110 protein-coding genes, 4 pseudogenes and 6 CRISPR repeat arrays (1 of these 120 cut by a window edge) are annotated in these 115,343 nt (G+C 27.0%); of the genes and pseudogenes, 25 read left to right on the forward strand and 89 right to left on the reverse strand.

Annotated features, from left to right (window positions below):
- From ABDZ71_RS11245 to ABDZ71_RS11255, 3 genes are all read left to right on the forward strand, one after another.
- Nucleotides 1–152: the end of a helix-turn-helix domain-containing protein gene (locus ABDZ71_RS11245; RefSeq protein ID WP_343761680.1), read on the forward strand. The gene continues 358 nt to the left of window position 1, outside the view; the window shows 152 of its 510 coding nt (coding positions 359–510); its start codon lies off the left edge, out of view; its stop codon occupies nucleotides 150–152.
- 298 nt (nucleotides 153–450) lie between these two features.
- The gene (locus ABDZ71_RS11250) at nucleotides 451–1,818 is read left to right on the forward strand and encodes an MATE family efflux transporter (RefSeq protein WP_343761682.1); all 1,368 of its coding nucleotides are present in this window, start codon (nucleotides 451–453) and stop codon (nucleotides 1,816–1,818) included.
- A gap of 146 nt (nucleotides 1,819–1,964) precedes the next feature.
- Nucleotides 1,965–2,726, forward strand: coding sequence for a helix-turn-helix domain-containing protein (locus ABDZ71_RS11255; protein WP_343761683.1), 762 nt, complete (start codon nucleotides 1,965–1,967; stop codon nucleotides 2,724–2,726).
- A 30-nt stretch (nucleotides 2,727–2,756) separates the two neighbouring features.
- Here ABDZ71_RS11255 and ABDZ71_RS11260 read toward each other — a convergent pair whose 3' ends face one another.
- Entirely contained in the window at nucleotides 2,757–3,263 is a 507-nt protein-coding gene (locus ABDZ71_RS11260; protein ID WP_343761684.1) for a GNAT family N-acetyltransferase, read from the reverse strand.
- A gap of 462 nt (nucleotides 3,264–3,725) precedes the next feature.
- On the opposite strand from ABDZ71_RS11260, the gene ABDZ71_RS11265 reads away from it, so the two are divergent.
- Together ABDZ71_RS11265 and ABDZ71_RS11270 are read left to right on the forward strand one after the other, a co-directional pair.
- The gene (locus tag ABDZ71_RS11265; protein WP_343761685.1) at nucleotides 3,726–4,286 is read left to right on the forward strand and encodes a TetR/AcrR family transcriptional regulator; all 561 of its coding nucleotides are present in this window, start codon (nucleotides 3,726–3,728) and stop codon (nucleotides 4,284–4,286) included.
- Nucleotides 4,287–4,306: 20 nt separating this feature from the next.
- Nucleotides 4,307–6,862 carry a PEP/pyruvate-binding domain-containing protein gene (locus ABDZ71_RS11270; protein ID WP_343761686.1) on the forward strand — a complete coding sequence of 852 codons (2,556 nt, stop codon included), beginning with the start codon at nucleotides 4,307–4,309 and terminating at the stop codon, nucleotides 6,860–6,862.
- Nucleotides 6,863–7,137: 275 nt separating this feature from the next.
- Here the strand turns inward: ABDZ71_RS11270 and ABDZ71_RS11275 are convergent, their stop codons facing one another.
- The 5 genes from ABDZ71_RS11275 to ABDZ71_RS11295 all read right to left on the reverse strand — a co-directional run bounded on the left by ABDZ71_RS11275 (nucleotide 7,138) and on the right by ABDZ71_RS11295 (nucleotide 10,519).
- On the reverse strand, nucleotides 7,138–7,785 hold the full coding sequence (locus ABDZ71_RS11275; RefSeq protein WP_343761687.1) for a DUF3267 domain-containing protein: 648 nt from the start codon (nucleotides 7,783–7,785) through the stop codon (nucleotides 7,138–7,140).
- Complete coding sequence (locus ABDZ71_RS11280) at nucleotides 7,786–8,388, reverse strand: VanZ family protein (protein ID WP_343761688.1); 603 nt, start codon at nucleotides 8,386–8,388, stop codon at nucleotides 7,786–7,788.
- 374 nt (nucleotides 8,389–8,762) lie between these two features.
- The gene (locus ABDZ71_RS11285) at nucleotides 8,763–8,957 is read right to left on the reverse strand and encodes a hypothetical protein (RefSeq protein ID WP_343761689.1); all 195 of its coding nucleotides are present in this window, start codon (nucleotides 8,955–8,957) and stop codon (nucleotides 8,763–8,765) included.
- Between the two features lie 356 nt (nucleotides 8,958–9,313).
- A complete protein-coding gene (locus tag ABDZ71_RS11290; protein WP_343761690.1) occupies nucleotides 9,314–9,787 on the reverse strand; it encodes a methylated-DNA--[protein]-cysteine S-methyltransferase in 474 nt (157 codons plus the stop codon).
- 39 nt (nucleotides 9,788–9,826) lie between these two features.
- A complete protein-coding gene (locus tag ABDZ71_RS11295) occupies nucleotides 9,827–10,519 on the reverse strand; it encodes a DNA alkylation repair protein (RefSeq protein WP_343761691.1) in 693 nt (230 codons plus the stop codon).
- A gap of 236 nt (nucleotides 10,520–10,755) precedes the next feature.
- Between ABDZ71_RS11295 and ABDZ71_RS11300 the strand changes: the two genes are divergently transcribed.
- On the forward strand, nucleotides 10,756–10,968 hold the full coding sequence (locus ABDZ71_RS11300; RefSeq protein ID WP_425544709.1) for a hypothetical protein: 213 nt from the start codon (nucleotides 10,756–10,758) through the stop codon (nucleotides 10,966–10,968).
- Nucleotides 10,969–11,472: 504 nt separating this feature from the next.
- Nucleotides 11,473–12,353: a CRISPR direct-repeat array (repeat unit 29 nt; unit sequence CTTTCAACAATACATTATCTCTAATTAAC).
- Between the two features lie 102 nt (nucleotides 12,354–12,455).
- Nucleotides 12,456–13,202: a CRISPR direct-repeat array (repeat unit 29 nt; unit sequence CTTTCAACAATACATTATCTCTAATTAAC).
- A gap of 194 nt (nucleotides 13,203–13,396) precedes the next feature.
- On the opposite strand, the gene cmr5 is transcribed toward ABDZ71_RS11300, so the two are convergent.
- From cmr5 to ABDZ71_RS11400, 20 genes are all read right to left on the reverse strand, one after another.
- On the reverse strand, nucleotides 13,397–13,837 hold the full coding sequence (gene cmr5 / locus ABDZ71_RS11305; RefSeq protein ID WP_343761692.1) for a type III-B CRISPR module-associated protein Cmr5: 441 nt from the start codon (nucleotides 13,835–13,837) through the stop codon (nucleotides 13,397–13,399).
- A gap of 47 nt (nucleotides 13,838–13,884) precedes the next feature.
- A complete protein-coding gene (locus ABDZ71_RS11310; protein ID WP_343761693.1) occupies nucleotides 13,885–14,613 on the reverse strand; it encodes an RAMP superfamily CRISPR-associated protein in 729 nt (242 codons plus the stop codon).
- Nucleotides 14,606–16,231, reverse strand: coding sequence for a hypothetical protein (locus tag ABDZ71_RS11315; RefSeq protein ID WP_343761694.1), 1,626 nt, complete (start codon nucleotides 16,229–16,231; stop codon nucleotides 14,606–14,608). Before ABDZ71_RS11315 ends, ABDZ71_RS11310 begins: the two co-directional genes overlap by 8 nt.
- A gap of 1 nt (nucleotide 16,232) precedes the next feature.
- The gene (gene cmr3 / locus ABDZ71_RS11320; protein ID WP_343761695.1) at nucleotides 16,233–17,291 is read right to left on the reverse strand and encodes a type III-B CRISPR module-associated protein Cmr3; all 1,059 of its coding nucleotides are present in this window, start codon (nucleotides 17,289–17,291) and stop codon (nucleotides 16,233–16,235) included.
- 1 nt (nucleotide 17,292) lies between these two features.
- Entirely contained in the window at nucleotides 17,293–19,017 is a 1,725-nt protein-coding gene (gene cas10, locus ABDZ71_RS11325; protein WP_343761696.1) for a type III-B CRISPR-associated protein Cas10/Cmr2, read from the reverse strand.
- Entirely contained in the window at nucleotides 19,017–20,534 is a 1,518-nt protein-coding gene (gene cmr1, locus ABDZ71_RS11330) for a type III-B CRISPR module RAMP protein Cmr1 (RefSeq protein ID WP_343761697.1), read from the reverse strand. The genes cas10 and cmr1 overlap by 1 nt, the downstream gene beginning before the upstream one ends.
- Nucleotides 20,515–21,318, reverse strand: coding sequence for a type III-B CRISPR module RAMP protein Cmr4 (gene cmr4 / locus ABDZ71_RS11335; protein WP_343761698.1), 804 nt, complete (start codon nucleotides 21,316–21,318; stop codon nucleotides 20,515–20,517). The genes cmr1 and cmr4 overlap by 20 nt, the downstream gene beginning before the upstream one ends.
- Nucleotides 21,305–22,099 carry a CRISPR-associated endoribonuclease Cas6 gene (locus ABDZ71_RS11340; protein WP_343761700.1) on the reverse strand — a complete coding sequence of 265 codons (795 nt, stop codon included), beginning with the start codon at nucleotides 22,097–22,099 and terminating at the stop codon, nucleotides 21,305–21,307. Before ABDZ71_RS11340 ends, cmr4 begins: the two co-directional genes overlap by 14 nt.
- Before the next feature lie 111 nt (nucleotides 22,100–22,210).
- Nucleotides 22,211–23,025: direct repeats of the CRISPR family, unit length 29 nt; unit sequence ATTTTAAAAATACATTATCTCTAATTAAC.
- Nucleotides 23,026–23,240: 215 nt separating this feature from the next.
- Nucleotides 23,241–23,927, reverse strand: a complete 687-nt coding sequence (cas6, locus tag ABDZ71_RS11345) for a CRISPR-associated endoribonuclease Cas6 (protein WP_343761701.1) — start codon at nucleotides 23,925–23,927, stop codon at nucleotides 23,241–23,243.
- 1,885 nt (nucleotides 23,928–25,812) lie between these two features.
- Nucleotides 25,813–26,040: a hypothetical protein gene (locus tag ABDZ71_RS11350; protein ID WP_343761703.1), complete on the reverse strand. Its 228-nt coding sequence runs from the start codon at nucleotides 26,038–26,040 to the stop codon at nucleotides 25,813–25,815.
- Nucleotides 26,037–26,234: a DUF3791 domain-containing protein gene (locus ABDZ71_RS11355; protein WP_343761705.1), complete on the reverse strand. Its 198-nt coding sequence runs from the start codon at nucleotides 26,232–26,234 to the stop codon at nucleotides 26,037–26,039. The genes ABDZ71_RS11350 and ABDZ71_RS11355 overlap by 4 nt, the downstream gene beginning before the upstream one ends.
- 1,482 nt (nucleotides 26,235–27,716) lie before the next feature.
- Nucleotides 27,717–28,892: an NARF domain-containing protein gene (locus tag ABDZ71_RS11360; protein WP_343761706.1), complete on the reverse strand. Its 1,176-nt coding sequence runs from the start codon at nucleotides 28,890–28,892 to the stop codon at nucleotides 27,717–27,719.
- Nucleotides 28,893–28,914: 22 nt separating this feature from the next.
- Complete coding sequence (locus ABDZ71_RS11365) at nucleotides 28,915–31,095, reverse strand: TIGR03986 family type III CRISPR-associated RAMP protein (protein ID WP_343761707.1); 2,181 nt, start codon at nucleotides 31,093–31,095, stop codon at nucleotides 28,915–28,917.
- Nucleotides 31,073–31,501, reverse strand: coding sequence for a hypothetical protein (locus tag ABDZ71_RS11370; protein ID WP_343761708.1), 429 nt, complete (start codon nucleotides 31,499–31,501; stop codon nucleotides 31,073–31,075). The genes ABDZ71_RS11365 and ABDZ71_RS11370 overlap by 23 nt, the downstream gene beginning before the upstream one ends.
- A gap of 11 nt (nucleotides 31,502–31,512) precedes the next feature.
- Nucleotides 31,513–32,922 carry an RAMP superfamily CRISPR-associated protein gene (locus tag ABDZ71_RS11375; RefSeq protein ID WP_343761709.1) on the reverse strand — a complete coding sequence of 470 codons (1,410 nt, stop codon included), beginning with the start codon at nucleotides 32,920–32,922 and terminating at the stop codon, nucleotides 31,513–31,515.
- Complete coding sequence (locus tag ABDZ71_RS11380; RefSeq protein ID WP_343761710.1) at nucleotides 32,915–35,224, reverse strand: RAMP superfamily CRISPR-associated protein; 2,310 nt, start codon at nucleotides 35,222–35,224, stop codon at nucleotides 32,915–32,917. The genes ABDZ71_RS11375 and ABDZ71_RS11380 overlap by 8 nt, the downstream gene beginning before the upstream one ends.
- A 1-nt stretch (nucleotide 35,225) precedes the next feature.
- Complete coding sequence (locus ABDZ71_RS11385; RefSeq protein WP_343762428.1) at nucleotides 35,226–36,893, reverse strand: Cas10/Cmr2 second palm domain-containing protein; 1,668 nt, start codon at nucleotides 36,891–36,893, stop codon at nucleotides 35,226–35,228.
- 45 nt (nucleotides 36,894–36,938) lie between these two features.
- On the reverse strand, nucleotides 36,939–37,625 hold the full coding sequence (cas6, locus tag ABDZ71_RS11390; protein ID WP_343761711.1) for a CRISPR-associated endoribonuclease Cas6: 687 nt from the start codon (nucleotides 37,623–37,625) through the stop codon (nucleotides 36,939–36,941).
- A gap of 246 nt (nucleotides 37,626–37,871) precedes the next feature.
- Nucleotides 37,872–38,297: direct repeats of the CRISPR family, unit length 30 nt.
- A gap of 303 nt (nucleotides 38,298–38,600) precedes the next feature.
- On the reverse strand, nucleotides 38,601–38,840 hold the full coding sequence (locus ABDZ71_RS11395) for an RpnC/YadD family protein (RefSeq protein ID WP_343761712.1): 240 nt from the start codon (nucleotides 38,838–38,840) through the stop codon (nucleotides 38,601–38,603).
- Nucleotides 38,841–39,025: 185 nt separating this feature from the next.
- On the reverse strand, nucleotides 39,026–39,370 hold the full coding sequence (locus tag ABDZ71_RS11400) for a hypothetical protein (protein WP_343761713.1): 345 nt from the start codon (nucleotides 39,368–39,370) through the stop codon (nucleotides 39,026–39,028).
- Between the two features lie 226 nt (nucleotides 39,371–39,596).
- A CRISPR array of direct repeats spans nucleotides 39,597–40,356; the repeat unit is 30 nt; unit sequence ATTTAAATACATCCTATGTTAAGGTTCAAC.
- 888 nt (nucleotides 40,357–41,244) lie between these two features.
- Here ABDZ71_RS11400 and ABDZ71_RS11405 point away from each other — a divergent pair.
- Both ABDZ71_RS11405 and ABDZ71_RS11410 read left to right on the forward strand, forming a co-directional pair.
- Nucleotides 41,245–41,751, forward strand: coding sequence for a hypothetical protein (locus tag ABDZ71_RS11405; protein WP_343761714.1), 507 nt, complete (start codon nucleotides 41,245–41,247; stop codon nucleotides 41,749–41,751).
- Between the two features lie 89 nt (nucleotides 41,752–41,840).
- On the forward strand, nucleotides 41,841–42,695 hold the full coding sequence (locus tag ABDZ71_RS11410; RefSeq protein ID WP_343761715.1) for a GNAT family N-acetyltransferase: 855 nt from the start codon (nucleotides 41,841–41,843) through the stop codon (nucleotides 42,693–42,695).
- 68 nt (nucleotides 42,696–42,763) lie between these two features.
- On the opposite strand, the gene ABDZ71_RS11415 is transcribed toward ABDZ71_RS11410, so the two are convergent.
- The 4 genes from ABDZ71_RS11415 to ABDZ71_RS11430 form a co-directional block, all read right to left on the reverse strand.
- A complete protein-coding gene (locus tag ABDZ71_RS11415) occupies nucleotides 42,764–42,982 on the reverse strand; it encodes a DUF2922 domain-containing protein (RefSeq protein WP_343759244.1) in 219 nt (72 codons plus the stop codon).
- A gap of 126 nt (nucleotides 42,983–43,108) precedes the next feature.
- Nucleotides 43,109–43,336, reverse strand: a complete 228-nt coding sequence (locus ABDZ71_RS11420; protein WP_343761716.1) for a DUF1659 domain-containing protein — start codon at nucleotides 43,334–43,336, stop codon at nucleotides 43,109–43,111.
- A gap of 1,027 nt (nucleotides 43,337–44,363) precedes the next feature.
- Nucleotides 44,364–45,122: a CRISPR direct-repeat array (repeat unit 30 nt; unit sequence ATTTAAATACATCTCATGTTAAGGTTCAAC).
- A 295-nt stretch (nucleotides 45,123–45,417) separates the two neighbouring features.
- Entirely contained in the window at nucleotides 45,418–45,684 is a 267-nt protein-coding gene (locus ABDZ71_RS11425) for a hypothetical protein (protein ID WP_343761717.1), read from the reverse strand.
- A gap of 118 nt (nucleotides 45,685–45,802) precedes the next feature.
- Nucleotides 45,803–46,099 (reverse strand): TIGR04104 family putative zinc finger protein, encoded by a 297-nt coding sequence (locus tag ABDZ71_RS11430; RefSeq protein WP_343761718.1) that lies wholly within the window; start codon nucleotides 46,097–46,099, stop codon nucleotides 45,803–45,805.
- 525 nt (nucleotides 46,100–46,624) lie between these two features.
- On the opposite strand from ABDZ71_RS11430, the gene ABDZ71_RS11435 reads away from it, so the two are divergent.
- Nucleotides 46,625–47,548 carry an AEC family transporter gene (locus ABDZ71_RS11435; RefSeq protein ID WP_343761719.1) on the forward strand — a complete coding sequence of 308 codons (924 nt, stop codon included), beginning with the start codon at nucleotides 46,625–46,627 and terminating at the stop codon, nucleotides 47,546–47,548.
- A 192-nt stretch (nucleotides 47,549–47,740) separates the two neighbouring features.
- Here the strand turns inward: ABDZ71_RS11435 and ABDZ71_RS11440 are convergent, their stop codons facing one another.
- The 3 genes from ABDZ71_RS11440 to ABDZ71_RS11450 form a co-directional block, all read right to left on the reverse strand.
- Complete coding sequence (locus tag ABDZ71_RS11440) at nucleotides 47,741–50,389, reverse strand: insecticidal delta-endotoxin Cry8Ea1 family protein (RefSeq protein ID WP_343761720.1); 2,649 nt, start codon at nucleotides 50,387–50,389, stop codon at nucleotides 47,741–47,743.
- Between the two features lie 603 nt (nucleotides 50,390–50,992).
- On the reverse strand, nucleotides 50,993–51,832 hold the full coding sequence (locus ABDZ71_RS11445; protein ID WP_343761721.1) for a YwqG family protein: 840 nt from the start codon (nucleotides 51,830–51,832) through the stop codon (nucleotides 50,993–50,995).
- 65 nt (nucleotides 51,833–51,897) lie between these two features.
- Nucleotides 51,898–52,041 (reverse strand): hypothetical protein, encoded by a 144-nt coding sequence (locus ABDZ71_RS11450; RefSeq protein ID WP_343761722.1) that lies wholly within the window; start codon nucleotides 52,039–52,041, stop codon nucleotides 51,898–51,900.
- Nucleotides 52,042–53,340: 1,299 nt separating this feature from the next.
- On the opposite strand from ABDZ71_RS11450, the gene ABDZ71_RS11455 reads away from it, so the two are divergent.
- Genes ABDZ71_RS11455 through ABDZ71_RS11470 form a run of 4 tightly spaced genes read left to right on the forward strand, consistent with a single transcriptional unit; the run spans nucleotide 53,341 to nucleotide 59,172 of the window.
- Nucleotides 53,341–55,158, forward strand: a complete 1,818-nt coding sequence (locus tag ABDZ71_RS11455) for a YcaO-like family protein (protein WP_343761723.1) — start codon at nucleotides 53,341–53,343, stop codon at nucleotides 55,156–55,158.
- A 50-nt stretch (nucleotides 55,159–55,208) separates the two neighbouring features.
- A complete protein-coding gene (asnB, locus tag ABDZ71_RS11460; RefSeq protein ID WP_343761725.1) occupies nucleotides 55,209–56,978 on the forward strand; it encodes an asparagine synthase (glutamine-hydrolyzing) in 1,770 nt (589 codons plus the stop codon).
- Nucleotides 56,979–57,016: 38 nt separating this feature from the next.
- The gene (locus ABDZ71_RS11465; RefSeq protein ID WP_343761726.1) at nucleotides 57,017–58,612 is read left to right on the forward strand and encodes a B12-binding domain-containing radical SAM protein; all 1,596 of its coding nucleotides are present in this window, start codon (nucleotides 57,017–57,019) and stop codon (nucleotides 58,610–58,612) included.
- A gap of 17 nt (nucleotides 58,613–58,629) precedes the next feature.
- Nucleotides 58,630–59,172: a GNAT family N-acetyltransferase gene (locus ABDZ71_RS11470; protein ID WP_343761727.1), complete on the forward strand. Its 543-nt coding sequence runs from the start codon at nucleotides 58,630–58,632 to the stop codon at nucleotides 59,170–59,172.
- A 181-nt stretch (nucleotides 59,173–59,353) separates the two neighbouring features.
- Here the strand turns inward: ABDZ71_RS11470 and ABDZ71_RS11475 are convergent, their stop codons facing one another.
- The 24 genes from ABDZ71_RS11475 to ABDZ71_RS11590 all read right to left on the reverse strand — a co-directional run bounded on the left by ABDZ71_RS11475 (nucleotide 59,354) and on the right by ABDZ71_RS11590 (nucleotide 82,207).
- A complete protein-coding gene (locus ABDZ71_RS11475; RefSeq protein ID WP_343761728.1) occupies nucleotides 59,354–59,692 on the reverse strand; it encodes a hypothetical protein in 339 nt (112 codons plus the stop codon).
- 74 nt (nucleotides 59,693–59,766) lie between these two features.
- The gene (locus tag ABDZ71_RS11480; protein ID WP_343761730.1) at nucleotides 59,767–59,994 is read right to left on the reverse strand and encodes a hypothetical protein; all 228 of its coding nucleotides are present in this window, start codon (nucleotides 59,992–59,994) and stop codon (nucleotides 59,767–59,769) included.
- A 44-nt stretch (nucleotides 59,995–60,038) separates the two neighbouring features.
- Nucleotides 60,039–60,752 (reverse strand): hypothetical protein, encoded by a 714-nt coding sequence (locus ABDZ71_RS11485; protein WP_343761731.1) that lies wholly within the window; start codon nucleotides 60,750–60,752, stop codon nucleotides 60,039–60,041.
- A 180-nt stretch (nucleotides 60,753–60,932) separates the two neighbouring features.
- A complete protein-coding gene (gene arsA / locus ABDZ71_RS11490; protein ID WP_343761732.1) occupies nucleotides 60,933–62,681 on the reverse strand; it encodes an arsenical pump-driving ATPase in 1,749 nt (582 codons plus the stop codon).
- 21 nt (nucleotides 62,682–62,702) lie between these two features.
- Nucleotides 62,703–63,074, reverse strand: coding sequence for an arsenite efflux transporter metallochaperone ArsD (arsD, locus tag ABDZ71_RS11495; protein WP_343761733.1), 372 nt, complete (start codon nucleotides 63,072–63,074; stop codon nucleotides 62,703–62,705).
- Between the two features lie 148 nt (nucleotides 63,075–63,222).
- Nucleotides 63,223–63,714 (reverse strand): hypothetical protein, encoded by a 492-nt coding sequence (locus ABDZ71_RS11500; protein WP_343761734.1) that lies wholly within the window; start codon nucleotides 63,712–63,714, stop codon nucleotides 63,223–63,225.
- Nucleotides 63,715–64,288: 574 nt separating this feature from the next.
- The gene (locus ABDZ71_RS11505; RefSeq protein ID WP_343761736.1) at nucleotides 64,289–66,853 is read right to left on the reverse strand and encodes a virulence-associated E family protein; all 2,565 of its coding nucleotides are present in this window, start codon (nucleotides 66,851–66,853) and stop codon (nucleotides 64,289–64,291) included.
- Between the two features lie 84 nt (nucleotides 66,854–66,937).
- Nucleotides 66,938–68,968: a DNA polymerase gene (locus ABDZ71_RS11510; RefSeq protein ID WP_343761737.1), complete on the reverse strand. Its 2,031-nt coding sequence runs from the start codon at nucleotides 68,966–68,968 to the stop codon at nucleotides 66,938–66,940.
- Between the two features lie 291 nt (nucleotides 68,969–69,259).
- Entirely contained in the window at nucleotides 69,260–69,790 is a 531-nt protein-coding gene (locus tag ABDZ71_RS11515; RefSeq protein WP_343761738.1) for a DUF2815 family protein, read from the reverse strand.
- Nucleotides 69,791–69,881: 91 nt separating this feature from the next.
- Complete coding sequence (locus ABDZ71_RS11520; protein ID WP_343761739.1) at nucleotides 69,882–70,475, reverse strand: hypothetical protein; 594 nt, start codon at nucleotides 70,473–70,475, stop codon at nucleotides 69,882–69,884.
- A gap of 21 nt (nucleotides 70,476–70,496) precedes the next feature.
- Entirely contained in the window at nucleotides 70,497–70,730 is a 234-nt protein-coding gene (locus ABDZ71_RS11525) for a helix-turn-helix transcriptional regulator (protein ID WP_343761740.1), read from the reverse strand.
- Between the two features lie 391 nt (nucleotides 70,731–71,121).
- Nucleotides 71,122–71,514, reverse strand: coding sequence for a hypothetical protein (locus tag ABDZ71_RS11530; RefSeq protein ID WP_343761741.1), 393 nt, complete (start codon nucleotides 71,512–71,514; stop codon nucleotides 71,122–71,124).
- Between the two features lie 89 nt (nucleotides 71,515–71,603).
- Nucleotides 71,604–72,059 carry a hypothetical protein gene (locus ABDZ71_RS11535; protein WP_343762430.1) on the reverse strand — a complete coding sequence of 152 codons (456 nt, stop codon included), beginning with the start codon at nucleotides 72,057–72,059 and terminating at the stop codon, nucleotides 71,604–71,606.
- A 212-nt stretch (nucleotides 72,060–72,271) separates the two neighbouring features.
- Nucleotides 72,272–73,735 (reverse strand): hypothetical protein, encoded by a 1,464-nt coding sequence (locus tag ABDZ71_RS11540; protein ID WP_343761742.1) that lies wholly within the window; start codon nucleotides 73,733–73,735, stop codon nucleotides 72,272–72,274.
- Nucleotides 73,736–74,005: 270 nt separating this feature from the next.
- The gene (locus ABDZ71_RS11545; protein WP_343761743.1) at nucleotides 74,006–74,818 is read right to left on the reverse strand and encodes a CPBP family intramembrane glutamic endopeptidase; all 813 of its coding nucleotides are present in this window, start codon (nucleotides 74,816–74,818) and stop codon (nucleotides 74,006–74,008) included.
- A gap of 63 nt (nucleotides 74,819–74,881) precedes the next feature.
- A complete protein-coding gene (locus ABDZ71_RS11550; RefSeq protein ID WP_343761744.1) occupies nucleotides 74,882–75,724 on the reverse strand; it encodes a CPBP family intramembrane glutamic endopeptidase in 843 nt (280 codons plus the stop codon).
- Nucleotides 75,725–76,185: 461 nt separating this feature from the next.
- On the reverse strand, nucleotides 76,186–77,430 hold the full coding sequence (locus tag ABDZ71_RS11555) for an ABC transporter permease subunit (protein ID WP_343761745.1): 1,245 nt from the start codon (nucleotides 77,428–77,430) through the stop codon (nucleotides 76,186–76,188).
- 13 nt (nucleotides 77,431–77,443) lie between these two features.
- Nucleotides 77,444–78,319 carry an ABC transporter ATP-binding protein gene (locus ABDZ71_RS11560; protein ID WP_343761746.1) on the reverse strand — a complete coding sequence of 292 codons (876 nt, stop codon included), beginning with the start codon at nucleotides 78,317–78,319 and terminating at the stop codon, nucleotides 77,444–77,446.
- A complete protein-coding gene (locus tag ABDZ71_RS11565) occupies nucleotides 78,316–79,095 on the reverse strand; it encodes a hypothetical protein (RefSeq protein ID WP_343761749.1) in 780 nt (259 codons plus the stop codon). The genes ABDZ71_RS11560 and ABDZ71_RS11565 overlap by 4 nt, the downstream gene beginning before the upstream one ends.
- Complete coding sequence (locus tag ABDZ71_RS11570; protein ID WP_343761751.1) at nucleotides 79,092–79,664, reverse strand: RNA polymerase sigma factor; 573 nt, start codon at nucleotides 79,662–79,664, stop codon at nucleotides 79,092–79,094. The genes ABDZ71_RS11565 and ABDZ71_RS11570 overlap by 4 nt, the downstream gene beginning before the upstream one ends.
- Nucleotides 79,665–79,839: 175 nt before the next feature.
- Nucleotides 79,840–80,022 carry a hypothetical protein gene (locus ABDZ71_RS11575; protein ID WP_343761753.1) on the reverse strand — a complete coding sequence of 61 codons (183 nt, stop codon included), beginning with the start codon at nucleotides 80,020–80,022 and terminating at the stop codon, nucleotides 79,840–79,842.
- Between the two features lie 62 nt (nucleotides 80,023–80,084).
- Nucleotides 80,085–80,927 carry a CPBP family intramembrane glutamic endopeptidase gene (locus ABDZ71_RS11580; protein WP_343761755.1) on the reverse strand — a complete coding sequence of 281 codons (843 nt, stop codon included), beginning with the start codon at nucleotides 80,925–80,927 and terminating at the stop codon, nucleotides 80,085–80,087.
- Nucleotides 80,928–81,066: 139 nt separating this feature from the next.
- Complete coding sequence (locus tag ABDZ71_RS11585; RefSeq protein ID WP_343761757.1) at nucleotides 81,067–81,228, reverse strand: hypothetical protein; 162 nt, start codon at nucleotides 81,226–81,228, stop codon at nucleotides 81,067–81,069.
- Between the two features lie 319 nt (nucleotides 81,229–81,547).
- On the reverse strand, nucleotides 81,548–82,207 hold the full coding sequence (locus ABDZ71_RS11590; protein WP_343761758.1) for an HAD family hydrolase: 660 nt from the start codon (nucleotides 82,205–82,207) through the stop codon (nucleotides 81,548–81,550).
- Nucleotides 82,208–82,754: 547 nt separating this feature from the next.
- Between ABDZ71_RS11590 and ABDZ71_RS11595 the strand changes: the two genes are divergently transcribed.
- The 3 genes from ABDZ71_RS11595 (at nucleotide 82,755) to ABDZ71_RS11605 (ending at nucleotide 84,870) form a co-directional block, all read left to right on the forward strand.
- Nucleotides 82,755–84,026 (forward strand): DUF1576 domain-containing protein, encoded by a 1,272-nt coding sequence (locus ABDZ71_RS11595; RefSeq protein ID WP_343761759.1) that lies wholly within the window; start codon nucleotides 82,755–82,757, stop codon nucleotides 84,024–84,026.
- Nucleotides 84,026–84,367: a hypothetical protein gene (locus ABDZ71_RS11600; RefSeq protein WP_343761760.1), complete on the forward strand. Its 342-nt coding sequence runs from the start codon at nucleotides 84,026–84,028 to the stop codon at nucleotides 84,365–84,367. Before ABDZ71_RS11595 ends, ABDZ71_RS11600 begins: the two co-directional genes overlap by 1 nt.
- Before the next feature lie 311 nt (nucleotides 84,368–84,678).
- Entirely contained in the window at nucleotides 84,679–84,870 is a 192-nt protein-coding gene (locus ABDZ71_RS11605) for a DUF1540 domain-containing protein (protein WP_343761762.1), read from the forward strand.
- 258 nt (nucleotides 84,871–85,128) lie between these two features.
- Here ABDZ71_RS11605 and ABDZ71_RS11610 read toward each other — a convergent pair whose 3' ends face one another.
- Entirely contained in the window at nucleotides 85,129–86,805 is a 1,677-nt protein-coding gene (locus ABDZ71_RS11610; RefSeq protein WP_343761765.1) for an AAA family ATPase, read from the reverse strand.
- A 607-nt stretch (nucleotides 86,806–87,412) separates the two neighbouring features.
- Here ABDZ71_RS11610 and ABDZ71_RS11615 point away from each other — a divergent pair.
- From ABDZ71_RS11615 to ABDZ71_RS11630, 4 genes are all read left to right on the forward strand, one after another.
- Nucleotides 87,413–88,105: a response regulator transcription factor gene (locus tag ABDZ71_RS11615; protein ID WP_343761767.1), complete on the forward strand. Its 693-nt coding sequence runs from the start codon at nucleotides 87,413–87,415 to the stop codon at nucleotides 88,103–88,105.
- Between the two features lie 4 nt (nucleotides 88,106–88,109).
- A complete protein-coding gene (locus tag ABDZ71_RS11620; protein ID WP_343761769.1) occupies nucleotides 88,110–89,540 on the forward strand; it encodes a HAMP domain-containing sensor histidine kinase in 1,431 nt (476 codons plus the stop codon).
- Nucleotides 89,541–89,993: 453 nt separating this feature from the next.
- The gene (locus tag ABDZ71_RS11625; protein ID WP_343761770.1) at nucleotides 89,994–90,875 is read left to right on the forward strand and encodes an ABC transporter ATP-binding protein; all 882 of its coding nucleotides are present in this window, start codon (nucleotides 89,994–89,996) and stop codon (nucleotides 90,873–90,875) included.
- A complete protein-coding gene (locus tag ABDZ71_RS11630; protein WP_343761771.1) occupies nucleotides 90,868–92,466 on the forward strand; it encodes a hypothetical protein in 1,599 nt (532 codons plus the stop codon). Before ABDZ71_RS11625 ends, ABDZ71_RS11630 begins: the two co-directional genes overlap by 8 nt.
- Before the next feature lie 325 nt (nucleotides 92,467–92,791).
- On the opposite strand, the gene ABDZ71_RS11635 is transcribed toward ABDZ71_RS11630, so the two are convergent.
- Nucleotides 92,792–93,586, reverse strand: a complete 795-nt coding sequence (locus tag ABDZ71_RS11635; protein ID WP_343761773.1) for an EFR1 family ferrodoxin — start codon at nucleotides 93,584–93,586, stop codon at nucleotides 92,792–92,794.
- A 402-nt stretch (nucleotides 93,587–93,988) separates the two neighbouring features.
- Here ABDZ71_RS11635 and ABDZ71_RS11640 point away from each other — a divergent pair, with 402 nt between their 5' ends.
- On the forward strand, nucleotides 93,989–94,921 hold the full coding sequence (locus tag ABDZ71_RS11640) for an AraC family transcriptional regulator (protein ID WP_343761775.1): 933 nt from the start codon (nucleotides 93,989–93,991) through the stop codon (nucleotides 94,919–94,921).
- 159 nt (nucleotides 94,922–95,080) lie between these two features.
- Here the strand turns inward: ABDZ71_RS11640 and ABDZ71_RS11645 are convergent, their stop codons facing one another.
- Nucleotides 95,081–95,800 carry a DUF5131 family protein gene (locus tag ABDZ71_RS11645; RefSeq protein ID WP_343761777.1) on the reverse strand — a complete coding sequence of 240 codons (720 nt, stop codon included), beginning with the start codon at nucleotides 95,798–95,800 and terminating at the stop codon, nucleotides 95,081–95,083.
- 385 nt (nucleotides 95,801–96,185) lie between these two features.
- Nucleotides 96,186–97,040 carry an AraC family transcriptional regulator gene (locus ABDZ71_RS11650; protein ID WP_343762432.1) on the reverse strand — a complete coding sequence of 285 codons (855 nt, stop codon included), beginning with the start codon at nucleotides 97,038–97,040 and terminating at the stop codon, nucleotides 96,186–96,188.
- Nucleotides 97,041–97,248: 208 nt separating this feature from the next.
- On the opposite strand from ABDZ71_RS11650, the gene ABDZ71_RS11655 reads away from it, so the two are divergent.
- Nucleotides 97,249–98,556: an endonuclease gene (locus ABDZ71_RS11655; RefSeq protein ID WP_343761779.1), complete on the forward strand. Its 1,308-nt coding sequence runs from the start codon at nucleotides 97,249–97,251 to the stop codon at nucleotides 98,554–98,556.
- Between the two features lie 305 nt (nucleotides 98,557–98,861).
- Here ABDZ71_RS11655 and ABDZ71_RS11660 read toward each other — a convergent pair whose 3' ends face one another.
- The gene (locus ABDZ71_RS11660) at nucleotides 98,862–99,509 is read right to left on the reverse strand and encodes an alanyl-tRNA editing protein (protein WP_343761780.1); all 648 of its coding nucleotides are present in this window, start codon (nucleotides 99,507–99,509) and stop codon (nucleotides 98,862–98,864) included.
- A 362-nt stretch (nucleotides 99,510–99,871) separates the two neighbouring features.
- Between ABDZ71_RS11660 and ABDZ71_RS11665 the strand changes: the two are divergent.
- Nucleotides 99,872–100,384, forward strand: a pseudogene (locus ABDZ71_RS11665) (endonuclease).
- A gap of 165 nt (nucleotides 100,385–100,549) precedes the next feature.
- Here the strand turns inward: ABDZ71_RS11665 and ABDZ71_RS11670 are convergent.
- From ABDZ71_RS11670 to ABDZ71_RS19930, 19 genes and pseudogenes are all read right to left on the reverse strand, one after another.
- The gene (locus ABDZ71_RS11670) at nucleotides 100,550–100,861 is read right to left on the reverse strand and encodes a DUF3784 domain-containing protein (RefSeq protein ID WP_343761781.1); all 312 of its coding nucleotides are present in this window, start codon (nucleotides 100,859–100,861) and stop codon (nucleotides 100,550–100,552) included.
- Between the two features lie 100 nt (nucleotides 100,862–100,961).
- A complete protein-coding gene (locus ABDZ71_RS11675; RefSeq protein ID WP_343761783.1) occupies nucleotides 100,962–101,138 on the reverse strand; it encodes a hypothetical protein in 177 nt (58 codons plus the stop codon).
- 47 nt (nucleotides 101,139–101,185) lie between these two features.
- Nucleotides 101,186–101,767 (reverse strand): sugar O-acetyltransferase, encoded by a 582-nt coding sequence (locus tag ABDZ71_RS11680; RefSeq protein WP_343761784.1) that lies wholly within the window; start codon nucleotides 101,765–101,767, stop codon nucleotides 101,186–101,188.
- A gap of 280 nt (nucleotides 101,768–102,047) precedes the next feature.
- Complete coding sequence (locus ABDZ71_RS11685; RefSeq protein WP_343761785.1) at nucleotides 102,048–102,716, reverse strand: methyltransferase family protein; 669 nt, start codon at nucleotides 102,714–102,716, stop codon at nucleotides 102,048–102,050.
- An 868-nt stretch (nucleotides 102,717–103,584) separates the two neighbouring features.
- Complete coding sequence (locus ABDZ71_RS11690) at nucleotides 103,585–103,848, reverse strand: DUF1871 family protein (RefSeq protein WP_343761786.1); 264 nt, start codon at nucleotides 103,846–103,848, stop codon at nucleotides 103,585–103,587.
- 57 nt (nucleotides 103,849–103,905) lie between these two features.
- A complete protein-coding gene (locus ABDZ71_RS19910) occupies nucleotides 103,906–104,040 on the reverse strand; it encodes a hypothetical protein (protein WP_425544710.1) in 135 nt (44 codons plus the stop codon).
- Complete coding sequence (locus ABDZ71_RS11695) at nucleotides 104,010–104,162, reverse strand: hypothetical protein (protein WP_343761787.1); 153 nt, start codon at nucleotides 104,160–104,162, stop codon at nucleotides 104,010–104,012. Before ABDZ71_RS11695 ends, ABDZ71_RS19910 begins: the two co-directional genes overlap by 31 nt.
- A gap of 26 nt (nucleotides 104,163–104,188) precedes the next feature.
- Entirely contained in the window at nucleotides 104,189–104,416 is a 228-nt protein-coding gene (locus ABDZ71_RS11700) for a hypothetical protein (protein ID WP_343761789.1), read from the reverse strand.
- Nucleotides 104,417–104,488: 72 nt separating this feature from the next.
- A complete protein-coding gene (locus tag ABDZ71_RS11705; protein WP_343761791.1) occupies nucleotides 104,489–104,671 on the reverse strand; it encodes a hypothetical protein in 183 nt (60 codons plus the stop codon).
- Between the two features lie 5 nt (nucleotides 104,672–104,676).
- Nucleotides 104,677–104,889: a hypothetical protein gene (locus tag ABDZ71_RS11710; RefSeq protein ID WP_343761792.1), complete on the reverse strand. Its 213-nt coding sequence runs from the start codon at nucleotides 104,887–104,889 to the stop codon at nucleotides 104,677–104,679.
- A gap of 80 nt (nucleotides 104,890–104,969) precedes the next feature.
- A complete protein-coding gene (locus ABDZ71_RS11715; RefSeq protein WP_343761793.1) occupies nucleotides 104,970–105,185 on the reverse strand; it encodes a barstar family protein in 216 nt (71 codons plus the stop codon).
- 45 nt (nucleotides 105,186–105,230) lie between these two features.
- Entirely contained in the window at nucleotides 105,231–105,569 is a 339-nt protein-coding gene (locus tag ABDZ71_RS11720; protein ID WP_343761794.1) for a hypothetical protein, read from the reverse strand.
- 209 nt (nucleotides 105,570–105,778) lie between these two features.
- Nucleotides 105,779–105,907 (reverse strand): hypothetical protein, encoded by a 129-nt coding sequence (locus ABDZ71_RS11725; RefSeq protein ID WP_343761796.1) that lies wholly within the window; start codon nucleotides 105,905–105,907, stop codon nucleotides 105,779–105,781.
- Nucleotides 105,894–106,190, reverse strand: a pseudogene (locus ABDZ71_RS19915) (polymorphic toxin-type HINT domain-containing protein); the annotation flags it as partial. The gene ABDZ71_RS11725 and the pseudogene ABDZ71_RS19915, both read right to left, overlap by 14 nt.
- Before the next feature lie 187 nt (nucleotides 106,191–106,377).
- Nucleotides 106,378–106,647 carry a hypothetical protein gene (locus ABDZ71_RS11730; RefSeq protein WP_343761798.1) on the reverse strand — a complete coding sequence of 90 codons (270 nt, stop codon included), beginning with the start codon at nucleotides 106,645–106,647 and terminating at the stop codon, nucleotides 106,378–106,380.
- A gap of 75 nt (nucleotides 106,648–106,722) precedes the next feature.
- Nucleotides 106,723–106,944 (reverse strand): CDI toxin immunity protein, encoded by a 222-nt coding sequence (locus ABDZ71_RS11735; RefSeq protein WP_425544715.1) that lies wholly within the window; start codon nucleotides 106,942–106,944, stop codon nucleotides 106,723–106,725.
- Nucleotides 106,945–107,091: 147 nt separating this feature from the next.
- Nucleotides 107,092–107,421, reverse strand: a complete 330-nt coding sequence (locus tag ABDZ71_RS11740; RefSeq protein ID WP_343761801.1) for a hypothetical protein — start codon at nucleotides 107,419–107,421, stop codon at nucleotides 107,092–107,094.
- 47 nt (nucleotides 107,422–107,468) lie between these two features.
- Nucleotides 107,469–107,690 (reverse strand): polymorphic toxin-type HINT domain-containing protein, encoded by a 222-nt coding sequence (locus tag ABDZ71_RS19925; RefSeq protein ID WP_425544716.1) that lies wholly within the window; start codon nucleotides 107,688–107,690, stop codon nucleotides 107,469–107,471.
- A 223-nt stretch (nucleotides 107,691–107,913) separates the two neighbouring features.
- Nucleotides 107,914–108,012 (reverse strand): annotated as a pseudogene (locus ABDZ71_RS19930) (RHS repeat-associated core domain-containing protein); the annotation flags it as partial.
- A 106-nt stretch (nucleotides 108,013–108,118) separates the two neighbouring features.
- Between ABDZ71_RS19930 and ABDZ71_RS11745 the strand changes: the two are divergent.
- Nucleotides 108,119–108,877, forward strand: coding sequence for a DUF6608 family protein (locus ABDZ71_RS11745; protein ID WP_343761803.1), 759 nt, complete (start codon nucleotides 108,119–108,121; stop codon nucleotides 108,875–108,877).
- Between the two features lie 26 nt (nucleotides 108,878–108,903).
- Here the strand turns inward: ABDZ71_RS11745 and ABDZ71_RS11750 are convergent, their stop codons facing one another.
- From ABDZ71_RS11750 to ABDZ71_RS11765, 4 genes and pseudogenes are all read right to left on the reverse strand, one after another.
- Nucleotides 108,904–109,371, reverse strand: coding sequence for a YdcF family protein (locus ABDZ71_RS11750; protein ID WP_343761804.1), 468 nt, complete (start codon nucleotides 109,369–109,371; stop codon nucleotides 108,904–108,906).
- Between the two features lie 414 nt (nucleotides 109,372–109,785).
- Entirely contained in the window at nucleotides 109,786–110,247 is a 462-nt protein-coding gene (locus tag ABDZ71_RS11755) for a GNAT family N-acetyltransferase (protein WP_343761806.1), read from the reverse strand.
- 304 nt (nucleotides 110,248–110,551) lie between these two features.
- Nucleotides 110,552–110,677: pseudogene (locus ABDZ71_RS11760) on the reverse strand (YvrJ family protein); the annotation flags it as partial.
- A gap of 213 nt (nucleotides 110,678–110,890) precedes the next feature.
- A complete protein-coding gene (locus ABDZ71_RS11765) occupies nucleotides 110,891–111,253 on the reverse strand; it encodes a hypothetical protein (RefSeq protein WP_343761808.1) in 363 nt (120 codons plus the stop codon).
- Between the two features lie 297 nt (nucleotides 111,254–111,550).
- On the opposite strand from ABDZ71_RS11765, the gene ABDZ71_RS11770 reads away from it, so the two are divergent.
- A complete protein-coding gene (locus ABDZ71_RS11770) occupies nucleotides 111,551–112,204 on the forward strand; it encodes a pentapeptide repeat-containing protein (RefSeq protein ID WP_343761809.1) in 654 nt (217 codons plus the stop codon).
- Between the two features lie 193 nt (nucleotides 112,205–112,397).
- Here the strand turns inward: ABDZ71_RS11770 and ABDZ71_RS11775 are convergent, their stop codons facing one another.
- The 4 genes from ABDZ71_RS11775 to ABDZ71_RS11790 form a co-directional block, all read right to left on the reverse strand.
- A complete protein-coding gene (locus tag ABDZ71_RS11775; RefSeq protein WP_343761810.1) occupies nucleotides 112,398–112,829 on the reverse strand; it encodes a GNAT family N-acetyltransferase in 432 nt (143 codons plus the stop codon).
- Nucleotides 112,830–113,090: 261 nt separating this feature from the next.
- Entirely contained in the window at nucleotides 113,091–113,615 is a 525-nt protein-coding gene (locus tag ABDZ71_RS11780; RefSeq protein ID WP_343761812.1) for a GNAT family N-acetyltransferase, read from the reverse strand.
- 307 nt (nucleotides 113,616–113,922) lie between these two features.
- Nucleotides 113,923–114,270: a TIGR04076 family protein gene (locus tag ABDZ71_RS11785; RefSeq protein WP_343761813.1), complete on the reverse strand. Its 348-nt coding sequence runs from the start codon at nucleotides 114,268–114,270 to the stop codon at nucleotides 113,923–113,925.
- A gap of 281 nt (nucleotides 114,271–114,551) precedes the next feature.
- On the reverse strand, nucleotides 114,552–115,169 hold the full coding sequence (locus tag ABDZ71_RS11790; protein ID WP_343761815.1) for a nucleotidyltransferase domain-containing protein: 618 nt from the start codon (nucleotides 115,167–115,169) through the stop codon (nucleotides 114,552–114,554).
- Between the last annotated feature and the right edge of the window lie 174 nt (nucleotides 115,170–115,343).

The raw sequence follows: 115,343 nt of genomic DNA on the forward strand, positions 1-115,343 counted from the left end.
ATAGTCCTTATCTAGGCTGGGATTATAGTGAACCTGAAACCGCAGTTGTAGGAGTAGCTTTTCACTCATTTGAATGGCTGTTTTTTAGATTAGCACCACCTGTCCTTATAGGAGTAATCGTTGGAATTTTCCTTACACGGAAGAAAGTATAAAACTATGCTATTTTTGAGTATGCAACTTAGATTTCAAAATTCCAGTTTAATAAGATAAATATATGAGAGATTACCCTCTCCTATAAAAATTGCTAATTATCAACTATATATTGTGACATAGCCTTAAGAATTTATTTCATATGTACTTATTATATATTGTAGAATTTCCATTAAAATGCTATAGACCGTGGAAATATTAAAAGTCCTATTTACCTTAGGGTTACCCTAAGGTTTATAATATTATATGTAGTCAATCAATAAGGAAGGCGTCTTTAATTAAGACTTAAAAAGGTGAACAATGAAAACAGATAATTTAGAATTAATGACAAAGGAAAAACCAATAAAATTACTACTAAAACTAGGAATACCTTCAATAATAATGTCCTTATTCAATGAAATAAATGCAATAATAGATACAGTATTTCTAGGTCAATTTGTTGCAGATGAAGCTGTTTCAGCTATGTCTTTAGTATTTCCGTTTTTTATACTAGTTTCTGCAATAGCATTTTTATTTTCCGATGGTTCAAGTATAGCAATAGGACGATATTTAGGAGCAAAGAATATTGAAAAAGCAAATAGCACCTTTGGCTCTACTATATATATATCTATAATTATAAGTGTGATTTTAGGAATTGTAGGTTTTGTTACATTTCCGCATTTTCTACAAATATTTAACCTTGATACAAGGATTATGAATTATGCAAAAACATATTTAACTTATCTTTCTTTGGGGATACCAATTATTGTTATTACAATAATATTAGGGAAAATAGTATATACGGAAGGATTCACAAATGTTCTTTTAAAAGCAACATTTTTACAAATAGTAGTTAATATAATTTTAAACTATATAGCTTTGGCAATATTAAAAGTAGGCATATTAGGAACATGTATAGCAACAGTCTTTTCTTTCTTGGTTCAAGGAATATATCTATATAGGTTTATGAGATTAGGTAAAATGGTTATAGGTTTTAAAAAATCAACATTAAAGGTTACAAAGGCATATTTTAAAGAAGTTATTCCTTTAGGTATGGCAACCTTTATAACAATGACACTATTATCTCTTACTCTTGGACTTGAAAGTAAAGTAATATCAACTTTTGGAAGCAGTGCTTTAGCAGTACAGACTATAACAGGAAATCTTTTTTCTGCTACAGGATCTATTGCCTCAGGAATAATGACTGCATCCTTAGTGTTAATGAGTTATAGTGTTGGCGCCAAAGATAGAGAACGATTTCTAAAGATACTAAAAATATCTTTGGTAATAATATTCACCTCAACTTTGATTTTAAATTTGCCTTTGGTATTAGGTTCAAGTATGGTTGTTAAGTTATTTACATCTTCAAAGGACATATTAAAAACCTTTACTGTTCCAGCTTTAGTTTATGGAATATCTTCACCACTAATATTTACAACAAATGCTATTCTCTATGCCATGCAACCAATAAATATGGAAAAGACAGCAACAGTTATGTTTACCTTACAGCAAATTGTTTTCTTTATTCCATTACTTTTTATACTAAAACCCTATGGATTTAACTTTGCTGTTTCAGCCCAACCAATTTCAGAAATAATAGGAGCTGTTATCACAATTATGTTAGTTCCCTTATTTCTAAAAAAAGTAAATGCAGTTTTTAAAATAAATACTACAAACCAAGAGATGTAAGGATTTAGAGTACTATACTAGTTAAAATTAAAAATGGAAAATAAAATTGTACTTTACCCACCTCCCCTATTATATAAGCATAAAGTAGCAACCTAATAATAAATTTAGGTAAACATGCTATAATATAAAATAGGAGGTGGTTTTTTATGAGAAAACTTTTAACTATAAGTGAAGCATCAAAATTTTTAAGTATCTCTACCCATGCAATAAGACACTACGAAGAGGAAGGACTTGTATACCCTTCTAAACGTTCAGAAAAAGGATATAGACTTTATGACTATGACAACATTTATATGTTGAGTTTTGTTATGCTTTTAAGAGAATGTGAAACACCAATTAAAGAAATTAGAAGCCTTTTAAAAGATTATTCATCTAAAAAATACATAGATACTATGGTTAACACAAGAACAAAGATTGATAATGAAATAAAACGTTTAGAAAATTTAAAAACAGAAATAGATCATATATTAAAACCTACCTCAAAGGATTATGAATTTAAAATTAAAAACTTACCAGAAAGGTTATTTACCCCTATAAAAACAATCGATTATGATATGGATTGTTCTATTAAAGAGATTTACGATTTATATAAGAAATATAATGTAGATACCACAAATTCATTTAAGGAAGATCTATATCATATTATTGATGATAAGAATATAAGATTCTGCATTCCTTATAAAATAAAAAATTTACCTTCTACTATCTACCCTAAAGGTAAATATTTGTGTTATGGTTTTTCAGCAAATAACGAAGATGTAATTAAAGAGGAAATACAAAAGTTTTTCAAGTATGTTAAAGACAATAAATTACAAGAGGATAGTGAATTACTTTTAATAGATGAAATGAAAAATGCTTTGACTAAAGATAATGACTATTCTATAAAATTGCAGATGAAAATTAAATAAACCTAAATCTCTGCTTATCAAATCAGAGATTTAGGTTTGCTGCTTGACTTTGTACATTCTCTCGGGCTTTCCTTCTTGATTATTATATTCTCTAACAAATTCCATTGAAGATTTATCTAATATCTTAACTGATGGGATATTTTCTTTATCTACATAGGCTACGATTTCCTTTAAATCTCTATCTACTAAGCAATATTTTATAAGCTTATGTAAAAGTTCTTTACCATAACCATTTCCCCAAACTTTTTCTATAAACCTATATCCAATCTCGTATTCAAAATCTCCATTTTTTATTATTGCACATGTTCCAATAAATTTATCATTATCCTTATTAATTACCGCCATTACACAAAAATCACCACTGGATTTTTCATACATACTAATTATATGATCTAGCTCTTTCTTGTTTTCTTCTTTTGTTTTAGGCCTACCAATAATATATTTCATAACATTTTTATTGCTTTGCATTTCATTAAAAGCTTCAAAATCATCTAAATTTAGCTTTCTAACGTATAGTCTATTGCTACTAAAAATCATATAAATTCTCCCCTCTTACTAAGTTCAATATTAAAAAATATAAATTTAATCCAATAATTTTATTGATAAACATCAAAGTTCACTCATTTGCTAAAACTAATTCATAAACTAAACATATTTTTAGGATTAGAAAAAGTTATAAAAACAAACTAAATATCAAACAAATTGATTTTATTATTAAGCAGTACTACCTTATCTTTAGACAGATGGAACAAAATTTTATAGGACTTCAACATAAATTATGGATACCACTTTTTAATTCTATTATAAAAAATAAGACTGGCAAGGTCAAAGATTCAAAAGAAATGAAGAATATAAAAAATAAATTATCCAAATAGTAACATAGAAAAACAAAGTACTCAGAAGAAAAAAACGCAAAGGAAAAAGCACTTGATTTTTTATATTTAGAGCAGTATAATTTATATACCGACCGTACGGTATATAAATTATAAGGAGCATACTATGACAAAGAGAGATGAAATTTTAAATAAAAGTTTTGAACTAATATCTAGAAATGGCTATGATAATACATCTATAGCAATGATTTGTGAATCTGCTGGTGTAAAAAAACCTACTTTATATTATTATTTTAAATCAAAAGAAGAATTGTATCTAACTATTGTGAATGAATTTTTGCAAGGTGAAAAGGCACATATATTTGATTTAACAATTGATAAAGATAATTTTATATCTGCATTAGAGTCTTTTGGACTTGATTTTATAAAAAATTTAAAAGTTAATAAAAACTTATCAAATTTTATTATCGAATTATATATTCAAGCGAAAAGAACTGGTTTCTTAAGTGATCAAGTTCATGAGATGACCAATTCTTTTAATGATGAAATAGATAAGATTATCCAATTAGGAGAGTCTTATGAATTTTTTAATAAAACTGATAGAAAGAGCAATTGTGACCTTATGTTATCTGTAATTCATGGAATTGAATTTTCAATTGTATTTGGTAGTAAATTAGATCATGAACAAGTTTGGAACGATATGATAAAAAAACTATTGAGTAAGTAGTTTTGAAAGGATGTATATAAATGATTTATCAATTTAATTGCGGAAAAGTACCTGAAGTAAATATTGTTGGTGGTAAAGGTAAAGCATTATTAGAAACTACTGGAGCTGGGTTACCAGTCCCTAATGGTTTTATTTTATCAGTAAATTTTTTCAAGCCTTGGATTAAAATATTAAAGAATACTATTGAATGGAAAGAAATGCTTAAAAATGTAACAGTAGAAAACTGTACCCGAGTGCAAGATTTAATTAAAAACCTTAAACCTAATAAGGTACAATTAGATGCATTTAATGACGCTATGAAACAAGTAAAAGGTGATGTATTTGCAGTAAGATCCTCATCACCAGAAGAAGACTTGGAAGATACCTCCTTTGCCGGTATGTATGAAACTCTACTAGGTATAAAAAGAGATGATGTTTTAAATTCCAGTAGAGAAATTTTCAAATCATGTTTTGATTTCAGAGTAATGGAGTACAAGAGTTTCCACAATTTAAATCTTGAGAATACTAGTATTGCAGTTGTTATTCAAACACAAATCTTTTCTGAAATAAGTGGCGTAGGATTTTCAATAAATCCAATTAATAATGCCTATGACGAAACATTTATAAATGCATCATTTGGTTTAGGTGAGATGGTAGTTTCAGGACTTATAACACCTGACACTTATATAATAGATGTTGTCAAAAGAAAAATTATCCATAAAGAAATTGGTGATAAGAAAACTAAATTTAGAGTGTCCCCAAATGGTGGTATTGAAGAAATAGCTGTTAAAAATAAAAAAGAGCAAGCTTTAACAGATAAACAAATTAATGAAGTTTCCTCACTTATTAAGATGTGCGAACGTTTCTATAATAAACCAATTGATATTGAATGGGCTTACAACAAAGGGATTTTATATTTATTACAAGCAAGACCAATCACAACATATTTTCCAATCTTTGATGAGTTAATGACTAAACCCGGGGAAGAAAAATTATTATACATTGATATTTTAACTATAACTCAAGGTTTTAATGATTCATTAAGTGTTCTTGGTACAGACATATGGGGAGAAATTGTTAGAGAATCTGGTGGTCGTGTTTTAAATTGTACTGGAAATGGTACAGCTCCTGTAATTAATGGCAGACAATACTTTAACATTTTCTATTTATACAAAGCACTTGGTAAAGCTATAGGTAATGGTTATATGTTTGGACATGATGCTAGCGCTAAAAAAATGATGAATAATATAGACTTATCTCAATATGAGTTAACACATTATCCTGACACTATTAAAGGCGCAAAATGGAATATGCTTAAAATGGGCCTTAAGTTTGCACCACCTGCTATTAATGCAGTATTTATGAACTATGAAAGTCAAATTAGTAAGTACATGAACATCTACAAAACAGCTCTTAGTCATACAAAAGATTACACACCTAAAACCAAATTTGACCAAACAATTAGCTTAGCTATTAAAGATATTGGAACAGTTGTTTCTGCAAGTGGTTTATTAATGGCAGGACTTTCAGCATCAAGTAAGCTAAAGAAAATGTTTAAAAATACAGATGTGGAAGTTGAACTAGCTGCGCTTGGTATGGAGCTAAGAGGAAATCCAACTAGTGAAATGGGTCATATGCAATTTAAAATAGCTTCATCTAAAGAATTTATTAAAACTAAATCTGCTGAAGAGTTTGTAGTAAACATTGAAAACAATACCTATTCTAAAGAGTTTATGAAACTTTATCATGATTTTATTGAAAGGCATGGTGCAAGAACCTTTAAAGAGATTGATATTGCATCCCCAAGAGCTTCTGATGATTTACATAAGTTGTATCATAGACTCAAAGAAATTAATATTTATGACAGTCAAATTCAAAAGGTAAAAGCCAAAAAAGAAAAAGCTTATAATTCTCTTCTTAAAATAGCTAATGAAAATGGCTTTGGTAAGAAATACAAAAAACAAGTTGAAATCTATCAATCCACATTTGGTTATAGAGAATACATTAAATATTCAACAGTAAACTTTATTGCTAATTTAAGACGCATAGCTTTACTTATTGCAAAAGATTTCGTTAAAGCTACCAGATTAGACAATGTGAATCAAATATTTGATCTTCATATAACTGATATTGTAGAAGCTCAAAACAATAATTCAATTGACTTAAGAGCTAGAATTGAAGAAAATCTAATCCCATATAGAAAAACTAAAAATGTTAAAGACTGGCCAATTATGTTTGATTCAAGGGGTAAGATTTATCGTCCTGTTTTAGAAGTAAAAGATGGGGACTATGTTGGGATGTCTATTTCTCCAGGCAAATACATTGGTAAAGCAAAAGTTTTAGCTTCTCCTTATGAAAAAACTTTAGAAGCCGGTGAAATTCTTGTTACTAAATCAACTGAACCTTCCTGGACACCAATTTTCATTAATGCATCCGCTGTTGTTATGGAAGTTGGTGGCCCATTACAACATGGTGGAATTATTGCAAGAGAATATGGTATTCCATGTGTAAGTGGTTTATCTGGTATTGTAGACATTATTAAAGATGGAGATATGTTGGAAGTAGATGGTACATCTGGTGTTGTAAGAATTTTATAATTTATCACTAAGTTATATGGTATTTAAATAAACACATAAAATTCATCCAAATCAAAAAAGGCGGCTACCGGTTTTAGGTAGCCGCCTAAACTTTTAGATTCTGCCTCATTTATAGGCCTAGATTTCTCTTTCTAAGTAATTTAAACTCCTTTTTCATTTGTCAAAATATACAAGGGTAACTCAGATTCATTCTTAGAAGTTACTAATGTAACTCCTTCTCCTTCTCTAGAAATCTTGTAGGTAACTCAAACCCATTCTTCATTTGAGTAAGCGACTCACACCAAATCATAGATTTGGGTTCGCTGCTTATAGTATGTTTCAAATCCATTATTTATAATATATGAATTCTTTGGAACTTGAACTGATATAATGCATATATTTAATAAATCAACAGACGCACCTGCTGCATTCATCAGACATAAAAATATTGTATATCCATTTAACCATCCCAAAGCTTTAAGAATAAAGGGTAATATAACTGATAACACTATAAAAGGTACTATACAAATAATTAAAAATCTACCCTTCTTTATTTTTTCAGTAGTATAAACAAATCCTGCTGCTCCACTAATTCCCCAATATACTTTATCTGATTTTAATCCATTAGGTATAAAACATGCATGGAGAAATTCGTGTATTGATACAAATACAAAAGTACCAATAATATACATTACTAATGGGAATAAATTCACATGAAATGCAATTCTTAAACCATCATTACTATTATGCAGAAATTCTTTAAATGGAGGATATATGTAGAATATAATGCTCATAAAAATAATTGAATTTATAATCATAAAAGGTATTGATAGTAATATTGCTTTTCCTAAACTAGTTGGTTCTTTTAGTCTTTCCCATCCCTCTGATATTAGTTTATCTCTCACCGCTTTATCTGAAGGTGGTATTCTTCTTATGTATTTCATCTACTGCAATCCTTTCATATATGATATTGAATTTCTTGAAAAATATTTAATAACCAAACTATTTAACAAAACTCCAATTAAAAATCCTAGGGTATTAGTAATAATATCATTAATATCAAAAATACCTGTATGTGCTGCTGCTTGGATACTTTCAACTAAAATAATATATATAAACCAGCTTAAAAATAATCTTTTATTACTTACTTTTACTTTATTTTTAATATACAATCCTAAAGGCAAATATATAAACAAGTTGCTGATTGTAAGAATTAGAGTATGTGCAAAATACTGCTGAAATTCCCTTAATATATTAAAAGGATTAATGTTTATTGCAGCATTACTATAGGATGTTTTAAAGAATGTTAATCCTATTATTATAAAAAAATACAGTGCTGCTAATATATCAATATGTAGTTTATTAAATTTTCTAGTAACAACCCAAAGAGTAAAACTATAAAATACAAATGCAATAAAAAACATTACTGCAAAGCTTAAAGCAGTAGATCCTTCCATAAATCTAATCATAAACTCTGAAATAACAAAAAAGTATAATGCCCAGGAAAGAAATAAGCTTAATACAAATATAACTGACTTTTTTAACATTAAATATCACCATCCATTCATCATTAGTTTCTTTAAAAATTCTTCCATAATTTCATAACTTCTTAAAGATTTTATAGCACCATAATTACTATACCATAATATGACTTTGTTTATATAATATTCTATGGATTATTAGCATAAAAAACCTACCTTATCCTTTATATTTAGGGATATAAGGTAGGTTATGAGGTTAGACAGGGTTAAAAAACACTTCCAAAATAGATAGTCTAATTTTAATTAAACTGTCTACTTTGGAAGTATCATATCACCTCTAAGACTTTCGGTATTATTATATAAATAGTATATATGTTAAATTAATCTTCAATTTGAAACAATATGTTTAATTTTATATAAATAAAGTTCTTAGTATCAACTCATTTGTTATATATTCCAGGGGTTACAAAGAAAACTAAATCTAAAATAATTAATGTAATTAGATATAAAAAAGTCATCTCACTTAATTTAAATCCTGTTGCTTCATATGCTTCCTTAAGAAAGAATGCATTAAGAGCAATTATTAGGATTATATGAGTTATATAATTTATCTTAGTTTTTACACTCTTATTCATAGCCACACCATCCCTATATAAATTTATTGAATTTTTCCTTAAATTGATTTTTTACAAAAATAAATGCATTAACTTAGAAATACTAGTTTCTCTTGCTAATGCACTGGTTTTTAATTTGATCTTTATTATTTATTAATTATCATTTGCTTTTTAGAATACATCTTATGTTAAGCTTCAAAGGTATACTTTCACATTTTAAAATATCCTTTTTAGACTAATCATTTAAGGAATTATAAATTTGAGTTAGGAATTAAGGATAACATAGAAATATTATTTTTACAAGTTTTACCAAAACTTCATATGTAATTCATACACATTAGAAATTTAAATTTGCTGGCTCTTTCCATATTATATGTTTACTTATTTTCTTTTTCTAACTTTAAAAGCCCCTTTTTCATATCTAGGCCACCAAAATATCCCACTAATTTTCCATTAGCTCCAATAACTCTATGACAAGGAATCACTATAGTAATAGGATTTTTATTATTAGCCATACCTACAGCTCTTGAAGCTTTTTCATTTCCTATATTTATTGCTATATCTTTATAAGAACAAGTTTCTCCATAGGGTATATTAATAAGTGCATTCCAAACTTTCTTTTGAAACTCAGTTCCTCTAAGTTCGTATTTAAAATCAAATGATTTTCTTTCACCCTTAAAATACTCATCAAGTTGTCTACATACGTTATCTGTTAAATTATTTCCTTTGGAAACTTTAATAAGATTAGCTTCACTACTAATATCTTTCTTTATAAAAATAATTTTGTTATCTTCGTAACCAATTTTAAGCTCACCATAGGGACTTTTATATATTACATAATTAATATCCATTTTTACTCCTTTTTATTTTAATCTAATAACTTATATTTTTTAACTACGTTTCATGCCTTTAATTATAGCTTTTGTTTCTTTACCTACTCGTCTTGATTCCCTTATTTTTTGTAAGGCTTTATTATAAGTCTCTTTATCTAACTTATTATTCTTTAAATAATCCATTGTTTTTTGTGGGTATTTTACAAAACAGATTGATACTGCCCATGCAACTGACATTTTCACATAGTAATCATCATGTTTTATATAATCAAAAATCCCATATAATTTATCAATATACTCATCAACAATATAATGAAAGAGAAGTAATACAACTGCTGTTCTTATCTCATATGTTTTTTTAGATTTCCAATACTTTTCTAAAAAAGAATAAACTACTTCTCTATTATTTCTAACTATTTTAAGTTCACTACAAAAGCTATCACATAATGACCAGTTAGTTATTTTAGGTATAAATTTCTCCGCCTCAGATAAAACCACGTCGATATCAGCTTTCATATTACCTATAATAAAAGCCTTTAACATAGTTTCTTCAAAATATATATCATTTGTTTCATTTAAATATGTTATAGGATTATCTTTAGCAATCCTCTTTGCAATCTTTCTAATTCTAGGTATTCTTACACCAATTAGATTATTACAACCTGGTATTAATAAAGACGCAAACTTTTGATATTTTTCTTCTTTTAAATTTTCTAGTTCTATTCTAACACTACTTTCGTCATTTATCATAATCTTTAAAAATACCTCCTTTTTTTATTATATAATTTATCACAAAATATTTCTTCCCGTTTTTACCCATTCAATTTTTGAATTTTTAATACATATTTCTTATACTATTAAATATTAATTATTGCTCCTTTTCATCTCTATCTGTTTCTTCATAATACTCTCTCTGGATATTCAAGATTTCACACTCACTTATAATAATATCACTATACTTCTTTATAAATCCATCTAAGTCACTAATGTATTTTACTTTCAAAAGAACAGGATATGTTCCAACCCTTTGTATAGGTGCATTTTGCGATGAGAATTTGGTTGGATTTGTCTTAAATGGATTTAGAAATTGGAATAGCAAGGCAACTATATATGACTTAGGAACAGGGGTTATAAGGGAATACATAAAACAAGGATTTGAAAATATCGTTGAACAATATGAAATAATTTTAAAATTGTAGAATTTGTGTTGTTATTAGGGATATAGTTTTCTAGTAATCCAACCTTTTCTTTCCTAAATAATAAATGCACTAGCTTTAGAATCTCTTCTAACTGCTAGCGCATTTGTTTTTTTATTTGATTTTTGTTATTTGTTTATTGGTATTTGGGTTTTAGAGTAGATATGATATTAGGGTTCACAATACAATATTTCTAATTAACTAGTAGATGTTAAATGAACTTAAAAGAGAATTCATAGCTTTTAACAATACATTATCTCTAATTAACAGAAAAACTTTTAACACAAAAAGATTTGGCAGAAAGACTTTTAACAATACATTATCTCTAATTAACTACATTATTCCAAGAATATATGGATACTCTAACTGCTTTCAACAATACATTATCTCTAATTAACATGATATACCTGGTTTAAATACTCATGCTATGATTGTCTTTCAACAATACATTAACATTATCTCTAATTAACCTAAAAGTTCCTCTTTTATTTTGAGTTCTTTTTCTGTCTTTCAACAATACATTATCTCTAATTAACTAAGAGAATATCTAAACCAAGCATTTGATTATATACTTTCAACAATACATTATCTCTAATTAACAATATGATACTTTAAGGAAAAAATTTTATAAAATTACTTTCAACAATACATTATCTCTAATTAGCCTACCCATGTAACGCCTATTTTTTCTTTAGATTCTTTCTTTCAACAATACATTATCTCTAATTAACTAGAATTAGATATTAACAGGACATCCAAAATTGGAGACTTTCAACAATACATTATCTCTAATTAACGAAACTCTTAAAGGAAAAACATTTAATTTTAAATTTAACTTTCAACAATACATTATCTCTAATTAACAGAATTAGCAGATTGCTTACACTTTATACTTTCATTCTTTCAACAATACATTATCTCTAATTAACGTTTTTATTTTCACTTCCTATCTCGTCAAGTTTTTGCTTTCAACAATACATTATCTCTAATTAACGAATAGTTAATTTAACACCACATTGTATAAATATAACTTTCAACAATACATTATCTCTAATTAACAATAGTTTAAAAGAAGTAGAAGCATCTTCTAAATCATCTTTCAACAATACATTATCTCTAATTAACTAGGTTTATGTATGAGTTACCTTCTAAATAATAAGGCTTTCAACAATACATTATCTCTAATTAACAAGAGTTAGCAGATTGCTTACACTTCATATTAAGTTTCTTTCAACAATACATTATCTCTAATTAACTTACCTCTTTGAATTAGTAATGGCTTATAAGTAGACCCTTTCAACAATACATTATCTCTAATTAACGGTAGAAGAAAAAATAAGAGAAAAAATGTTAAGTAACTTTCAACAATACATTATCTCTAATTAACAGATAATGAAGGATAGAACGTTATCTATAATAATCACTTTCAACAATACCAAGATGATTGTTGCGACCATTCTGGCTGCCATGATGGTTATCTATAATAATCACTTTCAACAATACATTATCTCTAATTAACTTTATATCACAAAACTTACGGAGAAAGTCATAAGATCTTTCAACAATACATTATCTCTAATTAACCTTATATTCATTCAATCAAAGATACACATCTAACTAACTTTCAACAATACATTATCTCTAATTAACGAAACTCTTAAAGGAAAAACATTTAATTTTAAATTTAACTTTCAACAATACATTATCTCTAATTAACAGAATTAGCAGATTGCTTACACTTTATACTTTCATTCTTTCAACAATACATTATCTCTAATTAACGTTTTTATTTTCACTTCCTATCTCGTCAAGTTTTTGCTTTCAACAATACATTATCTCTAATTAACAAGAACTAAACAAGGAATGCAACTTCAAGAGTTAGCTTTCAACAATACATTATCTCTAATTAACGAATAGTTAATTTAACACCACATTGTATAAATATAACTTTCAACAATACATTATCTCTAATTAACAAGAAAGAACAACAACCATTTAAGATTGTTTTAAACTTTCAACAATACATTATCTCTAATTAACATAAACTTTTAAGAGAACAAGTTAACTATTATATTAACTTTCAACAATACATTATCTCTAATTAACGAATGTTAGTTTATTACAGAATGGTGCCGCTCCATGCTTTCAACAATACATTATCTCTAATTAACATTCAAATGCTTCTTCTGTAAATCAAGAACTATATGACTTTCAACAATACATTATCTCTAATTAACCCCAAAGATATCTATTTTTCTTTAAATATCTTTGAAAATATTTTTCTTGACATTCTTATATTTTATGCATATCTTTAATTTTGCATTGAACCTAATTTTTTGATAATTATGCTTAATCCATTGAATGGCAACATGTTTAAAAGATTTATTTTAAAATTTAAATTCGCTACTAGAGGTTCACTGCAAAACTTTAATTATTTGATTTTTTCCTTGAAGTTTTCACAAATTTCCTTTAAGTCAATAAAAAATTCTAATGAATTAGTAACTAATATCATGTATTCCTTTGTACTTAAATTTTTAATGCTATCTAAAAACCCATCAAACTCTTCATATTCTATTTCTTCCGTGTCTACCTTTAAATTACTGCATAATTTAAAAATATCTCCAGTATGTATCAACTGACCATAAATTTTTATTATTTGTGAAGCTTTTTCTTGAAATTCATCATCATCTTCTTTTCCTTTTATCATAAATGATAATGTATTATAAAGGCCATTTTTCATAATATATTGAGGAATACTTATGCATAAACTTAAAAAATCTTTAAAATTTTCCTGCTCAAACTGAAATTCCAAATCTTCTATAAAATCATAAATCAAATTTACTCTAATTGATTTTTTATTAAAAATGTCCATCTCATCCTCCCCTAATTTTATCACAAGAATTGCATTTAATACTATCTTTAGTTTTTTAAAATATTCTCTATTTTTATAACACCTTTACCCAAAGTTTTATTTCCACCTAATTGAAAACACTTATTATTAACGGTAAATTGATATTGGCTTAAAATCCATGAATAAAATATTGTACTTGCTGGGAATTGTTCTTCATCAAAAAGTTTTGTATTTTCCTCTTCAACCTTATTTCTTATTGATATATTTGTATGATTATTTACTAAAAAAATAAATATATCATCACTTACAATAGAAAACCCTTTGTTATATATTCCTAACTTATTAATAAAGTCTTTAAGTTTTTCAAAATCACTTAGCTTTTTTGTGTTGAATAAACTTCCATTTATTATTAAGTTATAATCTTCTTTTGTATTAAAATTTATAGCTTCGCTGTCATAAACTGTTAAGCTACTCATACTATTATTAAAATCTAAATTACTATGTTTTATTTCTTCTGCTAACCTATTTAATATAAAAGGACAAGTTATATAGTGCACTCCTTCTTGTGTAGAAATAGGGAATAAAACTATTTTCATATCTGTAATCAAAACATTTTTACCATTTTTGATTAATTTTTGTCTCTTTAAACTTCCTTTTAAGGAAGTACCCTCAACTATTGGTATATTTCTTTGAACTTCTCTTTTTAATGGTATTTGTGCAAACTCTGTTGATGAAGAATCTCCACTACTAAGGGGAGTTATATTTTTAAATATAATTAAATTCTCATACTTAATCATTTTCTTCACCTGCTATTGCCTTAATATTATCTACAATTTGGTCCATATACCAAATAGACATTTGAGACCTTCTAGCTGATTTTTCTGCAACTTTTACAGCTTTACAATAGTTTTTAGGATCAATATTGTCATCCTTCAAAGCTGGTATTGATAAAATTGGGAGTCCGTATACCCCACTTGCTGCATAAGTAGCAAATTCTCTAGATTTTGCTACTGTATGGTCCATTGTTCCTGATTTACATTCTATGACAATAACTTTACCATACTTTGTTAAAAGCATAATATCAAACTCGGTGAAACAATTTTCCTCTTTTTTTATGTTTTCCTTATCTTTTTTATCATCATATATTTTTACGGAATGTTTAACATCTATATAGTATTCATTACCTTTATTTTTCAACTCTTTAACTACATCCAATATTAGAGTTAAAATCATATTTTCAAAAATAAAACCAAATTTATTTTGATTATATCCACCACAATTAAATAATTCATTTATTATTTTTTCTTCTTCATCTTTATTTATATTTTCTTCTTTGTAAACTTCACCAATAATATCTTCTATAATTTGTTTTTGATAAGACCAACTTCTTATATCATTTATGATAGAGTCTATTTTCTTTCCATTTCTAAAATTTCTTATCTCATATTCAGTATCTTCATACTTAAATTTAATATATTCATAATCAACTTCTTGTAGTTGTTTTATTTTCTTGTCATCCTTTAGCATCTTTTTTTTCAAGATATTATAAGAAATATTTTCTTGTTCTGGTTTAAAATAATTTTTCTTTATATACACCCCTAATCTTTTATATTTATCATTAGATTCGTTTGCTTTTTTATTTAAACCAAACAACAACTTAACTAAATCCTTACCTTCAAATTTACATTCTTCATCTTCTAAATTATCTTTTTTCTTTACCTCACAGCTTTTATAATTATTTTCAATTTCTTCTTCAAATCTTTTATTTAGTTTTCTATAAAAAGTTTTTATAAAAGGATCAATTTCATCTAACTCTTTTTCTTTTTTTAAATCTATATTATTAAATTGAAATCCAGCTAATAATAATGCTTTATTTAAGTCTAGCTCTTCTTTTGTTAAATTGTTTTTATTATTCAATTTGCCATCTTCTTGATCAAACAAATTTTTTTCTTCTAAATTTTCACTATTTCCTATATAATCTTTAGCATTTATAAGTTTTAAGTTATCATTATTTCCTTCAAAATAAATAATTTTATCGTTTTTTTCTTCATTCACCCTTTTTTGTATAACTTTTAGCATAGCTAAAACTGTATTTCTTTGTCCACCCGTTATATTCCATACAATATTTTTTGAACTGGCACCAACTTTTTCTTTTATTTTAGTAAATATAGCCTTAACATCTTTACCTGTATTGCAATTTATTAAATCTATATTTTTTGTATTTTCCAAAGCATTATTTAAATTTTTGTCCCATATTTCATTGTTAAATTGATTATATAACTTATCTTTTTTGCTTCCCTCTTGAAAAGTAATTGTATATACATTATCTACTGTTTCATTTAAAAGCACTATTGGAATATAGTTTACCAACTGATTAAGGGTAGAACATATTACCATATCGAAATTTTTACTCATATTATTTCTCCTTTACAATAATAAATTTATTAAATCCTTTAAATGCATGATATCCATTTTTCATTTCCAGCTTATCTATATTTTTGTTGACTTCTACTTTAAAAACGCTTCCCTCTGGAACACCTATTTTAATAGCTTTTTCTTTTTCTTTTCCCTTTCTTTGGTCAAAACCACCAATGTACTCTTTACCTCTAATAACTGCTCCTTTTACTTCTACATCTTGTCCAAAATCAGGCTTCCAAGTGCTTAGTAAATTATTTTGAAGTATTGCAGGAGAAGTTAATACTATCTTATAATTACCCTTTGGTATAGTTTCTTTATTTTTTATTTCTCTGTTCTTTACTTCATAAACGCAAGTTTTCCCTTCTCCTCCTAGTTTCATAAATCCTTTTTTAGGTATAGTTATATCAGCTTTTATATTAAAATCTACTTGAAAATAATAATTTTCATCTTTAAAATAAGAATAATTTATTCTATAAAGTTTTCCTTCTTCTGCTGTTCCATTTTTATTAAGCTGTATACCTATCTTTTCTCTTCTTTTAAATATATTCGTATCTTTTATAATTTCTATATTGTCTTTATATTTATTTTCATATTTGTATAATTGATATTTATACATATAAAAATTGTTATCATTAGACAAGACTTTATTACTTTGTGGAGGAAACAATAAATATTCTAGTTCATCTAAATCCGCCAATGGATTTTTTCCAAAAGCACCATACATTATTTGTTTACAATTTTTATCTAAATATATATCTAAAGGGATTTTTATTATTCTTTCTCCATCTTTACATATATAAATATCTTTTATCTCTAAGTTTTCTTCTAAAAATTTATATAAATCCTCATCTGTTTTTTGAGTATCAACTTCTTTTTTTATTTTATCTGGATTTTCACTATACAAAATTGCAAATATAGCTCCATAAAACACAGAAGGATAAGGCATATTTCTAGAATTTATCCAATTTGATTCCCCTGCATCAAAACTTTTTCTTTCTCCAAAAAACAATCCATCATTAGGTATTATTTTAATGCTTTTAGCAATCTTAGTTTTCACTTTATAACACCTCTTTTTCTGTATTTAAAGATATAAATTTACATATAGCAAGTAAACTTAATAAATTATCTATTTCAATAGTTTCCTTATTTTCTCTTTTCCTTTTCCTTGTTAAAACACGTTTAAATATATCTTGTATTTTACTTTTACTTATATTATTTAAACTATCATTTTCTTTAAATATATCTTTTCTACTTAATATTCTTCTTATATAAGATAATATAATTTTCAAATCAATATAGTCAGTATTTCTATCTATAAGTGGTCTAACTTGTTTTTCTATATCTATAGCAACACTTCTACTCATTCCTTCATGAAAAGCTTTTTTTAAATAATTCAAATCTCTTATTAGTTCATTATCATAAATAGAAGTATAAGTAATAGTTTTTGCCCCTCCTGTTAAATATGTAACTGAAATTCCATTTTTTAATATATCACAATCATTTTTATGATAATCATATTCTCTTTTTACTTGCTCCAATTTTTTTCTGGTTATGTTTAAAGCAAAATCAAGTGGAGTTTTATGATGAGAAAAAACTACTGAAGTAGATAAAGTAATCTTCTTAGAAAACATTTCTTTATATTTATTTTCATATAATTGATCAATAGCTTCATATAATTTTTCTACAATATCCATAGTAGAAAATACGTCTGACAACAGTAATATATCATCTCCACCAACATATACAAACTCACACTTTTCTTTTAATTCATTTACAATCTTTTCTATAAATTCCTCTATAAAAGATGTAACTTTATTTTGATATTCTAAAAAGTTTTCTTCATCATAATACTTTCCACTAATCCATAAACCTAAATTATCTATGTCAGCTTTTATAAAAGCATAGTATTTACTTTGTACTGTTTCTGTTTGTCTAATTTTATCTAATACTTCTCTCTGCTTTCTTGTAATTTTAAACTTATTCAAATATTTGGACTCTAATATATCTTTATATAATATTTCTTCATCAAAACTTTTAAGTTGTTTCTTATAACCATTCCATATTTCACGCTCATTTTTTATCCACGATCTTAAAGCAACTTCAGTTAGAGAAGGATATCTTTTGTCTTCAACAACTTTAAATTTTCTTTTAAAATAACACGGAAAGCATAAACTTTTAAGTTTTTTATTTTTTTGTTCTTCATTATTTAAAACAATTTTGCCTTTAGCTTCACCACATAAATCACACACTCTAAGCTTTGAAGTTTGTTTAAATTCTTTTAAATTTTCATTATAACCTTTAAAACATACCTGATTTTCTTTTTTGAAAATCCTGCTATTTTTCCTAGCAGCCATGAGTCTTATTGCATTTATATATGAGTCTTTGTATTCTTTTCCTTCTGCTTGTACAACGTAAATTTCAGGAATATCTAAAATACTTTGTTTTGCATCTTCCCATATATTTTTAAAATATTTTTTTATATTAATTAAAAAAAATTCCTCTTTTAATCTATTTATTTGTAAATTTAAATTAATTATTTTATTTTTACTTTTGAATACTAAGGTATTTGGGAAGGCTTGTATAGAATTATCATTTAAATTTAACATTTTACTATTAGGAACTATCATATCCAAATTATCTTTATTATTTTCCGTAAATTTTATAGCAATATGTTTCATAAGTTCACTTATGATGATACTGCTATTAAACAAATCTATAGTCTTTTTTGATTTTTCTATATAATTTTGTATAGATGCAACATTTACTATAATACAATTACACACTATTTTTCCTCCTTTCTTTTGGGTAAAAAATTGAATTCTACTTCTATAAATTCCGTTTCAGAACCTTTTTTACCATGTTTATTTTTTTTAAAATAAACATATTTTTTATCTTCTATCCTTTTTCTACTTAATTGCTTTAAATTGCAATCTTGCATTTTTTTTACCCATTTTACTCTACTAAATGTTTCTTTCTCAATTTTAAAATTGAAAAGTTTTTGTTTTTCTTTAGATTTTTTAATTTTTTTTCCGTTAACTTCATACTCAATAACTTCTTTTTTTGATTTAAAAATTTTTTTATCAAAGATTATTTTATCTAAAATATTATCAACAAAAGTATTATTTTGAGTAACATATCCCTTTTCTAAAAATAATGTTGCCTCAAACAATGCTTTATAATACTCTATATCCTTATCAGTGTCTTTTCTATTCATATATACTTCTATAAAAACATCATTGTTATCTTCATTAACTATTCTTAATCCAAAAGGTGAAGCCTGATCTTCCTTATCTCCAAACAATAAATTTTCCTCTTTAAAAAGATCCTTTGTATTTCTTATTTTATTTCCAACTTCATAGGCAAATAAACTTCTCCACCATTTTCTCATTAAACCTTTTATACTGGTTAATCTTACTTCTCTTAATATTTCGCCTTTTTCATTTTTTTCTTTTTTAGCACCTTTTTTTTCGAAGATTTTTTTATTTATTTTATAGATATGTTGTCCTGTAATTTTTTTAGTAACTTTTTCTTTAAAATGTCCATATCCTACATTAGTTCTCCCACCTAATCCAAATACACATAATGCTTCTTTAATTAGATTTTCTATTTCTATTTTTATATTTTCCTCTTCTATTCCATTATTTATATAATAGTTAAAAGTAAATTGTCCTCCTTCTAAAGCTAGAAAAAAAACTGGTAAACATTCCTCATCTTTATTTTTTAATTCTCCCTTTTCGTAATAACTTGGACTTATATTTGTTAAAATATCTTCTGAAATGTTATATCCTTTGCCAAAAGAATCAAAAAACATTATTTCATAAAATTTATCTTTTATGCAATTAAGATTATTATTGGAATTATCTTTATCAAGTTTAAAATTTAAATAATTAAATATACAACCCTTTATAGTAGATGCTGGTATATATGGTATTCCATAAAAATGATGTATACACAGTGAAAAGTTTTCTATAGTACTCTCTCCAAAACCTACTATAATTTTTTGTGATACTCTTAGATTAATAGTACTTATTTTTTTACTTATACTAGCTAACTTATCCTGTTCATCTTTATATACCTTTTTAATAAAATCTTCATTTAATTTTATATTTAAATCATCTTTTTCATTTTCACTATTTTTGTCCCCTTTAAGAAAGCTTACTATTTTCCTTTCTTTTTCCAACAAACTTACATTGCTTTTATGTATCCAAGAATTATCATTTATTTTACCTTCTTTATATTTATTTAAAGGAACTATTTTATCTAAAAACACTCCAAAGTGACTATTTATATCTCCTGCCATCTTTTTCACCACCTCTTATATCAACTTGTAAAAATCCACATCCTAAAGATTTATTTCCACCTATCTGAATAATTTTATCAATTACTTTTTTCTTTGTTGTACCATACCTATTTATAAAATTATAAAACACACTATTAATTGGTACATATTCTTCTGTAAATAGCGCTCCATCTTCAACCATGCCTTTTTCATTTATTCTTATTCTTGTTCTTTTTTCTGTACACATAGTTACAAAAAACTTAAAAGTAGCATTATCTACAATTTTTATTTCATTCAACTTAACAGCTTGACCAACATCTATATTACACAAATTCTTTTTTATAAAGTCTAAGGTTATTTCATGTATTTTATTAGGAATAATTGTCTTTACTTTCATACTTTCAATTTCAATCTCTTCCTCTTTATAAATGCTATTACTTGTTTTTATAGTCTCCTCTTTTACAAATATTTTATATTCTTCTAAAAATCTGTCTAATATATAAGGACATGTTATAAAAAAATAACGGTTTTTAAATGATCTGACAGGAAAAATAAGCAACTCACCATCAGTTATAATCATTTTACCAATACTATTGCCTGTTTTATCACCATAAATTTCTTTTTCATTTAAACTGTTATTTTCTTTTCTCAATATTCCTTTAAAAGTAGAAGATGGAATTAAAGGATATTTAGTATGTTCTTCTCTTATAATTGGACAATCTACTTCATATGAACTTTGAGTTTTTCCTATATGTAATGCTGTTAAAGTTTTATATAAAACTAAATCAAAATCATTTTCTTGCATTTTTATCACCCCTATCTAAAAAAATAAAGCCATGACCGGAAGAAGTATTTTCACCTATTCCTGCTCTTTCATAGATAAATTTTATTAACTTAAAATCTCCTTTAACTTTAAGCTTAGCCTTCCATGAAGCTACATATCCATTTTTATATTTTGCAAAAGCCATTCTCTTATAGCTTCCTTTTTTATTTCGTATAAAATCAAATTTTAACCTAACAGTTTTACTCTCTTCTTTAGTAATAACTTTTTTATCTATAGCTTTATCTATAGTTATCTTTCTTAACTTTTCTTTAAGCTCTTCATTATCCTCTAAAAGTCTAGGTCGTTTTTTAGATTTTCCAACGTCTTTCGGGATATTAACTATAAATTTTGCTTTAAAAATATATTCTTCACTAGGTTTTAGCTTGTCATATATATCTTCTTTTTCCATTTCTGTTATTCTAATTATTAAATCTTCTAGCTTTCCTATTTCACCTTTATCTTTATATTTTAGGTTGTTTAGTGTTAAGGTTTTATTTTTTATTTTCATGAAATCCTCAATTATACAGCTTTCTCCACAAATATAAAAATGCCCCTTTTTTTCTTCTATATTTAAAAATAGATCTGAAAAAACAAAAGGCCTTTTCATTTTTTTATCATCGTGAATTTTTTTACTCTTCTTTCCATCTAATGTATTAATTAATATAGAATAAATTTGATGGTTATATATGTTTCTACTATATTTAACTTTCAATTCTTTATCATCTATATTATTTTTTATTTCAAAATTAACTTTTATTCTCAATTTATCACATTCTTTCTAATTTATTCTACAATAATTTTACCATAATATTCCCATTCAATAAAACTATATTGTTATTTATATAAAAGATAAAAGATAAAAAATAAAGAATTAAAATTATAAATACACTATCTCTAATTAAGATGGAAAAAATGATTAGTTTAGATACATTTGCAAAATTTCAAGAATACATTATCTCTAATTAACAGAGAAGAAAAAAGAATGAAAAGAGAAACTAAAAAGTCTTTTAAAAATACATTATCTCTAATTAACGAAACATGGGAAGCATTATTTAGAAATTTATAAACAACTTTTAAAAATACATTATCTCTAATTAACGAATACAAACTCAATTATTCAAGGGATTTTGTGCACCTTTTAAAAATACATTATCTCTAATTAACTTTATATCTTCCTGTATATTATTTAAGCTGTTTTCTATTTTAAAAATACATTATCTCTAATTAACGTAATTTTATCACCTTATAGAAGTTTTCCAGAAATAGATTTTAAAAATACATTATCTCTAATTAACAGTATTAAATTTGATTACATAGAAAATTTAGAAGAATATTTTAAAAATACATTATCTCTAATTAACCTTATTAGGAACTATTACAGCTACTTTATATTTAAAATTTTAAAAATACATTATCTCTAATTAACATGCTACAAGAGTTAAATTTGTTATAAGATCAAGAAAATTTTAAAAATACATTATCTCTAATTAACGGTTAAATCCAGATACATGAGCGCCAATCACTGAATCATTTTAAAAATACATTATCTCTAATTAACAGTATGCTAGATATCTTTTAAATTCAAATTCTAATCAATTTTAAAAATACATTATCTCTAATTAACCAGAAATGGAAGGAATGATTTCATAAGGTGATTATAATTTTAAAAATACATTATCTCTAATTAACCCCAAATATATCTATTTTTCTTTAAATATCTTTGAAAATCTTTTTCTTGACATTTTTATATTTTATGTATACCTTAAATTTTGCATTGAACCTAATTTTTTGATAATTATGCTTAATCCATTGAATAGCAACATTTTTAGAAGATTTATTTTAAAATTCAAATTCGCTACTAAAGGTTTACTGCAAAACTTTATTTAATTTTGTATTTGTAATATCTATTTACAAAATCCTGCTCCTATTGCTGAGTTTTTCTCTCCAATGCCCACTGCTCTTGCCAAAAAAGCTAGCTTTTGCGCTTCTTCATTGTCTTGAACTTGTATGCTTACTTTGTTTGCTAAAAGCTTTATGCCCTTGTAATTAAAATGCATTGGCTTTCTGTTTTTAAACTCGATACTCTTTATAAATTTACCTTTTACATCTATGTCCTCATTAAAAAAGCTCTTATACTTCTTTTCCAAATTGTCTTCTAATCTACTTTTAAACAGTTCTAAATCGCCATTAGTTTGAAGCCAAGGATTGTTATCTACAGTTATTATTAATGGAGTTTGAGTGTAAAGCTCTTTTATATGCCTTTTATCCATTGATTTTTTAGAAATTGAAATGACATTAAAATCATCACTTTTCACATTAGAAAGGCACCTATCTATTTTCTTCATAAATTCATCACTTAAGCCTCTAATTTTAAAAATATATAGCCTATTTTTTTTATAAAATTTATCTCTTTCTATAGGATAGAAGCTGTTAAATACATAATTTTTGTACTCTTTCTTTGGATGGACTTCTTTTAAATCTTTATCTAAAAGCATGCTCTTATTTATGTTTTTCCCTATTATATATCCTGAATCCTCAAAATATATATCTTTTTTCAACATTACTGTTATTGTTAATTCAATAAATCTCATTTTTATACCTCTTTATCCAATTTTATGTATATTATACCATATATTAATTTACTTACGCATTGATACCAATGTTAATTATTTATTATAAGCTATAGAAAAGTTTAAATTCTGCTAGTTTTATTAACTTTAAATCATCTATCTTTTCATCTATATGTAAAATTAAGTATAAAATAAAAGCCCTAGATTTCTCTAAGACTTTTACATATTTTTATTAATATTCTACATCTCATGTTAAGGTTCAATATTTACGTTCGGCAAAGGAAACAGAACCTTTTTTCTAATTTAAATACATCTCATGTTAATGTTCAATTAAAGGTTAAAGGCCATGCAGGCAATTACTACAAATTTAAATACATCTCATGTTAATGTTCAATTAGGTATGTGTTCAACTATATATCTAGGTGCAGAATTTAAATACATCTCATGTTAATGTTCAATTTAATTACCCTGTCGTCCAAATCGCCGAAAATTTGTATTTAAATACATCTCATGTTAATGTTCAATAGTCTTCTTCAAATGGATAATTCCAAATATGACTCCATAATTTAAATACATCTCATGTTAATGTTCAATAGCAATTGGATTACATGAAGGGTACGTTATATTAAATTTAAATACATCTCATGTTAATGTTCAATTAAGAAAGTTTATAAATAAATTTAAGGAGGATTAATAATTTAAATACATCTCATGTTAATGTTCAATTGTTTCCTCGGCTGGAATTGTTGGAGTGTCTTTCAAATTTAAATACATCTCATGTTAATGTTCAATCTTCGACGACGATGACGACGACGACTTCGACGACTTATTTAAATACATCTCATGTTAAGGTTCAACAAACTCATACACTTCTGTTTTATTTCCATCTTAGTTATTTAAATACATCTCATGTTAAGGTTCAACCCTTCATTACTTAGCACTCTTAAATAACTATTAGTATTTAAATACATCTCATGTTAAGGTTCAACTATAATTATTCTAAAGATATCGAAAAGGGTAAATTATTTAAATACATCTCATGTTAAGGTTCAACCGTAAAGGACTTTGCTGAGTTCCAGGGTAAAATGAAATTTAAATACATCTCATGTTAAGGTTCAACGAATTTACACCATATTTTTTACCGCCTGTAATATTGATTTAAATACATCTCATGTTAAGGTTCAACTATGGCTACTGTAAGTCAACAAACTGGACTAACAGGATTTAAATACATCTCATGTTAAGGTTCAACCATAGTAAAATAGCCATTCTCTAAAATCAATAATAGCACATAAGTATTGATTTTACAAGGTTTCCCAAAAACTTTTCCAACCGATTGTAGAATTTTAAAAAATCGTTGTAAAAACCTACCTTAACCTTTGTATTTCAAGCATTGAGATAGTTCCTAAAATTAAAAACGGTTGGAAAAATATCTATTAATGTTTTATAGTAATAAAGCTTTCTATAACAATAAATGCACTAGCTTTAGAATCTCTTCTAACTTCTAGTGCACTTGTTTTTTATTTAATCTTTATTATTTGTTCATTGGTATTTGGGTTTTTGGGTACATCCTATGTTAAGGTTCAATAAGAAAAGAAAATTTAGAAAAGTAAAATGTTTAGAATTTAAATACATCCTATGTTAAGGTTCAATATAAAAATACATTGTAAAAAGTGTGGATTTATTACATTTAAATACATCCTATGTTAAGGTTCAATCATAGTAAAATAGCCATTCCTTAAAATCAATAATACCACATAAGTATTGATTTAACAAGGTTTCTTAAAAATTTTACCAACCGATTGTGAAATTTTAGAAAACCGTTATAAAAACCTATCGTAGCTCTTGAAATACAAGGCCTACGATAGTTTAGAAAATTAAAAACGGTTGGAAAAATATCTATATATTATAACTCTTTTTCTTCTTCAAATTCTTCGTACAAATAATTAACCCCTTCATGCCACATTTTAGTTTCTTCTCTTTCTAAAGCTTCATAAGTTTTTGAATTATAAAATTCTAATAAAGCCTCCTTCTCAGATGTACCATGCTGTTTAGCATATCTATAAGTTACTTTTGCTGCTTTAAGTGGAATAAAAATATGTACATTTTCTTGTGTTATTTTAGGTAATGTCATACTTTATAACCTCTATTCTGTAAAAATAGTTCTATTTCAGATAAAATAAATTCTTTTCCTTGAGTATGTAGTAAATCATAGTCTTCTATTAAAAAATCGGTAATTCCACTTTCATAAAACAAGACTGACACATCTCTCCCCTTCATTTGAAACTTAACTTTAAAGTTTTCTATACAAAATGAAACAAACTCCAATATTTTTTCATTATAATTTAGTTCTAGTATTTATATCACCTTCTAATTATATTTAATTTAGTTAACCTTTAACTAACTTATTTTTTTAATTATAATATATTTTTTAACTTATGAATATATAAAAAACTACTTTAAAGTCTTCTAAATAAAACTCTAAAGTAGTATTGACCAAACAACAAATTTAGCAGTTTTTTAAAAACAAACCACTAAAAACTTCCTTATTTGTTATCTGTTCATTGGTATTTGGTTTTTTATGTACATCTCATGTTAAGGTTCAACAAATTCTTTTTACTTTTATTCCTTCTCTCTCTATAATTTAAATACATCTCATGTTAATGTTCAATAAATGATACGCAAATAACAGCATATTGTTGGGCGGAATTTAAATACATCTCATGTTAAGGTTCAATATTATCTAATCAGAATCTAGTGGATTATATATGGAAATTTAAATACATCTCATGTTAATGTTCAATCAATTTCAAGAGATTTCTATATAACATCTGTATTCAATTTAAATACATCTCATGTTAATGTTCAATTAAGTATAATGGTGTATATTTGCAATTGCCTAATGAATTTAAATACATCTCATGTTAATGTTCAATCAGCACTTATTATATAGTAACTCAGCTTGAAAATGTATTTAAATACATCTCATGTTAATGTTCAATCATAGTAAAATAGCCATTCCTTATTTCTAAGAATACCACATACCTATTGATTTTACAAGGTTTCCTAAAAACTTTTCCAACCGATTATGAAATTTTAAAAAAACATTATAAAAAACCATATTAGGCCTTGAATATAAGCTCTAGGATAGGTTCTAAACTGAAAAACGGTTGGAAAAGTATCTATTGATATATTATACTAATAATCTTTTCCACAATAATAAATGCACTAGCTTTAGAATCTTTTCTAACTGCTAGTGGATTAGTTCTTTGATTGATCTTTGTTATTTATTAATTATTATTTGCTTTTTGGAATACATCTCATATTAATGTTCAACAAATTTATGAAACTCCTTCTCGTTCCTTCGAATGAGTAAGCGATTCGCAGCAAATTAGGAATTTGAGTCCTCTGCTTAAAATAGTCATCACATAAAATCAATAATAAGTATTGATTTAACAAGATTTATCTGTTTCAATATAACTCCTCTTATTTACCTAATTAAACAATCATTTCAAAACAAATCATAAATTAATTGTATTTCTCTTCTTAGAACAATTTAAAATATACACTGATTTAGATACATTTTTTTTATTCAATTGTCACAAAACTGAGTTTATTACTACATATTAAGTAAGCATATAAAAAGATTCTGTATTTTTTATTAAAAATTTATTGATCTATTTAAGGAGGTATATATTATGAAAAGCAAAAATTTATTAGATATTATTTTGAAGTTAATATCATTAATAAATAATATTATTCAAATTATAATTTTGATACTAACGTAAGTAGCAGGATTTTTATATCCTGCTACTCACCATCCTTTTCACAACACATTTTAAATCTAGCATCATTTATAAAAGCATAAATATATGATGGACCTCTTAACTCTTGTAACTGAGTAGTTGTAGTTACTACACCTTTTTTTAATCCTTTAACTATATCACTTATAGGTATATTATAATTAGTAGTACTTGGAACTATATATTTTCCTTTTATTTCATAAGTAAAAGCTTGTCCTCTTTTTTGGAAAAACTCCTCTCCTTGATGTTTTATTAAAATTTTCATAACTGTATCTTCACAACAACCTATACTTTCATTATTACTTTTTTTATTTTTTAAAACATCATCTTGATACTTCATCAGATCAATTAAATTGCCTACAAAAGTAGAATTTGATTTAGCAAAATTAGTATTATTAGATTTATTACTTTTAAAAGTTCTTTTATAGTTCCTTGTAAAATAAAAATAAACAGCATTCTTCTTGTTATCAATATTACCATCTATTATTTTATTCATTTCTTCATTTTCAAGATTACCCCTAATATCATTAAAAAGTATCACGTCATATTCAGCTAAATTATTAATTTTGTTATCTATTATAGCCATTTTAACTTTTTCAAATTGATTTAATAAATTTGAATCTTCTAACAGTTTTTCTTCTTCTTTATTTTTAGATATAACAATTATATTTTTTTCCTCCATTAATGTCTGTTCCCTTTTACACTCTTGAGCTGTTCTTTCTATATATTCAATTTCTTCCTTTGTTTTTTTTGAAACTTGTTCTGATACTTCTTTCGGTACTTTATTACTAATTTCATTTTCTACAACCATAGGTACTTTATTATTAACCTCATTTTCTACAACTGATTTGATTTTATTTTTTATATCTTTTATCACTTGAAATATTGATATACCTAATATCACCAAGATTGATTTTCCGTAAATCTCTATTTTATCCAGTCTATTATCAATATTATCCTTTTTACTAGACCATTTCCCATTTAACTTATCATATTTTTCTATTAATTCTTGATTATCCTTTTTCAATTCATAGTATTTCTTCATTATTTCTTCTTTTGACATTGTTTCATTGATAGAATTAGGAGCAGCATATACTACTCCACTATTTATCCCACAATCCAAAATACAAAATATATTTAAAAATACTGATATTAAAATTATTTTTTTACATATATTCTTCATTTTTCCACCTACTAATCATTCTCTACTTTTTCCATGTAGTTTTAAATTTATTAGATAATATCTTTTGTGCCATATTAGCATCAAACTCATTTTCTTCTTTAGTTGCTGCAGCTTCATCTTTAGAAATTTTCTCGTCATTTATATATGTTTCCATAGATTTAAGTATATTTCTATCTGTAAATTCTGTTATTCCCATATAATTAAACTTAGGACTTCTTATATCTTTTTCATCTATTTTACTTTTAGCAAAACATTTATACATAACTTCTTTTTTTAAATCTACATTTATATTTTGTTTTTTCATATAGTCTATAAAATCTTTTATACGTTTATCTTTATCTTCAAGTATTGACTTTTCACTTAAAGATGGATTCAGGCTAACAAATCTTTTTTTAGAATCTATTTCTATAATATTTTCTATTTGAAAGTTAACTTTTCCATATCCATAAGGTTTGCCTTGTCCTAAGTTTTCTTTTGCACATTCATGTGGTTTTATAGACATTAGTAGTAATCCTAATTCATCTTTACATAGATTTTCAAAATAGATTCTTCCCTTAAACTTTGCTCCTTTGTCCACAGCATATAAACTTGCATATTGTTCTTTTTTTGGTCTCCACTTTTTTTTCTTTTTCTCACATTCTTGTACATCTTTTTGATAATCATCACTACTATCATGCTCATTTCTAAGCCAATAAAATTTTTCTCCTCTAAGCTCAAAATCATCACTGCTATATGTTTTTAGCTCTTTAGGGTCATTCTCTTCCTGCTTTAAATAAAGCTGAAAAGAACTAATTTTTGGATTCATTAGATGTTTTAGAATATGTTTCCCTACTTGCTTGAAATTTTCTTCTACTGGCTTAGCATTAGTAAAACTAACCCTTCCTTTGTATGAAATACTATCCTTATTTTCTTTTAATTTAAAGTTAGTAAATCCAAAAATACCTTTAGCATAATCTATTTTCCCTTTTTGAGATTCATTAGAATTATACTCTTTTGTTTTTATTCCATCCTCTACAGATTTTTCATAAGGTATTTTTAAATAAGGAGTAAATCCAAAAGCTATTATCTTTTCCTCATTATTTTTATCTGTAATATAAAATATAGGTTTTTCTTTTCCATTTTCGAACTTACCTTCATTATTTATTTTAAAATTTTCTACTTCTGCTTTTTGTTTAAGCTTAACACTAGTCTTATATTGATTTATTAATTCCTTTGTTATTACTCTTTCCCCTTTTTCTGTATCTTTTTCAAATATTAAATAATGATTTTGTTTACAATTTAATCTTGATGAATTCATTAAAATACCATGCTTTTCATCTTTAAGTGATTTTAAAATTTTCTTTATTATAATTTCATTATTATCTTTTAAAAAATATGAAGCTTCATAGTAATACGGCTTAAACCCTTTTCTTTCATTATTTATTAATAAATTCTCTATATTTTTCTGTAGATTATTTATTTTTGCCTCTAATTTTTGTTTTTCTTCTTCAGATAGCTGCTCTTCATTATCTTTAACTATTTTATTAATCTTTTTCTTTTCATTTTTCTTGTCTTTAAATAAATTCCAAAGTCTTTGGCTACTATTTCTGTCTATAAAATTATACATAAAAATTTTATTTCTAATATCTTCATCTATAACTCTATGTTGTTCTCTTAATTTACTTTCATGTATTTCTGTAAAAAATTTATTATTTACTTGTTTAGAAGGAGTTATAAGCCACTTATCACCTTTTCTAGTTAAATATCCAGCTTTAACATAATCACTTATCTGTCCAGTTTCACCGGATAAAACGGCTTCTTTATAAATATCTTTAAGTACATCTTTTGAAAAAGCTCCTCTAAACCACAGCTTTTTATCTTCTATAAATTCTGGGTAAGAACATGATAAAATTTCAGCGTTACTTCTTACTTTTCCTCTTATAGTACTTCCTGGGATTCTATATTCACCATTAACCTTAAAAAAATCACTTTGTTTTTCTCCATTGCTTATGAATAATGGTGTTTCAACATCTATTGAATAATCTATATACCCTGTTTTCAAGCCTTTTTCAAACATATTATGCTTTGGCAAAATAGTTATACCTTTATTTTTATCTTCGTATTTTTCCAAAATTGTATGCCTATAAAATATTTTTTCAGGAAATGGTATAAAATTATATGGAGCTCTAGCATATCTTTCTTTATTTTGATTGTTGTCTGCCATTACCTTCTCCCCCTTCTACACCAGAAAGCTTAGTATAATATACAAATGCTTGTCCTTCGTCATCATATTTTAAATAATTTCTTATAACCAATTTATCTTTTTCTCCCTTTTTCTTTAAAGGAGACTTATTTTTATATAGCACTTGTTTTTCCTCTATATAATCTTCATCTGTTCCATCAAATTCAACTACAGAAAAACTATTATCTTCTTCACAAGGAATAATTGAAAGTTCTTTATTTTTATTAAAAATCTTCGCTTCTATCAAACTTTCTAAGTAACTATTTTTAAACTTATTGTTTTCTGACAGTTTTATTAACTTTAAATCGCTAAAAGTATTTATCCATGCAAAATCATACTCACCATTTTCTATCTTAGACAAAACTTCTAGTTTCATTAAATTCTTCATTTTATCACCTTCTATCTTTGTAGAATACTTACTATATCACTAAATTTATCTATATCACCTTTAAGTTGAAAATCACCCATATTACTTTCGGATTCAATTTCTTTAAATTCTAATTTATCATTATAACCAGCTCCACTAATGATAATGGATTTTCCTTTAAACCTTCCATATCCGACGTTGTTTCCGCTACCTATAGTTAAATATCCTAATCCTATATCTCTAAAAACTAATATTATTAATGCTAACATCTTCTTGTCTTCTTGATTTAAAAAAACATTAAATTTTATAGGCTTATCTTTTGAAATTGTAGCTACCTGCTCTTTAAATATAGCTCCTGACATGACTCCACCTGTAAATCTATCAATCTTGGTTCTATTATACCTTTGTAATTTTTCTCCATTTATTTTACAATCTTCAAATATAAGATTACCCTTTTTACCCTCTATTTTTTCAGATTCATCTGCTTTTCTACCAAACATCTCATCTATAACTGCTTTATCTTTTTTATCTTCTTCTTTATTTAATGTTTTAAATATTTTATTACAATATCCTCTGACAATTCCTTTTATAGTTGATGATGGAATTATAAATTGCTCTTTTCCATTTATACATTCTTTATATGGATAATCAACAATATATGTTTTTGTGTCTTTTTTATCTTCTTTTTTAGGAATTGGGTTACCTTTTATTATAAACCCTTCATCGCAGTAAGCTTCTAAAGTTATTTTTAATTTATTCCAATTATCATTTGAATCTAATTTTAAATTTTTAAAATTCTCTATAGAAAGTTTTTCCATATCAAAGTTAAAATCTAAATAATCATTTAATCCATTTTCTGTTGATAGATTATATTCTTTATAATATATACCGCTTTTATCATTGTCTTTTATAGCTTTAAATTTTCCAAACCCAAAGCTTGATTTGCTTCCTATAGAAATTTGTCCTAATGAAAGCTCTTTTATAAAATTTTCTAAATGATTGCATAGGCATTCATATTTATCTTCTTCTAGATTTAGCCCTCTTATTTCAAAAAATAATTTAAATGTTTTTCCTTCTGATATGTGAAATTCATTAAATAAATGATTTTTTACTGAGCTGCCCATTTCTTCATCTATTCTTACATGGTTCCTAGAACATAAATCTTTTTCACTAATATCTTGATTTGACATTGAATCATAAAAGTATATTTTTGATGTTTCTTTGTTGTTATTTTCAGGAAATATTAATTCATATACTTGATCTTTATTCTTAAATTTTTTAAGAAAATCTCTAAATAATCCAGAAAGTGTAGTACCATTTATAACTGCATGTTTATCACTAATTAATAACCCATTTCCTTCTTCTTCACCATTTCCTATTCTAAGAGGTGATATATTTTTAACTTGTAGAATATATTGCTTTATCTTGTTTATACTACTCAATATTCTCACCATCCTTTGATTTAATAGAATAGTACAATATATCTCTTATTGCTTTTAATATAATTTCATCATTTTTAAATTCATCGTCCTGAATTTCTTTTATAAATTTATCTTTTAAATTACTAGGCTCTAATCCTTTTGATATAATAGATTCTACAATATTCTTTTCTTTAGATAACTTTAATAAATCTTTTAATTTTTTATCTGATAGTATTTTATAATCTAATATACTTTGATTTCTCTCATTTCTTTCGACGTTTTGAGTGATTTCTTTTAGTCTTTCTATCCTATCTATAAATTGATCCATAGGCTTTTCTTCACTTAATAATGAATCATCTATAATTCCTATAATATTATTTATTTGACTATTACTAATATTCTTATCTTTTTCATTTTCAAGATTTTTCACAGTATTATTTTTAATACACTTATCAATAATAGCTTTATTTCTAGATTCTTTTATATAGGATATTAACTCTTTATCTAATGACAAAAAAGTATTTTCGTGCTCATACTCACATGATTTATTAAGTTTTTCGTATTTTATAGTATCTACATTTAAAAATTCAGGGTTTATTATGAATCTACCTAATCCATCTTGCTTTCTATCACCCTTTTGATTTTTTATAAACTCATTAATACTATTTTCATTTATCTTGTTTTTTGAATCCTTTAAATCTACTTTAACAACGCTACCTTTCTCTATTCCATAAACATGTGGAAGATAAGATTTCCATGTACTATTGTAACCCGTTAATATAACAGGAGATATCTCTGAATTGATATTCTTTTTACTTATATTAATTTCTAAGTTCTTATTTAAATACTTTTCAGAAAAACAAGGTGTTATTTGATGATACTCATTTCTTAAAATAGAATCTGATAAAAAGTATATATTAAGTTTATTTTTATCAGTATCCTGTTGAAAATACGGTAATTTTTCTTTCAGATTTTTAAAATCCTTAATTCTTTCTATTTTTGAAACTTTAGTTTCTCCATAACCGGAAGTTCTTGAACCACCTAAATAAAGAGTTTCTTTCTCTTTTAACAAATTATATATGCCTTTTTTCAAATCTTCATTTTCTATATTAGAAACATCTACTATACCATAAAATTTCTGTCCTTTTGATATAGATTCATATCTAAATATATTTTCTTCTCCAAGCTCTTGTGTATGATGAAATCTGTAGTCCTTTTTAATATTAAACTGATAAAGTATGTTGTTTTCATAATAAGAAAATTCACCTTTTTTTAGTTTTATAACAGTTGGTTGTTCTTCTTCATGTTCTTTTATTTTTTCATTATCAAATACTATTAAAAAATCTTCATTCCTTGTATATGATTCCTTATTTTCCTCTTTATCTATATCTTTAGTTGTTCTAAAAACATTAGGTGTTGGAAAAGAATAATGTCCATCACATATAGGATAAGCATCATAAAAACATACTCTTTTAAGTAGATTATTGAAGTTTGGATCTTTTTCAATTTTATCAGGGTTAATATTTTTTGATTTTAAGTATTTACCTATAACAGCCCCTCTAACTATAGACCCTGAAACATATGACTTAGTTTGTTCATAATCATATTGGGATTGACTATCCCCTATTTTAATTGGCTGTTTTAGGTCTATTTCATACAACAAATAGTTAAAATCACCTTTTACACTTTTAGCACTTTTAGAATCTTCTTTTATTCCATCTCCTATTTGCACCTGAACTAAACCTTTTCCTCGGCTTTTATTGATACCCAAATTTTTTAGAGATTTTACTCCATTTTGCAAAATTTTCAACTCTATATCTTCCAATTTTCTTGAACATAGAATTGTTCCATTAAAGATTAAACCTTTTTTTAAAACTCTAGATGCTCTTAAGCTTTTAGATTCTGACACCCCATTATCTCCCATTTTTATTCCAAATCTTATATCAGTTAAAGAAGATAAAATCAAATCTTTATTTTCACCTTCTTTAAGATTATATTCATTAAAAATATCTACAATTTGTTTGTCTAAATAAAAGTTTGTAAATTTCAATATACCTTCATTTTGCTCATTTACATTGATTCCTTTAGCTGAACCAAACAGTTTAGTAACTATTCCATTAAAATCACATTCACTGCTTCTATAAAAAGGTTTCAAAATAGTATTCATTGATTTTTTCAAGCAACCTTTAAATGATTTTCCTAAATAATAAGGAAAACCTTCTTCATCTAGTAAAACATCTGTATTCACTATTCCATTCTTAGATTGTCCATTTCCAAATATAGTTTCCGATAATAATTCAATAGTGATTGGATACTTGTACATATTATTTGTCTCCTTTCACATAAGTATATAAATCCATAGCATCTACTACATCATAAATTACCTTTTTAATAACTTTAAGGTCTACGTCACCTTCAAATTTTCCTTTTAAGTTGTATTTTAGATAAAAAAGATCTGAATCTATTTCACTAGAATTCATGCTTCTAAAAAACGACTTTATATTACTCCTAGCTCCAGATTTATTAATCTGATCAAGTGCATTATCAAAGTTATCAAAATTATAATTAATGATTGATTTTAAATCTTCATAATGAATATCAATCTTCTTTTTACTTTCTGAGTCTATAATAATATAAGGCCTAGCTACTAAATCCTTATTTCTTATAATCAATATATTATCTAATGTATCTCCTCTATTTATTTCCCAATCAATAAAGGATGCATCTTCTAATTTCTCTAAATTCTGTTTTTCACAAGCTAATTTCATTGTCCTAAGTTTTTTCTTAGAATTTTTTTCTAAAGCTCCTGCCAATTTAACTGCTCTAGAAAAAGGATGATTTCTTTTTACTATTGCTATTCCAGCACTAGTTGTAAGATTGTATTTATTTTTTCCAAACTGTTCTTTTTGTTCTGTTATTTCTTCTGTAAAAAGTCTAGTAATATCTATTGCAATTTTGCCATTACTAATAAATGTTATATCATCACCTGCTAAAATTATAGGCCTTATTGGTAAAGTCTTTTTCTCTTTTTCATATCCTATTTTTTCATAATAATTATTGTAATTATCAACTAAATCTTCTAAAACTTTATTGAAAGTTGTCCTATAATGCTCATCTATATTTTTTGTAAGATTTCTAAATTCTTTTATGTATTTTTGATTTGAATCAAAAATCTTTTCTCTAGGGATTCTTTTGTATTCATCATTGAAACTGTCAATTTTCTTACCCATGCCATTTCCATCAATACAAGTTATACCAATATGACTACCTTCGTTTTTAGGACCAGCTATATCGTCTAACTTATTAGTAAATTCGAATCCATTCTTAAGACCATATCTCTCTTTCAATTCTTTTTTCATTTGTTCATGATTTATTTCTTTAGAATCTATCATATATTTAATTTTAGCTTGTTCATCATAATAGTTACTATTTCCATATAAGAAATTATAAAATCTTAACTTATCTTCAGATTCTTTAGATATATACTTGATTTTTCCCTTATTATTTCTATCTTTTTCTTTATATTCATATCCTGCTGGTTTTCTAGTATTAGGGCATATCCTAGTTAATCCATAACCTAATCTTTTAAATTGATATTTTCTTTCACCTTTTTTCTTAGTAAGAGCTTGTTCTATTTCTTCATATAAATCTACTATGTTCCTTTTTTCAATATCAAATTCTTTGATGACCATTATTAGTTCTAACCCATCAAAATACTCAATAACAAATCTACTAAAAATTCCATTAAACTTTTTAGCGTCATCTATATCATCAAATATGTACATAGAATTTCCACCAGCTTCAAAAAGAACATTTCCATCATTTGAATTTTCATAATTTTTATATTCCCTGTTCATACACTTTAAGACTTCTTTAGCAAGTTCCTCTGTAACATATCTAATAATTTCTGATGCTCCTATTATTTCCTTTAATCTATTACTAGAAAATATATATTTTTGTTTACTTCCTATATCAACTTTAACTACAAACATCAATATTTATCCCCCTTTCACACATATCAAAATGCTTCCCATCTTCTATTTACAAAACCCAGCCCCAATAGCTGAATTTTTCTCTCCAAGGCCAACTGCTCTTGCTAAAAAAGCTAGCTTTTGAGCTTCTTCATTGTCTTGAACTTGTATGCTTACTTTATTTGCTAAAAGCTTTATGCCCTTGTAATTAAAATGCATTGGCTTTCTGTTTTTAAACTCGATACTCTTTATAAATTTACCTTTTACATCTATGTCCTCATTAAAAAAGCTCTTATACTTCTTTTCCAAATTGTCTTCTAATCTACTTTTGAACAATTCTAAATCGCCACTAGTTTGAAGCCAAGGATTGTTATCTACAGTTATTATTAATGGAGTTTGAGTGTAAAGCTCTTTTATATGCCTTTTATCTATTGATTTTTTAGAAATTGAAATGACATTAAAATCATCACTTTTCAAATTAGAAAGGCACCTATCTATTTTCTGCATAAATTCATCACTTAAGCCTCTGATTTTAAAAATATATAGCCTATCTTTTTTATAAAATTTATCTCTTTCTATAGGATAGAAACTGTTAAAGACATAATTTTTGTACTCTTTTTTAGGATGGACTTCTTTTAAATCTTTATCTAAAAGCATGCTCTTATTTATGTTTTTCCCTATTACATATCCTGAATCCTCAAAATATATATCTTTTTTCAACATTACTGTTATAGTTAATTCAATAAATCTCATTTTTATACCTCTTTATCCAATTTTATCTATATTATACCATATTTTAATTTATTCATACCATTAGTAATTTTCTGTATTTTTCATGAAACTTAAAACCACACGAATTTTAATCTATATATAATTAAACATAAAATAAAAGCCTTAGATTTTTCTAAGACTTTTACATATTTTTATTAATATTCTATTCTACATCTCATGTTAAGGTTTAATACAAAGTTTTGATTTAACTAATGTTTATGAAAACTAATTTAAATACATCTCATGTTAAGGTTCAATTGAAAATAAAGAAGAAGATAAAATCAATTATTTTTAATTTAAATACATCTCATGTTAATGTTCAATTACTAATAATACTAATCAAATATCACAAAATACAAAAATTAAATACATCTCATGTTAAGGTTCAATTAAAGGGTCAGTATATAATAATAGAGGGGTCTTTAAATTTAAATACATCTCATGTTAATGTTCAATGTAGTAGGACCGCTTATAACAATGGTAACTGCTATATCATTTAAATACATCTCATGTTAATGTTCAATATATAGCTCCGAACTTTAATAAGCAAGACCATGCATTTAAATACATCTCATGTTAATGTTCAATTTATACAAAAGTATTTATAGATAGGCAAAAAATGAATTTAAATACATCTCATGTTAATGTTCAATGATAGTAAAATAGCCATTCCTTATTTCTAAGAATACCACATACCTATTGATTTTACAAGGTTTCCCAAAAAATTTTCCAACCGATTATGAAATTTCAAAAAATCATTACAAAAACATATCTTAAGCCTTATATTTCAATGCTTAAGATGTGTTTTAAAATAAAAAACGGTTGGAAAAATATCTATCAATATTTTATACTAATCAACTTTTCTACAACAATAAATACACTAGCTTTAGAATACCTTATAGCTGCTAGTGCATCAGTTTTTTAATAGGTTAATTTTTTCAATTTATATAAATACCTCTAATTATTTAAAGTTTTAATTTTTTCTTCACTTAATCCTGTTTTCTTAGCAATAGTTTTTATATCTAATACATCTAAAAGATTTCTTGCTATTTCTATTGCTTTTTCATGTTTTGCACTACTTATCATATTAGCTCTTTCGTGTAGTGATTTTTCTCTAGCCTTATAAATTTCTATTGTTTCTTTATCACTACTTAAATATTCAAGCCTTTGCTCTACTATTTTTATATCTTTAGCCATCTTGTTCAACTCCTAATCAGCCACCTTACACCAAGTAATTTTAATATATTTGTACATATAAATAATGTAATCCTTAAGTTATTTATGATACTGCTTTTACAAATTATTACATCATAAATCTAAAACTATCATTTAGTTAAAAGTCAAATGTTCAATAAATCACAAAACATTATATAATCAAAATCTTAGTATTCCCCATTGTATTCAACATAACTTGTTAATTTTACACGATCAACATGATGTGGTAAATACACTTTCCCTGACAATGGCGATAAATTTTCTAAAAACTCAATAGCAGCATCCACTAATTCATCAGATGAAAACACAGTCTCCTCTAAATAACCACTCAATAATCCTGCATCACCTTTAAATTTCAGAAGAAGATATCCATAACCAGGATGAACAATAACAAGATTGTCAATTTCATCTTCATTTTGCTCTTTAGAACTATTATAGAATCTCACTAAAATATCCTGTTCTCTATAAAATATATCAACATCGCATGAAAAATTTTCATATACAAATTTCATCTTTGGGTAACCCCCTTATAGCTTATATTATACCTTATTTAACCACCCTATCTTAAAATTTTTAAGTAATAATAAATGCACTAGCTTTAGAATCTCTTCTAACTACTAGTGCACTTGTTTTTTAATTTAATCTTTATTATTTTATTAATTATCATTTGCTTTTCTTAGTACATCTCATGTTAAGGTTCAATCCAGGATTCTCACAGGATAGATTAGACAAATGGTTATTTAAATACATCTCATGTTAAGGTTCAACAAGAAATGACAGCTAAAAATAGTGTTAGAAAAAACTAATTTAAATACATCCTATGTTAAGGTTCAACAAATTTAGCGGAGATCTTAAGCAAATAATAAGTGGATTTAAATACATCCTATGTTAAGGTTCAACGGAGCAGGGGTAATCACAAACCCATCTATAGGAAAAATTTAAATACATCCTATGTTAAGGTTCAACGATAAATATTTCTTTTGTTTTTCTCATTGTGGAGCTAATTTAAATACATCCTATGTTAAGGTTCAACGTTCACAACCTATCATGTAAGTATAATCTGTATCGTTATTTAAATACATCCTATGTTAAGGTTCAACTTGGCTTACTTATATAATAATGGAGGGTTCACAATTATTTAAATACATCCTATGTTAAGGTTCAACGTTGCAAAGACCAGCATTTCACATTAACCTAATGCCATTTAAATACATCCTATGTTAAGGTTCAACGGCTGTAGTTTTCTTTAGCAGTCCAAACATTTCACCAATTTAAATACATCCTATGTTAAGGTTCAACCCATCAACTCCAGATTGTATAGATGGAGATATTCTATTTAAATACATCCTATGTTAAGGTTCAACCTTATATGTTCAAAGGTCAAATACAAAGGTATTATTAATTTAAATACATCCTATGTTAAGGTTCAACAGAAGGTAAATCTTGTAGGGCAGATATAGAATTATCATTTAAATACATCCTATGTTAAGGTTCAACCATAGTAAAATAGCCATTTTCTAAAATCAATAATAGCACATAAGTATTGATTTTACAAGGTTTCCCAAAATATTTTCCAACCGATTGTGAAATTTCAGAAAACTGTTATAAAAACCTATATTAATCCTTGTATACCAGTAGCTAAAACAACTTTTAAAATTAAAAACGGTTGGAAAAATATCTAACATCATTTTATAGTAATAAAGCTTTCTATAATAATAAATGCACTAGCTTTAGAATTTCTTCTAACTGCTAGTGCACTTGTTTTTTTATTTGATCTTTATTATTTGTTCATTGGTATTTGGGTTTTTGGGTACATCCTATGTTAAGGTTCAACAGAAATTAATCTCTAAAGAATAGAACTGGCCTTTATCATTTAAATACATCCTATGTTAAGGTTCAACTTTAACATAAAAAATACTTTTTATCAAAAGAAAAGATATTTAAATACATCCTATGTTAAGGTTCAACCATAGTAAAATAGCCATTTCTTAAAATCAATAATACCACATGAGTATTGATTTAACAAGGTTTCCCAAAGGATTTTATTGGGAAAATCCCTTACTATTTTTCTTTCTATTAACATAAAAATTAAAGACAATAGAAAAAGCACCCATCCGAACAAGAATAGTGCTTTAATCTCTCAAATTTAATTATTAAATTCATCCAATAGCCCTAAAATAAAATAAATATTCTAAGGATTGCTTAGTGTTACAGCACTAAGCTTTTCTTATTTATATTATATCAAATTTATAAAAAAAATAAACACATTTTTTATGTTTATTTCATATTAAAGTTAACTAAAATTATATGATATAATTATTAATAGCTAAATGGAAATTATTAGATTTATAATTACAAAATCATTTTCTTTGCTTGGAGGTTATATATGATGGTGTTAATTGTTCAATCCATTATTTTATGTGGACTTTTTACTTTAATGGTACTTCCAAAACTATATAAAAATCCTTTAAATTGCATAATGTCATACCCTACAGCAATTAGGCAACGAGTGGAAAGTTTGCCCCAATATCAATCAACAATTAAAGCTCACGAAACTAAACATATTACTTTTAAATTACTGTTTGTACTTCTTACTATTATTCTTATGGCAGTAATTGCATGGGTTTCTGGTTCAAGAACATTTATAAAAGCTTTTACCCATATTTTTATATTGTTCTTTGTAATTAACCTTTATGATTTATTTGTATTGGATTTATGGCTGTTTTGTCATAACAAAAAGGTAATCATCCCAGGGACTGAAGACATGATAGGTGAATACAAAGACCCTGTCCACCATATTAAAGGTGCATTTATTGGTACATTAATTGGTTTAGCTATAGCCCTTGCATCAAGTGGACTAATCACATTATTTAGTTTCCTTGCTTATAAGTAAACTACTCTTTTTCAAGTTTCCTAAAAGTACTTTTATTAACCAGAACAAAATTTAAAAATATTAAATATAAAAAGTTAGGGGAAGATACCATGATTACTTATAAAACTCTTGAAAATACAAATATTGAAAGCCTGCATCAAACATTTTTAAGTGCCTTTTCTGATTATGAGGTTAAAATTAATTTACCCCTTTGGAAATTTCAAAATATGCTTAAAAGAAGAGGATATGTTCCAAACCTTTCTATAGGTGCTTTTGAAGATGAAAAGTTAGTTGGATTTGTCTTAAATGGATTTAGAAATTGGAATAACAAGGAAACTTTATATGACTTAGGAACAGGGGTTATAAGGGAATACAGAAAGCAAGGTGTAACAAGTTCTATGCTTTTAGCTATGAAAAAACTTGTTAAGTATAAAAAAGCAAATCAATATCTACTTGAAGTAATTAAGTCAAACACAGCTGCAGTTAAACTATATAAGAAACAAGGTTTTGAAATTATAAGGGACTTTTCATGTTTTGAGATAGATAAAAATAAGTATAAAAAAGAAGAAAACTACCAAGTTAAACATATTAATAAAATTGATGAAACCATCTGGAAAAAGCTTGAAAAATTCCATGACTTTAAACCTTCTTGGCAAAATTCTATTGATTCTATAAAAGCTACAGAAGATTCATTTATATATTCTATTGTATATCTTGAAGATTCCATTGCAGGGTATGGAGTGATTGATAAAAAAACTGGTGATATTCCTCAAATAGCAGTTAGCAAGGATCATAGACATAAAGGAATTGGAAGAAGTATTGTTACAGATTTAATAAAAAATACAGAATCACATAAGATTAATATTTCCAACGTAGACAACAGTTCTAAATCTATGAAAGAATTTTTATTAAAACTAGGATTTGAAAATATCGTTGAACAATATGAAATGATTTTAAAATTGTAGATTCTTGTTCTTATTAGAGCCACTACTTTTAAAAAGTAGTGGCTCATTTATATAAAATACCCTATGCTTTATGCTGTGTATATTTCTTCTGTAGTTCTTTCTATAATGTCTGCTGAATCTTTTGCAACAATTGGTGAATCATATGCAAAGGCATCTTTTTTCTCAACTATAACATCCATTAACCCAGATACATCTTCTTTAGTTAATCCTTCTTTTACATCACTTATAGAAAAAGAAATTTTCTTTCCTTCCTCTGTTATAAACTTCATGCTCAATGTTCTGTTCACTTAAAAACCCCCCTTTTTAAATCAAAGATTAAGTATTAAATAATAAACATTAATTATTGAAGAAATTCCAAAAGAATTTCAACCACATTTATTATTTTTTATCTGTTATTTATAATTTGCTTTATCCTAGCCTTCCTGAATTAATGCACTCTTATCTACTCTATTGATTTCTCTTACTTCATACATTAATACTTTTTCTATTTCAGTTGCTATAGTAAATAGATCTTCATCATTAGCATTTACATTGATTTTTGATATTGTTTTACGTCTTAATATTTCTTTCCCATCTTTATCTAAACCTGCAGCTAAAGTTAATACTATATCTGAATCATTTTTATGTGCTGCTACTGCCATTTTAAAATCCCCCTCTTTCTTTATTTTGTTGTTCACCTATATATATGAAATAACTTAGTTATTTGCAAAAAAAATAAAAATCTTAAATTAAAAAATTTAAGATCTTTGTTCTTATTAATAATATATTTTTCTAGTAATCCTATCTTTACTTTTCTAAATAATAAATGCACTAGCTTTAGAATCTCTTCTAACTGCTAGTGCACTGGTTTTTAAATTTGATCTTTGTTATTTGTTCATTGGTATTTGCTTTTTAGAGTACATCTCATGTTAAGGTTCAAAATTATACTTTCTATACTAAAATATCTTTGTTAGCCTAAATACTTAATGTAACTCAGATTCATTCTTACAAGTTACTAATGTAACTCCTTTTCCATTTGTCAAAGGAGTAAACGACCACTAAAATCATAGATTTAAAATGTCTACTTAACTGATTCACACCAAATCACAGATTTGGGTTCGCTACTTAAATACATTCTATGTTAAGGTTCAACATATATACAGCACTAGTTACAAGTAATACAGTAGAATTTAAATACATCCTATGTTAAGGTTCAACCATAGTGAAATAGCCATTCCTTATTTCTAAGAATACCACATAGCTACTGATTTTACAAGCTTTGTAAAAAATTTTTCCAACCGATTGTGGAATTTTAGATAATTGTTATGAGAACCTACTATAGACCTTACATTTCAGTAGCTACAATAGGTTTTAAAATTAAAAACGGTTGGAAAAATATCTATTAATATTTTATACTAATAAACTTTTCTACAATAATAAATACACTAGCTTTAGAATCCCTTCTAACTACTAGTGCATCATTTTTTTTATTTGATCTTTTTTATTTGTTCATTGGCATTTGGTTTTTAGAGTACATCTCATGTTAAGGTTCTAATTTATACTTTTAAATCTTAAAATATCCTTAGTAGCCAAAATACTTAAGGAAACTCTCTATCTTCTTATGAAACTCAAACTCATAACTTCGTTTGAGTAAGCGATTCACACCAAATTAAAAAATTTGGGTTCTCTGCTTAAATACATCTCATGTTAAGGTTCAACAAGGCATGTGCCTTATGTAGATTATACAATTGTATTATTTAAATACATCTCATGTTAAGGTTCAACAGTAACCCAATCTTGGAACTTTTCAGCATTTTCTTTAATTTAAATACATCTCATGTTAAGGTTCAACTTATATGACAGCTAAAAGAAGGTATACATTCTGTAAATTTAAATACATCTCATGTTAAGGTTCAACGAAAAAAATATAAGGTATGGTAAAATTTTTATTACATTTAAATACATCTCATGTTAAGGTTCAACAATGCTAAGGGGCAAGTTGTGGATCGTGCTAAAATGAATTTAAATACATCTCATGTTAAGGTTCAACAACCAACGGATTTAATAAATTTTGTTAAAATAAACAAATTTAAATACATCTCATGTTAAGGTTCAACACGGCATAGTTAATGGTATTTCGTTTTTCATGGAATTTAAATACATCTCATGTTAAGGTTCAACAGAAAAAGAGGTTAAAACATGAAAAATATAAATGTAAATTTAAATACATCTCATGTTAAGGTTCAACTTTAATTCTGCCTAAATTACTAACTTTATATAATCCTTATTTAAATACATCTCATGTTAAGGTTCAACAAGTTCTTCTGTTACAACTTCTCCAGCTGCATCAGCATTTAAATACATCTCATGTTAAGGTTCAACATCGATTTGGAGTAGAAAACTTAGGGACTCACACACATTTAAATACATCTCATGTTAAGGTTCAACCATAGTAAAATAGCCATTCTCTAAAATCAATAATAGCACATAAGTATTGATTTTACAAGGTTTCCCAAAAACTTTTCCAACCGATTGTAGAATTTCAAAAAATCGTTATAAGAACCTACTGTAGACCTTACATTTCAGTAACTACAATAGGTTTTAAAATTAAAAACGGTTGGAAAAATATCTATTAATATTTTATACTAATAAACTTTACTAAAAAATCAGTGCACTAGCTTTAGAATCTCTTCTTACTGCTAGTGCACTGATTTTATGTAAGGAAATTTTTCTTCTAATTCTTCTAAATTACTGAGAAACCCACAAGAGCTATTCCTATTATGCCAACAATCAATACGAAAAGGCCTGCTGAAAACAATAATTTTGTTTCCGCTTTTGAATTGTTTTTTGATTCCGTATACCCATGAATTATATTTAAGATTCCCAATGTAATTAAGGTAATATACACAGTAAACTTTTTATAAGGTGCTGCTATTGTAATTAATGCTGATATTAGAACCACTACTCTTAATACACTTATAAAAAATTTTAATTTTATTTTATTTTCCATTTTATTACCTACCTTTAATTTATAAGTACTAGTAAAATTAATAAGTAACATTTTATTTTAAATTAAATTAGCAAAGTTTTTATGTTTCCTAATAATGGAATCATAGTTCTTCTTAAGTCTATTTCTCTTCTAAACGGATGGATACCCAAAATGGTGCTATAAGATTTAGTATAATAGCCCATATAAACCAAACAACTAAAGTCCATCCTCCAAATATACTATCTGTATATTTTTGAAATATTGTAATTGGTAATAACATGCTTACCATTAATATTAAACGAGAAATATATCCCACAGAATATTTAGCTTTGCAATAATCACATTCAAATTTATATCCAGTAGATATAGTAACAGCTTTTAAAATAGTCTTCCATTTTAAATCACTAGAACATTTAACACATTTTTTAGAAAACAAACCTAACCCCTCCTTTAAATTTAATTTTCATAATAAAAAATAAAATAACTTATTTTTGTATGATTATAAAATAAGTTTAGAGCTTATACATCCCCCTCAATATCCATGATAAAAATTTCTATATAAATCCTAATTTACAATAATATAATTAAAGCTATTTCTATTAGATATGATTTTAACATACAGAACCAGAAAAACCAACCAATTTTGACAATTTAATTATTAATTTTACTTTTTATTCTAAAATATAAAGATGAAAATTTAACCTATAAATTAGTCTCTATTATATGCTATACTTTTTAATAATTGTATATAGTTATTTTGATTACTATTTTTGTCCTTACCATACTTATATAGATAGGTTTTTACTATAGCATCTAGGACATTTAAATTTAGCTTTCGCATTGGACTATTACCTTCTAAGAGGATCATGTTTTGTAGTGAAACTATTGTAACTCTAGTCTTTATATAGTCCGATTTTCATATAACTTAACAGAAGATTTATTAAATTATGGGGGAGAAATTATGATTAGCTTATTATTAATGAAACAAATCGCTATACTTTTTTTAATAATATTTATGGGATTTATATTAGTAAAAACAGGTTTATTAAAGGGAGAAGACAGCAAAAGTCTTTCCATTGTTACTCTTTATTTGGTATTGCCTTGCGTTATTATCAATGCTTTTCAGATTGAATACACAAAACGCATAAGAAATGGACTTATTCTCGCTTTTATAGCAGCAGTACTTATTCATATTACACTATTGATTTTGGTAAAATTTCTTGAAAAGATATTCCACTTAGACGAAGTTGAAAAAATGTCTATTATATATTCAAATGCTGGAAATCTTATCATCCCAATTGTAACTTCTATACTAGGAAAGGAATGGGTTATTTATTCTAGCGCTTTTATATCTGTACAATTAACTCTTTTGTGGACTCATGGAAGACTTGTACTTTGCAAAGATCAAAAATTAGATTTCAAAAAAATTCTTTTAAATATTAATATGATTGCTATTTTCTGTGGGATTTTGATTTTTGTCACAAGATTTCAAATGCCAAGTATTATCACAAATGCAATAGAATCTGTAAGTGTTATGATTGGTCCTATATCTATGATTATAGCAGGGATGCTCATTGGAAACATGAGTTTAAAAAAGATTTTCTCCTATAAGAGAATTTACATAGTTACTTTTCTTAAAATGATAGTATGTCCTCTTACAATTTTGGTTCTACTTAAATACACTGGAATGGCTAGTTTTCTGCCTATTGGAAAAACAGTCCTTCTTATCAGTTTTCTTGCAACAATGACGCCTTCTGCATCAGCAGTTACACAAATGGCTCAAATTTACGATAAAAATGGTGAATATGCCAGTGTTATAAATGTAGTTACAACTATTGTATGTATTGTAACAATGCCAATTATGGTTTGGCTATATCAGATGTAAAAGTACATCTCTTGTTAAAACTCTAATTTATGTTTTAAAATTTAAAGTATCCTTATTTATTAAGCTTACTTTATCTAAAAATATGGTTATTTATTAATCTTATCTTATATATAAAGATTTTCTTGATGATAATATTAAAAGAGTAAGCCTTAAATTAGACTTACTCTTTTATTATAAATAAATTTCTTAGCTTTAATTATAACCTACTATGTTTTCATAATGCATACTTATTTTAAGCCCTCTTATTGAATAACCTGAACGTTTCTTACCAGTTACTCTAATTATATCTTTTCCGTCTCCATTTAATGTAATATGATTATTAGGTCCAACTCCTGCTTTATTATTAGCTAAATTGGTTATATTAAAATCACCTTTTCCATTTATTTTTACATTAGCGTATGTCCAATTTCTTGCATCATTAACCTTAAAATCTGCATAAGAATTTTCATTTTCTAAAATTACTTTTGAACCTTCTTTTCTTACTCCTTCTCCTTTTAAGAAAGTAGTAGTATACACTTTCCCTTCATTATCAATCCAATCATCTATAAGTGATACATTTTCAATAGATAAATCTTCTTGTTTTATTTCTTTTGGAGTTACCTTAATTCTATTTTCACCTTTTACTAGTTCCATTTTATTTCCATCGTTATATTTATTATTCTGTAAATTTAATAATTTGTAATTAGATAAACCTTGTTGATTTGATGAATGCTCTAAATTTATAGTATAAGTTCCATCTTTAGGTGCATTTATTTTATATGTCACATATCTATTATGATCTACAAAAAACACACTCTGATCTGTTTTAATATTATTAGTGACATTGGTATCAACTATATCATTATTATTTAATGTCTTATCAAAATCAAATCTATCTTTAATAGGGGTAAGTTCCTTAACTTCTTCATTATTTACAGGAACAAATTCTATATTAGAAATAGAAAATTCTCCACCATTTGCATTTCCTATTTTTATATCATTCTTACCATTTTTTAATTTAACAACTGGTCCATCTACTACCTTATAAGGAGTATCATAATTTCCTAAAGTACCATCTGTAGTTTTGTTTACTGTTGTATCCTTAATTTTTTGACCAGCATTACTTAAACTTATTATTGAATTAGTTTTTGCAGCAACTTTATATCTAACCCTATATAATCCTTCCTTAGGTGAATTAAATTTATAAGTCATGTTAGCATCTTTAGTATTAGTTTTCATAGCATTTCCACCTAATAAAAACTCTCTTTGAGTTGTAAATGAATCTCTTGTTATATATTTTTGAGATGAAAATACAGATATCTTACCTTCTTTTAAATTATTCTCTGGTGTTAAATTTTCTGGTCTAAATCCAAATACTACACCGGATATTCCTTCTAATCCACGTAAATTACTTGATCCTAAAACATTTATAGATGATAACTTATGTCCTTCATACTTAACTATTTCTCCGTGCATCTTTCTATCACTTGTATAAGTAGGATGTCTATATCTTCCTGCGTCAAATGTTGAACCATCCTTAAAGAAAAATTTCATTGCATGTGGTGTTTCTCTACCAAATGTAGTAACGTTAACTCCTTCAATTGGATTTTCATTTGGATTTCGTACACGTAATGCTGCAGCTTCTCCACCACTTCCTCCTACACGTACGTATGGTTGATAGTTGCTTCCAACTCCTCTATTATATCCTGGAGTTATAGCATCTATACGAGTCCAATTCCATATATCTGCCGCTACAAATTCTCCTAAATAATCGCCTTCTGTATAGCCTCCTCTTGAAAAGTTAATGTTTTTAAAATTAGTAACATTTTGTTGAAATCCATAAATATCACTGTATATTTCTCTTGAAAGTTCCACATCTACATTTTTATTGTATTGATTTGAATCCATATATCCCCATAAGGCTACATAGTCTAAAACATATCTTTGCATAAAGTTTTCTAATTTAACCACATAGTTTTTTCTTCTAGCTGGTACCATCTGTCCTTTATTTAATACATAATCATGTGCAGTATTATCTTTATAAACAGTTAAGGCATCTTTTTCTCGCTTTTCAATTGCTTTTTTGTAGGTATTTTTACAGTGATTTGTATACTCTTTTATTTTATTATTTAGTTCCAATTTGTACTCATTAATTTCATCTTGTGTATGATTAGTTCTTTCTAGATTTAATACTACATCTCTAAGTAACATCAAATGTATATTTGCAGCTTGTACATATATAGGTAAAAATTCTACATCATAAACCTTGTTTTGTATATCTCCTATTTGAACTAACTCACTTGTAAACAATGAATCTAAAGAATCTAATTTGTTTTTCATAGTATCCGTTACATCTTTACCTTCATTAGCTGCTTCTATCCAATCTATATATTCTTGAGTAGCTTTTTTAAGCCCTGCTAATTTATTCTTTACTTGCTGAAATCTTGAGTCCGCAATTTTATTACCAACTATTTTTTCTACTTCAGCTCTTATTTTTTCCCATAAATAATTTTGGTTTGCATATGGCCAAAGCATATCCATTAAAGGTTGTCCTATTTTCCCGCCAAAGGTTCCTACGATTCCTGGTGCATTATTTAAGCCTAAACTCACTACTTTCTTTATTATTTCTTCTGTTTTTTCAATAGGCATAGTTCTTCCAAATAATACATTTTTAACTTCTTCTCTCTCTGCTGCTACGTTATTTTTAGTTAGTTGTTCCATTATTTCATCAACTTGTTCATTTAGAGAATGTTCAATGCTTGTAGGTATTTCAATAGCATGTACACTTGTTATACTTGAAAATGTAATCTGAGAAAATATTGATGCTACTAATAATAAACTTGCTACTTTTTTCTTGTTCATTTTATACTCCCCCCTGTTTTTTATATTCTCTAAACCCTATGAAAGCTAGTCTTATCATTTAGATTCTTATTAACGTAATATTAAGATTAGATTAGTATTATTGCCATTGTTTTTTAATTTCACTATGATAAATCCTATTTCCATAACAGTCTAAAGAATACATATTATCAACAAACTATATATATTAATTAAATATGATTCTATCATCGATTTAGCTTTTTTGGTCCAAAAACATCTTAAAACGTCATTTTAGCATCTTAAACGTTAAATTTTGTAATATTTTCATTGTTATTGATTGTTAATGCCAATTATGCTCTCCCTCTCTCCCAATTGTAAGTTTGTAAATAATTTAGATTTATATGATATACTTATTAATAATACATGTCATATAAAAATGAAAGAAAATGAAATTTATGATATAGTGGTAGAAAATATGGAATGCCAAGCAAATGGTCTTAAAGGTTAAATACATATTTTAGGGGAAATATTATGAAAATTAAAAACACCGTAAAACCTGTTGGTTTTTACGGTGTTTTTCACATTCCAATAAGTGACTCTCTACATAAAATCAAAAACTGAAATTCTCTTATGTGTCTAACCAACTTAACAACATTGCAATATAAGCCAGCAATTATCAAAGTTTCTCTTTTTTAAGTCTTCTTTCCTTATGTAAAAATATATAACTCCACAGTCATCAAACATTAATTCAAAAGTCTTTGTCATGATAGAACTTAACTGGAATAACAATTGCCATTGACTACAGTTTTTCTCTAATTGTTTTAGTTTTTTATCTGGTATCTGCTCTAATCCACTATAATGAATTCCATTTGCACCTTTTTCACATTCACGAAGCATACCTGCTTGTACAAGATCTGCATATCCTAATAATTTGCCATCAAGTTCTTCCTGCTCATAACCTTTTAATACCCTTATTTCATCATAGTAATCCCAATTATCATAATGATATAATTCTGTAAATTCCTCATAATCAGGCAAATCGTACTTTTTACTAAAATCAAGCTGTATCTCCGGCAATTTGAAATTTTCTTCCATATCATCAGGAAAATTAGTTCTATTAAGTTCTTTTACATCTCCATCAAAATAAAAAACTTTTGCGCTTCCTTTATCTTGTGGATAGCACCCCCATGTCAAAGATGAAAGTTCATAAAAGAAATAAAGAATCCCCTTTTTTGGGAGCAATCCATCTTCATCATATTCTTTCATTTCCTCACAATTTATCTGGGCTAAAAAGCTTAATGGACGACTTTTGATTTCACAATCTAAGCCTTCCCCCTTATAATAAAACCACTTAAAATCTTTAGGAACGTCTGGCTTTCCTCCAAATTTTGATGCTCCAATAGGCAAATCTTCTTTGCTATAGGTTTTAAGATTAACTTTTATAGCATTCTTCTTTATCTCATCAAATAAACTATTTAAATCCAAATTTAACTCCCCCTTATTGAAATCTGAAATCCTAGATTATATACAATTATTTAAGGCACACCTTGCTAGAATGCTAACATCATATATTCCGTTAAAGCAGCCTTGCTAGAAAATCTAACATTAATGTCATCACCTAAGGCACACCTTTCTAGAAATGCTAACATCATATAATTCCTTAAAGTAGCCTTGCTAAAAAATCTAACACTCATAGAATCCCTAGGACATACTTTTCTAGAAAAGCTAACATTAATATCATCACCTAAGTCACACCTTCTAGAAATGCTAACATCATATAATTCCTTAAAGTAGCCTTGCTAAAAAATCTAACTTTCATACAATCATTATACTACTATAGGGAACTTTTATATAATAACGTAATATTCATCATATAGTAAAAAATACTGAGAAAACAATAAGTTTTCTATAATAATAAATACACTAGCTTTAGAATTTTTTCTAAGGACTAGTGTATTTATTATCTATCATATATTGAAAAATAATTAAATTAGATACCAAAAATAAAGTTCAATATTACTTGGTTTTTGTGTGAATCCCATATCAATATTAGAGTAAATTAATAAAGATTTACCTCCAAATAAAGCCTATTTTTATTTTAATTTTATTCCAATTAAATATATTTTTTTAATATTAAATTTTAAAAATATGCAAAAATAAAATTTTATTAAATATAAGCTTATAAATATAACCAAATAATTGATTATATATAATATTTTAACTCTAAGTTATTGTACATATTTATTTAATTAACCCTATCCTATGTAGTTATACCAATATCTTCATGTATTATCTATAAAATTTTTTAGTTTTAAATCAAAAAATATAATTTTTTCGACCCCTTTAGACATACAAGATGTTTTTTTTATGCTACAATAGCCAAAAGAAAAATTGTGTTATATATGAGAAAATTTAATAAATTTTACTATTAAAGGAGAGATAGAAATGATTAAAAAATCAAATGAAAACTTAAACAAAAAAAGAGAAGCACAATTAAAAAAATTAAAAGAATTACGTACTAATAAAAAATCAGGAGATCAATTTTTAAGAATTTAATTTTATTGATTGACTTTTGTGTATACCCCTATATGTACGATTTATAAAATTGTATCGCTAAACAAAAGATATCACTAAAATTTACTACTACGAAAGGAGAGATTTAAATGATAAGAAAATCAAATGAAAATTTAAGTAAAAAAAGAGAAGCACAATTGAAAAAATTAAAAGAGTTACGTGATAATAAAAAATCTCTTGACTGCCTTTTAAGAACATAATCTAGTAATTAGTTCTAGTATAGTGCATTTATGGATTATTATATATATGAATAACTTATAAAACATAACAATAACTACAAACAAATAGTTCAGAATAATTTAAATAAACTAAATTTTCTTTATAACGCAATTTTTCTTTAAATTTAGTAATGATAATGCATTTATAAAAACAATATTAGCTACACTTATAAAACTACTAGTATTTGGAGGAGATCTCAAATGAATTCATTAGTTAAAAATAATTATAAAGACAAAGATCCTATTTCTACCATTTGTAAAATAAGAACTATTTTAAATGAAAATGGGATACTGCCTATAGAATCTAACTGGAATGATTCAGTAGATTCCTATCATTCTATTCATCTTACGGTGCCTGATACTAACATATGTTGTAATGGTAAAGGGATTAATCCTAAATTTGCTCTTGCTAGTGCTTATGGAGAATTTATGGAAAGATTTCAAAACCAAATGTTTTACAGACATATTGTTGGATTCTCAGAAGAAGTTACTGACTATAGAGATTTTTTCTTTGCTCCTGATGAAATATATTGCAGCATAGAAGATGTTTTAAAAGAAAATTATAAAGACCTTCCTATCTATATTCCTCCAGTATTTAAAAGCTTTCTTAACTATGACTTGGTAAAAAAATGGACTAACTTCAGTCCTGAAAAATTTTCTTCTAAGGTTTTATGTATTCCTTTTTACGATTCTCAGAAAAAATCCATTAATTATGTTCCTTTAGCTGCTTTAGAAATATATGGGTCTAACGGAATGTGCGGAGGAAATACTCCTGAAGAAGCTATGGTAGAAGGTATATGTGAAATATTTGAAAGATACTCTAAGATAAAAGTTTTAGATGGCGAAATTAATCCCCCTACTATAGATAGAGAATATATTAAAAAGTTTCCTAGACAATATAAAATGATTGAGGACTTTGAAAATTTTAGTGATTATGAAATTATAGTTAAGGATTGTTCTTTAAATAAGGATTTCCCTGTTATAGGAGTTATTGTAGTAAATAAAAAAGAACAAAAATATTTTTGGAGTTTTGGTTCCCATCCTACCTTTGAAATAGCTTTAGAAAGAACTTTAACTGAAATATTACAAGGTAAAAGCATATTCGAATTTGATAAATTAATGGACTATTCCTATAAAAAGGAAATAAATGATTCAAATAATACAATTCAAGCACTAAAAGATGGAAAAGCCTATTACCTCTCAAAGGTCTTTACTCCTTATGAAAGTTATCCTTTTTCTGAATTTAAAGATATAAAAGACAAAAGCAACAAAGGTATGCTAAATCACATATTAGATATTTTGAAAAAAGAAGGTTTTAATGTATTAGTAAGGGATGTATCAATTACAGGTTTTGATAGTTTTCATATAATCGTTCCTGGTATGTCTGAAATCCCAAATACTGAGTTAGAAATATATCTTGATCAACGTATAGAGGGTGTTAAAATAGCAAAACAAGTTCGTAACTTAAACTCTTTATCTTCTGAGGATCTTAAAAAAATCATAGCTTATATAAAAAAATATGAAGATTTTCAAGAAGACAATATTGTCAATTTAACATTGCTTCCGATGAAATATACATTCCCTTGGCATGATATAGATACTGAATTGTTTATTAGTTGTGCTTACTATAAAATTGGAGACTTAAAGAACTCTTTTAAATATATAGAAAGGTATGCTCATAAATTAAAATCATCAAAAGATCCTGATTTTAGCACATTATCTTGGTATAAATGTATTAGAGATTATATAGGAGCTTCTATAGATAAGTTAGAACCTATAAAAATAAAAGAATCCCTACAAATGTTTTATGATGAAAACCTTCTCCAAGATGTAGAAAAAACTTTAGAAAATCCACAAAACATTTTTGAAAACTACGGAAAGCTTAACTGCTTTGATTGTGCTAATTGTGAATTTAAAGAAAGTTGCTATTATAAAAATGTTGCAAATATACATATGAAATTCAAAGATTTATATTATGAAAATCAAATTGATCAATCTAGAAACAAAAAATATTTTTAGGATAGATTGTAAAAATTACAAACTGGAAAGTATAAAGACGGAGGAAAACAATGTGTGGAATAGCAGGATTAATTTCAAAGAATAAACTTAAAGAAAGTGAAAAAAGAAGTTTAAATAAAATTCAAGATGACTTATTAATGAGAGGTCCTGATGATGCTGGAAGCTTAGAAAATGAATCTGGAAATGTTATTTTAAAACATACAAGATTAGCTATTCAAGATTTAAGTTCTAAGGGTCATCAACCAATGTGTTATAAGAATTTAAGCATTACATTTAATGGAGAAATATATAATTTTAAAAGTATAAGAAAAAAATTAGAACAAAAGGGGTACTGTTTTAATTCTAATTGTGATACTGAAGTAATTTTAAAGGCTTATCACTTTTGGAAAGAAAAATGCTTAACTTTATTAGATGGGCAATTTGCTTTTGCTATATGGGATGAAGAAAAACAAGAATTATTTACTTGTAGAGATCCTTATGGAAAAAAGCCTTTTTATTATGCATTAACAAATGAAGGTTTTTGGTTTTCATCTTATCTGCCTTCTTTAGTTAAATATTCAAACATTCCAAGAAGCCTTGATAAGGAAGCTGTTTATTTTTATTATGCAATGAATATCATCCCAGCTCCATATACCCCTTTTAAAGAATTTAGAAAATTGGAGGCCGGTCATAGCCTTACTGTTAAATTGTCTAAGGATAAATCAAAAATTAGCACATATCAAAATAAATATTTCTCAATAAAGTTTAAAGAAGATAAATTAGATTTACCAGAAGAAACAATAATAGAAGAAATAAGAACTAAACTTAAAGATAGTGTATCTAAACGTTTAAAAAGTGATGTTAATACAGGGGTATGGTTATCTGGAGGCCTTGATTCATCTCTTATTGTAGCCATAGCTAAAGAGGAACTTAATGAAGAAATTTCTACTTTTTCTATTGGATTTGAAAAAGTTAAGGAAAATTTAGGTGATGAATATAAATATTCGGATTTTGTAGCAAATAACTATAACACAAGGCATCACAAGCTATTTATACCTACAAAAGAAGTAAAAGAAAATCTTTTGGATTGCTATGCTACATTAAATGAGCCTATTCACATATATGATATGATAGGACATTATTTTTTATCAAAGTATGCTCCTAAAAACTTAAAAGTTGCTTTTTCTGGTGTGGGAGCTGATGAAATATGGTTAGGATACCCTTGGGAGCAAAAAATAAAGGATTTTACTCTCCCCCCTCATGAAACTTTCTTATTCTTTTTAAAACAAAAAGAAGATTTAAGTGAGTATATAAATCCATCTTATATTAAAGAAAATACAGCAACTAAATTTATATATGATTATTTTGAAAAACAAGATAGTGAAGAAGTTAGTGAATTCGAAAAGGTTTTAGAGGGAGAAATTTCAATTTTTCTTGTAGAAGAATGTTTAAAGAAAACAGATAGTACAAGCTTAAGACATGGTGTTGAAATTCGCTCTCCATTTTTAGATTTGGATCTTATAGAATATAGTACAAATATTCCAGTAGATTTAAAATGCAAAAATGGAACTACAAAATATTTAATGAAAAAAATTGCTGAAAAATATTACCCTAAAGATTTTGTATATAGAGAAAAAGGATATTTCCCCGTTGCACCTATAAAATATTTAATACCTACAATAAAAGACTTTTGCAAAGAAATATTAGAAAATATTGATTCTGACATTTATAAAATGGACTTTATAAAAAAACTATTAAAAAAAGAAAACAATACTGAAAATGAAATTAAAATATTATGGTCTATAACTTGCTTTGAAATTTGGATAAAACAATTTGATTAAAAAACTTAAATATCTTTATGAAAGGAAAAATTTTAAATATGAATATATGCTTTGTAAATACTTTTTTAAGCTTATCTATGAAAACCCTTCCTATTGGCTTAGAAATTTTATCACATATTTTAAATGAAAAATCTAAACATAACTCAATGGTTATAGATTTTAACTACTTGAATCGTACATTATTCAAAGAAAATATCTATTCTGAAGAAAACTACAATACTATTGTTGAATATATATTAAAATCTGATACAGATGTAGTAAGCTTTTATACTTTATGTGATTCTTATCATATATCTTTAGTTGTAGCTAAGGAACTTAAAAAGAGAAAGCAATCTTTAAAAATTATATTTGCAGGACCTCATGCTAGTATGCTAGCAACTAGAACCTTGGAAGAATTTGATTTTATAGACTTAGTAGCCATTGGCGAAGGTGAATCTTACATAATAGATTTAATGGATGGAATAGAAAAAAAGGACTTAACTAAAGTACCAAGTATCTGTTATAGAGATTCTAGTGGATCTATCATGAAAAATAAAGAATGTGAATTAATTGAAAATCTAGATGATCTTCCAATTATACCTTACAAAGATGAAAAAAAGATAGCTGATATAGTTCCTTTTCAAATAGAAGTTGGAAGGGGCTGCCCTTTTAATTGCACTTATTGCTCAACAAAAACTTTTTGGAAGAGAAATTTTAGAATAAAATCAGTAGATAGAATTATAGAAGAAGTTAAATTTTATAGGGATAACTATAATAAAGATACCTTTGATTTTGTCCATGATTTATTTACTGCTAACAGACAATTTATAGAAGATTTCTGTGAAAAAGTCATAAAATCTGATTTGAAAATCACTTGGAAATGTAGTTCAAGAGCAGATGTCTTAGATGAAGATTTAATAGAATTAATGGCTAAAGCTGGATGCTATAGTATATATGTTGGCATAGAGACCGGTTCTCAAAGAATGCAATATGAGGTTAAAAAGAACTTAGATTTAATCAAAACAAGGGAAATAATAGACTTAATCAAGAAAAATGATATGGGCGTTTTAGCTTCTGTTATATATGGATTTCCAACAGAAACTGTTGATGATTTAAAACAAACTATTGAATTTATTAGATATATGATGGAAGAACAATTAGTAGATAACTGTACTTTGAACCTGTGTGCTATTGTTCCAGGAACTGAATTGTTCAATTCATACCACCACAAATTAGTTTTTGACGATGAAAAAAATTCTTACAGTTTAGGGGCAGTTAACGTTTCACGGCATAAAGAATTAATAAAAAAGTATCCTGAGTTTTTTTCAGAGTTTTATTCTTATGAAAACGAAGTTACTTTAACCTATCCTAAACTAGATATTTTTATGAATATATTATATCCAAGTATGCTATATTACCTGCCTGAAACCTTCTATTATATATTAGAAGAATACAATGATGATCTGCTAGAATTATATTTTAATACTCAAAACATAATACCTAGTATAGAAAATTTAATTAATGAACTGTTTTTAGAAAAAATAGAATTTATAACTTTAAGAATTAAAAGTATTCTCTTATTAGAAGATTTAATAAATATTATGCCAGACACTATTAAAAAATCCTATAAAAATGAAATTTCAAATTTAAATTAGAAAGAAAAGGAGATTGAATGGAAGAATTAATAACAGAAAGATTAATATTAAGACAGTGGAGAAAAAGTGATCTTAAGGATTTATATGAATATGCCAAAAGCGAATTAGTAGGTCCTAACGCTGGATGGCCAGCACATAAAAATGAAGAAGAAAGCAAAAAAGTCTTGGATATATACATCAAATTTAAAGATTTATACGCTATTGTTTTAAAATCAGAAAATAAAGTAATTGGTAATATAGGCTTTCATAAGAGTACCTTAGATGAAAATCCGTTAAATTTAAATCAAAGACAGCTAGGATTTAGTTTAAACTATAAATACTGGGGAAGAGAGATCATGCCAGAAGCTGTAAAATGTTTACTTGAGTATGGATTTACAAAATTAAATTTAGACTTGATTTGGTGTAACCATTATGATTTTAATAATAATTCAAAAAGAGTACTTCAAAAATGTGGATTTAAATACAACTTTACAAAAAAGATAAATTTAGACCTATTAGACAACAAAGAAGTCACTGCTTTATACTACTCTATTCTAAAATCTGAATATACAAATAATTAATATTGAAATTCCAAATTAGAGCCCTCAGTTTTATCTGAAGGCTCATTAAACCTTTATCTAGGTTTCACTGAAATTCTATATTTAAAATAAAAACATATAGACTACATTCTAAAAGCTAACAACTGAATTAGAAAATCTTTATTTATAAAAAATGTTGATTCTAAGTAACTTAGTAAAACCTCTATCTAGGCTTTACAAAAATCTTATAAAGTATTGAATCTGGATTACAAGCTTCAAAACTTAGCACTACAAAGAGCCAAAGAGTAGCGAATAAGCATATTACAATAAACACTATAGCTAATATAAAACTTATAGCATTTTCCTTGTTCTTTCTAAAAATCTTTATGTTTTGTATTGCCCCAATAAATGAAAATATAATTACACCTATAAAAGCTATATTGCTTAATACATAAGCATCTTCATGTGAAAATGGCAAAGACATATAAAACTTTTGAAATAAAAATACTGCCAATAGTATAAATGCAATTCCCATAGGACAAATTAGTAATTTCTTCTTCATGTAAAAACTCCTTAGTATTTTCAGTGTTGCTTTTAATTAAGACGATTATTTTTATTGAGATTTTTTATATAATTCTAATTTTCTTCTTTCTTCCATTCTAAATAGGTATCCCTTATCTGCCAATACCCTACACTAAGAAAGACTATTGTTACCAAAATACATTCTAATACGTTTTTACGTTTAAACCAGAAAAGTCCTAATGCAAAAACACCTATAGGTATAAACCATAATGTTCTAATAAATTTTCTCCTATTACTTAACCTCCAATACAAAATTTCAAAACCTTTATCTACTTTCTTCATAAGTTTGTCCCCCTAATTTATAAAATTCTATATTAAATTTATCCTTAGTCAATTGCTACATTTTCCTTAGGATAAATCTTTTCGCTAGTTATAAGTGACAGTAAATACAGCGCTACAGCACTTGGAAATATGATTCCTATTCCAAATTTATAATATAGATAATATGAAAGTATTGCTAAAACTATAGAACTTACACATCTAAATACATAATCTGAAGCTTTTTTATGGATACTTTTTTTACTTATAAAATGCAAAATCATTGAAAAAATCCCTAGAAAAATAATTGATATTATCTTTTCAAGACCTTTATAAACACTGCTTTCTCTAGAGAGGAAAAGTAAATTTCCAATTGCTAAGCTTAAAATTGTTAAAGTTATAAATTTAAAAAGCAAACTTATTCCTTTAACATAACCAAGAAAATATATATTTAAAATAATAAAAAGTAACATATATAAAGCAATATTAATTAAGACATCTATATTGCTAGCAATTACTCTTTTATAAAAATTTTCTTCTCTGTAAGTGTTGTCATTAACCCTGTTATATAGCTTGTTTATAATGCAGTTACAAGAAAACATTGTCATAATAAATGAAAATCCTATAGTCATACATATACTTACTTCTCCAAACTTGCCCCTAACTCCACTTATATAAAAATTCATTGTTATAATTATTAGTAACATTAAATTTTTAGGACTAAAGGAAGAATATCCTTCTGATTTATCCACTTTTAAATATCTTTTTAGTATAGCTAACATATACTCCTCCAGTAAAATTAAACTTTTCCTAATTATAGCATATATTCTTCATATTTTTACAATAAAATAATTTAAATGGTATAGTTGGTATTTTATATTTTATTAGTGGTCATAAAATAAGGAAAGCATACCTCTTTTACTAGGTATGCTTCCCTTATGAAATATAGATTAGATACTAATTTAATCTATCAATTTATTTAATATTTCACCTTTTACTTCTTCTGGTATCCATTTTATAACTACAAAATTACCTTTGGATATTTCATTTATCTTGTTAATCCACTTAACTTCATTACTTGCTTTAACTTTTAAAATGCTGTTATTAGTATCAGCTGCATAAAAACTTGAATTAATAACCCACCATTTACTGTTTATACCGGCTCTTTTTAAATCTTTTTCTAATCTATCTGCTTCATGCACTGGAGTAGCTTCTGCTAAGGATACAATAATTACTTCTGTTTCTTTTTCATCTCTTAACTTTGGTAATAGTTTTTTAACTGATTCTGGCACGTTACCCTGTGAGCGTTCAATTTCCTTATGATAACTTTGTGTGGAATCCAAAAGTAATAATGTATGTCCTGTAGGCGCAGTGTCAATTACAACAATTTCATTTTCTGATTTTTCTACTATTTCAGCAAAAGCTCTAAATATAGCTATTTCTTGAGTACAAGGGGATCTTAAATCTTCTTCTATATAAGCAATATCATCTTCACTCATTGTTCCTATAGCTTTACTTAATACATCCTTTTTATATTTTTCTAGTTCTTCTTTTTCATCAATGCTGCTTAAAGTTATATTATTTTCTTCTTCTAATACATATTTCAAATGAGCTGCTGGATCTGTAGTTGTTAAATGTACCTTTTTACCTTTTTTAGATAAACCTTTAGCAATTGCAGAGGCAACTGTTGTTTTACCAACTCCACCTTTACCCATTGTAAATATTACTTTTTTACCGCTTTTATATAAATCTTCTATTACATCATTTAGTTTTTTCATATTCTCTATTTCTAAAGTTTCATTGTTATATTTTATATTACTATTTTTTAAAAAGGCTCTTATATTCTCTATCCCTGTTATATTATAAGGTCTTAGAGGAATTTTAAACTTATTAATATGTTGAAATGTCTTTGGCATATCCTTTAATGCACTTTGTTGTTTTTCATATATTGCTTTAGAAAGCTTATCATCATAGGACTCAAATACACCATTTATAACTAGAACCTGATTTTTCACACCAATATCTTCTAACTCTAAGGATGCTCTTTGGGCTTCTTTTAGTGGTGATGATTCTGGGCGTGATACTAAAACAAGAGTTGTCTTTTCTCTATCAGATAGATTTGTAACTGCATTTTTATAAATTTCTTTTTTATCTTCAAGTCCTGATAGTTGTCCTAAACAGGATGCACCATGAGTGCTTTCATCAATAAAATTGCTCCATGCTGAAGGTAATTGTAACATTCTTAATGTATGACCTGTAGGTGCGGTATCAAATATAATATGATCATACTCTATAGACACTTTTTCATCTGTTATCAAATTTGAAAACTCGTTAAATGCTGCAATTTCAACAGTACATGAGCCAGACAATTGTTCTTCCATATTTTTTAGAGCTTCTTCTGGTAATTTCCCTCGATAAGGACCTATAACACTTTCTCTATATTCATATGCAGCTTCTTCTGGATCAAAGTTTGCAACAACTAAATTAGGGACTTCTTTAATAGCAACACCTTTGTTATTTAACTCTGTATTAAAAACATCTTGAAGGTTTGAAGCTGGATCTGTACTTACAAGCATAATTTTTTTGCCTCTGTCTGCTAATGCTACTGCTGTAGCGCAGGCTGTTGAAGTTTTACCAACTCCACCTTTTCCAGTAAAAAACAAATATTTTGTTAGCTCTATTTCTGATGGATCAAAATTTTTAAAATTCATAAAGATCACTCCTCCCTAATATTAGCACTTTCCATTTCCACAATCGCATCCTTTAAAATTCTTTTTTACGCCACTTTCTATAGATTTTTGTGATACTTCTAAGAAAGTACAAAACTCTTCATTTGTTGGATATTCTTTTCTTTTCACAACTACATTATCTACTATTGTAACTGGCAATTCCCCTACGCCATCTTTATTTATTATTTCATTTATTTCTTTATTATGGACAAACATATGGGGAGCACTAGATAAATTATATCTTTCAACTAATATACCATTACTTTTTAAGTTATTTATTACTGTAGAAACTCTGAATAATTCTTTATCTATAACTGGTCCACAAACTCCTGTTGAACAACACATTGCTGGCTCAAATATTATCATTTTTTTCATAAGTATACACTCCCTAATTTAAATTTATTTTAGTTTTCTTTAAAGTAATTTATTATTATTAATTTTAGTATATTACCATATTCAAATATACTCATATGATAGCATTGGTTTTTAATACTGTCAACATAAATTAGAAAGGTATTAGTTTTTATATAAGTAAACTACTAAGCTCAAACATCTTTGCTATTTCATCTATTCCTTTGTTTTTATATTTGCTTAAAGTTTTCTCACTTATGGAGCATTTTAAGGCGGTTTTATTCCAGGTGGATTTTTCTAAAAATAGCTCTTTTATAACAGCTTTAAGCTTTTGATCTAGCCTATTTATGCAGTAGTTTAACCTTGTGATTTCAAGTTCTGTAGCTTTTATCATTTTATAGATTTCTTCTTTATTTTCTTTGTTAATTCTCTTTAAAGATTCACTATATACTAAAGCTATTTTAGAAGTTTTGTCTTGTACTTTGTTTTCCTGAATTTTAATATTAAATTCATCATTTTTTCTAGAAGAAAAATTAAGTGACTCTATAAATTCATCCTGTGTAATATCTTTAAAGCTTTCATACTCAAATTTTAGCTGGTCTATGTCTTTTAAAATCTCCTTATAATTTTTTAAAAGATACTCCACATACTCCCTAGTTTTCACCTTATCATCTCCATAAATATAATTTAAAAATGCTCTTAATCTAACACTTGCCTATTAATAAAATTTAAAATTCTGTTAATCCAAAGGCTTATTGATACAATTAAAATCATGTTAATCTAACAAAGGATTATTAAACTCCCCTCTTAGATAATAAAAATATCAATCGTTTTTTTAATTTTACTGACATTGCCTAGAAAAATTAATTAATTTTAACCTTTAAATAGATTTAAAATGAAATTTTAGATAGATATTTTGTAAAATGGCAAGCTTTAACTCTAAAAATAATTTTTCTACTTAGAAATTTGCCGTTGGTTCACTTAGGTTTTTTAGTTCACTCTATGAAATCTTTTCATTTCAAGGGCTACACCCTATTTTGTGAACAAGAACAAGAATTTCCCCTATATACCCATAAACCTATCACATGGATAATTCATGTACTTATATCTCTATATACCCTATATTTTAAAAACCTATATAGATTTTTAGTTCTTTAGTTCACTTATAGTCCTAAACCATTGATTTCATAGGATTTATACCCTGAACTAAAAGGTGAACCAAAGGGTGAACAAGAAATCTAGTTCACTTTTTCAAAAATTCTTCTTCTTCCATAAATTCCTCCGCTAACTAATTTTTCCGATGGCTTAAAGGTTTTTATTCTTCTAAGCATCTTAGTAATTTCGTAGGAATATCTTCTTTGAAGGTCTGCTTTATTCTTTCCAAAGGCTTCACACCAAATTTCAATCACCGACACACTTGTACGCTCATTTTTGCCCTTTGGTATAATGCTATCTTCATTATTGTATTCATCTATATATTCACGTCTCTCATAGAGATTCATTTTCTTCCAATTATCCGGCAACAACATTTCGAGGTAAGCTTCCACAATTCCCTGCCTATCATCTACCTCTAAAGCATTATTTTGCATATCATTAGCATAGCTTTCCAAACTATCTTTAAGCTGCAGTTTTTCACCTTTTTTATATCTATATAGTGCCTCCGCCCAAATCTGTTCTATCTCATATTCACTTATCTCCCAAGGCTTTTTCTCTCCTCCATAAACTCTCACAGGCCAAAACCTTCTGTTACCAGTTGTATCTCTTAAATAGCCTCTTTCATTAGTTGTCCCTATAAAAATGCACTGCCTTAAATGAGGAGTTGCCCTTCTTCCAAAGCTTGCCCTGTATATATCATTTTGACTGGATAAGAAACTTTTAAGCTCGTTTTCTTCTGCTTTTTTCATCCCTGCAAGCTCACCTATTTCAAGAATCCAATAGCCCTGTAATTTTTCCGCTGCTGTTTTATCCTTTGTATCAGATAATCTTAAAGAATCGTTAAACCATTCCCCAGCAAGTTTTTGTACCAAGGTGCTTTTACCTATTCCAGGATCTCCACTTAAGACAAGCATCCAATCGAATTTGACTCCAGGATGATATACTCTAGCCACAGCTGCTATCAATGTTTTACTGGTTACATTTCGAACATACTCACTATCTTCTGCTCCTAAATAATCTATAAGCAAAAAATCAAGCCGCTCTATTTTGTCCCACTTTGGCAAATCATCTAAATACTCCCTTATAGGATGATAGGAACGATCATCAGCAACCTTTGTAACTCCTATATCATAATTTCTAGTTGAAAAATTCCCGTAATTTAAATCTACATAACTTATAAGCTGGGCATCATCTGCATCACGCCACCATTTTCCTGGATGCTTCCAAGGGACCTCCCCCTTTATCTCCATGCCATCACTTAGCTGATTAAACACAATATTCTTAAGCTTTGGATCATTTTTTAGTATAATTATTAGATTTCTCAGGGTATTTTTTATGTCTCCCTTTTTATTAACATCTAAGGTTTCTCTCCAATTTTCATTGCTAAAATCTTCTTGCGCTTTTTCAAGTTTTTCAGATACTATTTTGTTTTTCACCTTTGAATCCTTTGTAGCAAAATCAATCATAGCCTTATAGGATGGAAGTTTTACAATTGGAGTATCCTTTTCTGAATCTTTATCTAAATATTTAAATTTGTGATACCTTACTAAATCAAAAGCATTTGAAAGCCTTCCTCCTGCTGGATCTGTGCTGTGATGAGAATAGGCAAAATCTCCATTTTTATAAATAACAAGTCCTCCATAGGTAGATCCTTTTTTATAGGTGTATCTAGTTGGAATGGAGGGATTTATATTATTGGTAGCTTCAGTTATATGATTATTAGTAGTTTCAGTTATATGGTCAGGTGGATTAGGTGGATTAGGCGAATTAGGTAGATTAGGTGGACAAGCTTCTCTTTTATCTTTTTCTTTTACGTGGCTAGTTTGCCAATCATCTATATTAATATTTCTTATATAATCATCACAGGGTTCATAGACATCACTTAAAAACTTTTCTATAGCATCTACCACAGAATAAGTTCTACAAAATGCTCCTACTACCCCCTTTTTCTCTCTTGGATTTTGCTGCCTATCTTTTAATTTTTCTATTTTATTTATTGTTCTTGAAGATTTAGGCCAAGTCATAGAATTTCTCCAATTATGGTATCTATCTAAGATTTCATCTGGATCTAACCAAGGTGAATCCATATATTTAAAAACAAACTTGCCATTTTTAGATGTGGAAGGAAAATACATTAATCTTGAAGCTTCATAGGTTGTATCATCAAAGTAATCTATCCCAATATCTTCAGCAACTTTTCTTCCCACTGCCTCATATTCTTCAGAAGATACAGGCCTTTTTAAGGGAATTACCAATCTAAATCTTGGTTTATTTTTGCTGTTTTTATGAGTTGTATAAATTAAACATGAAAAATCAAACAGCATCTCAATAGTATCCCAAAGGCCTTCTTCTCCAAAATCCACATCTAATGTAAGTAGGGATCTTTCTAAAACTGAATCTCTTTTTCTTTCTCCATTTTTTAATTTTCCGCCTACAAATCCCCCAACATCTTTAATATCATCTTGCTGTGATTTTGGAAGTTTTTTATATTCTTCATAGCTTTCATTGGTTCTTTTAGTTTTTGATACCTTTAATAAAAAATCTGACCACAGCATACTTTTGTTTTTCCATTGAGTTTCCTTTCTGCTTTTCCCTGTGGCTATAGTAATTTTGCCATCATATTTTAGTCTATATTTTTTATTTGCCATATAAATCACCTACTTACATATAAGTTTTCTGGCTGTATAGTGTACAAGCCTTGTTATTTTTTATCTGTTAATTATTAATTGCACCTACTTCCTGTAGTATTTTCCTTCAAATCCATCTGCTTTAAGTGGAAGCCCTTTTGCCCAATCTATAGGCTCTGCCATAATTTTATTTACTTCATCTAAAGATCCAAAACCTTTTGGACAGTCTAAAATAATCTCATCATGAACATGGAAAACTATTTTGTATCCTCTTTTATCTAGTCTAAGCATTGCTTCTCCAAGGCAATCTCTTGCAATTGCTTGTACTATATTCTCTGTAAGCTTTCCACCGTAAGTTTCAAGTCTTCCCCATTTTTTATTTACTTGCTTTACCCCTTCATAAGTAAGCTTTTTTGTATTAAACCTATAATCTAGCTCAATTCTAGGCCTTACATAAGAAAGTTTTCTTCCTGATGGAAGCTTTACAAACAAAATTCCTCCTGTATATGAAAACTCTATGTTTTGCTGGATTTTCACTTTTTTATCTTCTTCGACGGATTTTATTGCTGCCTTTTCAACCTTTCTCCAAAGATTCACTATTTTTGGATTTGACTTTCTCCAGGATGTAACTATTGATAAAAGTTCATCTTCATAAAGTCCCATTTTTAAAGCCCCCATAGCTTTAAGCGCTCCAACACTTCCTTGATATCCACAGGCAAGAGTTGCAATTTTCCCTTTTTGCCTTAAGCTATATTCAGGATTTCCTTTCTCTATCTTATAAAGTGGCACTCTAAACATTTTGCTTGCAGTCATTTCATATATCTTTCCGTGACTTTTAAAAGCATCTAAAACCCAAGTTTCTCCTGCAAGCCAAGCTATAACTCTAGCTTCAATAGCACTAAAATCTGACACAATAAATCTTGAATTATGAGAGGGAATAAAGGCTGTCCTTATAATTTGTGAGAGAACTTCTGGTACATTTTCAAATAAAAGCTCTAGCATTTCAAAATCTCCTGCCTTTAAAATTTCTCTTCCCTCATCTAAATTATCAATATTGTTTCTAGGTAGATTTTGAGTTTGAACTAACTTTCCAGACCATCTTCCAGTTCTATTTGCTCCATAAAATTTCATAAGACCACGAACTCTTTCATCTTTTCCCATAGCTTTTTTCATAGCTTCATACTTTTTTACAGAGGTTTTGGATAAAGACAGTCTAAGATGTAAAACTCTTTTAATCCTTTCATCCTCTACCTTTTCTAATAACTCTTTAACGGATTCTTTAGTAAGACTTTCCACCTTTACTCCATTACTTTCTAACCACTCCTTTAACTGTTCTGGACTATTTGGATTTTGAAGTCCTGTTAGATTTTTAGCTTCTTCAAGTCTTTTTTCTCTATAAGTGCTGTCACATTTTATGGCATTATAAACTAAAGCTTTGTCCACTCTAACACCATAATCATTTATCTTTTGGTCTAGATTCCAAAGCTTCCATTCCCTTTTATGGACTTTAAAATTATTTAGTTTATTTCTTATAGCTCTTTCAACTTCCACATCTCTTTTGCAGTAAGCTTTAAAGGTATTCCATTTTTCTTCAATGATTGAACTTCTGGATTTGCTAGCCTTACTATCTTCTGTAGTATTTTCTATAGCTTCACTTTCATTTTTTACATTAAAAATTGGGATATTTCGATATTTAAATCCGTTAGCTTTGGTAGGTTTACTTGGCATACAAAAATACCTTATTAAAGATTTTCCTTCACCCATCTTCTCTTCTTTTAAATTTAAAGATTTAGAAACTTTATCAAGACTTCCTGGCAGTCCAAGCTCTAAAGCATGAACTGCCGTGCATCTCCACTGATTGGGTTCCATTTTTCTATCTAAATACTTTGATAAGCATGTTCTTTCAAAATTAGCATTAAAAGCTGTTTTTATAACTTCTTCATTAGTTAAATCATCTATTATATTTTGTGGAAGTTTTTCACCGGAAGCTAAATCTATTATTTCAACAGACTCCTTATCATAAGCATAAGCAAATAGCAATATATCAAAATCCTCTGCCTCGGTATATGCATAAACTCCACATTTTGTAATATCCTTACTTGAATAGGTTTCAATATCAATAGCTAAAATTTTCATTTTTGCCTCCAATATTTACTGAACTAATGTAACTCAGATTCATAATTTCTAAGTTATTAAGGTAACTCAAACTCATAACTTCGTTTGAGTAAGCGATTCACACTAAATCAAAGATTTAGGTTCACTGCTTAACTATTTCTAGCGTTTGTTCAAATATTTTTTACGTAATATATGATCTTGAAACTTAAATATAGAGATTCAAAATTTGGGGTTAAACGGATAAATGTAACTCCTTCTCCTCCCTCGAAGGAGTAAGCGATTCACACCAAATTATAAATTTGGGTTCGCTACTTAACTTAAGAAATCTTCACCTTCAATCACTTCAAAGTCGTCTTCTGGTCTGCTATGTCCTGTGAGTATTTCTCCATCATCAGTTTTTTGAAGATTTTGAAGTCCACAAGCTATACCTTTGTTACCATTTTCGTTGTAAGGATAAAAAACAATGCTAGCCCTTCCATAACAACCGCTGTAGAAATCATTTTGCTGAATTATTGGATTAACATTTCTATCTACTATTCCAGGCTTTGTGTTGCTGTTTGCATTTATAAAATAACTGTTTTCGTAAGTTTCATCACCTATTTTTTCTAAATCACCATCTTTTAATGGCATTTTTAAAATTCCACTGCCTTCTCCTTGAAATTTTGATTTCCCTTCTTTTTTAGCTACCTCAATTGCTTTTTTAACTTTTTCAACTGTGATTTTATCTTTCTTTGATATGATTAAACTTACTGAATACTTTGGATCACTTCCATTTATTGATTTTGGCTCCCACACATTTGCATAAGAAAATCTAACTTTCCCTGTAATTACTTTAGTTTTCATAACATTGCCTCCTATTTAATAGATAAATATATAGGATTTTACAAAGTAAAACCCTTACAATAATTGTTATTTTAAGATTTGGGTTCTCTGCTTACATCATTTTTGCTTCTTTGTAAACCAGTTTATATTTATCTTTTGGTATGTCTGTTAGTTTTTTAGCTCCAAATTTTTTAATAAGATTCTTTACTTGTAACCGTTTACCATTCCTCGAAATTTTAGCTAAAAGCTCTCTGATTTCTGGTAGAGATATTTCATCATATTGTGCATCTTTATGGACATCCTTATTACTACCATTACACTGCTGATTAGCATTATGTTCATATTTTCTATTGGATTTATTTTCCCTGTTGCCTTTATAATTAGTCTTATGTATAGTATTTTCTTCAGATTTATAATTGGGTTTTTTATCAGTAAGATTCTTTTCTTGATTTGATTTTTCATTTGCTTTATGATTAGTTTTTTCATTAGATTTGTAGTTATTTTCCCTGTTATCTATTACATCTTTTCCCTTATCTTCTTGGAAATTTTCTTTTACTTCTTTTATCTCTTCTTGTTTTTTAGATTCTACAATCTTTTTGGTTTCATCAAATATAGGAACTGCATTATTTAAAACTGCAGCTAATGTTAAAAGTGCATTAGTTACCTCTTCGGAAGCTTTTAGATTAATATCAATATTTATATTCATATCTATTCCTCCTTTTTATTACTAAGCAACAACACAATCACAATTAGAAAATATATCTTCTATCTCTAATCCATAAGCCTTTGCTATAGATTTTCTACTTAGGAGCCTTGGATAATTCCTTCCATTTTCCCATAACCAATAGCCCTTTTGATTTGTTAAACATTTACTTGCTGCTTCTGTTTGATTCCAACCTTTTATTACCCTTAAAACATGTATTTTCGTATACCAAGGTAAATCATTAAAAAGTTTTTCCATTATATATTAATCCTCCTCATTAATTTGTTTCATCTTCCTCGAGAAAGAAATAATTTATTATGAATTTTATCCATGATTTAACATTATTACCGGCAAATTTAGTATAGTATATTAGATTTTATTACTCAAAACTTATTGCAACAGGTTTAGCCATTTTATAACAGTTTATTTGATAGGCTTAGAATATTTCTTTAGTTTTCACAGATATATTGGCATAGTGACGTATTTAACGTAATTTTCTCTCTCTGGCGTAAAAAACCTACCTTATTTAACCACATATTATAAAGAATATATAATAATGCTACATTTAAAATAATGCAAAAAAACAAGCAGTTGATTATATTAAACAGCTGCTTGTCTTTTTTATACTTATTTTTAAGTTTAAACTATTTTAAGATACTTCTTTTGCTGTACTTAAGTTATACCTTTCATTTAAATATCTGCATATAAGATAACAGATAATCGTTCCAATTATAGTTGCAATTATATCTTTAACATCAAAGATCATACTTGTAAAATTTTGTTCTAATTCATAAGTAAGAACCCCTGCTGTTGTAGCTAAAATTATATTTCTAGTTGCTTTCATCTCTATCTTCTTTTGGATATACAGCATAAAAAATATTATACCTACAGTATAAAAGAAATTAGGAGCTGAATCTGCTATTCCAAAATCATTTATATTGTTTTTATAGATATAACTTCTATACCCTAACTTAAAAATAAATCCACACACAGTAGTAATAATTGCTATAACTAAATAAATTTTCTTAATCTTATTTTCCATAAGTACCCCTTTCTCTTTAGTAAGTTAAAATGTATAATCCTAATCTATGTAAACAATAGAACGTTTCAGTAGAAAGTTTTATGTATTCATTATTTATTAGATTCTTTTTGCTCTTTAAGGTAAGTTTTTATCTCTTCCTTGTTCAATTTACGAATTTCAGCATTAGGATTTTCAATATATTCTTTAGATATATAAACAGGTTTTCTGCCCTTACATTTCTTATCTTTGTTCTTTAATAAATAGGTTTCTAAGTCTTTTTCAGTATGAAATATTTTATAAGAAACTCTATTATTCTTCCCTGTGATTTCATAAATTCCAGAACCATCTTTGCAAATAACTTCCGCTGTTTTTAAATATAATTTAGCAATTTCAAGGGTTTTAAAAGGGAAATTCCATCTATAAAGCCCTCTTTTATCATCTTTTTCAATGCAGATACATCTTCCACAAGTTCCGCATATATATTGAGTATGATTTTTTAAACAATGCTCTGGTTTTAAAAGAGGCGTTACCCTTTGGTTTTCACTATAACACTCTTTACATACCATGTTACCATCTACCTTCTTTATCATTTTTTTAAATTAAAACCATCTATTAGCAATTATATCATCAAAAACTGATATTTTACATTTATTTGCTACATTCCTTAAATTTAAAACAAATATTTTTAATACTTGTGTCCATATATACTACATAAATATAGCGCCAACCAACTAAATGATTGACGCTTAATAAAATATTTTAAATTCTCTTTATCTACTTATACCTCATGGTTAACAAAGACAGCATCGTAAGAATTTCTTTCTAATCTAATTTCTTTCAATATTCCTTTACCTGTTAATGTTATTTCAACATCTCTTCTACCACTATTTAATCTTATAGGTCCTTCAACAAAAGAGGTATCCATATCATTTCCTGTTCCTGAAATCTTAAGATTTTGATTGCTTAAACTTGCATTTCTAGCAACACCTAAAGATTTAAAATCAATACCTAAATCATAAACACCATTTCTTTGTACATCTATAGATATTACGAATTTTGATGTTCCATCTACTATAAATCCACCCTTTTGACTATCATATTTAACTGGATTACCACTTAATTGTCTGATGCCAGCTATCCTTGTATTTGTCATATAAGATACTCTTCTTCCTGTAAGTGGTATTTTAGGATTTACATATCCTATTGTTGTCAAATCTCGTTCTGTTGTAGTTGTTGATCCAGTATCTGTTTCTGTATCTGTGTTTATAGATATAACACTTGGAGCTCCTGTACTTGGTGTTCCAGCTCTAACTGCTACATTTTGTATTCTATTAGTCTTATAATTAGTATCTTTAGCTGGAATTAATCTATCCATAAAATATTTAGTTGATCCTCTTGAATATCTTTCTTTATCCATTATTGGCCTAGCTTTATAACTTTCTACATATTGATATAAAGCAGCTCTACGAGTTACATCGCTTATTCCAAAATTATGAGTATATTCTTCTGTTGTACTTTTATTTACTGAATAAGTATTTGAAAATGTCTCTGTTAAACTTGATGATAACTTCATTCCTACATTTGCTGATAAAGGTCCTTTAGAAAATCCAAGTCCTGCAGTAAATTCCATACCAACTGTTTTAGCAATAGAATAAGCTTCTTGATTTGTAATACCATAAGTAGTAGAAGTTTTTATAACACTTGAATCTCCTGGAGTTAAAACTCTTGATCCAATTAACTGAAAATATGTGTGTCGTTCTACTTTAATATCATCGATAAGAGGAGAATCTTTTTGAAGTATTATACTCATAATTTTTTCGCCTCTTCCAATTACACCTTTTCTCTTAGCTGCTTCTAATGCTTCAACATATGTATTAACAACTTTGTCTTCAACTGTTATATAGCCCTTTACATTTAAACCAGTAAAAAATGAATATACATCATCATTTCCAACTGTTACATTACTAAAGTCTCTTCCTTCAAGAGATATATAATCTAAAACTACATTATTAGAATTAAATTGTTTAGTCTCTACATCTATTCTGCTTGGAAACCCATTCTCGTAATAATACCCATTACTACCCATTGCACTTTGTAAATTTGGAATTCTAGCTTGTCCTATTCCTTGACTTAAAACACTTCCTGTACCACTTTGTGCAAAAACTGTTTGTGTCATTCCTATTCCTGACGATGAAAATAATGCTGTTAACACTAAAGTTGCTAAAATTTTCTTACTTTTCATTTTAGTTTCCTCCTTTGTAAAAACTTGTTTTTTGTTGAATTGTACCCTATTGATTTTTGTGTATCAACAAAAATGTCGTAAAAGCTTGAATTTTAGTCACAAAAGAAGAAAATTATTAAAAATGTTTTATCTAAATTCATAATTTTAACGAAAAAGATTTATAAAAATTTCTTTTCTTATACTACAACATAAAAAAACATCCTAAAATTCACTTTGATAATAGGATGTTTTTCAATAAATAAGTCTCTAAATCTTTTTCAGTGTGTTTAATCAGGCAATATTTTTCTTTAAATTAACATCACCATGATTCATTTTTTTAAGGCATCTTTCAAAGAATACTATTGCTGTTACAAGCATTACTAAACCTATAAATAAGGTTATAATGCTAGAACTAAAGCTAAAAAGAACTATTATATTGTTCACCATATGGCAAACTATACATAATGCTAAAGATCTGGTCTTATAATATATATACCCATACAAGATTCCACCAATCATAGCATTAATACCTTGTGGAAGGTTCATATGAATCAATCCAAATATAACAGCTGAAACAATTATAGAAACTACTGGCTTATACTTATTTAAAAGTCCTTCTAAAATAATTCCTCTCATTGTTATCTCTTCAACAATAGGTCCAAATATGAAAACTAAAATAGCTCCCCAAAAAACATTTGAAGCAAGATCTTTAAATCCCTCTTCTATAAATTTAGGCACAGGTAAATTCGCCAAAACTGGACCAATAGAATTTTCTATGCATAAATAAAGTCCTATTGTTGAAAGAATTGCACATATTAAAAGCTTAAAGTCAAACTTTTCTATGTAACTTATTTTGAAATTTTGGTTATATTCTTTTCTTATTTTCTTTAAAGTTAAGATTATTATTATTACATCCGGAATTGAATGTCCTAATCCATATACAATTGATTTCAAAATTTTATCTGAAATAACTCTATCTGATAAAACATAAAAAGGAATTGATATAAATTCTCTAAGCACACAATAGCATAATATAGCCAAACTAAAAGCACCTAAAATAGACAGTTTAAACTTACCTTTATTCACTTCAATTTCACTATTCATAACTAATCACCTACATCTCTAAGCTTGTCTTTTAAATTGTCATATTAAAATTACTTCTCTTAATCACGCAATATTTTTCTTTAAATTAACATCATCTTTCTTCATTTTTTTAAGGCATCTTTCAAAAAATATTGCTGATATTGTAAAAATTGCTATACCTATAAGGAAAGTTATTATGTTAATATCAACTCCTTCCATATACTGGCCAAAATACTGTAAGAAATTAATTATTGAATTATGTAACATATGGCATACTATACATAATACTAAGGACCTAGTTTTATAATATATTGTTCCCAAAACTATTCCTCCAACTGTTGCATTAATAAATGTAAGTATATTAAAATGCATTGCCCCAAATATAGCTGCTGAAACAATTATACCAATTATTGGTTTATACTTATTTAAAAGTCCTTCTAATATAATTCCTCTCATAAGTATTTCTTCATAAATAGGTGCTACTACTACACTTACAATAATATCTACATAAAAATTTTCATCAAGTTTCGTTGCTTCTTGTGCAAAAGATTGTAATACTGGAAATTTCACTACCATTGCCATAAACAAAGTTTGAAACCATAAGAAAAAACCTATCATAAGGAAAACTGTGCTTAATAGCAATCTAAAATTAAAATTTCTGGCATAACTTATTTTAAAATTTAATTTATAATATTCTTTTATTAACTCTAAAACAATTAGTACAACTAAAAATCTTGGAATTATCTCTGATGATAAACTTACAATTAATTCTAAAGATTTATGAGAAGTAACATACTTTGATTCTTTTAAAAGTAAAAAAGGAATTTCAACCAAAAGTTCCACTATAAACATATATACTCCCATTACCAACATTCTAAACATAGATAATTCGAATTTATTTTCATTCATTTCTCTACTAATATTCATAATAAACCGCTTACACTCCTTGTTCTTTTACTTTAACTCTCATATTAAAACTATTATTATTTATCCTTCTTTTTCTTTTGATCAAAAACCCCCATAAGCCACAATGCAATAAATATTGTTACTATATATAATGATGATTCCAATAATCTCACCTCCAAAACAATAAGCTAATTTAAAATTATATATAGTATCTGAATTTTAATTTCAGTATTTATAAAAACAAATTTTACTATCCTTTTAGTTTACTACTTTTTCATGGAATTTTTTGTCACAATTTGTATCTCAATGATATTTAACTAAGATATTTTGACATATTATCGTAGTTGCATCCATTCACTGCTAGTGAAGGAAATGTAAAGATAAACTTTGAAAGTTTTTTAGTTATCCAATTCAATTTAATTTTAATATCAAAAAAGACTACTTAAAAATAATTTTAAATAGCCTTCCTTTTATAAACACAATCATTGTACTTGATGCTTTCTAAAAGCATTTCTTGCAAAAGGTAAAGAAATAACTCCTATAGCTCCATAAACTATAACTCTCATTAAAAGCAAACTTACAGTTATACCTCCAAATGAATAAGATAAATAAGTTAAAACATCAGCATTTATTGCTTTAGAAGGTAACAAGTATAAAATGTGATTAAAGAATCCATTTTCAGCCCCCTCCTTCATAAATAATGAAATAAATAAAATTACTATCTGAACTATTAAAACAGTAAAAGATGTTTTAAACTTAGAGGATAACAGAAGTGTAAAAGATACTGTGCCAAGTATAACTACATAAATAATACCTATAAACATAAAAGTAGTTTTCAAAAATGTAGTGGAATATGGTATCATTGTATCTTGAATTTGAATAGATAAATTCCATCCAGAAGTTCCAAAGGCTAAAAGAGGTATAGCTAGTGCAAAAATCAAGTTCAGTACAAATATAATAGTTGCAAATGCAAATGCTGCTATTATTTTAGCTTTGATTATTTTTGTTTTTCCATATTTAGATGATAAAATAATAGAATCTGCTCCACATTGATATTCTCCTGAAAAAACTGGAGCTACAATTATAATTATAGCTAAAAGTGTAAAAAATAATGCTCCAATATATTTAAGTAATGCTGACCAGCCTGTATAGTAACCATAACTGTAGGGGGCTTTAATTTTAGAAGTTTTATTAATCCAAAACTTTTTTTCACTATCAGAATAATTTCCACCTTTATGATTCATATTTAAAAATGTTGAAATTTTATTTTTTCTAGTTTCATAAAACTTTGCTCCATTTTTAAGTTTAAGTCTACGTAAATTGGAAAAATCATATCCCTGATCATCCGGCTCATAATAATTTTCAGATATCATTAATAGATAATTGAATTTAGGAATTACATACTTATCGTCAACACTATTTTTAAGTGAAAGCTGTCCGTTTTCTTTTTTTATAGTATTTTTAGGATTTGAAAATAATCTTTGGTAGTCTTTAATATCCTTTGCCACTTGATTTTCTGTTACCTTAGTAGGAAGCTTTTTTGCATCTTGTTTTTTAAGCTCTATTGCCTTAAGTCCTGTACGATGTCCTCTTATACCGCGATATTCAAATCTTGTAATAGGCATTGAAAACGTAATAATAGTAATTATTACACTGACTAAAATAGTTATAATATTAAATCTTTTCTTCCCCATTTTTCTAAGTTCAAACTTTATTAAATTAAACATATATTTCACCTCTCTAATTTTTTAAGTCATCTTCAAAATAATATAAATATAAATCTTCCAAAGAAGAAGTCACATTAACTGCATCATCCATTGGTTTTTTATTGCTTATTATTCTTAAATCTAGAGAGCCATTTCTATTATGTTGTAGATTTACAATGGAGTATTTACTGCAAAAATAATTTTCCTCGGATTCTGGTATTGTGCATCTCCAAACACTATTTTCAATTTCTTTTATTAACCCATCCACTGAATCTCTTGCAATTATGTCTCCATTTTTCATTATAAGTATTTCATCCCCTATATACTCTACATCAGACACAATATGAGTAGACAAGATTACTATTTTGTCTTTAGAAAGATCTGATATTAAATTACGAAAACGGACTCTTTCTTTTGGATCAAGCCCCGCTGTAGGTTCGTCTAAAACTAAGATTTTAGGATCATTTAATACGGATTGTGCAATTCCTAATCTTTGCTTCATCCCTCCTGAAAAAGTTCTGATTTTCTTATTTGAAACAGAATCTAATCCTACCATACTTAATAATTCTTTAGTCTTTTCCTTTGCAAAACTTGAAGCCAATCCCTTTAAGGATGCAACATATAACATAAATTCCCTTGCTGTAAAATCTGGATAATACCCAAAATCTTGTGGAAGATATCCTATTAAATCTCTATACTCCTCCCCCATATCTATGTTGTTTTTACCATTTAACTTTACTTCTCCTGAAGTTGGGGTTAACACACCACAAATCATTCTCATTAAAGTAGTTTTCCCTGCGCCATTAGCACCTAAAAGACCGTATACACCTTCTTTTAAGTCTAAAGAAAGTTTATTTACAGCAATTTTATTTCCGTATTGTTTGGTTAATCTTTCTATGGATAAATTCATATAATAACCCCCTTAATAACATCATCAAATAAATCTAATCTCTTCCAAAACTTCTTTATCTCAATAGCAAAAACAATTGTAGTAATTATATAAATGAAAATCCAACTTGATATAAAATTCTGTGCATAAATTTGTAAATTGTTAAGCCTTCCTAAAAGAAGCGTTGCCATTAATAAAGCGCTGTAGATTATAGAGGCGTAATTAAGTTCTCGCCCTTTAAAATACTTCATTAATTCCATACAACCTATACATACCAAATTGAAGGGTACAAATGTATACATGATAACTCTAAGTATGCTTATATTCATTGATTTACCTGCAAATATCATCATAATAGTTAATACAATACAATCTGCTATTCCCAAAATAAGCATTCTTGTAGCTAAAACTTTTTTAAGTGAGTTCTTTGTAGAAAATTCAATCTCTAACATGCTTTTATAGTAAACTCTTGATATTTCCTCAATATTTATAATCAATAAAATAGGTGAGAAAATTGATATCAAAGAAAAACTTTCAAAAGTCAAAGCATGTTCACTTTCTATATTACAAAAGGCTAAGCAAATCAATGCTAAAACTATAATTTGAAATACCCAGGTTCTTTTTCTAATAAAACCTATTTGGGATAAAATAAATTCTTTATTGGTTGCTCTAAGATTTTTTATACTTGAAGAATTTTCATGAATAAACTGGATTGCCTTCATAGGAGCATCCTTATCATAATCAGGCACATAGTAGCTATTTAACATTTCCTTTATTTCTCTTTCTTTCTTATTCATGCTTGTCCCCCTTTCATATTTTCTTTCATATTGCCCCTTATCCCTATTTCACATTCATGCTGTCCTTCTTTCATATTCTTACTAATAAGCTTCATTGCTTTTTTCAGTCTATATTTAGTTATAGAAACACCTGAATGCATAATTTTAGCAATATCTTTAATTTTTAAGTCCTGATAAAATCTTAAAATTATTATTTCCCGTTGTTTTGGAGAAAGTTTATCCAGCACTTCTTCAATCATCACCTTATTTTCTAATTTAGAAATTTCTTCTTCTGAAAAACTTTCTTCTACATCCTTTAAAATATACTTAGATTCTTTCTTGTAAAAATCTTTGCATGCATTTCCTGCAATTACATAAAGATAATTTTCAAATTTCTCGTAATGCTTATAACCTCTAATATTTTTTATTACTTTCATAAATACATCTTGCGTTAAATCCTGTGCAGCCTGCTTATTATCTACATGACGGTAACAATAGTAGTACACTTTTTCATAATACTTTTTTATTAACTCATCAAATAAATTCATCTTTCCTTTTTTAATCTCTACTATTAATTTAGCATCTTCCACTGTTGTCACCTCCAAACCCTTCATACACTATAACGATGCTCCCTCTAAAAAAGTCAACACATATAAAATAAATTTATAAAATTTCTCATATGAATTATTTATTGTAATAAATGTTAAATTCTTATATAATACGCATAAATATAGCGCCAACCAACTAAATGATTGACGCTTTATATTAAGATTTATCTTCTTCATTTTCTAGTTTATTTAATATAAGATCCATCTTTTTATCCATTTCTTTATTTCTATTAATAAACTTTTTAAAGCTACCAATTGATTTATATATTAAAACTATGCATCCAATCAATGCTGCCAAGTTAAGAATAGTAACAATGGTGGAAGTAACTCCTACTTTCATCTTGATCCTCCTAAGTATTTAATCTTTGTGCCTACCTATCTAATTATAGTCCCTTTAATTAATCACGCAATATTTTTCTTTAAATTAGTATCATCTGAATCTAATCTTTTAAGGCATCTTTTAAAAAATACTGCTGATATTGTAAAGATTGCTATGCCTATAAGAAAGCTTATAATATTAACATCAAAGCCTTTAATATACTGTCCAAAATACTGTAAAAAATTAATTATTAAGTTATGTACAATATGGCAAGCTATAGATAACACTAAGGATCTAGTTTTATAATATATTGTGCCAAAAATTATTGCTCCAATTGTTGCATTAAGAAACATAAGTATATTAAGGTGCATTGCCCCAAAAATAACTGATGAAATAATTATAGAAGTTATTGGTTTATACCTGTTTAAAAAACCTTCTAAAATGATTCCTCTCATAAGTATTTCTTCATAAATAGGTGCTACTGCTACACTTACAATAATATCTACATAAAAATTTTTATCAAGTTCTGTTGCTCCTTCTGCAAAAGACTGTAATGATGAAAATTTCTCTATCATTGCAACAAACGAAGTTTGAAACCACAGAAAAAAACCTATCATAAGAAAAACTGTACATAACAACAACTTAAAATTAAATTTTCTAATATAATTTATTTTAAAATTTGCTTTATAATCTTTTCTTATCACCTTTAAAATAACTAATATAACTAAAATCCTTGGAATTATATTTATTAATAACTCTGCAATTGATTCTAGAATTTTATGGGAACTAATATACTTTCCCCCTAATAATCCTGCTAAAGGAATAGAAGCAACAAACTGCACAACAAGTGCGCATACTATCATTAATAAAGCACCTATCACAGACAATTCAAATTTATTTTCATTCCCTTTAACTTCACTATTCATAATATAATCACCTACATCTCTAAGCTTGTCTTTCTAGTTGTCATATTAAAATTCATTCCTCTTAATCGCCCAATATATTCATTTAAATTATCATACTCTGAATCTAATCCTATCTACTATGTAAATATGTAATGTAATGCTACTTATTATATTTCAAAACTTTAGCTACCAAAGTTCCACTTATGGCAACAAAACATACTCCTGAAACTATTAAAAATACCATTTTATTTCTGAAAACAGTAGTATTTAAAGCTAGCAAAATAGCTACTAATGATGTTAAAACAACTATACTCTTTCCCATGTTATCCCCCCTATAAAGTTAAAGCAGCTACATGTTACTTTTGATTTAATAACCCCCACTTAACTTTAGCCGCTTATTTCTAAAATTAAAATTTAGTTATGCTTTTTTTAATTTTTTATACTTTAAATGTTAATTTTTTAATGTTTTTACTTAATATCCTTCTTTATGAAGGCTCTATTTTTTAGTTTACTACTTTTTTATAGATTTTTTTGTTGTAATTTGTAGTTGGAAAACGTTTGATTAACGCATTTTTTGACATAAAATAAAAAAGCTACCTAAAAAATAATTTTAAATAGCCTCTTTTTTTATGAAAAATATTTTACTTTGAAAATATAAATTCCTTTAATGAGTCCACTTGTGAAAAATAGTAATCAGAATTTAATTTCATATAATCCTTTATTTCTGGAATAACATGTGACCATCCTGCTGCTGCAAAGGATACGTTGCATTTCTTTGCCATATCTAATCCAGGTTTCAAATCATCCACTACTAATATTTCATTGCTATCTAAATTAAATCTTTTCATAATTTCTATTATTGGATAAGGGCTTGGTTTTCTTTTATCTTCTTCTAAATCCCAGCCGAATATTAAATCTGGTTTCAACTTACAATTTAACATATAATCTCTGTTAATCTGTTTGCTCTCTGAATGAGATACAACACATACTATGCCACCTAATTCTTTGTATTTTGTTATTAATTCAGAAAATCCAGGATAAAACTCTGGTACTTTTGTACTTGTATACTTTTTCCACACCTTATATTGATATTGCTGCTCTTCTTCAGTAAATTTTAGAATATCCTTACATAATTCTGCAAAGCCTGGTTTAAAACAATATTCAACAAATTTTTCAAAACATAAAGGCTCCATGTTAGGTCTTAGTACTTTTAGAGCCTCTATAAATGAAGGATAGTGAATGTTTGGTGTGCTTTTAACTACAGTATCATCATGGTCTAAAATTAAACAACGATATTTCAATTTTATCCCCCTCTCATTTGTTATTATCTAAATTTTATTACAATAATATGATAAATACAAACCTTTCTAAAAACCCTATTATTGCTCAAAATAGACTTATATTTACTACTTAATTATTAACAATTATACCATATAAAATCAGAATATCATCCCTTATATAAATGTTTTTTTCTCTTTATCTAATTAATATATTTTCCCTTTATTTCATCTGTTTTTTACTAACAAAGTTTATTATTGCTATTTCAAATATTTTCTTATATATAGTAATACTTTTTACCCTATTTAAATCCATTTTAAGTCACTTCATTTTGTATATAAGAGCTATCTAATTCACAACATATTAATATCACTACAATACATAAACTTTATTTTTATACATAATATAGTAGATTCCTTCAAATTTGGCTATAAAACTGTATTTTTAACTATTAAACGCTTTACATCTATGGTATAATTAAATCTCTAAATTTTAATAGAAATACCTACAGATAATTAAGATATCTTTTATTCAAGACTATATAAATTAATAGGAGGATGATTTTTTTTAATGAGTGCCCCTAAGTTTTTAACCTTTCGAAGCAATAATTCAAATAGTATTAGATTTATTATCGTAACTTCTTATGTAATTTCTTTAATTTTATTTGGCTTTTTAATGAGCCCACCAAAAGAAATATTTACTGGAATATTAAACATATTAACCCAGCGTGATACACTTATAACTGATTATATCGGTGTTGGAGGCATGGGCGCAGCTTTTGTAAATGCAGGAGTATTAACTTTAATTTTTATATATATAATCTATAAACTAAAAATCCACTTTAATGGTTTAACTATTGCGTCACTTTTTTTGATTGCAGGGTTTTCCCTTTTTGGTAAGAACCTTTTTAATATATGGTTTATAGTTTTGGGAGTTTATTTATATTCAATTTTTCAAAAGGAAAGTTTTTCAAAGTATATTTATGTAGCATTGTTTGGTACTGCTATGGCTCCAATGGTTACAGAAATAATGCTTAGTTCTTCCTTACCATCTAAAATACGAATCCCTCTTGGTATACTTATAGGAATAGGTGTAGGATTTATATTGCCTCCTTTATCTTCTTATTTGGTAAAGGTGCACAACGGATTTAACTTATATAATGTAGGATTTGCTGCCGGAATGATAGGTACTATACTAGTGTCAATTTTAAAATCCTATGGTTTTTCACAAAGCCCTAGACTAGTTTGGACCTCTGGTAATAATACTATTTTGAGTGTTTATCTCTACATCATGTTTTTATCTATGATACTGATTGGATTTTTATTAAATAATAAATCTTTTAAAGGCGTAAAAAATATAACCACCTACGCTGGAAGACTTATAACAGACTTTACTATACTTGAAGGTTTCAACCCTGCACTAATTAACATGGGTATAAACGGAGTACTTTCTACAACTTATGTTTTAATTGTTAATGGAGACTTAAACGGTCCTACTATAGCAGGAATATTCACTATAGTCGGTTTTTCCGCTGTGGGAAAACATCCTAAAAACATATTACCTATATTTCTAGGAGTATTTTTAGGTTCATTAACAAAAGTTTGGAGTTTAAATGATCCATCTATATTATTAGCTGCTCTTTTTGGAACGGCTCTAGCACCTATAGCTGGCGAATTTGGATGGAAATGTGGAGTACTTGCAGCTTTTATACATTCATCAGTAGTTCTTAATGTAGGAGTCCTTCATGGCGGCTTGAATTTATATAACAATGGTTTTGCAGCTGGTATTGTTGCTGCAGTATTAGTACCTTTAATCGAAGCTTTCAAAAAGGAGGAATATTAATGAAACACTTTAAGCAAAGAATCACCAAAATAGCTGATGAACTAATAACTTATTTTTTTAGCATCGGCGCCACTAATATAAACATTAATATTGAAGAAAAATCTGACCACTTTGAAATACTTTTAAAATGCAATTATTGTACAACTAATAAAACTAAAATTGATAGACTATCAAAACATCTACAATGTGAAAAGCAAATGGAAGTAGAAGAATATTACTGGGAACTTGCCGGTTCTTCTGATGTAGACAACGAACTTACTTTAGTAGGCATGATGGTAGACGACGCCAAAATCAATATTGAAAAAGACTCCATAGAAATCATGCTATACAAATATAAGTAAGAATTAAGTTACATATGAATTTATATAGCTACTACCGATATACCACATACAATAGCTAAAATTTATATAACTACTATCGGTAAACCATATAAATTTAAATCTATAATTTATTATTGGAATAATTACATATTTTATATTATAAGAACCCTGCTTTGTACAAAAAATATTAAATAAAATCTCAAATAAATTAGGTGCATGTATATAAAAACTTAAATGTTAGTTATGTTATATATGAATAAGACTAAAAAAACTACCAATACTATGATTATGATAATGAATTTATTGAAAATCCATAAAAGGAGAGATTTATAATGTATAACTTGTATAACATGAATGAAGTGCATAAAATGGATAAAAATGAAAACATATCTTGCGTAGTTACTAATTGTAAACATCATAATCCTGAATTTCAATGCTGTAGTCTACCTAAAATTCAAGTTACAAAGCATGGTCTTGAAAACTCAATTGAAAGTACTGATTGTGCAAGTTTTGAAGAAAAATAATAAGTTTTTCATACCACTTACTAAATGTAAGTATTATTAAGCTGTAGACTAGGTTACTGGTCTACAGCTTATTTATTTTTTTAATAATTTACAACTCCTTTTTTGAAAATATCTTAATTGACATTTCTATAGATAAGATACTAATAAGGACAGATAGCATTACTGGAAACCCATTTTCTTATAATAATTATCTTTAACTTTAAGTAAAAAACTAGCCTACTATAAATATAATAAGCTAGTTTGTATTAATTAAATTTTCTATCCTTTTTTAATCAAAACTTTCTTACCTTCAAAGGCTATTCCAAGTTCTATTATATCTTTTATTCCTCTATCTAAAAGTTCCGCTTTATAATTTCTATCTTTTATTTGATTTAAAGCTTTTTCTACTGCTTCTTCCAAGAACTCTTTTCTAATGTTATTCACTTTTTTAAATTCTATAATTACTGCTAATTTAGTTTTATCCCTTGGAATAATCATAATGTCATATCGTCCAAAGCCACTTTCTCTATTAGATTTGACCTCGTAGTTATCTGAAAGAGCTACAAGTATTCCAAGTACAAAGGAATGATATACTTTTTCACTTTCTTCTCCAGATACATCAAAATAACTTATACTCTTCATCACAAAATCACTAAACAGATATTCAAAGAATTCTATATCTCCAGAAACTAAACTTTTAAGCATTAAATCAAATTTTTCTCTAGTTACACTTTCATTAAACCATCCAAGGACAACCGATTCATAAAGATATTTCACTTCTAAATTAGGTATTTGAAGTTTACAATATGTTCTAGCTCTTTCTGTTTTTTTATCCACTACTTTTAAATATCCAGTAAAAAGTAAAAAATTCCAAACAGTATTGCTATCGTTATCTATTTCTCCCATTACTATATTTTCAAATATTTCTTTTTCTATAGTTTTTCCTTCTATTAAATCTTCAAGCTCTCTTTTTAGAACTACAGAACCTTTAGCTAAAAGCCTCTTAACTAAATCATTGCTACTAGTATTTACCCAATAGGCTTTAAACTCATCTTTAATATTTTTTGCAAAACTTAATATAGACCAAGGATTATATATAACTCTATCTCCAAATCGATAGCCGTTATACCATCTTTTAACATCTTCTATTTCATATTGTTTATCATAGTATTTTAATAATGTTTCTACTTCCTCATCTAAAAATCCGAAATAATCGTTGTATTCATACCCAAGAATAGTGGAAACTGATAAATTATTAAGTCCTGAAAAAATGCTTTCCTTTGCTACCCTAAGTATTCCAGTTAAAACTGCTTTTTCTAAATAAGTATTATCTTTAAGACCTCCACTTAAAAATATCCTCATAAGTTCAATTACTTTATCATAATAACCACTTATGTATCCACTTTGAATGGGAACGTCATACTCATCTATAAGTATTACAACCTTTTGATTATGATATCTATATAAATATCCACTTAAAGTAGATAGTCCTTTTAAATATACTTCATAGGACGCCTCTCCTTTTAGTATCTGAAATAATTCTTCTTTTTCATATTCCTTAAGAAAGTCTCCTTCTAAAATATAATCATGTTCTCTAAATAAGCCCTTAATTATACCTATAAAACTATTTCTAAACTCTTCCCATTTAGAATATTTTTCATCTTTAAAAGTAATATATATAACTGGATATTTACCTTGCATATCCATAATATCTTTATACTCATTTATCTTTAATTTTAAAAATAAATCATGGTTATCTTCTAAGGAATTTTCATAAAAATATCTAAGCATACTCATGTTTAAGGTTTTACCAAACCTTCTCGGTCTTGGAATCAAAATAACCTCTGATCCATCTTCTACTATTTCTTTTATAAATAAACTTTTATCTACAAAATAATAATTATCTTCTATAACTTTTTTAAAATTGCTTACACCTATAGGTATCTTCTTTTTCATAAAATCCCTCCATGATAGGTTTTCTTTTCTATGTTCTATACAATTAAACTTTTAAAAGGCTATATTAAAAGGTTATATGATGTAAAAATAAATAATAATTCAAAGTTATTTATTTTTTAATGTGCCTAACATAATTATACCCTAAAAGCTATGCCTTCACTACTAAAGACTTTATATTTATAAGTACTTTTTTAAGCATTTCAAATTACAAATATTATTTATTAGTTACCTGTGACAATTATAGGACATAAATTTTTCTACAATAATAAATGCACCAGCTTTAGAATTTAAGTTTTTTTTAATAAAGTTTCGTATAAAATTCTAATATGTTTGAGCTTTGCGAGTTTATTAGAATTTAGGAACTGAAATTTTCAAAAACTATAAATTTTTTGCGTATTGAGAGGTTTAAAAATCTATACTGCTATATCATTTTTATATATGTCTTTTTAGTCTATATCTACCCTTAACCTAGATTAATCCCTTCGGGACATTAATAACCCTTAAACATCTCCCCCTTTTAGCTTGACTTAGGTTAATAATGATATTAAACTACTTAATATAGAATTTTTTAAATATTTTTCCAATTTAACAGATAGGGAGTGACAAAATGGATTCAATTTTAATTGTAGATGATGATAAGGAAATCGTAGAATTAATAGATTTTTATATGAAAAACAATGGTTACAATACTTACACCGCTTTTAATGGCAAAGACGCGCTAAAGATTTTTGAAAAGGAATACATAGACATTGTGATACTAGACATAATGATGCCTGAACTTGATGGAAAAGAAGTTTTGAGAAAAATTAGAGAAAAAAGCAACACCCCTATAATATTCTTATCTGCTAAAGGTGAGGATATTGATAAAATTGATGGCCTCTTTCTTGGAGCAGATGATTACCTTGCCAAGCCCTTTAATACTCTAGAACTCATTGCAAGAGTTAAAGCCCTTTTAAGAAGAAGTACTATGACAAGCTCTTTAAAGGAAGAAAATAATATTGAAGTAATTAATAAAAATTTAAAGCTAGATGAAACTACTTGTAAAGTATATAAAAAGGATGTCCCTCTTCAGCTAACCTCTGTTGAATACAAGCTTATATGCTTTCTTATGAAAAATAAAAATAAAGTTTTTACTAAAGGTCAGCTATATGAAAAAGTGTGGGGAGAATCTTATCTTGGAGATGAAAAAATTATAATGGTTTATATAAGTAAGTTAAGAGAAAAAATAGAGGACAACCCTAAAAAGCCTAAGTATATCAAGACTGTAAGAGGCCTTGGTTATATATTTGAAGGTAATTAAAATTATGAAATTTAAATTTATAAGGAAAAGACTAACTGTAAAAAACTTTCTTGTTATAATTTTTTTAATAACTTTCCTAGTGCTTTATTTAATTATACAGTTGTCCTATGACACTTCCGCTTTTATTATAAAAAAAGCATTTTTTAATGGAGAAGAAATCAATAATACATCTATGTCCTCCTATTATAATAAAGACTTTAATAAAATAAAATTAGGCATCCTACCTCAAATGGAGGGGTGGGTAGAAGTTTTAGATGAAAATAAAAAAGTAATCTATGTAAAAGGTAAAAAAAAGGATAATATAAAGAAATACAATGAAAATCAACTATTTAAATTATCCTATTTAGAAAAATATACAGCTAAAAATCCTTACTTTGGAGAAGTTTTTGGGGTAAAAGGAAAACATGGTGAGTCCTATTTTTTCTTATACAAAATTGATAGAAGAAAACTCTCCTATTCCTTTACCTATAAACCTAATTTGTATAGTAAATCTGACAAAATTTTCTCTTTTAAAGTTTATGGGATATTATATTTGATTCAATTTATTTATTTATTAATAGCTTTATATATTTGCAGCATTATAAGTTCAAAATTTATAGTAAATCCCCTTAAGAAGTTTATTGCCAGCATAAAAAACTTAAAAAAGCTTAATTATTCTACTAGAATTAACGTAAAAGGTTTAAAAGAACTTCGAGATGTAGAATATGAGTTTAATGAAATGGTTAAAGAGCTTGAACGGGTTAAAGAAGAAAATAAGAGAATTGATGAAAGTAAAAAAAGACTTTTAGTTGATATCTCCCATGATTTAAAAACTCCAATAACCTCTATTCAAGGATTTTCAAAGCTTTTATTAGAAGAAGATGTAACTACATCAGAAAAAAATAAATTTTTAAAGATAATACACAATAAATCAGTATATTCTACAGTCCTTATTGAAGATTTATTTGCACTTTCAAAGCTAGAAGATTCGGATTTTAATCCTTCTCTAAAAAAGCTTAACTTTACTGAATGGATCAGACGTCTTATTGTAGAATACTACGAAGAGTTTCAAAATAAACACTTTGACTTAGAAATTAATATTACAGAATACCCTGTAATATTTCAATTTGACGAAAAATTAATGAAAAGAGCAATTTCAAACATTTTTAACAATGCCTTAAAGCATAATGAAGATTACACAAAATTAAAAATAGCATGTTATTTACAGGATAAAGACGTAATTTTAGAAATAGGTAACAACGGTAAATACATTGATAAGTCCATAAGAGACACCATATTTGAACCCTTTGTAAAATCACAAGGAAGTAATGGTGGAAGTGGTCTTGGACTTGCAATAACAAAGAAAATCATAAAAAAACATGGCGGAGATATAACCTTAACCTCTTCTGAATCTCATAAGAATTTATTTATTATCTCTATTCCTGTTAAATTTTAGGTTCTATTAATACTAGATTAGCTTTATATTAAAGTTAATCTAGTATTATTTAAATTGAAGATAAAGTTAAAGGCGAAATTACTACTTAAACAATTTATTATTCAATTTAAAAATAAAATTACTGCCTAACCCAGCTTATTCTTTAATATAAAAGCAAAGTTATTATTTAAATCAAATTATTCTTTAATATAAAGCCGAAATTAATACTTAACTAATTTATTATTCAAGGCAAAGTTAAGATTACATTATTATCTAATATAAAAATCAATGTAAAAACAAAGTTATTACTTAAACAGTTTATTATTCAATATAAAGATAAAATTACTGCTTAACCCAGCTTGTTCTTTAATATAAATTCAAAGTTATTACTTAAACAAAATTAATATTAAAAGCCAAATATAAAGGTAGGGTTATTACGTAATGAACCTATTATTTAATACTAGGAGGAATCTTATGCTTTCAATAAAAAATGTTTCTAAAAAATATTCAAACAATTTCACAGCTCTTTCAAATTTCAATCTTGAATTAGATAAAGGAATTATTGGGCTTTTAGGTGCAAATGGTGCTGGAAAATCAACATTACTAAAGATGATTGCAACAGTTTCAAAACCAACAGAAGGCACTATTACATGGGATGGACAAAATATTCATAAACATGGTGATAAACTTAGGCATGCTTTAGGCTATCTTCCTCAAAACTTTGGAGTATTTCCTAATTTAACTGCTGTTGAGTTTCTAAAATATATGGCAGCTTTAAAAGGTCTTAATATGAAAAAAGCAAAAACTAGAATAAATGAACTTATTGATTTACTAAATCTTAGTGAAGCTGCAAATAAAAATATAGGGGTTTATTCTGGTGGTATGAAGCAAAGAATCGGCATTGCTCAAGCCCTTTTAAATGATCCTAAAATTCTTATAGTAGATGAGCCTACTGTTGGCCTTGACCCTAGTGAAAGATTAAACTTTAGAAATCTAATCAATAGCTTATCAAAAGATAAATTAATCATACTGTCTACTCATATAGTGTCTGATGTAGAGGCCTCCGCTGAAAAAATAGTCCTTATTGGCAAAGGTAAACTTATATGTTTTTGTAAAAATGAAGAACTTTTAAATTCATTGCAAGGAAATGTATGGGAATGCTTAACCAAAGAAAGTGAACTAAAAAAGATAAAGGACAATTATATAACAGGAAATATCATAAGAAAAGCAAATGGAATGGTTGTAAGAGTAATATCTCAATCAAAACCGCTACCAAATGCCTCAAATGTGCACCCTACCCTTGAAGATGCTTATATTTATTATACATCTAAAAAAGGAGGTTTAAATATTGAATAAACTCTATGAAATTTATTATATAGGAATATCTGACTTTTTAGATAGAATAAGAAGTAAAAGCACACTTATTATGTCCCTTTTAATAATATATGTATCCTATTTATTCTTCCCACAAAGTAACAGCAGCTTTTACTATACCTTAAATTATACTTTTGGTAATTACTTTTATAGAGGTATTTATAATTCAATGTGGGTTGGATGGGTTGCTACGGTAGCTTTTATAAGCATTGTAACTTTAGTTGGATTCTACTTTATTAGAAATTCTATAAAAAGAGAAAGAGACCTTTTAGTAGGTGAAATAAGTGCTTCTACAGGAATAAAATCTTGGATATTTATATTTGGAAAAGCTTTTGGTAATTTATTATTTCTTCTATTTCAAATGCTTATAGTTATTTTAGTTACTATCATAATGCAATTTGTTAGAGGTGAAAGCTACTCTTTACACCTAATTAAACTTTTAACACCTTTTTTACTACTAGCAGTGCCTGCTTGTTTTATTACAGCAATTATAGCAATAATCTTTGAAATCATCCCATTTTTAAAAAGTACCTTTGGAAATATAGTATATTTCTCCGCTTGGTGTACTATAGTTATATTCTCTTTTACAAATAAAAGTTCTCTTTTTTCAGATGTTTTTGGACTAAATGCTATTTCTAAAATAATATCACAGCAGTTAAAAGCTAACTTTAAGGAGTTTGCCAATGTAAATTCTTTTAATATTGGGTCAAGTGGTCCCCTTCATGGAAATATTAAAACCTTTGTTATGGATAAAGTAAACATCGGTTCAAATGTGTTCTTTGAAAGATTATTTTGGATTTTGATAGGTATTCTTCTACTTTTTTTAGTTTCTACATTTTTCAAAAGAACTTCTCTTATTAGAAAAAAAGCTCCTAAAAGCATTAATACTATTATAAAACCAAAAGGATATACTCCTTCTAAAAGCACTACTTTAAGTGACATTTTCGAAAACAAAGCTTATTCTAACAGTTTTAGTATATTAAAAAGTAATTTAAAAATTATACTTTCTTCACTTAATTTATACTGGTATGGGGCTTTAATTGCCTGCTTTATAGGAGTATTATTTGCAAAAGGAGATGCCTTAAATAAATTTTTAATACCTTTAATATGGATTTTACCTATTGTAGTGTGGTCTAAACTGGGAAGTATTCAAAGGGATTTTAATATGGAAAGCTATCTTTTAACTTATAAAAATTACAGAAATGGAGAGCCCTTAAATTCAGCTATTGCAGGGATTTTATTTACCCTACTTATAAATGCATCTATAATAATAAAGTTTTTAGCTATGAATAACCTTTTAGGAGTTCTCTATATTTTAATGGCAATCTTCTTTGTAAATGCCTTCGGAATTTTCACAGGAAGCTTTTTCAAAAGTTCTACCTTCTTTGAAATGATATATATAATTTTATGGTATGTAGGCATATTAAACGGTCTACCAACCTTAGACTTCCTTGGAATCACAGCAAAATCTGCAAGTTATCATATTCCAGTTATATTCTTAGTAATTGGCGGAGTATTAATGGTAGCTTCAATTATAATAAGAAATGCTAGAACTAGAATAAAAACTCATTAACATTTAAACATTTTTACTGAGTATATTCTACATGGGATTAAATATTATACTAAAATATACAGCGTCACCACTTACTTGGTTGGCGCTGTATCAATCTTTGCTCACTAAAGTTGAAATAAATATTTTTCTTTAAACATTTTTACTCAGTATATTCTTTCTAGTCTTTAACTATATAGCTTCTAAAATAGTCACTTTTAATATAGTTAAATTCTTTCTACTACTTTTATTTTATTAATTACAAAAAGGTTATATTTTCCTATATCCTATATATAATATAGTTAAATCCCCTCTACTATTTTTATTTAAATACAAAGAGCTGTCTATGCTACTTATTTGCATCAATAATTTCTTTTAACTTAATATGGCTGTTTCTATATCTACTTTTACTGACTTGACCTTTTATGTGTATAGCGTTTGAAGGACAATGATGCACACATGCAAAACACATAAAACACTTGTCGCTTAATGCTATTTTTCCATTTTTATAATCCATAGTTATGTTATCTACGGGGCATACCTTAGCACAGACGCCACACTGGGTACAAGAATCATCCACATCTATATAATTCTTAATACCTTCACCATAAGCATGTACTTTTAATCTTTTTTTGTTATAAGGTTTACTCCCTCTTTTAAGCATATGATTCGTAGCCATTTTATCTATGATTGATTCCTTCATAATCCATTTTTTCGAATTAGCTATATCGGATTTAATCCCTTCCAACTGTTTTTCAATCCCTTTTTTAGGTTCTTTTTTTACTTCTTTATCCATGTTGAAGGTTGGTATATAATTATCCACCATCTTAATCTTATTTATATAAGAAAAGCTAAATCCTGCTTCTTTGCCAATATCCTGAAGATGTTTAGCCACAGCACCTGAATATATACCATAAGTTGTAATAGCGAAAAGATAATTACAATTAAAAGTTGCCTTTTTTAGAAAATCTACAATATATGGGGTAACAGACCATGAATGAAGTGGAAATACAATTCCAATTTTGTCATCCGTAAATTCATATCTCCCCTCTTTAATCATCTGAGGTATTGAGTAAATTTCCCCACCAATTGATTTTGCAATATATAAACTATTACCAGTAGCAGTAAAATATAATATTTTCATAGTTTCTCCTTTCGTAAATCTAATCCATTAAAAAAGCTTTCACTTTATCATTAAATTTAAAATTAAACGCTTTTTTAAAATTTTCAATTTCATATTTCTCAAAAACTCTAATAATCTCCATTATTTTGATATTACTGTTAGTTAGTGTAGCCACTTTATTATTATTTATGTTGTTGTTTTCAGTAGCTTATTATCAAATATATTCTTCACTTTTAAATCTCCTAGAAGGATTGATTTATTATTTATTACTTACCTAAATGTCATTTTTTATTAAGTGATGTCTTCTGTCTAAAATCATTATAACTCTCTATAATGTTAATAACTAGGCGTATTAATCTCTAAAACTTGCCTATTTGTATCATTACTATTGAAATATGTATATTCTAGTGTTAAGCTTCTTGTATGAGTAAACAACAAATAAAACAAATAATCGAAAACAGAATTACAGAAGATGGTATGATGGAAACTGGTATTAAAGGTGTCCATCTATTTAGAGTTAGCGATCCTCTTCGTTGCGCTCCTGCAGTATATAAGCCTACTGTTGTAGCTATCCTAAATGGAACTAAAGAAGCTATTTTAGATGGTAACTCTTATAAATATGACAGTAGTAAATACATGTGTTGTACAATGACAATGCCTGTAGAAGCTGGTACTCCTGAAGCTTCAAAAGATAACCCTCTAATTGGTGTATATATCTCCCTTGATACAAAGGTAATGACAGAACTAGCCATTGAAATGAAAAATGCTACTGGTGCACTGAAAAATCCAAAAGCTAGCCCTGTTCCACATGGATTGGCCTTATCTCATTGGGATGATACATTTACTGAAGCACTACTTCGCTTACTACAATTAGGAGATAACCCCACTGATACAGCAATCCTTGGAGACAGTAGACTTCGAGAATTATATTACGCAGTTTTGAAAGGAGAAGCAGGGGAATCCGCAATGCGGTCCTTTGGTATAGGAAATGAAATCTCTCGCTCAATTATATATTTATCTTCCAACTTAGACAAAACAATCACCATAGAAGATATGGCAGCACAAGTTGGCATGAGTAGAGCCGTTTTCCATAGAAAATTCAAGCAAGCAACAACTATGTCACCTATTCAATTTGTAAAATCTATGCGTCTTAATAATGCTGCTATGAAAATGGCAGGAGGAATGAATGTAAATGAAACTGCCATGGAAGTTGGCTATGTAAGTTCTTCACAATTTAGCCGTGAGTTCAAAAGAATGTATGGACAGTCTCCTAAACAATGGAGTTCTTCCAAACAAATCTCTTCTGAAACCATGAGACAAACAGCACACTTTTTTGATGAACTTCAGAGAACATAGATATAAGTAAAATGTTCTTCTTCATGATTTTCTTACATTCTTATAGTAAAATTTATACACTATTTTATCGAATATTTTTGGAATAAATGCTATTTCTAAAATAATATCAGAACAATTAAAATCTTTATAATATATAAATTAAATATACAGCGCCACCACTTACTTGGTAGGCGCTGTATCAATGTTTGCTTTTCTTGCTTGACTGCATAAATCTTTAGTCTTAAGCGTGTATTTCTTACCATCTTTAATAAAATGAGTTCCACATTGTCTAAATTGAAACTGGACATCTTTAGCTATGCACTGCTCTCTAATAGATAAAACCCAATTGTAATTCATAGGTCTTGCATTTTTATCAGATTCCCCGCCTACTACAACTAATTCAACATTATCCAGATATTTTTCAATATTTATTTCTTCAATAAGTGGCTGACAAATTATATTCTTATGTTTTATTGGAAGACTCTTAAATATAGAAAGCCTAAAATCTGCTCTATCTTGATTTTCAACAGTACAGCCAACAGTCACATTATCGTATCCCTTGTTCCAATCATTAGGAATACACTGTAAAAACCTTTCAATTCTCTTTGTAAGAAAAATAAAATTCAAATCCCAGCGTTCCTTTATCATTTTCCAGCATTCTTCTCTCCATTCATCCGCTTCTTCAATAAGAAAATCTGAAGAAAAGCATAAGTACACTGTTTGCCCTGATTTGATTTTATATTCACCTTTTTTATTCTTTGCAATAGGTGCATTAAATTTGCCTGTCTTTGCAATAGTATTTGTGTCTACCCCTCTTCTAGCATCACCTTTATGTATATAACAGTATTTACATCCCTCGCTATATTTCTTGCAACCACGCCATGGATTCCACATTGCCATATTAACACCACCTAAAATTTAGTAGAATAATCTAATATTTTTAATACCTTTTCTTTATGATAACAGTATACCAAATGTACCATATTAACTTTCTTTTTTCAAAACTAAAACATGCAGCGCCACCACTTAATTGGTTGACGCTGTATGTTTACCCTTTCTTAATTAACTACCTAAATATCTAATTTTAACTCTGTAATTTTTAATTTCTATCTTTCTATTTCAATGTATATTGTAAAATAATCTCTATAATTTTAACATTGATTTGTCTATTTAAATATATTGTAAAACAGTCTCTATAGTTCAAATATACATATCCTATTTACTCTGCGTACTTTTTATTATACTATAAAGCATATTTTCTAGTATAATTGTATTGCCCCACTATCTATTTTTCCTTTTTTATAACTGGAATCCACACTTCGTATTTAACATTTTGTGGATCTTCATTAAAATAAACTTCAATATCTGGTGCATTTCCGTATTCATATCCTGAAGTTGGAAGCCATTCTGTTATAATTCTTTTTTCTAATTCTTGTATAGATTTATTAGTTCCTTGTCCTTCAAATATTGCCCAAGTAGATTCTGGAACCATGTATTCTTCTAAAGTATTATCAATTTCTTTGTCACTTGCAACTGCTATATAGTACCTCCAGTTATCTGGATCATTACAAGCACTTACCCCTAAAACTCCTTCAGGTACTTTATTCATTTTTTCAACAAGCTTTGGTATTGTACCATCGGTCATAGCTTTTCCCCACATTTTAGGTACATTTTTAAAGTTTTCTTCAAACTCCTTTTGTAGAGGTTCTGAAACTCCCACAATTCTAAATCCATCTTTCTTTTCAATTCTGTAATTCATAGCAATATCTCCTTTTATTGTTATTTTGAAGCTGATAGGAGGAAATGCTTTCAATAAAATGCCTTCTTCTCTTGCCTTAGATGGCGTCATATTATGCACTTTTTTAAAAGCTCTGTTAAACGCTGTAGGTGAACTATATCCATACCTTAGCGAAATATCAATAACTTTTTCATTGCCACTTTGCAAATCCACAGCTGCCAAGGACATTCTCCTTCTTCTTATATATTCTGACAATGGTATATCTGCTATATAAGCAAACATCCTTTGAAAATGATAAGTTGAGCAGCATGCAATTTTTGCAACTTCTTCTAAATCAATATCCTCTTTTATATTCTCTTCAATATAGTTAACCGCATTGTTTAATCGTTCTATCCATTCCATTCCTTCATCTCCTAACACTAAGATACCCTATTTTAGATAATGCCTCCTCTCTTTTTTTGCACAATAAAGAGAGTTGAGTTTTTTTATTACAAATTATAAAAAAATTACAAAAATATGTACAAATTTATATTTTATTATGGTATAATTTGCCTACATTATATCATATATAATTTATTAAATATATATATCATTAGGAGGTACTTATATCATGTTAAAAATCAATAAAAAAATTTGTTCCATAGTTTTAAGCACCGCAATGCTGTTAACGTTTACCAGTTTTTGCCCAGTAACAAACACTGCTTCTAGGAATATTGTACAAGCTTATTCAACTAATGTAGCAGCTCATTCTGTAAAGGATGCTATTCAAAACACTAATAAGGAAGCGTTTACAATAACTGGCTATGTTGTAGGAGAACCTATAAATTCTAATTCTTTTTCTTCTCACAATTTTAGATTAAACACAGCTTTAGTTTTGTCTGATAATCCTTACGAAACTAACCCATCAAACTGCATATACATTCAAATACCAAAGCAATACAGATCATCCTTTGGTCTAGTAGATAACGAAAATCTACTAAATAAAAAAATAACTGTATCCGGTACTTTAGATCGCTATTTTTCACATAGTGGCCTTAAAAGTGTAAGGAAAATGTCCTTAGGTTCTACTGGTAGTACAGATGAAACTGGCAATGATAACTCTAATGGAAGTAGTTCTAATACTACTAATAACAATGGTTCCGATAATAATAACACTAGTAACACTGGAAATGATAATTCTAATACCAACACTACTGGCAGCATTGATTCATCTAAATATGATAGCGCTTACTACAAACCTGCTTTAGGAAAAAAAGGCTCAGAATTAAAAGAAGCACTTCATAATATAATCAAAAATAATACTAAACTTTCTTACAAACAAGTATGGGATGGAATAAAAGATACAGACGAAGATCCAAACAACCCAAACAATGTTATTCTACTTTACACTGGAAGATCTCAAAGCAAAAACACTAATGGTGGAGCCGTTGATAACTGGAATCGTGAACACGTATGGGCTAAATCCCATGGCGATTTTGGAACAAGAGTTGGTCCTGGAACAGACTTACATCATTTAAGAGCCACTGATGTTTCTGTAAATAGCTCTAGAGGAAATAAAGATTTTGATATGGGTGGAAGTTTTCATAAAGAAGCTACTAAATGCAGATTTGACTCTGATTCTTGGGAACCAAGAGATGCTGTAAAAGGCGACGTTGCTAGAATGATTTTTTACATGGCAGTTCGCTACGAAGGCGATAACGGTGAACCAGATTTAGAAGTTGTTGACAACATGACTTCAAACAAAGCTCCATACATGGGAAAATTAAGCGTACTTTTAAAATGGAACGAACAAGATCCTGTAGATGCATCTGAAAAAAGAAGAAATGAAATTATCTATTCTAAATACCAACACAACAGAAATCCATTCATAGATCACCCTGAAATGATTGATTCTATATGGAAATCTGCAAATAATTAAAGTTTTGGAAGTTAGATTATAATATAATTTAGCAAGTTAGATATAAATAAGGTAGAGGATATTAAAATAAAAATTAAGAATGGTTAATTCTATATTTAATATCCTCTACCTAAAAGTAAAAAATAATGTAAATATTAAGCTTGTCTTACTTGTTTCATACTGCATCATACTATCCATAATATTTTTATATTAATACATAAAACCCCCGTAAAATTCAACTTTGAATAATACGATGTTTTTTCAAATCACTGGTTTTTTAGTTATTGGTTAAACAAAAATATTACATAGTATATAAACAGGTGTCTTTATTTAGGCTGAAGATATATTTCAATTCTTTCTTTTCCGCTACCCAAGTTCTTTCTTTTTAAATCTATTAAGCCAATTTCTCCTGTCTTTCTTAAATGTGTTCCTCCACAAGGTACTTTGGCAAATCCTTCTATAAGCCAATATCTTCTTTCATTATTTTCGTTACTAAAATCACTAACTATATCCAAGTTGGAATCTATGAGATTATTTATTTTACTCATAAGTTTTGGAAATATTTCCGATATATTCCCTTTCCAATAGAAATCTATTCTTGCTTTTTCTATAGTTATGTTTGCTCCAATTTTCTCAGAATTGTCATAATTCTGATAAACTAATTCCAAAATCAGTTCCGCTGCCATATGTAATTTCATTAATCTGTATCTTTTTTCCCAATCAATTTTAACGAAGACGTTATCATTTAATTTTAAATTGTGATTTTGTTGAATAGTATAAAAAATTTCATTTTCTTCTTTTTTCGCTTCAATAATTTTATATCCACCTATAGTTCCGAAATCAGATTGTTGTCCTCCTGAAAAAGCAAATGCTATTGTTTGGTCAAGTGTTATAACATTACTATCAACACTTTTTACTTTTGCTTCAATTTCAGTTAAATAAGGATTTTCCCAAAAAATTTTCTTAACGCCCATAATTAAGATCTCCTTTCTAAATATATTTGTTTTATAATATTTTACGGACTATTTAATAAACTATAGTAAAATTATATAATATTTCTTATACTATTTCATTAATAATAACCTTATTATCAAATTTTAAAATAATAAATGCAGCTTAATTTAAACAATTATATTTAATAATTAAAAATAACTTTATAAACATACTACTAATAACAATGGTTCCGATAATAATAATAACACTAGTAACACTGGAAATGATAATTCTAACACCAACACTACTGGCAGCATTGATTCATCTAAATATGATAGCGTTTACTATAAATCTGCTTTAAATAAAAAAAGGATCAGAATTAAAAGAAGCACTTCATAATATAATCAAAAATAATACTAAACGTTCTTACAAACAAGTTTTGGAAGGAATAAAAGATACAGACGAAAATCCAAACAATGTTATTCTACTTTACACTGGAAGATCTCAAAGCAAAAATACTAATGGTGGAGCCATTGATAACTGGAATCGTGAACACGTATGGGCTAAATCCCATGGCGATTTTGGAACAAGAATGGGTCCTGGAACAGACTTGCATCATTTAAAAGCCACTGATGTTTCCGTAAATAGCTCTACAGGAAATAAAGATTTTGATATAGGTGGAAGTTTTCATAAAGAAGCTACTCAATGCAGATTTGACTCTGATTCTTAGGAACCAAGAGATGCTGTAAAAGGCGATGTTGCTAGAATGATTTTTTACATGGCAGTCCGCTACGAAGGCGATAATGGTGAACCAGATTTAGAAGTTGTTGACAACATGACTTCAAACAAAGCCCCTTATATGGGAAAATTAAGTTTCCCTAAATCGTTAATATTAGCCAATCTCAACTCCATATAAATTCAACTCCAAATTACTATTTATCTACAATTCATATAAGTTATCTTTACTTCGAAATTTCTATCAACTCTTCCATAATTAATAATAATTATACCATATAAATCTAAATTGTTTACATAACTTGCACATATATTAGAACAGTCTTAATTAATCATTAACTTAAGGCTAAAATATTCCACCATTATATTTCTTTTGTACCATAAACATCATAATTAAGCCCCATATAAAAAATATTCCAAAACAGATCCAACCATAGGCCGTCTTTGATATAAAATCTATAATGCCTGTTAATATCATTCCTATTCCTATAATAATACATGCTTTACCCATTTTTTCCGTATAAGCTTTTTTATCTTTTTCAGCAACCTTTGTATAATGATAACTATGAATAAGGGTTATCTGTTGTTTTTCCCAAATACGCCATCCTAAAAAGATAAAAAGTAATCCCATAGATATCATCAATATCAATTCAACCATACACTCATCTCCTTAGTTAAATCTAAATAATCTTAAATCTGTAATTTAGAATTTCTCGTATTTTTAAATTCAATAGTTGTGTCATCTTATAAGAAAATCACTACTTATTATTTTCCTTCTGGATTTGCATTACAAAATAAGTTGTTAATATAATAATAAAAATAATGATGGTTTTAGTAATTACAGTATTCATTCCAAATAAGTCTAAAATAAATGCTAATACAAAAAAAGTTATAAAACCAAATATAAAAGTCTTTTTTGTGTCTTTTCTAAACATAAATGTGTCCCCCTAAATGAAAGTTCAATTCTATTAAATCATTTTCTTTAGTTATTTTCCCTAATAACACGACAAGGATTACCATAAGCCACTGTGTTAGATGGAATTGATTTTGTCACCACACTACCTGCTCCAATGGTTACATTATCTCCAATTGTAACACCGGGTAATATAACGCTTCCACCACCGATCCACACATCATCTCCAATTATTACTGGGGCAGTAACAGTTTTGCAAAATTCAAATCCATCGCCAGTTTTCTCACCAAATCTATCTTTAGCGTTCGTTGGATGAAAAGCTGTATATATTTGCACATTTGGAGCAATCAACGCATTGTCGCCTATTACAATTTTATTATCATCTAAAAATGTACAGTTCATATTGATTTCACAATTGTTTCCAAAATAAATGTTATTTCCATAGTCTACGAAAAACGGTGCAGTAATCCATAACTTCTCACCTCTTGCACCTAAAAGTTCCTTTAATATACGTTCTTTATTTTCGCTATCATTTGAATCCAGATTATTATATTCTCTAGTGAGATTTTTTGCTTTATGCCATTGCTCTATTAGTTCTGCATCGCCGCAGTCATATAGTTGTCCTGCTAACATTTTTTCACGTTCCGTCAATATTCTTCCCCCTAATTAAAAAAATTTTTATTACACAATTCTTGCTTAACTATTAAAAGTTATCCCCTATAAACCTAGTTTGTTTATATAATTTACATATGCATTAATTCTTTTTAAATCCTATTATTGATTTTAAAAGAGCACTATTCACTCTATACTCTACCAATATTGTGTAATAAATTATGTTTCTAAGACCTTCTACAAATTGGAGTTTAGTAGCTTTCCTTGATACCCTTCCTATAAGTTCATGCTCCAAGAAATATTCCTTAAACTTTTCATTTTATTTTACAAATGTTAGTAAAATTATGTGTACTTTTCCCTGAAATATCAATCCTATAACACTTGCTACTACTCCAAATATAAAATATCCAAACATACATCTTGTTGCAAATTTTTTCTTAGTCTGCTTCATATAGGATATATATTCATCTCCAAACATAGTTATCAACTTCTTCTTTTCTTCATATATTGCATTAACATTTTGAATGATAATTATAACTGCAACAATTACCAAACCTATTAATGAACGTAAAGAAAAGAAAAAACCTCCTTGCATCAGCATAAATGCACCATACATGGGATGTCGAACTTCTCTATAATATCCATCTTTTAATAAAGATACTGGTTCACGTGTTTTTTCATCTCTCACGGAATGATTCTGTGCACTGATTCCAGCTAAACGTAAAGCTCCATGAATAAAAAATATTAAGCCAACAATAAAATAAATTATATCAATCCAATAAATATCATACTTTTTAAATATTAATGCTTCATAATCAAATGCACCCCAGGGTTTAACATCTGGAATAAATTTCAAAATATATTTAAAGCCAAAATATAAAAGGCAATAACCTACAACTGCCCAAATAGGAGCAATAATTTTTTGTATTTTTTTATTCATTTCATTAAGCTTATCAATATTTTTTTCGTTTTCTAAGAATGGTTTCATAATACCTACCTTTCTCTCTTTACAATGATTCACATTTCAAAATTACTATTTATCAATTATTGAACATATAGCTACTGAAATTAGCATATTTAAGAAAACATATAATCCTTTTATATGAAAATTCTCTACCTTTAAATATTTATATAACCCAACAATAAAGAATAAAATAACAATATTTAATACAATCAAATATATCATATCTATATTTAAATTTATTTTTACACCATTAAAACTTGATACCTCTTTATTTAAAAAGGTTTAAAACCTATAAATCTAGATTTATTAAAAATATTTACATCCATAAAAAACTTATTTATAAAAACTTTCAAAACTTAATCTATAATTACTAGTATTAATACCATTAAGTCCTCCTTATGCTGCAATTATCATTACAATTTTATAATAAAACCTATAAAAAGTAAATAATTTACATCGAATTCATTATAGTGTATAATCTTAACTAAATTAATAAAATTAATATAATTAGTTACATTTATTGAATTTATAAATAATGGAGTGATAAATTTTGAGAAAATCAACAAAAAATATTACTTGTAAATATACAATAATTTTTACACTTATAGGCATAATTTTTGATATATTATTAAAATATTTGTTTTTATTAATATATAATTTTTACATATGTAATATAAGCTTTATAACAGGTATGATTATAGATACAATTAGATTTATTAAAATAAAAAAGCCTAATAAAAAATCATCTTCCCAATAACAAATGGACATATGTGCCAACAAACTTCTTCTTCCCATGTCTTATATTCTCAACAAAGACAAGTAAAATTGTTCAATCTTCTTCTTTCCTTAGGCATATTAAAAAAAAGTTAAAGTTATCTTCTATGAAATAAACTTATTTCATAATATTTCTAGCAACTACCATACATTCTTCGATTGTTTTACAAAACATATCCTCTCCAAATGCTTGAACAAAAATATCTCTAATTATCTTTGCAAGTTCTTCTACCGTATCAGTATCAAGAAGCTTGTGAATTATTTGTATAATTTCAGATTCGTATTCATCATCTGGAGCATGTTTCATTAGACCAATTGGATCCCAGTCATTTATAATTTTTTGTACTTTTATCAAATTAATTCTCCCATTTCTATCTTCCATATAATTACTTTAATCCCCTTTTAATATGAGTTTAAAATTACCCTTTTGAATATGTTGTTACAAACTTACCATTCTCACAAACAACAGCTGCATCTTTGTTAAGTACAGCAATGTATTACTATCTTGTTGTATAACCTTTCCGTTTTCAACACAGTTTTCTATCATTTGCTTTGTAACATTACTCTGTTCCATTCTCTCCAGACCATACTTTGAATATTATCTTTCATATATTCTTTAACTGCTATTTCTGGTGATTGAATATCTTGATGAAATGTTCCATTCAAAAATATTTCTAATTCATATTTATAATTCATAAAATTTCTCCTTAAAATTACTAATGTTATCTGGTATACCACTTTTTTTCAATATCTTTAAGTTCTGTCCACACCGGTTTTAATCCTTTTTCTAACATATAATCTTCAAATTCTTTAAAACTATTTTTTAATATATCTTTTTCAGATTCCCATACTGCTTCACATTCATCACATATAAAAATCTTCTGATTAGTATTTCTAATTTTTGCTATATATATATATAACCATATGCTCCTGGAAGATATACAGGGCAATAAACTTTACCATCAGTACATTGAAGGTTCCCTTTATTTAACTTCATTTTAACTTATCCTTTCGCTATTATTTTATAGAATAACTAAAAGCTTTTTTATGATAAACCTTTTAGCAAACTTAGATACTGACTTTATATCTAACTTATAATTTTTTATTCCCCAATATACGTCATACCAGTTCATTTCTATATCATAATTTTCAAACAAATCAATTGTTAAATAATCACCATTATGATTTTTTCCACTATATACCATGACCTCTATATTCTTTCTAATTCACTTAATTCAGACCATAAGCTATTACGCCCTATTTCGCTCATAATGTCATCAAAGCTTTTGCAATTATCCTCATTTATATTTTTATCTATCCACACTGTATCACACTCATCACAAATATATATGTATTTATTTGTATATTTTATTTTTGCTTCATATATAACTCCTTGATTTTCACAAAATGGACAATACACCATAAAATTCTCACTCCTTCCTACTTTTTATTTTATCTCGATTTCAAAGCCTTCTAATTCATCTTTCGTTTCTTTAAATAATTCTAAAAGTTCATCAGCAAAGTACCTAATTGCTTTTTACTATCTTCAAAATCATTCCATATTATAGTTAGGGGTAAGCTAATCCATCCAGTTAAACAATCCCATAAAGCACTAAAGTTTTCTCCATAATAATATGGTAAATCTAACTTTTCTTTTAATATTTGATGAGTTTTTATTTCATTTATCATTTCTTTACCATCTAGGATTACAATTTGCATCTTCATTCCTCCTTGCTATTTTATAAGTCATTTAAATCAATATTTTTAATATGCCTTATATTTCTTAATAAAATCTATTATTGATAACTTTTTTAAATCTCCTAAAATTTCTTCATCATCTTGCCACCATGTATCTCCAATATACATCTTACTATCTACATAGTTGCAAGGAAGAATCATATCATTATTTATTTCAATCATAGGCACTAGATGGTATAAATATATATGTTCTTTTATAGAAACACAAAATTCATCATTCAATTTATACATGATTTTAAAATATTTATTTTCTTTTCCATAATCAACTATTTCTATATACTTTTTATATATTAATGTATCTTTTAATGCTTCTGATTCAATTTCTTCTTCAAATAACTCCCTCATTATATTTATTAAACTATATTTTTTAATGAAATCATCAATTGAATTAAAGCCATAATCTTCAGTTAGTCTTATAAAATTAGATGTTATATAACTTTTTTTGTAACCTTATTTCTTACTATAATTTTTCCCATTTAATCACCTCATGTAATATGAACTCTAAATTTTTGTTTTTTACTATAAATAATTATATGGTCAATGCTAGTAGAACTTCACCCAATAGGATGGCTATCAAAATGCCAACTTTCAGCACTTCTTTGTCCTGCTATCTCTTCCATAAAATGAGGAAATTTCTTGTTAACAAAATCTATGGCCTCATCTTTAGTTTTAAAATATATCATTTCCACTAACAACTTGATTCTTATATTTATTTAATACTCTTGGTGTAAGACCACTAGTATTTTTAACTACAGCAAAATAATTATTGCGCACCAACACTTTATCTTTTGATACAAAATAATTATGTAAACCTTCTACTTCAAAATTATATACCTTTATTCTTTTATTAAAAATATTTGGTTCTAATTTTGTTACTGTCTCTACCTTATTATTTGAAGTTTTAAGTTTATCTTTGACTCTTAAATCTCTTACTTTTTGAAATCCTTTTCCTTCTATATAAAAAGGATGCTCTGTTGCTTTTTTATTTTAGTATTATTTGGATATACATTTATTAACTCATTGATTTTCTAAATATAAATGGTACCTCACATCCTTGTAATAATATGGGTACCACTTAATTTTGTTCGTTTTTTAATAAATATATTATAAAAAATTACTTATTTCACTTAACTTCCTTATCATACATAGTATTCTATACATTTTCATATACATATTCTAATATGTTCTTCATTTCACCTACTCCAATATCCAAATCTAAACATTCAACCATTATTCTATTCATTTGCTCAATTCTTTCTTTATCATTAATTCCCAATATTTCACCACACTCTTTTTTTAACATTATAACTTTTTCAACTATTTCTTTTCTCTTAAAATCACATATTATATCTTTTAACTCTTCCTCATAATCTAACATTATTAAATAGCAATTACAAAAATATATTATTGTTGAAATCTGCATATTTTCCACCTACTTAAATAGCTTATTACTTTATAGGAACTCTTAATTTAATTTTTAAAATAAAATAGTTTAAACTTACTTTAGTCCTATTATAGTTTGTCCATCATGATAAAATTCTATTACAAATTCCCCATTACTTGAAAATAACCATGTATCAAAACTTACTGCTATAGTATCATCAATAACATCTATTACATTAGATAAATTACTTTTTATTATAGGTAAATTTGCTTCGTCCCATATAATATGTATATTCATATCATATTTTAAATTTCTCTTTATTAATTCTTCTTCAATTTGTGTAGGATAGCTAACTTAAATTTACTGTGGAAATCATTTAAAATTTTATTTTTATTACTGCCTATTACAATTTCGTAATTTTCTTTCAATGCATCTAAACATTCTTCATACAATGTCATAATATAATATTCTCCTTAGAACTCTTTAAATAAATATATTAATCATACTTACATTATTTTTTTCTAGTATACAATCTTCAGTAGCATCAGATACAACAATCTCGTTTATTGGATTCCCAAATGTTAACCACTTATTAGAAATGCTTTTCAAAAACTCATTAATCTCTACTTCGTTTAAATATTTATTAAGGCCTATTTCTACTTCTACTACAAACATCTTATCACATTTCCAATAAGGCTCATTTTTTATATACTTCCTTGATTTTATATTACTTTTTATGTAAGTTACAATATCTTCAAAAACACTTTCAGCTTCTATCTTACTATCTGCATATACAAATGATCTAATAAACATGTTTTCACCTCTTTATTTATAAGTAGTTTTTTCATCAAAAGATACATTTAGTCTACATTATTATGAGACAACACTTTATCTTTTGAAACAAAATAATAATGCATCGCCTCTACTTCAAAATTATATACTTTTATTTTTTTATTTAAAACATTTGATTCTAGTTTTATTACTGTTTCTATCTTGTTATCTGAGGTTTTAAGTTTATCTTCTATTCTTAAATCTCTTACTTTTTCAAATCCTTTTCCTTCTACATAAAAAGGATGCTCTATTGCTTTTTTATTTTAGTATTATTTGGATATACATTTATTAGCTCATTACTTTCTCTTATAAAAGTTCTTTTTTACTTTCCTTAAGTTCTACTTTACCTGTATCTTCATTATAAGCATATACTTCATCTTTTTCTGTTATATCTTTTATAGGAATTAATCCCCCTTTTGTGTTAATTAATGTATCTCCTGCTAATGCATCTTCATTTACAAATCGTCCTATTTATAGATTGTAATGTCTTAAATTTAAATAATACAATCCTGTTTCAGTATCATATCTATAACCTTTATATCTATATGGATTTTTTATTCCTACTGTATCTTTTATTTAATTCTTTTTTCACTGCTTGTTCCTTCGCTAATATAACTGTATCCATATTTTAATTTTTATGATATTATAATCTAAATATAAAAAAAGGTGGTGAATCACAATGGATAAGAATATTTCAAAAACTATTTTATGGTATATTCCTATAATGGCGATAGTATTTGTACTTGTCTATACTTCAAGCTTTTTTATTGAACTTGCAGATAATGCATATTTTGATATTTTCAGAAGTGTTACCGTTCCTTATAGCATATACGTCATATATTTAATATGTAAAAAAGCAACCCTTGAAACTAGGCAGCAAAGAGGTTCATCAAATAATTCTAAATCAAAAATAATCATCAACACAAAAACTAACAGTAACTCTGCATTTAGAAAAATAAAAAATTGCTTCAATACTGATGAAAGTGTCATGTTTAATATTCTTGAAATATTTATGTTATTAACTATAATAAATAACTTGATGATGGTTTTTGGAATTGACCCAAACCCTAAAATAGGAAAGTTTGCTTATATACATTTAACAATAAGATTTTCTATTATCTCATTAATAATGATTGCTATTAGAGGAAAAAAAGTTATTAAAGACTATAAAAATTTCAATCATTCTATAAAAAAATTAAGTAATTATAGTAATTTAAAATCTTCAATCTTTGAAAACTTTAGAATAAACAAATATAGATGTACCTATGTACTATTCACTACAATAACTATTGGAATATGCATATTCACTATCTTTTTTGTACCTACTCCTACTGGTGGTGTTAAGTTCTATTTTAATTTATTAATCATGTTTTGTGTTATTGTTATATTCACAATAGTTACAAGTATGATCTTCAAAGCAAAATATAATAAGAAATAAACTTAACAACAACTAGAATAATAGTATTAGTGTCCTCTTATTTTATTTTTGGTCATTACATAATTTTCCCACATATATATAGCAACAATATAAATATAAGAGAATTCTTTTGGATAGTCCGATTTCTCCATTTTATATGTAATATTGAATTTTGATAAAAAATAGTTAGAACGTCTCAAATGCCAAGGAGAAGTTACTACCATTGCCGATGACCAATTTTTATCTTTCATTATCTTTATTGAATTTTGTATATTTTGATATGTATTACTTGATTTGTCCTCTTTAATCAAACAACTATTTGGAATACCTAATGATTCTGCAAAATCAACCATAACATCCGCTTCAATATATTTATTATAGACCCCTCCACCGGAACATATGATGTTATTAGCGCATCCCCTATTAAATAATTCAACTGCTTTTATAACTCTTTCTCTCATTATGGGAGAAGGCTTCCCGTTCTGTAATGCAGGAAATCCTAAGATAATTATCACATCAAATTTATCCCTTTTCAATTTTGTTACAGGAGACTTATAAAATAAAAGTGGATATAAGTTGATTAATACAAAAATTATGATAATAAAAATAAAAACACTTATTGCCATATACTTTAATAAAATAATAAAAATATTAATATCCATTTCCTTTTCTACTCCATTCATTGCATATAATTTATATATATATATGTCCCCCAGTTATTTACGACTATCTATTAAACTATAGTAAAAATATATATCATTTCTTATAATTTTTCATTAATACTCTATATAAATATTTCCATTTTAGCCATATTATTAATGACTTCTATTCCTTTTAATATTTCTTTATCAAAAACTTTATAGTCACCTTTAAAAACATAAAAATAAGAAAATTATAACTTAACTTCAAACATAATTATTATCTTTTCTTTACTTTAACAAATATGACATAGGGGTAAATCTAATACCATTAACATTTTGCTCTTTATCAGAATCAACAAAACCAAGATGATGATAAACTTCTATTGCATATGGAGATGAATTTACTGTAATATTGCTAATCTCCTTCTGGCTTTCACATCTATCTTTAACTGTTTCAAATAAATTTCTTGCTATACCTCGTCTATGATACTTTTTATCTACAAACAGCATACATATATGATTAGTTCCTCTTGTTGCAATTACACCTGTTAATTCATCAGTATCTATACATCCCCAAAAGTATAATTCTCCTTTATCAATTTTTTCAATAATAGAATTATATGACATAAATTTTCTAAACTCTTCAATGCCTTGTTTTGAGTAATCCGGTGCTTCAAATTCTTGAAAAACTCTCCACACTAAATCAAGTGCATTTTTGATTTCATTTTTCTGCAATTTTACAATTTTCATATAACCTACCCTCCTACCAAAATGTATGCTTCGCATTTTCTTACAACTATCTATTAAACTATAATAAAAATTATATAACATTTCTTATACTATTTCATTAATAATCTATATAAACATTTCCATTTTAACCATATTATTAAACTTAAAAATAATAAATGCACTAGCTTTAGAATCTCTTCTAACTGCTAGTGCACTGGTTTTTTACTATAACCTATATAAAGTAACTAAACTACTTACAAAAAATAAAGGTCCTAAATCTAAAATTTAAGACCTTTATTTTGGTGTTCCGTAGTGGTTATGACCTTTTGCTAAAATCATTAAAAGCTTTGATTAAATCATCAAGCTTTTTTTCAATTCTAACTAAAAGATAAACACTAACCGCTACTGGGAATCCTACATTGCTGATAAGCTTTATTAAACCATCATACATATTCCCACCACCCAATTTAATTGGCAATTATTAGATAACAGATAACAATGATTGAAGAAATTCCATTGGAATTTCAACAGTAATTCTTAATTCACCATTGTTAATTTTAAATTATATTTACAATTGTTATTTATTAACTGACAATTATTAATTCATATAATATATATGCTTTTTTAATCTATTTTGTAATTTAACACAATTTATTTATAAGGTTCAGTCATTAATTGTTATAGACATTTTACATTCATTTCCTCCACGTAAAATCGTAGAACAAATTTCTACATCAAAATTCTTATTTGGAATAATCGAATTAAAAACGTAAATAATACTCTGCCTAGAACACTCACATAAAAAAGGACTATTGACATAGCCTTCGTTATGCAAGCTACAGGTACATTCTTTAAAAAACACGTAATATTTCTTTCTTGGTTCAACTATTTCACTCTTTACATTTTCTATACCATTCATTTCTTCAAAAAATGAATCCATATCTCCATTTACTTTTTTATATAAATCTTTATATAAATTTAGTACACCTCTATTTACGCAGTTCTTGCTACATTCACAAAAAAACAATTCTCTTTCCTGTTGTTTAATATGCGCTATTCCATTTTCAAATCCCTTGAACCAATATTTGATATTTTCATCCACTAAACCACCCCATCTATTTATTCTTTTCCATAAATTATCATTTGTCTTTTAGCTAAAAAATACCTATACAATTTGATACATTAAATAAGAGCAAATTCAAACTAACTGTTAACAAGTATACCATATAACTCCAATTATCCTAAATATACAAACCCACCTTATTGATTATATTGATATAAAGTATTAAAATAACATCGTTAGTTAATAAAGGGAGATGATTCAATGGCAGATAAAAAAACAAAATATAAAATAGCACAACCTAGAATACCAAATAATTTAGATGAACTTCAATCTTTCAATAATCTTATTAGAGACGATGATTTTATATGTGAAAAAGTGATCTGTGACTGTTCTATTGAAAATCAAACTGCAGAACATGTGAATTTTGAACAGATGATATTTAGAAACGTTACTTTCAAGGACGTATCCTTTAAATATATTGATTTAACCGATGTTAAATTTGAAAACTGTGATTTGTCTAATGCAGATTTTTATGGAGCTATTATTCATAGAGTGGAAATGTTAAATTGTAAAATTCTTGGAACTAATTTAGGTGAAGCAACTCTACAAAATGTATTATTTGAAAATTGTAATGGCCGTTACGCTTCTTTTCCATTTTCAAGATGTAAACAGGTGAATTTTAAGGATTGTTTACTTCTTAATGCTAATTTTACAGAATCTGATTTTAATAAAATAGGTTTTCTTCATTCTAATTTAAATCAAGCTGAAATGTCTGGAACAAAACTAAAGGGAATTGACTTTACTACTTCCCAAATTGAAGGACTAGCTGTAAAATTAGAAGATTTATATGGTGCTATCGTTTCACCTATGCAGGCAGTTTCACTTTCAAAACTTATAGGTCTTATAGTTAAATAGTAAGTAATGGTTTTGAAAACTAAATGTTAATCTTTATTAATCTATAATACTTTTATACTATCACACAAAACCACTGTAAAATTAAACTTTAAATAATACGGTGGTTTATATACTGTTCTTTTTTAATTATTCATTTAAATAAGAGATTATGTATTAACTATAATATCAAAAACTATATTAATAACTCTAATGATTACAACTTCTTTTCAAAATGTATATAAGGAGATTTTGTGTAGCCACACTTATTGTAAAACTTAACGTCATCATCAATTGTATGTAATTCAATTTTATTAATATTTCTAGCTTTTAGTTCTGTTTCAAGCTTATTTAAAGCCTGAAGTCCATAGCCTTTTCTTTGAAAAGAAGGGTTAATAAATAGTTCATCAAGATAAAAAATATCATCTTCCCCTATTATGTCTAATTTTCCAAACATAAACCCTACAATATCCTCTTCCTTTTTTATCGTATATGCTAAGGAAGTCAAATTTGAAGTAATATATTTCACTCTCTTTTTAGCTCTTTCTAAAGTCCACTTTTCACCCCAAGTAGGATTTGAATATACTTTTTGAATATATTCTGCAGCAGTTTCTAGTTTACTACTATCAAATTTTTCTAATGTAATCACGATAAACTCCCCCTGATCTTATATAAGTCATATCTTAGCCATCTTAGCCATCTTAGCCATCTTAGCCATCTTAGCCATCTTAGCCATCTTAGCCATCTTAGCCATCTTAGCCATCAATATTATACCATATAAATCCAAACTAATATTTTAAAATATAAAATCACTCAAATATAATATCACTGAATTTTTGAAATAAGAGTATTCTCTTAATAATCTAAAAAAACCACAAATTAATCCTATTTTTAAATTATGCTTATAAAATCAATCTAAAGTTATCCAATATCTTTGTGTAATTCCTTTCCCCTCTGCTATTTCATTTTCCAATTTCCCATTATTATTTATTATAGTCTTTGCAGATGCAACATTATTTTTGTCACAGGTAATCAAAACTTTTCTAATATTAAGTTTGGCGCATTCCTTTAAAGACAATCCTAACATTTCAGTGGCGTATCCTTTTTGTCTTTCTGATTTTCTAATGCTATAGCCTATATGTCCACCAAACTTTAGTAAATATTCATTTAAATGATGTCTAATATCAATCATACCAATTAAACCACCATCATTAGTGGAAATAGCCATATATGTAGTGGCAGGAACTAACCCCGCTCTTACAGTTTCTTCCTTTAGATTATAGCAAAATGCACTATACCATTCTTCAAAAGTTTCAGCATCTCTTAAACCTGCAGTACCATCCATGCTATCTCCGTTTTCAATAAATTCTCTTTTGTAATCCATAATTTTTTCTTTATATTTTGGTGTTGGTAAAACTAATTTCAATCTATTCATTTTTCCCCCTCCAATTATACAAATTATCTTTATTACCAGGTGTTTTACAATTCTGGTCAACTATTTAAATATAGCTCTGTTTTAAACCAACCTTTACAATAAAACGTAGAAAGTTATCTTTTACTGTTAATTCTTCTCTAGTTATGACATAACCAGTGTTCACAATAGAACATATAAAAGTGGACAAATTAATTTGTCCACCTTACTTTTTAATCCTAATAGTTTAAGAATACTCTTAAATTCTAATTGGTAAATTGAAATTTATATATTTAAGTTATTTTCAAACTAAACACAATAAAAATTAAAACTAATCAAAAAACTTCCCCTTATAAAAATTCTCATTGCCAAGTTTCTTTGCCGTTAGCCTAAACATGACGCAACCATCTGGACATACAATATCTTTACTATATTTATCATTGCCACCAACGTTTTCTAAATCTCCACCACTTCTGACTGCCTCCATAATTGGGAACATAATCATCATGACCTTAGAACAGATACCCTGTCCATTGGAATTTGTGGGACAACCATATGTACAGGTATACTTATCCCCCACTTCCTCACCGTTTCGGCAGTACCTCTCTGTATGGTCACTGCGAAGAAATCCAGTTACCTCAATTTCAAATTTGTACTCCTCATCATACCATTTTTTCATAATCAACCTCCAAATTCTAATTTATAGAGCAGTTTAATAAACAATTCACTAGCATAATAATCCGATTGTTCAATACTTTATATTCTTATTATACATAATTTATGGATTATAATTCCAGTAATTATGCATAATTGTTATTGTCAATAAAAATTCCCCGGAAAAAGGAAAGAAATTTCCCCACCTAAAAATTGCAAAAAAATTAATAGTCTAGCTAACTATTAGATTGAGATACTGATTATATCCTTTAGTGTACTTAAACCCTTAATTTCCTTTTACACATATTATAAATTAACAATAAAATCTATCAACTTCTCCGCTTTTTCCAATGATGAATCAATACTTAGGGCATCCTCAAATAATTTATAAGCACCTGTATCATTCTCTTTAAGCCAATTCAAAGATTTTTTAGGACCTAAATACCACAAACCTTTTATCCCAAAATACATTTCCAAACTATCTACTAGCATCCAATGATATCTAAAGTTACCTTCAACATCACCCTTCTTTGCCCTATTTAACATTTTCTTTAACCAACTTTTTCTAAAATTGATATCCTCTATAGTAAGCTTTTCGGCACCTTTATTAAAATATTCATCTATATTTTCTAATAATCTAGTACATAAGTCTTTTTCATCTAAAAGAATTTTGCCACCATTAATATGAAGCAGTTCCTTTGGCTTTGTCATCATATTTGTGTCATATATCCATGCATCAAGTTGTCTTCCATTAATTACAGTAGTATCATTTTTTTGAAGGGTATTATCACAAAAACATATAACATCTATATCGCTTTCATCGGTATAAGTCCCATTAGAGAAAGATCCATATAATATTATTGAATGGCAATTATACTGTTTTTTTAAATAGTTCTTTACATTTTCAAGTATACTTTTTTCCATAAGCTAATCTCTCCTTTAATTCTATTAATTTAAAATTTTAGAGAAATTAATTTTTATGGTTCTATATACATTTGTAATCCTCCCTCACGTAAAAAATATATTTTAATTAATTCATTCTTCATATTAATACTAAAATAATCCTCACATTAATGCTTGTAAAAATCAAAATTCCAA

It is taken from the genome of Clostridium oceanicum (assembly GCF_039521385.1).
Taxonomy (GTDB): domain Bacteria; phylum Bacillota; class Clostridia; order Clostridiales; family Clostridiaceae; genus Clostridium_F; species Clostridium_F oceanicum.

Bases quoted from the DNA above. Each gene is read 5' to 3' on its own strand.
- ABDZ71_RS11250 (WP_343761682.1), top strand. From the start codon at position 451: ATGAAAACAGATAATTTAGAATTAATGACAAAGGAAAAACCAATAAAA.
- ABDZ71_RS11255 (WP_343761683.1), top strand. From the start codon at position 1,965: ATGAGAAAACTTTTAACTATAAGTGAAGCATCAAAATTTTTAAGTATC.
- ABDZ71_RS11260 (WP_343761684.1), bottom strand. From the start codon at position 3,263: ATGATTTTTAGTAGCAATAGACTATACGTTAGAAAGCTAAATTTAGAT.
- ABDZ71_RS11265 (WP_343761685.1), top strand. From the start codon at position 3,726: ATGACAAAGAGAGATGAAATTTTAAATAAAAGTTTTGAACTAATATCT.
- ABDZ71_RS11270 (WP_343761686.1), top strand. From the start codon at position 4,307: ATGATTTATCAATTTAATTGCGGAAAAGTACCTGAAGTAAATATTGTT.
- ABDZ71_RS11275 (WP_343761687.1), bottom strand. From the start codon at position 7,785: ATGAAATACATAAGAAGAATACCACCTTCAGATAAAGCGGTGAGAGAT.
- ABDZ71_RS11280 (WP_343761688.1), bottom strand. From the start codon at position 8,388: ATGTTAAAAAAGTCAGTTATATTTGTATTAAGCTTATTTCTTTCCTGG.
- ABDZ71_RS11285 (WP_343761689.1), bottom strand. From the start codon at position 8,957: ATGAATAAGAGTGTAAAAACTAAGATAAATTATATAACTCATATAATC.
- ABDZ71_RS11290 (WP_343761690.1), bottom strand. From the start codon at position 9,787: ATGGATATTAATTATGTAATATATAAAAGTCCCTATGGTGAGCTTAAA.
- ABDZ71_RS11295 (WP_343761691.1), bottom strand. From the start codon at position 10,519: ATGATAAATGACGAAAGTAGTGTTAGAATAGAACTAGAAAATTTAAAA.
- ABDZ71_RS11300 (WP_425544709.1), top strand. From the start codon at position 10,756: ATGTATTTTACTTTCAAAAGAACAGGATATGTTCCAACCCTTTGTATA.
- cmr5 (WP_343761692.1), bottom strand. From the start codon at position 13,837: ATGGACATTTTTAATAAAAAATCAATTAGAGTAAATTTGATTTATGAT.
- ABDZ71_RS11310 (WP_343761693.1), bottom strand. From the start codon at position 14,613: ATGATTAAGTATGAGAATTTAATTATATTTAAAAATATAACTCCCCTT.
- ABDZ71_RS11315 (WP_343761694.1), bottom strand. From the start codon at position 16,231: ATGAGTAAAAATTTCGATATGGTAATATGTTCTACCCTTAATCAGTTG.
- cmr1 (WP_343761697.1), bottom strand. From the start codon at position 20,534: ATGGCAGGAGATATAAATAGTCACTTTGGAGTGTTTTTAGATAAAATA.
- cmr4 (WP_343761698.1), bottom strand. From the start codon at position 21,318: ATGCAAGAAAATGATTTTGATTTAGTTTTATATAAAACTTTAACAGCA.
- cas6 (WP_343761701.1), bottom strand. From the start codon at position 23,927: ATGAGATTTATTGAATTAACAATAACAGTAATGTTGAAAAAAGATATA.
- ABDZ71_RS11350 (WP_343761703.1), bottom strand. From the start codon at position 26,040: ATGACATTACCTAAAATAACACAAGAAAATGTACATATTTTTATTCCA.
- ABDZ71_RS11360 (WP_343761706.1), bottom strand. From the start codon at position 28,892: ATGAAGAATATATGTAAAAAAATAATTTTAATATCAGTATTTTTAAAT.
- ABDZ71_RS11365 (WP_343761707.1), bottom strand. From the start codon at position 31,095: ATGGCAGACAACAATCAAAATAAAGAAAGATATGCTAGAGCTCCATAT.
- ABDZ71_RS11370 (WP_343761708.1), bottom strand. From the start codon at position 31,501: ATGAAGAATTTAATGAAACTAGAAGTTTTGTCTAAGATAGAAAATGGT.
- ABDZ71_RS11380 (WP_343761710.1), bottom strand. From the start codon at position 35,224: ATGTACAAGTATCCAATCACTATTGAATTATTATCGGAAACTATATTT.
- ABDZ71_RS11385 (WP_343762428.1), bottom strand. From the start codon at position 36,893: ATGTTTGTAGTTAAAGTTGATATAGGAAGTAAACAAAAATATATATTT.
- cas6 (WP_343761711.1), bottom strand. From the start codon at position 37,625: ATGAGATTTATTGAATTAACTATAACAGTAATGTTGAAAAAAGATATA.
- ABDZ71_RS11395 (WP_343761712.1), bottom strand. From the start codon at position 38,840: ATGGCTAAAGATATAAAAATAGTAGAGCAAAGGCTTGAATATTTAAGT.
- ABDZ71_RS11400 (WP_343761713.1), bottom strand. From the start codon at position 39,370: ATGAAATTTGTATATGAAAATTTTTCATGCGATGTTGATATATTTTAT.
- ABDZ71_RS11405 (WP_343761714.1), top strand. From the start codon at position 41,245: ATGATGGTGTTAATTGTTCAATCCATTATTTTATGTGGACTTTTTACT.
- ABDZ71_RS11410 (WP_343761715.1), top strand. From the start codon at position 41,841: ATGATTACTTATAAAACTCTTGAAAATACAAATATTGAAAGCCTGCAT.
- ABDZ71_RS11420 (WP_343761716.1), bottom strand. From the start codon at position 43,336: ATGGCAGTAGCAGCACATAAAAATGATTCAGATATAGTATTAACTTTA.
- ABDZ71_RS11425 (WP_343761717.1), bottom strand. From the start codon at position 45,684: ATGGAAAATAAAATAAAATTAAAATTTTTTATAAGTGTATTAAGAGTA.
- ABDZ71_RS11435 (WP_343761719.1), top strand. From the start codon at position 46,625: ATGATTAGCTTATTATTAATGAAACAAATCGCTATACTTTTTTTAATA.
- ABDZ71_RS11440 (WP_343761720.1), bottom strand. From the start codon at position 50,389: ATGAACAAGAAAAAAGTAGCAAGTTTATTATTAGTAGCATCAATATTT.
- ABDZ71_RS11450 (WP_343761722.1), bottom strand. From the start codon at position 52,041: ATGAGTGTTAGATTTTTTAGCAAGGCTACTTTAAGGAATTATATGATG.
- ABDZ71_RS11455 (WP_343761723.1), top strand. From the start codon at position 53,341: ATGAATTCATTAGTTAAAAATAATTATAAAGACAAAGATCCTATTTCT.
- asnB (WP_343761725.1), top strand. From the start codon at position 55,209: ATGTGTGGAATAGCAGGATTAATTTCAAAGAATAAACTTAAAGAAAGT.
- ABDZ71_RS11465 (WP_343761726.1), top strand. From the start codon at position 57,017: ATGAATATATGCTTTGTAAATACTTTTTTAAGCTTATCTATGAAAACC.
- ABDZ71_RS11470 (WP_343761727.1), top strand. From the start codon at position 58,630: ATGGAAGAATTAATAACAGAAAGATTAATATTAAGACAGTGGAGAAAA.
- ABDZ71_RS11475 (WP_343761728.1), bottom strand. From the start codon at position 59,692: ATGAAGAAGAAATTACTAATTTGTCCTATGGGAATTGCATTTATACTA.
- ABDZ71_RS11480 (WP_343761730.1), bottom strand. From the start codon at position 59,994: ATGAAGAAAGTAGATAAAGGTTTTGAAATTTTGTATTGGAGGTTAAGT.
- ABDZ71_RS11485 (WP_343761731.1), bottom strand. From the start codon at position 60,752: ATGTTAGCTATACTAAAAAGATATTTAAAAGTGGATAAATCAGAAGGA.
- arsA (WP_343761732.1), bottom strand. From the start codon at position 62,681: ATGAATTTTAAAAATTTTGATCCATCAGAAATAGAGCTAACAAAATAT.
- arsD (WP_343761733.1), bottom strand. From the start codon at position 63,074: ATGAAAAAAATGATAATATTTGAGCCAGCAATGTGTTGTTCAACAGGA.
- ABDZ71_RS11505 (WP_343761736.1), bottom strand. From the start codon at position 66,853: ATGGCAAATAAAAAATATAGACTAAAATATGATGGCAAAATTACTATA.
- ABDZ71_RS11510 (WP_343761737.1), bottom strand. From the start codon at position 68,968: ATGAAAATTTTAGCTATTGATATTGAAACCTATTCAAGTAAGGATATT.
- ABDZ71_RS11515 (WP_343761738.1), bottom strand. From the start codon at position 69,790: ATGAAAACTAAAGTAATTACAGGGAAAGTTAGATTTTCTTATGCAAAT.
- ABDZ71_RS11520 (WP_343761739.1), bottom strand. From the start codon at position 70,475: ATGAATATAAATATTGATATTAATCTAAAAGCTTCCGAAGAGGTAACT.
- ABDZ71_RS11525 (WP_343761740.1), bottom strand. From the start codon at position 70,730: ATGGAAAAACTTTTTAATGATTTACCTTGGTATACGAAAATACATGTT.
- ABDZ71_RS11530 (WP_343761741.1), bottom strand. From the start codon at position 71,514: ATGGAAAATAAGATTAAGAAAATTTATTTAGTTATAGCAATTATTACT.
- ABDZ71_RS11535 (WP_343762430.1), bottom strand. From the start codon at position 72,059: ATGGTATGTAAAGAGTGTTATAGTGAAAACCAAAGGGTAACGCCTCTT.
- ABDZ71_RS11540 (WP_343761742.1), bottom strand. From the start codon at position 73,735: ATGAAAAGTAAGAAAATTTTAGCAACTTTAGTGTTAACAGCATTATTT.
- ABDZ71_RS11545 (WP_343761743.1), bottom strand. From the start codon at position 74,818: ATGAATAGTGAAATTGAAGTGAATAAAGGTAAGTTTAAACTGTCTATT.
- ABDZ71_RS11550 (WP_343761744.1), bottom strand. From the start codon at position 75,724: ATGAATATTAGTAGAGAAATGAATGAAAATAAATTCGAATTATCTATG.
- ABDZ71_RS11555 (WP_343761745.1), bottom strand. From the start codon at position 77,430: ATGTTTAATTTAATAAAGTTTGAACTTAGAAAAATGGGGAAGAAAAGA.
- ABDZ71_RS11560 (WP_343761746.1), bottom strand. From the start codon at position 78,319: ATGAATTTATCCATAGAAAGATTAACCAAACAATACGGAAATAAAATT.
- ABDZ71_RS11565 (WP_343761749.1), bottom strand. From the start codon at position 79,095: ATGAATAAGAAAGAAAGAGAAATAAAGGAAATGTTAAATAGCTACTAT.
- ABDZ71_RS11575 (WP_343761753.1), bottom strand. From the start codon at position 80,022: ATGAAAGTAGGAGTTACTTCCACCATTGTTACTATTCTTAACTTGGCA.
- ABDZ71_RS11580 (WP_343761755.1), bottom strand. From the start codon at position 80,927: ATGAATAGTGAAGTTAAAGGGAATGAAAATAAATTTGAATTGTCTGTG.
- ABDZ71_RS11585 (WP_343761757.1), bottom strand. From the start codon at position 81,228: ATGGGAAAGAGTATAGTTGTTTTAACATCATTAGTAGCTATTTTGCTA.
- ABDZ71_RS11595 (WP_343761759.1), top strand. From the start codon at position 82,755: ATGAGTGCCCCTAAGTTTTTAACCTTTCGAAGCAATAATTCAAATAGT.
- ABDZ71_RS11600 (WP_343761760.1), top strand. From the start codon at position 84,026: ATGAAACACTTTAAGCAAAGAATCACCAAAATAGCTGATGAACTAATA.
- ABDZ71_RS11605 (WP_343761762.1), top strand. From the start codon at position 84,679: ATGTATAACTTGTATAACATGAATGAAGTGCATAAAATGGATAAAAAT.
- ABDZ71_RS11610 (WP_343761765.1), bottom strand. From the start codon at position 86,805: ATGAAAAAGAAGATACCTATAGGTGTAAGCAATTTTAAAAAAGTTATA.
- ABDZ71_RS11615 (WP_343761767.1), top strand. From the start codon at position 87,413: ATGGATTCAATTTTAATTGTAGATGATGATAAGGAAATCGTAGAATTA.
- ABDZ71_RS11620 (WP_343761769.1), top strand. From the start codon at position 88,110: ATGAAATTTAAATTTATAAGGAAAAGACTAACTGTAAAAAACTTTCTT.
- ABDZ71_RS11625 (WP_343761770.1), top strand. From the start codon at position 89,994: ATGCTTTCAATAAAAAATGTTTCTAAAAAATATTCAAACAATTTCACA.
- ABDZ71_RS11635 (WP_343761773.1), bottom strand. From the start codon at position 93,586: ATGAAAATATTATATTTTACTGCTACTGGTAATAGTTTATATATTGCA.
- ABDZ71_RS11640 (WP_343761775.1), top strand. From the start codon at position 93,989: ATGAGTAAACAACAAATAAAACAAATAATCGAAAACAGAATTACAGAA.
- ABDZ71_RS11645 (WP_343761777.1), bottom strand. From the start codon at position 95,800: ATGGCAATGTGGAATCCATGGCGTGGTTGCAAGAAATATAGCGAGGGA.
- ABDZ71_RS11650 (WP_343762432.1), bottom strand. From the start codon at position 97,040: ATGGAATGGATAGAACGATTAAACAATGCGGTTAACTATATTGAAGAG.
- ABDZ71_RS11655 (WP_343761779.1), top strand. From the start codon at position 97,249: ATGTTAAAAATCAATAAAAAAATTTGTTCCATAGTTTTAAGCACCGCA.
- ABDZ71_RS11660 (WP_343761780.1), bottom strand. From the start codon at position 99,509: ATGGGCGTTAAGAAAATTTTTTGGGAAAATCCTTATTTAACTGAAATT.
- ABDZ71_RS11670 (WP_343761781.1), bottom strand. From the start codon at position 100,861: ATGGTTGAATTGATATTGATGATATCTATGGGATTACTTTTTATCTTT.
- ABDZ71_RS11675 (WP_343761783.1), bottom strand. From the start codon at position 101,138: ATGTTTAGAAAAGACACAAAAAAGACTTTTATATTTGGTTTTATAACT.
- ABDZ71_RS11685 (WP_343761785.1), bottom strand. From the start codon at position 102,716: ATGAAACCATTCTTAGAAAACGAAAAAAATATTGATAAGCTTAATGAA.
- ABDZ71_RS11690 (WP_343761786.1), bottom strand. From the start codon at position 103,848: ATGGAAGATAGAAATGGGAGAATTAATTTGATAAAAGTACAAAAAATT.
- ABDZ71_RS19910 (WP_425544710.1), bottom strand. From the start codon at position 104,040: ATGGAACAGAGTAATGTTACAAAGCAAATGATAGAAAACTGTGTTGAA.
- ABDZ71_RS11695 (WP_343761787.1), bottom strand. From the start codon at position 104,162: ATGAATTATAAATATGAATTAGAAATATTTTTGAATGGAACATTTCAT.
- ABDZ71_RS11705 (WP_343761791.1), bottom strand. From the start codon at position 104,671: ATGGTATATAGTGGAAAAAATCATAATGGTGATTATTTAACAATTGAT.
- ABDZ71_RS11710 (WP_343761792.1), bottom strand. From the start codon at position 104,889: ATGGTGTATTGTCCATTTTGTGAAAATCAAGGAGTTATATATGAAGCA.
- ABDZ71_RS11715 (WP_343761793.1), bottom strand. From the start codon at position 105,185: ATGCAAATTGTAATCCTAGATGGTAAAGAAATGATAAATGAAATAAAA.
- ABDZ71_RS11720 (WP_343761794.1), bottom strand. From the start codon at position 105,569: ATGAGGGAGTTATTTGAAGAAGAAATTGAATCAGAAGCATTAAAAGAT.
- ABDZ71_RS11725 (WP_343761796.1), bottom strand. From the start codon at position 105,907: ATGATATATTTTAAAACTAAAGATGAGGCCATAGATTTTGTTAACAAG.
- ABDZ71_RS11730 (WP_343761798.1), bottom strand. From the start codon at position 106,647: ATGCAGATTTCAACAATAATATATTTTTGTAATTGCTATTTAATAATG.
- ABDZ71_RS11740 (WP_343761801.1), bottom strand. From the start codon at position 107,421: ATGTTTATTAGATCATTTGTATATGCAGATAGTAAGATAGAAGCTGAA.
- ABDZ71_RS11745 (WP_343761803.1), top strand. From the start codon at position 108,119: ATGGATAAGAATATTTCAAAAACTATTTTATGGTATATTCCTATAATG.
- ABDZ71_RS11755 (WP_343761806.1), bottom strand. From the start codon at position 110,247: ATGAAAATTGTAAAATTGCAGAAAAATGAAATCAAAAATGCACTTGAT.
- ABDZ71_RS11770 (WP_343761809.1), top strand. From the start codon at position 111,551: ATGGCAGATAAAAAAACAAAATATAAAATAGCACAACCTAGAATACCA.
- ABDZ71_RS11780 (WP_343761812.1), bottom strand. From the start codon at position 113,615: ATGAATAGATTGAAATTAGTTTTACCAACACCAAAATATAAAGAAAAA.
- ABDZ71_RS11785 (WP_343761813.1), bottom strand. From the start codon at position 114,270: ATGAAAAAATGGTATGATGAGGAGTACAAATTTGAAATTGAGGTAACT.
- ABDZ71_RS11790 (WP_343761815.1), bottom strand. From the start codon at position 115,169: ATGGAAAAAAGTATACTTGAAAATGTAAAGAACTATTTAAAAAAACAG.